Origin of the sequence: Haloarcula sp. CBA1129, from assembly GCF_008729015.1 — an archaeon.
Lineage (GTDB): Archaea > Halobacteriota > Halobacteria > Halobacteriales > Haloarculaceae > Haloarcula.
The window spans coordinates 279092-388091 of sequence record NZ_RKSM01000001.1 but is presented as its reverse complement, the minus strand read 5'-3'; the positions used below and the strand labels follow the sequence as shown (position 1 = coordinate 388091).

The window sequence follows — 109000 nt, the reverse complement described above, 5'->3', positions numbered from 1 at the left end:
CGTCGATGACGGCACAGATGATTCCGATACCCTCCTCAAAGTCGAATCCAGCGATACCACAGCCGATGGCTGGAAGGACCAGCGACTCACAGTCCAGCGCGTCCGCTTCCGACAGTGTGTTCCGGGTTGCGGTACGGATGCTCTCGGCGGTTGACTGCCCACCCGGTGGCATCGCGGCGGCGTGGATGACATACTCGGCGTCGAGGTCGTAGGCGTCGGTCGTGGCGACGCCGCCGAGGTCGACCGGCCCTTTCGCGACGGCTTCGTCGTTCAGCCCAGACCCAGCGGCGCGCTTGAGTGCCCCGGCGACGCCGGAGCCCATCCGCAGACTCGTGTTCGCCGCGTTGACCAGTGCGTCCGCCGACTGTGCAGCGATGTCGCCCTGGATTACCTCGAACTCCATGTGCGATGCTGGGATCGGAACGGGCAAAGTTCTAGCGCCGAAGCGGCCGGCGTGACCTCTGGTGACTGTCACCGCGCCCCACGACAGGCAGAAACCTGTCTGCCCCCTACGCACAGATATGGACCTGCTGACCATGACGTGGCGGGACGTGGGGTTCATGCACTGGCCAGTCGAGCCCGACATCGTCCGGCCGACGCTGCCGGACGGGGTCGACGTCGACACGTACGACGGGCAGGCGTGGCTCAGCGTGGTCCCGTTCCAGATGGCGGACATCAGGCCGCGAGGCAGCCCCATCGGGCGGTCCTTCGGCGAACTGAATCTCCGGACCTACGTGGTCGCCGACGGGACGCCCGGGGTGTACTTCTACAACCTCGATGCCGACGACCGCCTCAGCGTTACGCTTGCTCGGCGGCTGTTCCAGTTGTCGTACTATCAGGCGTCGATGCAGGTCCGGACCGACGGCGACAGCGTCGAATTTCGGAGCCGCCGGACCAGTTCGCGCGCACCACCGGCGGATTTCCATGCCACCTACGAGCCGGTCGAGGCACCGTCGACACCCGAGCCGGGCTCGGTGGAGTCGTTTCTGGTGGAGCGGTACCGCTTCTACGCTGCGAGCGACGACGGGACCGTGTATTACGCCGACATCAGCCACGAACCGTGGCCGCTACAGCCGGGCCGGGCCGACATCCGGTCAAACGGGCTGTTCGCCGCGTCGGGCTTTGACAGGCCCGACGGCGAGCCACTCGTCCACTACTGCGCCGAAATCCCAGTGACTGCGGGGCGACTCCACCGTCTTGAGGGTGTCCCCCAGTACACTGATTAGCGTGTCGGCCTCAGTACCAGTGTGGTCGCCCTCCGTCCGCTGCAGGTCACGCTCGACGACATCTGCTTCTGTCACTGGCCGGTCTCCGAGGCAGCGGTGCAGGCGGCAGTCCCCGACTGGCTGGCCGTCGAGACGGCCGACGGCGACGTCTGGGTGTCGGCCGTCGCGGCGACCGTCGACCGCGTCGAGACGTTCGGTATCGAGATCGCCGGGCCGTCGGAGTTGCTCACCGTTCGGACCTACGTCCGCGGGCCGACCGGACAGCGCGGCGTCTGCGTACTAGCGCTGTTCGGCGATAACAGGCGAACAGCGACAGCAGTCTCGGAGCTGTTTCGCATCTCGGTGGGTGACGCTACTCCGGGGACGCTCCCGACAGCTGACCGCCGCCGGGTCCTCGATGCCGGCGACCGACGGTTGTTCGAGTGTCGGTACACAGTTGAGGGTGACCCGGTGGCGATTCCGCCGGACTCGCTGGCCTCGTTTCTCGTCGACCGACAGCGGTACTTCACGACCGGTCGCTTCGGAACGCGCCTCGTCGGCAGCGTCGGTCACGACCCGTGGCAACTCGACCGCGTCGACGCCACTGTGACCGGGTCTGTATCCTCATTGGTTGACACGTCTGGCGGTGAGTCAGAGCCGCTAGTCCATCACAGTCCTGAACTTCGAGTTTCGATTGCGCCGCCGGTACCGCTCTAGCCGGGACCAGCGAGTGAGCTAGCTCCCTTGAAATATAAGTACGGACAGACCGTTGGGGGGATAAGGACCCTGCCGCCCATATGACATCTGAAAGTAATATACGAACGCTTGTTGTTGACGACAGCGATTTTTTCGCGGAGATGACCGCTGATACGCTCACGCAACAACACGGCATCGAGTCCGTTGCTGCAAACAGCGCGATGGAAGCGCTAGAACGACTCGACGGGGGCGGGTTCGACTGCGTCGTCAGTGACTACGAAATGCCTGAGATGGACGGGCTGGAGCTACTCGAAGAGATCAGGGAGACAAACCCCTCTATCCCGTTCATTCTGCTGACCGGGCGGGGGGACGAAGAGACGGCCAGCGCGGCTATCGCGGCGGGCGTCGCCGACTACCTCCTGAAGCTCGAAGTCGTCGAAGACAAGCAGTACGGTCGGCTTGCAAACCGGATCGAGAATGTCGTGTCACAGGAGCGCACCCGCAAGAAGTTCGAGTCGCTTGTCTCGGACTCACCGGACGGTATCATCCATCTGACGACTGGCGGGACCATCCTCTCAGCGAACCCCTCGATGGCACGCAGACTGGGTGCCGACCCCGACGTGCTCGTCGGACAGCAACTGAGCGACGTGATGGACAGCGAGGCGGCCAGCCAGCGTCTCGAAGCCGGGAAAAGCGCCGTCGAAAACGGTACTGCGACACGGTCCGAGGACGCCGTCGGGGGACGACATTACCACAACCAGTATATCCCCGTCGACAGCCACCGCAAGGCGGATACCTTTCAGTTGGTCTCACGCGACATCACGGAACGGGTCGAACGCCAGCGCGAACTGGAGCGTCAGAACGAGCGACTGGAGGAGTTCGCCAGTGTCGTTAGCCACGACCTGCGGAACCCGTTGAACGTCGCGCAGGGCGCTATCGACCTGCTCTCGGAGCCCGCCGATAGCGAGGAGGCCGAACTAGTCGCCAAAATCGACCGGTCACTGGACCGGATGGGCTCTATCATCGAAGATGTACTCGCACTGGCGCGGCAAGGACAGACTGTCAGTGACCCACAGGAGACGGAGCTCTCGACGCTGGCGTCGACTGCGTGGACTTGGATCGAGGCGGAACAGGCATCCATGTCGGTCGAGTCGAGCACGGACCTCGCCGCCGACAGCGGGCGCGTGCAGGACCTGCTGGCGAACCTGTTCCGGAACGCCATCGAACACAACGACGGCGACGTCGAGATCGAGGTCGGCCTGCTAGAGTCAGACGACGGCTTCTACATCGCGGACGACGGCGAGGGTGTCGAGGGTGACGCTGACGACGTGTTCGAGATGGGCTATTCCTCGACGCAGGACGGGACCGGGTTCGGTCTTGCTATCGTCGAACAGGTGGCTGAGGCCCATGGCTGGGAAGTGTCGCTGACCGATAGTGACAGCGGCGGGGCGCGCTTTGAGGTAACAGGCGTCGAGCTACACGACTGAGACGGACTTTTCACTGCCGGGTTCAGAGTGGTGGTAATGACAGTAGCGGGGGCTATCATCGATCTCGATGGAACCGTGTACCACGGAGACACGCTGTTGCCGGGCGCGGCGTCAGCAATCGACGTGTTCAGGGAACGTGGTCTGGGAATCTGCTTTTTCTCGAACAACCCGATCCACGACGGGAGCGAGTACGTCGAGCGATTGCGGGGAATGGGCGTCGACGCCCGCGAGGGTGAGGCCTGTTCCTCCGGCGTCGTCACCCGTGAGTACCTCAACGGGACCCACGCGGGAGACAGCGTGTTCGTCATCGGAAGCGACCAGCTCAGTGCTCTGGTCGAGGGGACAGAGGCACACTTGGCCGAGGACCCCGCCGAGACCGACGTGTTACTGGCCTCATGGACGGATGCCTTCCACTACCGCGATATGGTCGATGCACTCCGGGCTGTCGACAACGACACCGTCTTCCTCGGGACCGATCCGGACCGGACGTTCCCCGGCGAAGACGGCGACCCGGTCCCCGGTTCCGGGGCGATAATCAACGCCGTCGCCGGGGTCATCGAGCGCGACCCGGACCGAATACTCGGCAAGCCCTCAGAGATTGCTGTACAGGCGGCGCTGGAGCGACTGGACTGCGCACCGGCGGATTGTCTCATCGTCGGTGACCGGCTGGAGACGGACATCGCGATGGGCGAGCGTAACGGCATGACAACTGTTCTCGTTCGGACCGGCGTGTCCAACGAGCAGTCGCTGGAACGGAGCGCCGTGACGCCAGACTACGTCATCGATTCGTTGGCGGACATCGAGGAAGTGCTTGCGTCGCTCGACGTGTGACACGGAACTGGTAATTCACCTACGATTTTATTTCCGCGGCGACCGTAGCGCTCACTGGTGTTTCCAATGGGCAAAGACATCCTCATGATCGTCGGCGATTTCGGCGAAGACTACGAAATAATGGTGCCGTTTCAGGCGCTGCAGATGGTCGGCCACGAGGTCGACGCGGTATGTCCCGACAAAGAGGCCGAAGAGACGGTCAAAACAGCGATACACGACTTCCGTGGCGACCAGACCTACATGGAGTCCCGCGGCCACGACTTCGTCCTCAACGCGACGATGGCCGACGTGTCCCCGAGTGACTACGACGCGCTGTGTGTCCCGGGCGGTCGCGCTCCCGAGTATCTCCGGACGTACGACGAGGTCCTTGACGCGGTACGGCACTTCTTCGAGGAGGACAAACCCGTCGCAGCGCTGTGTCACGGCCCGCAGATCCTCGCCGCTGCCGACGTGCTGGACGGCTACGAGATGACATCGTACCCGGCCTGTCGCGCCGAGTGCGAGGCCGCCGGCTGCTCGTGGGTCGACGAGGTGGTCACCGACGGGAATCTCGTCACCGGGCAGGCTTGGCCCGACCATCCCGAGTGGCTCGCACAGTTCATGGTCCTACTGGGCGACGAGGTGTCCCACGGCGACCCGATTCCGGCCGACGACTGAGGCCATGCAGGTTTGTGGGATTCATAACAAACAAATAAGATGGGCGTTTCCCTCCGTTGAGGCGGGTGGGAACTGGCATAGTGCACCATTACGTTCGCCCGCCTCGTTTTCAACGTCCGTGAGACGTGACAGATAGTAATAGCTGACTGTGGTGAGCGGCGACCGTCAAGTGGCTACGCACATCTCACGGTGGCACCAGATTTGTTATGCTGGGGAGAGAACAACTGCGTGCAATGTCCTCCAACACGCATTCCACTGACGACCGCGGCTGTCCGAAATGCGGCCACACCGGCACCGACGTAGGTAACATCTCGACCACCGGCGGCGGCCTCTCGAAGATGTTCGACATCCAGACAAACCAGTTTCAGGTCGTCACATGCACGAACTGTGGCTACTCGGAGCTGTACCGGGACACCGGATCCGCGGGCAGTGACTTGGCAGACATCTTCCTCGGCTGACGATGCCCGCCGTAACCGGGCTGTTCGTCGTGGTCCTGTTGCTCGCACTGGCCGCACCGCTGGCTCTGTACGCGCTGGTCCGAAGCGAACACGACCAGCGCGTCGAGACGGACCGTGAGACGGCCGAGCGGTTGGCCCGGCGCGATACGGATGACGACAGCCGGGTTCGGTGAGCAACACGGGGCCGTCCCATCCATTGCAGGGCCGACTCGTTTGCAGACTGACACAGCGGCAGCAAGACCCAGTACCGCCGCAGACTCAGAATAAACTCCAAACAATTGGAAAGTGTACCGATGTCGAACCTTTTATGATAATTCTCGCACAACGTCCGATTATGGTTGACAAAGAAGATCTCCGCTCACAGTTCGTTGATGCGTTCGAGGAAGCAGACTATCCGATCTCCAGTCCGATGGACCTCGTTCCGGCACTTCCGGGCGGCCCGTCGACGAAGTTTGAGTCCGGCGACTTCTCGATGACGGCGATGGAACTGAACACGAAGCTCAACGGAGAGTTCCCATACGACAATGTCGACGATTTCGTCGACGACGTCATGACCTCGCTCGAAAATCAGGACCTTATCTGAGCGGGCCAACTGGTTCCCGGTCACATCACTGGTTTCGCGAGAGAACCCGTGACGAACTGGGCTGCTCCGTCGGGAAATACCCACCGTACCCTTGAACTTTATCAGGGCAACGTCCCTAGCCGGGGTATGGTCGGTCTGCCGGGGATTGAGACGCTGGTTCGGACGTTCGGACCGTTTCTCATCCCCGCAACGCTGTTCGTTCTGGGTGCCATCGGCTATCTGTTCCTGTGGCTGTTGACCCGGCACCGACGGGAAACGTACGCTGCGGACGAGTGACGGCGGCCGAGCGAATCTGGCCGGTCTCCACAACATTGTTGGAACCGCCAATCTTTTGGGTTAGATTCGTCTAATTTGGTGTATGCTGAGTGCCAAGATGGAGGATTATCTGAAGGCCATCTATCGCCTCGAGCGGGACGGCGACCCACCGATTGCGCCGTCTACTATCGCCGAGATGCTGGACGTTACGGCCCCGACGGTGACCAGTATGGTCGAGAAACTGGCCGACCGTGGGCTGGTCGAACGCGAGAAGTACAAGGGCGTGCGGACGACGCCGGAAGGCGAGACGGTGGCTCTGGAAATCATCCGCCACCACCGCTTGCTTGAGACGTTTCTCACCGAGCAGTTGGGGTACGACTGGGCCGAAGTCCACGAGGAAGCGGAAGTGCTCGAACACCACATCAGCGAGGAGTTCGAGCGCCGGGTCGCGGCCGTCCTCGACGAACCCGAGTTCGACCCCCACGGGGACCCGATTCCCAGCGACTCGCTGGACCCTATCGACGATGAGTCCGCGACGGCGCTGTCAGAACACAGCGAAGGTGGCCGACTCGAAGTTGCACGGGTCCGGGACCGGGACCCCGACGAACTCACGTATCTCTCCGACGCCGGCATCACACCGGGGACCGTGCTGACCATCGAGGAGGTCGCCCCCATCGGGATGGTGACGGTCCAGCTAGAGAGCGGGTCGTCAGTGTCGCTCCCGGACCACATCGCCGATGCGATTCAGGTCCGTGCACCGGATACGCAAGGTGAGGACGGAGTGAGTCAGGCGTGAGCGACGCGACGTGGCTGACAGTCGTGGCGATAGCGGCCGGTGCGCAGTTGGCGGTCCTCCCCGGCGAGAAGGTCCAATTCATCATCGCCGGTCTATCGACGCGGTTCAATCCGTTCCTCGTCGTCAGCGCAGCGGGGACGGCCTTTGCCGGCTGGACGGCACTAGAGATTTGGTTCGGCTCCGCAATCACGTCGGTACTGCCCGGTATCGTCCTCGAAAGCCTCACCGCCGGGATGTTCCTGCTGTTCGCGATACTACTGCTTCGCAGCGCCCCGGCGGCCGACGCAGAGCAACAGGAACCTGCGTCCGGCTTCACTACTGACGGCGGACAGCTAGACGTTCGCGTACCTATCGTCGACTGGCAGGTACCGAACAAGCTCGGCGGCTTCCTGCCCATCTTCGCGATGATGGCCTTCGGCGAGTTCGGCGACAAGACCCAACTCATTACGATTACGCTCGCCGCCCAGTACAGCGCCCACGCCAGCGCGATTTGGACCGGTGAGATGCTCGCCATCATCCCGGTGAGCCTCGCCAACGCCCTCTTTTTCCACCGCTTCGCTCATCGATTCAACCTCCGTAAGGCCCACTTCGTCGGCGCGGGGCTATTCCTGTTTTTTGCGGCGGATTTCGCCCTGAGTGTGACGATGGGCTTCTCGCTGTGGGAAACGATGGTCTCGGGTATTGCGGCGCAGATGAGTGCCTGAGAGAGTACTACACTGTACTGCCGGGCCGTCCTCGGCCGACAGAAGGCTTTTAGAGAACGGCTGAACAGTTCCGCGTGATGCCCTCCAGACGGACCGTCCTCACGGCAGGGACGCTCATCGCGCTCTCTGGCTGTGCAGCGCTCAGTGGTGCGAGCGCTCGGCTCGCCGGAGTACAGCTAACGAATACTGGATCGGCGACACACGAGTTCGAGTTCACGGTCACGGTCGACCGGGAGACGGTGTATGACGAGACACATACCGTTGCGGCCGAAGCGGACGGCACAACTGTGGAACTAGACGGTGCGCTTCCGGACAGACAGGGCAGGATAACGATAACGACGGCCATCGCTGGGACCGAGCTATCAGAGTCGACGACGTTCGACGACGACAGCTGCTACGACGTCATTGTCGAGTACACCGGTGACAACGTCGTCCACTGGCAGAGCGGGAGCAGCGACTGTGACGCATTCCGATGACTCGCTCGTAGGACACCGCGCTTAGTCACTTGTCGAGACGTTCAGTTGCGCCAGCGACACCAGTTGGGTTCGTACGTCAGTCCTGACTGATACTGTCGAGTTCCCGCGTCTCATCCGAAGCGGCTGTCTGCCGGAGTTTTCCGGCAAGCACTGAGAGAACGTAAATCCCTACCGCGACGAGGACGATGACGCCGCCGGCCGTCGCACCGGCGTAGTACGAGACGCCGATACCGAGCACCACGGCCAGTTCGGCCAGCACAATCGAGACCAACAGCGACTCCGAGAAGCTCCGGGACACCTGCGTCGCGCCGGCGACCGGGACGACGAGCATGGCCGCGACGAGGATGACGCCCATTATCTGCATCGCGCCGACGACGACGAGCGCCGTCAGCATCACCATGATCCGGTTGTACCACGCGACTGGCAGCCCGGAGACGGCGGCGGCAGTCTCATCGAACGTGACGTACAGCAGTTGGTTGCGGGTGAGCGCAACCGTGCCGACGATGACGCTGAACAGCCCGAGCATGATGACCGCGTTCTCGGCGGACACCGTCGAGAGGTTCCCGAAGAGGTACTGATTGATACCGACGGCCAGTCCGCCGGCGTTGAGGCTGATGAGGACCGTCCCCAGCGCGAACCCCGTCGAGAGGACGATAGCCATCGAGACGTCGTTGTAGGCGTCTGTCGCCTCGGAGATGAGTTCGATGAGCAGCGCCGCGATGACGGCCACGACGACGGCGGTCAGATACGGCGAGACGCCCAGTTCGAAGACGCCGTTGAGAAACAGCCCGACGGCGACGCCGGCGAAGGCCGTGTGGGCGAGGGCGTCGCCGATAAGTGCGAGCTGGCGGTGGACGAGGAAGGTCCCGATGAGCGGCGCGATGACGCCGACACACAGCCCGACGAGTATCGCCCGGTACATGAAGGTGTACTCGGGGCTGATGAGCTCCAGTCCAGTGAGGCGGTAGAGCTGGGTCAGGAGCCAGTACCACGCTTCGAGGACCGGAAGGAACGCCTCGTAGACGCCGCCGGCCGCGAACGCCACCGTCATCCGCCGCCTCCGGTCAGTGACTGCGCGCCCGTCCCGAACGCCCTAGCCAGCGCCGCGCTGTCGGTGAATGCCGCTGGCGGGCCGTCGAAATATATCTCCCCGTTCAGGCAGATAACGCGCTCCGCGTGTTCAGTGACGGCTTGGAGGTCGTGTTCGATGAGGAGGACAGTGATTCCGTCGGCGTGCAGCGAGTCGAGCAGTCCGTAGAAGGCGTCGACCGATTCGGTGTCCACGCCGACGGTCGGCTCGTCCAGAACGAGCAGGTCGGCCTCGCCAGCCAGCGCCCGTGCGATGAACGCCCGCTGGCGCTGCCCGCCCGAGAGCTGGGTGATGCGCCTGTCGGCGAAGGCCGTCATCCCGACCGTGTCGATGGCCTTATCGACGATGCGCCAGTCAGCCGCGGAGAGCCAGCCGAACCCGACGTGTGGGAACCGGCCCATCTTCACTACTTCGCGGACCGTTATCGGCATCTCCCGGCTCGTCCCGGCGCGCTGTGCGACGTAGCCGACTCTGGCCCCATCGTCGAACGCCGCCGCGTCGACGCCGAACAGCTCCGCAGTGCCCGCGTCCGGTTCTAGCAGTCCGAGCAGCAACTGCATGAGCGTCGATTTGCCGGAGCCGTTCGGCCCGACCACAGCAACGTATTCGCCGGCGTCGATGCTGACGCTGATATCTTCGACAACCGGCGTGGACGTGTACCCGAACGACACGTCGGTGAGCTCGACGACCGGCGAGTGGCTCCCGTTCGAATCGGCCGTTTCCTCGACGGTGTCACCCTGTAAGAGCGAACCCAGTGACGCCATCATTCGAAGTTCCGCCAAGCCTCGTTCCAGCCGTCGGGACCCGCGTCCTCGGGTGCCGTGTTGCCCAAGACGACCTCGAACGTCGGCATGTTAATCTGATAGGCGATCTCCTCGTAGCCCCAGCCGTTTGCCACCCACTCCTCGCGGACGCCGGCATAGGGTGTCACCGGGTAGTAGGCCTCGACCGGTGTCTCGGCGAGTAGCTGTTTCGCAGGCTTGCGCGTCTCGAACACGCCGGCCCCGATGTATCGGATGTCGTTGTCCTCGATGACCGCCTTCGCCTCGGTGATGTCCGACGGCTTCACGTCACCGCTGGCCGCGAGATTGACCACGAGCGGGCGCATCTTGACGCCGTAGCGCGAGCCGATGTACTGGAAGGCGTTGTGCGCCGCGAGCTGGACCACGCTCCGGTCGGCCCGGTCGAAGATATCAGCATAGTCCGCGTCGATACGGTCGAGGACGTCTGATTTGTACGTCTCGGCGTTGTTCCGGAGCGTGTCTTCGGCGTCCGGTGCGAGCGCGACCAGTCCCTCGGTGATGTTGTCGACCGACTGTTTTGCGCGCCGTGGGTCGAGCCAGAAATGGGGGTCTCTGGCTCTGTTCTGTCCGACGCCTTCCTCGTCGCGGTCGAGGCTCGCCGCCAGCGTTTCGAGTTCGATGCCTTCACGGACGTTGATGAGGTCGGTGTCCACGTCGTCGTCTTCGAGCGTCTGAATCGCCCGGTCAGCCCACGGCTGGAAGTCCGGACCGACGTGGATGAACGCGTCTGCGTCGATGATATCGCGCGTGATACCGGCGTCCGGTTCCCAGCCGTGGCCGTGCAGTCCGGTCGGAATGAGGTTCTTGACCGTTATCGGTGTCCCGCGTGCAATCTTGCGGGCGAAGTCGTAGAAACTGAAGAAGGACGCGACCGCGACCGGTCCGTCCGCGCCGCTGGCATTTTGGCTACTATTCGATGCTGCTTCCGTTCCGCCGCCGGTCAGACAACCGGCAAAGCCGGACGCAAGGACCCCCGCTCCGGCACTGAGTGCCTGCCTGCGGGTGAGCCCTCGCGACGGCTCGCCGTAGGATTCGGAATTCCTCATATATGAGTTGCTGTCGTAGAAGTATATAGTTGTTAGCATCTAAGATAAAGATTAGACTATTCTAATCAAGCGCGCTGCTCGGACCAAGTGCTTCTGACGAACCACAGACGCGAGCGGACACAACGCATAAACCGGCGCTGGAAGTTGGTCCGATATGCCCGGGCTTGACGACACTGACCACGAAATCCTCCGACTCTTACTCGAAGACGCTAGACGGCCCTACAGCGACATCGCCGAGCGAGTTGACCTCTCGGCCCCCGCAGTCTCCGACCGCGTCGACAGACTCGTCGAAATGGGACTGATACAGGGCTTTACCGTCGACGTCGACCGCTCACTGTTGCAGGCTGGCGTGCCGGTCCTGATCGAGATCGACGCGAAACCGGGTCGGGCCGCTGGTATCGCTACGGCGGTCAGTAACGCAGACGCCGTCGAGCGGGTCTATCGGACCGCCGGCGGGAAAGTGGTACTGGCGGCGACTATCGCCCAGTCCGATGCCAGCGAACTCCTCGCCGAACACGTCGACCTCGGGGATGTGGACCGTTACGAGGTCCAAATGATCGCGGACAGCGAGTGGACCGCTGGGTTGGGGGAAGCGGAGTTCGCACCTGACTGTGCGGAGTGTGGCAATAGCGTCGACGAGGAAGGCGAACAGCGCACGCTCGACGGTGAGCGGTACTACTTCTGCTGTGGCTCCTGTGCCGAGCGGTTCGTCGACCAGTACGAGTCGCTGAAAGACGGGGCCTGAACTGCGACCGGCACTTTGGATTACTGAGTTATCGGCAGTATGAGTTTAGATCAAGAGTCCAATCCCAGATCTCACCTTCGAATCGGAGGGACAAACCGCATGAACAAGGAGGACGTAGGATAAGACAACATGAGCAACCGAACCACCCGGCTCGAACTAACGGGGATGAGCTGTGCCAACTGCGCGGGCACGATTGAAGAGTCCGTTGGCGAGCTTGACGGGGTCGCGTCCGTCGACGCGAACTACGCCACTGACGAGGGAAGCGTCGAGTACGACCCCGACGTGGTGTCACTGGCCGAGATTATCACTGCCGTTCAGGACGCCGGCTACGGTGTGGCGACTGAGACAGTGACTATCGGCATCACCGACATGTCGTGTGCGAACTGCGCGGACACAAACGAAGAGGCGCTGGAAGGGACCGCGGGCGTCATCGAAGCCAGCGTGAACTACGCCACCGACGAGGCACAGGTCACGTACAATCCGGCCGACGTGTCGCGTTCGGACCTCTACGACGCTATCGATTCGGCCGGCTACACGCCCGTCCGAAACGATGACGCGGACGACGCTGACAGCGAGCAGTCCGACGCCGACCGCCGTGCCGCCGCACGCAACGAGGAGACGCGCCGACAGCTCCGGCTGACGCTGTTTGGCGCAGTGTTGTCGGCTCCACTCCTGCTGTTCATGGCCGACCACCTGTTCTCACTCGGTCTTATCCGGGATACGATTCTGGGAGTGCCACAGGGCTGGATTGCCTTCGCGCTGGCGACGCCGGTCCAGATTCTGCTGGGCAAGCCGTTCTACGAGAACTCCTACAAGGCGCTGGTCAACAACGGCCGGGCCAACATGGATGTGCTCATCGCGCTGGGGTCTTCCACGGCGTACGTCTACTCTGTGGCCGCGCTAGCCGGGCTCATCGCGAGCACCGGGCTGTACTTCGACACAGCCGCACTGATTCTCGTGTTCATCACCCTCGGGAACTACCTCGAAGCCCGCTCCAAGAGCCAAGCCGGGGCCGCCATCCAGCAACTGCTCGAAATGGAGGCCGATACGGCGACAGTCGTCCGCGACGACGGCAGCGAGGAAGAGATTCCCATCGATGAGGTCGGGGTCGGCGACCGGCTGAAAGTCCGACCCGGCGAGAAGATTCCGACGGACGGCGTCGTCGTTGACGGCGATTCGGCCATCGACGAATCGATGGTGACCGGCGAGTCCGTTCCGGTCGAGAAAGGCGAGGCCGACGAGGTCATCGGCTCGACAGTGAACCAGAACGGCGTCCTCGAAATCGAGGCGACGAAGGTCGGCTCGGAGACGGCCATCCAGCAGATCGCCGAACGGGTCCGGCAGGCTCAGTCCCGCCAGCCCGACATCCAGAACGTCGCCGACCGTATCTCGGCGTACTTTGTCCCGGCAGTCATCGGCAACGCCGTCCTCTGGGCGATGCTGTGGGCGGTTGCGCCGGAGACGCTGGCCACGGTTGTCGACGCGCTCCCACTGTGGGGACTGGCTGCGGGCGGCCCGGCCGGCGTCGGCGTGAGCGAGTTCGCTATCGTCGTCTTCGCCTCCGCCGTGCTCATCGCCTGTCCCTGCGCACTGGGGCTTGCGACGCCCGCCGCGACGATGGTCGGGACGGCCATCGGCGCGCGCAACGGCGTCCTGTTCAAGGGCGGCGACGTGCTCGAACGCGTTCACGAGGTCGACACCGTCGTCTTCGACAAGACGGGGACGCTGACGAAAGGCGAGATGGAGCTGACCGACGTAGAAGTGGTCGGCCCCGCCACCGACGGCGGGACGCTCCGACCCGAGAGCGAGGTTTCCGAGGAGTTCGTCCTCGAAGTCGCCGCCAGCGCTGAACACGCCAGCGAACACCCGCTTGCCGAAGCCATCGTCGCGGGCGCTCGCGAGCGCGGTATCGAGGTTGAAGACCCCGACGGATTCGAGAACGTCCCCGGACAGGGCGTGAAAGCGACGACGCGCCACGGTCGCGTCCTCGTCGGCAACCGGAAACTGCTGTCCGATGCCGGCGTCGACACCGCGCCGGCAGAGGAGCGGATGGACGCCCTCGAACGCGAGGGCAAGACGGCGATGCTGGTCGCGCTGGCTGACGGGGCCGACGAGGACAGCGACCCGGACTACCGTCTCATCGGCATCGTCGCCGACGCGGACACGGTCAAGGAGTCGGCAAAGGCCGCCGTCAGCGGCCTGCGCGAGCGCGGACTCGGCGTCTGGCTCATCACTGGCGACAACGGGCGGACCGCCCGCGCTGTCGCCGAGGAAGTCGGGATCGACCCCGACAACGTGATGGCCGACGTGCTGCCGGAAGACAAGGCCGACGCCGTCGACGAACTCCAGAGCGACGGCGACCAAGCGATGATGGTCGGCGACGGCGTCAACGACGCGCCCGCGCTGGCGGCTGCGAGCGTCGGCTGTGCCATCGGCTCGGGGACCGACGTAGCAATCGAGGCCGGTGACGTGACCCTGCTCCGAGACGACCCCGCCGACGTGGTGAAGGCTATCCGGATCTCCGAGGCGACGCTCCGGAAGATCAAGCAGAACCTCTTCTGGGCGCTTGGCTACAACACCGTGATGATTCCGCTGGCCTCGCTGGGACTCCTCCAGCCGGTGCTCGCTGCCGTCGCAATGGCTGCCTCATCCGTGTCCGTGCTCGCAAACAGCCTCGTCTTCCGCCAGTACACCCCGGACTCGGAGTATCGCTTGCTCGGCTTCCTCCGGCGCTGAGTGGGCACCGTCTCCAGCAGACTCATTTGTCGCCGGGCCTCACATACGAACAGTGACTGCTGAGGAGCGTGTCGCCGAGGAGCCGCCGAGGGAGACAGTGTCACAGCCGGGCGGTGTCGGCGTTCGGCTCCGAGCGCTCTGGCGAGCGCTCATCATCGTCTGGCAGTTCGTCCCCCTGCTCTGGCAGTGGGGTCGGGACCGGAAGCGGTTCCTCCTGTTCGGTCGGTCCCGGTCGGTGGCACCCGAAACGCGGACACGGCGCGCTCGCTACCTGAAGAATACGTTCGTCGACCTCGGCCCGGCGTTCATCAAACTCGGCCAGATGCTGTCGACCCGGCCTGATGCCCTGCCGCGGGCGTACGTCGACGTGCTCTCGGAGCTACAGGACAACGTCCCGCCGGACGCGTGGGCGACCATCGAGCCCGTTATCGAGCGTGAGTTGGGCGACGACATCGACACGCTGTTCGAGGACTTCGACACCACAGCTATCTCCGGGGCCTCGCTGGGTCAAGTGTACGAGGCGCGAATCGACGGCCAGCGGGTCGCCGTGAAAGTGCTTCGACCCAACATCAGGACGCGTGTCGAGTCAGACCTGCGCGTGCTATCGACGTTGCTGCCGGTACTCACCTACGGTGCGGACCCGGGGCAGGCGTTTACGCTTGAGAACCTCACCGAGGAGTTCGCGGCAACGGTCCGCCGGGAGATGGACTACGGGCACGAGGCACGGATGCTCCGGGAGATCGGCGACAACTTCGCAAACGACGACGACATCGCCATTCCGGATGTCGTTGCGAGCCACTCGACGGACCGTATACTGACGATGACGTATCTCGACGGCGTGAAAATCGACGACGTGGAGCGGCTGGACGAACTCGGGATCGACCGCCCGGCACTCGTTCGCCGACTCGAAGAAGTGTACATCCAGATGATTGTCGAGGACGGCTGCTTCCACGCCGACCCCCATCCCGGCAATCTGGCGGTCCAGCCCGACGGGACGCTCGTCTTCTACGATTTCGGGATGACCGGCTACCTCGGTCCCCGGACGCAGGACCAACTGCTTGAGTTCTACGTCGGACTGGCGACCGACGACGTGGACCGCGTGATGGACGCCTTCGTCGAGATGGGCGCACTGGACCCGATGGCCGACCGAGACGTGATGCGGGAGGCCTTCGACATCGTCATCGAGCAGTTCCGCGGCGAAGACATCAGCGAGTACCGCATCGAGCAACTGGTCGGCCAGTTCGAGACGCAACTGTACGAGTTCCCGATGCGCCTCCCACAGGACCTTGCGCTGGTGGTCCGCGTGACGACGGTACTTGAGGGTGTCTGTCGAACGCTCGACCCCGAGTTCGACTTCATCGAAATCATTTCGGAATACGTCATGGAGCAGGGGGCTGGCGACGACGTTCGAGAACGAGTGAAAGCGGAGATACAGGACGCAGTGACGGGTTCGACCCGGTCAGTGGTACGGACAGCACCGAAGCTAGAGGACGCACTTGACAGGGTCGAACGCGAAGAACTCCTTGTCAAGACCGTCCTCGAAGACTCCGACGGGCTGAGCCGAGTGCTCGCCAAGCGGCTCCTGCTCGGCATCGTCGCCAGTGCCGGGGTACCGGTGAGTGCGTACCTCTACACCGTGAACGGACTCCAGCCCGCCGGGCTCGCGCTGGGCGGGAGCGCGGCAGTACTCGGGATTCTCGCGTGGTCGTTCCGCCGACGCCGCGGGCCGGCGCTGTCGACGCCACAGTTCACCCGCCACGAGATGCACCAGCGGCAAGCGGCCGATGCAACAGAGGGTGAGGAGTAGCCGGCGGCCTCACAGCTCACCGGTGTCCGCTAGCTCTCGTATCTCCTCGGCTCGTTCGCGTATCTCTGCCAGTTCCTCGTCGCTCTTGTTGTCGACGTGGCTGTACATCAGCCCCATGCGGTGATTCGACCGGAGCGTGTCCTCGTTGCGATCTAGGAAGTCCCAGTACAGCGCGTTGAACGGACAGGCCCCGTCGCCGGTCGTCTTCGTCTTGTAGTACGGACAGCCCGAGCAGTAGTCGCTCATCTTGTCGACGTAGTTCGCCGACGAGGCGTAGGGCTTGGTGGCGAACACGCCTGCGCCGTACAGGCCCATTTCGACGACGTTCGGTGTCGTCACCCAGTGGAAGGCGTCGACGTAGCCGGCGTGGAACCACCGATTGAGCTGGGCCGGTTCGACGCCGTAGATGAGCCCGAAATTCGCGAGAAGCATCAGCCGCTCGATGTGGTGTGAGTACCCTCGTTCCCGGACCCCATCGACCACGTCGGAGAGACAGGCCATGTCGGTGTCACCGTCCCAGTAGAAGTCCGGTAGGGGCTCGCTCGCGCCGAGTTGGTTCGCTTCGGCTAGATCCGGCATCTCCCGGCGGTAGACGTGCCGGAGGAACTCGCGCCAGCCAAGCACCTGCCGGACGAACCCCTCGACGCTGTTCAGCGGCGCGTCGCCGTCCTCGTAAGCGGCAATAGCGCGCTCGATGACTTCATCGGGACCGAGGAGTCCCAGATTGAGCGACGTGGAAAGCAGGCTGTGACTCATCGCCCACTCTCCATCCAGCATCGCGTCCTGAAAGGGGCCGAACTCTGTTAGTCGGTTCGTAACGAAGTGGTCCAGGGCGCGGACGGCCTGTCGACGGGAGACGGGCCAGTGGAACGGTTCGGGGTCGGCCCAGTCGCCGCCGTACGGTCGCTCGTCGTAGCTACCCTCGAACGTTTCCTCGACCCACTCGATTACGTCCTCGGTTACGGTGTCTGGCTCGAAGCGCGGTGACTCCGGTGGCGTCCAGCCGTCCGGTGGGGTCTCCCGGTTCTGATCGTCATAGTTCCACTCGCCGCCGACGGGGTCTCCGTCGGACATCAGGTAGCCCGTTTCCCGGCGCATGAATCGGTAGAAGTCCTCGTGGCGGTAGCGCCCCTCTCCGACCCACCCGTCGAACTGCGATTGTGAGCAGAGAAAGCGCTCGTCGGCGACGAACTCTATCGTTCCGCCAGCATCGGCCACCAGCGATTCGAGCCGCGCCTGTGCGGACTCGGTCTGTGGCCGGTGGGTGACGAGCGTGTCGTCCGGGTTGGCCTCGAAGTGTGCCGCCAGCCCGTCTTCGAAAGTGTCTGTCTGGTGGTACCGGACCCTCCGACCGTCGGTCCGGAGTTCGTCCCGGAAATGCCGCATCGCGCTGAACAGCAGTATCAGCTTGTGTGGATGGTACGGCAGTTTGCGGGCGAACGACTCCGCTTCTATCAGGAGCACCGCTTCCTCAGGCCGCCGGGCGACTGGGCCGGCCCGTCGGAGGAGGTGGTCGCCGCGAATCCATACAGTCATCTGCGAACGGACACTCCCATTGCTATATTATAACCCCGTAGCCGCATCAATTCCCATCCGAACTGTGTTGGTACCGTGACGCCGTTGGGCGGTACAAACCTCAATTATTGTTCCCGCCTAAACGACAGAAACGACTGCCTTATAAGTTCCCAGTCATAACTCTAGCTGCATGACAGACGACCTCGACAGGCGGACGTTCATCCGCACGACGGCAGCCGTATCAGGCGCTGGACTCCTTGCTGGCTGTGGCGGGTCCGGCGGCGATGGCGGCGATGGCGGTAGTGGCGAAACGGAAGCCACCGAAGCAGAAGAAATGGCGACCACTGAAGCCGAGGAAATGGAGGCCACCGAGGGCAGCGGTAGCAGTGACATGGAAACCGTCGAAGCGTCGAGCGAGGTTTCGGACTACGTCGGCGAGTCGTCTAATTTCGACGGAAACACGGTCGTGATGACGGATCAGGACGAGGTTTCCGTTGCAGTCGGAGCCGAAGGGAACGGCGGCGCGTTTGCCTTCGCCCCGGCCGCGGTAAAAGTCTCGACCGGAACGACGGTCGTCTGGGAGTGGACCGGCAACGGGGCCGGCCACAACGTCAAATCCGAAGGCGACGGCCCGCTCGACTCGGGCTCGGCCGTCACAGCGGAAGGGACCACCTACGAGTACACGTTCGAAGAAGCCGGCACCTACCTCTACAACTGTGTGCCACACGCCGCCTTAGGCATGAAAGGCGCAGTCGTCGTCGAATAACGCAACAGGTAGCAGTCGGGTTTTTATCGTGTTACCAGCGCGGAGCGACTAGTAACGTACAGCGAATACGCGATGACCGCGAAGCCGACCGCGGTGAGTGCGTTCTCGAAGATCAGTGCAGCGTTGGTACTCAGGCCGAACAGCTGGTCCGCGACGCCGGCGATGAGCGATCCGACAGTAATGGTTCCGAATCCGACGGCGAGATACGTGAGTCCGGTCGCTCTCGTTTTCAGCGCCGCACGAGCAGCGAAGTAGGTGATAAGCCCGCCAAGCAACACTGTCACAGTCTTGAAGCCGATAACGATGAGTGGGATGTCTCCGTTCATAGTTCCTCACTGACGCGTGACCACAGGAGTGCGAGCCGGTCACTTGGCCGCTCCTCGGCCGGCAGAATATCGGCCTCAAAAGCCCCGTCGGCGTCGATCCCGACGAACACCCCGCCACAGTCCCGGACGTACGCCGTCGCGTGATGCCCGTCAGCACGCACCTCCGTCTCCTCGGCGACCAGTTCGGCCTCGCTCAACTGTTCGAGCTTCCGATAGGTGCTGGTCTGTGGCAGGTCACAGGCCGCGGCGACCTCTTTGGCTGGCAACGGCTCGTCGAGTACCCTGAGTATGTCGCGACAGTCAGGGTCGGAGAGAGCGTCAAGCAGCGCCTGTGTCTCGCTCGCGTCGTTGTGTGCCACGGAGGGGAGTTCTCTCAGGGGGCAGTCGGAAGCGTTTCTGTGGCCGATTCGATTTCGATATGACGGCGCAGCGATGTGAATCCTGTGGGATACTGCGACACCGGTGTCCTGCGAGGCCTCGGTAGCAGCTCCCACCCAGTGTCGTGAATATAAAACACCCTCAGATAAAGGGCGACCGTTTGTTTCCAGAATCTGGAAAGAGGACATTCCCTTTTCTATCATCGAATGGCAACAACTAGCTTGCTATGCAACGGCCCTCCACTCGCAGACAGTTTCTCGCAGGCACAGGATTGACGGCCCTCGCCCTTACCGCCGGGTGTGTGTCCTCGGGGAGTAGTTCGGAACCAGCGGCGGCTACCGGAACCGGAACTGAGACCACCACCGAGACCGAGACCACCACCGAGACCGAAACTGCGACGCCTGAACAGACACCCGAGTCTCTTGATGACTGGCTTGAGGACGCCAACGGCTACGACGGCGAGCCCCGCCAGTACGGCCCGGCCGAACAGCCGACAATCATGGTCGGCGAGGAGACCGACGACGGGCTGGCGTTCGATCCGCCGGTCATCGAAATATCACCCATGACGAACGTCCGCTGGGACTGGACCGGTCACGGCGGCCAGCAGAACGTCGTCGCGCTCGACGGGACCTTCGATAGCGGCCGGACCAACGCCCAGCAGGGGACCGGCTACCACTACATCTTCGACGAGGTCGGCGAGTACCCCTACGTCTCCGAACCCCACCGCGATGAGGGCATGAAAGGCGCGGTCATCGTCCGGGAGCAACAGTCCTCGGGCTACCCCGCCGTTGACAACTGGCTCGCGTCGACGGGCAACTTCGATGGGACTGTCACCGACCGGGCCGACAGCGACGAGGTCACCGTCCTCGTCGGCGCAGAGGGCAACGGCGGGACATACGCCTTCGGCCCGCCCGCCCTGAAAGTCTCGACCGGAACGACCGTCGTCTGGGACTGGGTCGATGGCGCCGGCCCGCACAATGTCGTCTCGACCGACGGCGGGAAGGGCGGTTCGGACAGCGTCGTTTCGACCGACGGAAGCCCGCTCGACTCGGAACTCGTCGCTGACGGGGATAACACGTACGAACACACCTTCGAGGAGACAGGGGTGCAACTGTACACCTGCCAGCCACACCGAGGGCTCGGGATGAACGGCGCCGTTATCGTGGAATAGCCCGCAGAAGTCCCCGTGTCGGCCCGTTCAGGGGATTTTGACGCTGTGTTTGAGCGTCCCGATGCCCTCGATTTCGATTTCGACCTCGTCGCCGTCTTCCATCGGTCCGACGCCCTCGGGCGTCCCCGTGGCGATGACGTCACCGGGCTCTAAGGTTATGTACGAGGTGATCTCCGCGATCAGTTCCGGAACGGAGAAGATGAGATGCTCGCGCGAGGAGGACTGCTTCGTCTCGCCGTTGAGTCGGAGTTCGATGCTGGCGTCCTCGGGAACGTGCTCCGGGGTGGCCACGAGCGGGCCAATCGGGCAGGCGTTGTCGAAGGCCTTCCCGCGGACCCAGTTTTGCTCCTGTCGCTGGTCGTCGCGGTTGGAGATATCGTTAACACAGGTGTAGCCCGCGACGACGTCCATCGCGCCCGATTCGCTGACGTTCTTGCACTGCTCGCCGATGACGACGCCGAGTTCGGCCTCGTAGTCGATGCGCTCTTTCCCTGAGGGCATCGTGAGGTGCTTGCCGTGGGACGCAACAGCGTTCGGAGCCTTGAGAAACAGCATCGGCCGGTCCGGGAGGTCCGAGTCCATCTCCTCGGCGTGGTCGGCGTAGTTGCGCCCGATACAGACGACTTTCGTCGGCTCGCAGGGCGGGAGGATATCTACCTCGTCGGGGTCGTAGGACTCATCGCCAAAGGCGATACGGCCGTACGGTCCGGCGGCGGCGGTGACGACGGGTTCGCCGTCCTCGACGGTCCAGCGACCCCCCCGGACGTTCCCCGCGGTATCACGGAATCGAACGCGCTTCATGTCACCGTTCTCTCAGGGCCGACAGATAAGCGTTTAGGAGGGGGAAACCGGACCACAGCGGGCTGTTCGACGGCTGTCTACCCGTCCATCGTCACCTGCGGTGGCCCGGCGTCGGAAGTGTGACCGAACGGCTTTTGAGACGGGACGGGCTACGCTGGGCCGATGAACGTCCTCGTCGTTGGCGCTGGCGCGATGGGCCAATGGTTCGCGCGCACGGTTCAGGCCCACGCCGACGCGTCCGTCGCCTTCACCGACCTCGATCAGTCGGCCGCTGAAGCCGCTGCCGACGCAATCGACGGGCGCGCTGTCGCCAGCGACGCGACTGAGACTTTCGATGTCGTCTGTATCGCGGTGCCGATGCCCGTGGCCGAGACGGCTATCGACGAGTTCGCGCCGCTGGCCACGGGTGCAATCGTCGACGTGACTGGGAGCATGGCTGGCCCCATTGGGGCGATGCGGGACGCCATACCCGACGGTCAGCGACTCAGCCTTCACCCGCTGTTTGCCCCCGAAAACGCGCCGGGCAACGTCGCTGTCGTTACCGACGCATCGGGACCCGACGCTGACGCCGTCATCGACGCACTTGCCGAGGCCGGGAACAACTGCTTCGAGACGACGGCGGCGGAACACGACGAAGCCATGGAAACAGTGCAGGCGAGCGCCCACGCGGCTGTCCTCGCGTTCGCGATAGCCGCCGCCGACGTACCCGACCGGTTCCAGACGCCGATTTCGGCCGGCCTGTTCGACCTCGTCGAGCAGGTCACCGGCGGTGACCCGCGAGTGTATTCCGACATACAAGACGCCTTCGACGGCGCGGACGCGGTCGCCGACGCCGCCAGCGAACTCGCCGACGCCGACGCAGACACTTTCGAACGGTTGTACGAACAACTCTCATGAACCAAGATACACGCCAGCAGATACGCGAGAACGCCCAGTACCTCCGGAACGTCCGGCCGCTGGACCCCGAGGAGCTACAGGAATACGTCGAGGGCCAGCCTCATCCCGCCGTCGTCAAACAGGTGCTCCGGGAGGAGGCGTTCGACCTTGGCATCGTCGAGCAGGACGACGGGACCTTCGTCCCGGCCCCCGAGGGACGGCTCTCGGTGCCCTTCCACGGCGTCGAGCGGTTCCCCGACCGCTACGAACAGCAGGTCATGGACCTGCTGACGGAGTGGGGTGGGCTGGAGTGGTACGACGGCGAACGCGGTGACGAGCTCCGCGAGCGAATCCGCGACATCAAAGAGCGGTATCTTCAGGGACAGCCCGTCGAGTACGACGAACTGACCGCACTCGGTTACGCCGTCTATCACCTTCCGGACTACTACGCCGTGGCGAAGTACGTCCTCGCGGACCTCGCCGCGGACGGCCTGCTTCCGTCACAGCTCCGGGTGCTGGACGTGGGTGCCGGCGTCGGTGGCCCGGCGCTCGCCCTGCGCGACCTGCTGCCGGACGACGCCCTGCTTGACTACCACGCGGTCGAACCGAGCGCCGCCGCGGACGTGCTGGAGGAACTCCTCGAAGACAGCGGTCAGAACGTCCGCTGGGAAATTCACCGGGCGCTCGCAGAGGCGTTCGAGCCCACAGGAGCGGATGCAGCGGAGTACGACCTCATCATCTTCGGCAACGTCCTCAGCGAACTCGACGACGCGGCGGCGACCCTCTACCGGTACGTCGAGGTGCTTTCTGACGACGGGACGCTGCTGGCGCTGGCCCCGGCCGACCGGAACACGGCGATACAGCTCCGAACAGTTGAGCGCGAGGTCGCCGACGGCGGCCCGGCGACGGTGTACGGGCCGACGGTGCGGCTCTGGCCCCACCAATCGCCCAATGGCGAGTCGTGGTCGTTCGACCGCAAGCCCGACATCGAGGTGCCGACGATGCAACAGCGCCTCGACGAGCCTGCCGAGGGGACCGGCGAGTTCGTCAACACGGACGTGCAGTTCGCCTACAGCGTCCTGCGAACCGACGGCAAGCGCAAGCACGACGTGACGCCCGACCGGGGCATCCACGCGCCGATGGCCGACGCCGAGAACTACGTCACCGACCGGGTGAACTTCCTCGGGGTCAAGCTCAGCCACGACCTCGCCGAACGGGAGGGCGCGAACCCGCTGTATCTGCTGGGCGACGGCAGCCAGCAGGTCGACCACTTCGCCGTCCTCACCGAGTCCTCGATACTGAACGAAGACCTCCGGACGGCCGACTACGGCGACCTGCTGTCCTTCGAGAACGCCTTGGTGCTCTGGAACGACGACGAGGAAGCGTACAACGTCGTTGTCGATGGCGAGACGGTCGTCGACCGGGCCCGCTAGCGGTGGGCTTTTCTCACAGACGGCCTGACGGAGCGTATGGACGAGCCGACGATTCTGCTGACAAACGACGACGGCATCGAGAGCGCCGGCCTCCGGGCGGTGTACGACGGGCTCTCGACAGTCGGCGACGTGACTGCGGTCGCCCCGGCGGAGGACCAGAGCGCGGTCGGTCGGGCTATTTCCCACGAAGTGACCGTCCACGAGCACGACCTCGGCTACGCTGTCGAGGGGACACCCTCTGACTGCGTCGTGGCGGGGCTCGAAGCGCTCGTCACTGATGCCGACCTCGTCGTCGCGGGCTGTAACCGCGGGGCGAACCTCGGCGCGTACGTCCTCGGCCGCTCGGGGACCGTCAGCGCCGCCGTCGAGGCCACCTTCTTCGACGTGCCAGCGATAGCCGTCTCGATGTACATCCCGGTCCGCGAAGACGCTGCCTTCTCCGATATCGAAGCTAACGGAGAGAGCTACGGCGAGGCCAAGCAAGCGACGAGCTATCTCGCTGACCACGCCATCGACGCCGGCGTGTTCGAGCAATGTGACTACCTGAACGTCAACGCGCCCGTCGCCGAGTGGGGCGACGCGGAGATGACAGTCACGCGCCCGTCCCATCTCTACGAGATGGACGCTGTCAAGGAGGGCGACGCCGTGATGCTCCACGACCGTATCTGGGAACACATGGCCGATGGCGACATCCCCGACCCCGAGGGGACCGACCGCCGCGCCGTCGTCGACGGGAAGGTCAGCGTCTCACCGCTGACCGCGCCACACACGACGGAACACCACGAGGCCCTCGACGCCATCGCAGAGACCTACGAGCCGGGAGACAACGGCGAGGCGGCCGACTGAACCGACGATGCGGTTCCGCAACGCCATCCTCTTCATCGCGCTCGCTATCGCGTGGGGAAGCGCTTTCACCGCCATCAAAGCCGGGCTAGAGTACTTCCCGCCGATCCTGTTCGCGGCGTTCCGGTACGATCTCGCTGGGGTGTTGATGCTCGGCTACGCGGTGTACGCGACGGATCAGTGGGTCCCGAAGGGGCGGACCGACTGGATCGTCGTGGGTATCGGCGGCTCGCTCCTGATCGCCGCGTACCACATCTTCCTCTTCGTCGGCGAGCAGGGGACCACCAGTGCCGCCGCCGCTATCGTCGTCAGCCTTTCGCCGATCCTCACGACCGGGTTCGCGCGTGCGTTCCTTCCGGACGAACGGCTCACGACGCTGGGTATCATCGGCCTCCTCGTTGGGTTCGTCGGTGTCGGTGTTCTCAGCAACCCCGACCCGAGGAACCTCCTCAACCCCCGAACTGTATCGCTGTTTCTGGTGTTCCTCGCGACAGTGTCGTTCGCCCTCGGGAGTGTCCTGACACGTCGGTTCGACGACGGTTTGGAAATCGAGACGATGGAAGCGTGGTCGATGCTCCTCGGTGCAGTGCTTATGCATGGTGTCAGCCTCGGTGCCTCAGAATCGATTGCTGCCGTCCAGTGGACTGCTGAAGCCGTGCTGGCCCTGCTGTATCTGGTTGTCGTCGCCAGCGCGCTGGGCTTTCTCATCTACTTCGACCTGCTGGAGCGACTGGGGCCCATCGAAATCAACCTCGTCTCCTACGCCGCCCCGGTCGTCGCCGCCGCCACCGGGCTGCTGTTCCTGAGTGAGACGCCGACCGTCTACACGGGCGTCGGATTCGGCTGTATCCTCATCGGGTTCGCGCTGCTGAAACGGGACGCGCTTCGAAACGAGGTCGCGCGGCTCAACGGGTCGCCGAACCGTAGCGATTGAGGTCAGCCGTCACGGCTTACGCCTCTGGCACGTTCCGGAGGAACGTAACAATATCAGCCCCGTCAGCACCGAGTCCCCCAGCCTGTGCGACCGTCGGTCGTCCGCCGCCACCGCCACCGAACTCTGTGGTCACCCGCTCGACCACCTCGCTGGCGTCGACGCCGCCGTTCGTTGCGACCCCCAGATATTTGCCATCGGCGTCGACCAGCGCGGCCACGTCAATATCATCGGCGGCGGCGGACTCCGCCCGGTCAGCGAGCGCATTCGCGTCGAGCCCCGCCACGGTCCCGACGAGCCACGTCTGTCCATCCGCTTCGATAGCGTTGTCGCGCAGATCAGCGAGACGGGAATCCACGAGGCGCTCCTGGAGGCTCGAAACCGTTTCCCGGAGGTCGTTGCGCTCCGACTGGAGTCCGTCGACAGCGGCCGGGAGTTCGGCAACGTTCGTATCCAGCGACTGAGCGGCCGTCATCGCCCGCTCGTGCTCGGTCGCGCGCTGGCGGATCGCTCGCGGACCGACGGCGAACTCGACGCGAGTGAGTCCCTCGCCGGGGTTGGACCGACTGAGAACCGTCACCGGCCCGATTCCCCGCGTGTTCTCGACGTGTGTTCCACCACAGGCTGCCACGTCCCAGTCGTCGATGGTAACGACCCGGACCGTCTCGCCTTCGATTCCCTCCTCTGTCTTTGTGTTGAACGCGATGTCGTCGCGGTCCAGTGCCTCGTCACGCGGAATTTCTTCCCAGCTCACGTCGTAGGATTCCCAGACAGCGCGGTTGGTCAGCCGTTCAAGTTCGGTGAGTATCTCGTCGTCGATCTCGGTCGTTGTTTCGAAATCCACCCGCACTTTTCCGTCGATAGCTGGCCCGAAGTCGTCGCCACCGGCGTCGTCCGAGACCGTCGCGCTAATATCGAAACCGCCGTAGCCGAGATCAGACAGCAGCCGGCGACCAGCACCATAGAGGACGTGACTGGCTGTGTGGGCACGCATGCAGTACGTCCGAAACGCCGTATCAATCTGGCCTTTGACTGTCTCGCCCGTGTCGAAAGACGGCGGCTCGGCCAGCTCGTGGACGATATCGCCGTTTCGGTGCTGTACGTCGACGACCTCGACACCATCGAGTGTTCCTCGATCCGCCGGCTGTCCGCCGCCTTCGGCGTAGAAGTACGTTTCCGTTAGCACGACGGCGGTCGAATCGATACGGTCGACGGTCGACGTGAACGTCGTCACAGTGGGCTCGGCTGCGGCAGTTCCTGTCATCGAGCGTGGCTACGTCAGCGCGAACAAAAACGTCTGGGCGTGTCCCAGACGAACGAGCGTCTGGGACCACCCAGCCGACAGGAGGGCAGTGCTCGTGCGCACCGAGTCGGGTAGGCTGTTGGGGAAGCGGCCGACGCCGGTTGCATCGTTATCCACGGCATAATCTGCTGTGTGACACTGTATCCGTTCCCGATACAGTGCTACTAATTAAGTACCGACACTGATGCTTACAGTTCATGCACGGGAGTGGGGTCCAGTTGCTAGTGCTCTGGCTGGTTGTGATCTGGCTGGTCGCAGTCGGCCTGTTTCTGGCGCTTCTGTACGCGTTCGGCAAGCGGGACCGACATAAGCAGGCCAGTGCGTAGCTGAGGTAGCTGTGCAAGACAGATGGTGTGACAGCGGCGTCTGACGTTCGGCTGACGGGCCATCGGAATCGGAGTCATGTCCTGCGGTTTTCACTTTCACCGTGCATTGCCCGATTATATCAGTCCCCGGTCCCTTGTCCGGCAATATGCTCGAGCGATTACGCCGGGCCGTGGGGACTCAACAGCGGTCACATCTGGAGTGTCGACGCTGTGGAACCACCATCGAAACGGATAGCTCGACCTGCCCTGCCTGTGGCTCCAGCAACATCGCACAGTACGACCTCTGACTGAGGCATCCGTTCTCCCGTCCGCTGTTTTCTTCTTTCCAAACGCTATCAGACGGGTGGCCTCCATCGGTTGTTCGTTCAGCGACAGAAAAACGGGCCGGCAGACGCGCTTACTGCTCAACAGCTTCCCACACGTTGGACGAAATTTTCGCCTCAGCGCTATCCGGGTGGGTCACCGTCAGTCGGTCGCCGGACTCAATTGCGACAAGATCAACGGTGTTGGTTTCCGCGTGATTTCGGGTCGGGTACGTAAACGGCCGTGACCGCGTCGGAAGGTCACTGATCGACGGGCACTTCGGCGGCGCAACGACGTCATCGGCGAACCCGTCAGTGTGAATCTTCGACTGTGGCTTGTCCCGACCACGCGTATCGAGCCACTGGAGACATTTCTCCCCAATCGAAGTAGTCTCAATGGCTGAGCGCACCCGATGCGTTGCCCGTTCCAGAAGCGAGGGCGGCGGCACGTCGCCGTCGGCCGTCCCGCCCCGGGCACCCCGTGGCTCATCCATGGGTGTGAGACTCATAGACACAGCTAGGGAAGCACGGTACAAAACCGTTGTGTCGCTCCGGTTTAGAGTTCGATCCGTTCGACGATCTGATTGCCGTCTTCTCGGGTGTTGAGCGCGACGATACGGACGTGTTCCTCCAAGCCAGAGTCTTTGAGCTTGGCTTTCAGGAGATTGTCGACCTGATAGACGCCAGCCGCGTTGTTCATCGCGATTTCGACGAGGACAGAGTAATCGTCGCCTGCGCTCAGCGTCACCGTCTCGATAGCCTGACTAGAGACGGTATCGATTCCGCGACCGCCGCGCTTGTACGGAATCCGCGACCGGCCACGCTCCATGTCCAGAGCGTCGGCGACGCGAACGACGCCGGCTTCCAGCGTCAGCGGGTTTTCCTCGGTGTGATGGCAGAGAATGGCATGGAGTACCTCGCCCTTTACCTGAACCGCCTGACGGATGTCGTAGAACTCCGGAAGGATGTCATCGAGGATGTCGGCCGCCAGCGGAATCGAATAGTACGGATGTGAGTCCCGATGGACGACGTGGCCGATGTCGTGGAGCGTCGTCGCAAGCGCGATGATGACGGCCTCGTCAGCCTCGTCGAGGCCGTGGTCGGCCGCACCGTTGAACTCGACGCCGCCCTGTTTGAGGAGGTCATACAGACACAGCGCTCGGTTCCGAACAATACCGATGTGTTTCGCGCCGTGATCGTTGTACTGCTTGCGCGCGACGGGGTTGATGTTCTGGGCTTCGAGATACGCCTGAATCTCCTCGTCAGTCGTGATAGTGTCGAGAACTGCGTTCAGTCGTCCGTCCGGGAACGCATGCTCTGCCTCGGGGTCGTAAATTCGGCCGCCGGTCTCGTCTCTGTCAACGCTCATATCACATCCCAGACGACCCATAGCGAAAAATCCCCCACCGGCGCGATCAGGTGGCAGCGTCGATAACTTCGTCGTAGTCCGGTTCGACGCCGGGGTCGTCGCTGACCCATGCGTACGTGACTTCTCGGCCCTCATCGATAACGAAGACGGCCCGCTTGGCGACGTTCGGAACACCGAGTGCCTCGAAGTCCATCGAAATGTCATAGGCATCGACGATCTCCCGCCCGGAGTCACTGACGAGGTCGAATTCAAGCCCCAGTTCGTCCCGGAACGCGTTCTGTGAGAACGGTGTATCGATGCTGACACCGTACAGCGTCGCCCCTGCCTCAGTGAGCTCATCGAGTCGGTCTTGGAACGAGTTCATTTCGTGGCTGCACACGCTGGTGAACGCCCCCGGGAAGAACGCGAGCACGACAGGCCCGTCGTCAACTGCCTCGGATAGTGTCATCTCGTCAACGTCGCCGTTGGCGATCGGTGCCGTGAAATCAGGTGCAGCATCTCCGACTGATACCATACTGGCGACCTTGGTCGTGGCAGGTAAAACCCTTTCCGACGTGGACGAGTCCCGACGCACTCAGAACTGGGCGAACTTCGCCGTGACTTCGTCGATCCACTCCGGTAACTCTCGGTCCGCGAGTGCCCCGTCAGCGTCACGGGTCGTGACGATATCCGCGATTTCTCCCTCGCGCGTGATATCGAGTCGCCATACTCCGTCAGCCTCAATGTCGACTCGAACGACGTCCTCTCCGACGGGTTTGATCGGCCGAATCGTTACCTCTTCCCCACTTCTGACTTCCATCGTATGACTATCAGCCGGCATCTGGTATCTCTGAGCGCCCGACAGTAGTTATATTCCCGGGCGGCGGAGTCGCCTGACCGCGCTGTCCCCGACAAGCGGTAGATTAATCAACAGATGATAAATCGACGGGCTAGCCGGTGGTGCGGGTGCGAACCCAAAGACGGACAGACCGCGACCGCAGAACATGGCCACGTGAGCCGTGTCACCTGACACCCCAGCTATCGACCCGGTTCCGTGTACATAGCGCGGTCTAGTTATCGACATACCGACACAGGCTAGCGACACCGAACCGTGAACACCGGGTGTCGCCGCTCCGGTCTACATCCAGTATGCCAGCGCAGCGCCACGACACAAGTCTCGACGTCGATAAATCGCCCGGCAGGCCCTCCTGAGCAAAAAGGTTATAATAGCAACCACGTAACCTTCGGATACAATGTTAGGGACATCCGGAGTACTGTTCCCGGGGATGCCCGGGACGACGGAGATGATGGTCATCCTCCTCATCGCCGTCCTGCTGTTCGGCGCGAACAAGATTCCAAAACTGGCACGGTCGACCGGTGAAGCCATGGGCGAGTTCCAGAAGGGGCGCGAAGAAGTCGAGCAGGAACTCGAAGAGATGCGTGATGGCGGCGCTGCAGAGGGGGCCGACGCGTCCACTGTGGACGCGGCCGAGTCTTCCGAGAAAGCGACGGAATCCGAGACGTAATCTCGACCACTTCTCCGTTTTCAGCGGGCTACAGTGATAACGAAAGCATTTTTCACCGCTCAATCGACCACCCGATAGGGCGTGTGGCCTAGTGGACTAGGGCGAGGGGTTCCTAACCCCTAGAACGCGGGTTCGAATCCCGCCACGCCCGTTACCACCGAGCGAAGGCGAGGTGTGTAACGGCCCGGAGATTCGAACCCTACGAGACGAGCGAAGCGAGTCTCGGTCCGGTTCGAATCCCGCCCTGCCCGCTTCGTGGTTTCTCGCATCCGCTCGAAACACACTCGCGGCCGTGGCGTCCCTCGCGAAACCTGCGGTTTCGCTCAGTCCCGCCACGCCCGTGCAGCGAACACAGTGAGCGAATTGACACGGCAACACAGAACACCTGAGATGCCAACGTATAAGTTTAGGCTTACCTAACTCCTGCTGAGATGGACCGGGAGCCGTCCGAGCGGGCGGATGTCTGTGTCGTCGGGGCCGGACCGGCGGGGGCACTCATTGCAAGCCACCTCGCCAGCGCCGGACAGAAGGTAGTCGTGCTAGAGGCCGGACCGCGGTTCGACAGGGCGAAGCGAGAGCAGCAGATGGAGGCAGCGATCCGACCCGGCGACCACGGCTCAGTCTGGGAGATGGGCGGCGACCGCGATGCGTTCAGTGCGAGCGGCGAGCGGTACTACCCGCTGAACATCTCGCGGGTGAAAGGCGTTGGTGGCTCGACGCTGCACTGGCAGGGAATGGTGATGCGGCTGCACCCGTCGGATTTCGACGGGAGCCACGACACCGACGACCCAGCGTGGCCCATCGATTACGACGACCTGCGGCCGTACTACGCCGACGCCGAGCACGCGCTGGGCGTCGCCGGCGACGCGGACAACCCCTTCGCGCCGCCGCGAGACGGCGAGTACCCCTTGCCCGGGTTCCCGCCGTCGTACAGCGACTCGCTGTTCGCCGAGGCCTGCGAGCGGTTGGGCATCACGATGCACTCCGTCCCCAACGCCCGCAACTCCGAGCCGTACGACGGCCGCGGACCGTGTGTCGGCTACGGGACCTGCCAGCCAGTTTGTCCCTCGGGCGCGAAATACGACGCCAGCGTCCACATCGAGGACGCCGAAGCCGAGGGGGCACGCGTCATCGACCGCGTCCCGGTCCAGCGCCTCGTTACCGACGCCGAGGGACGCGTCGAGGCGGCCGTCTACGCGACGCCGGGCGGGACCGAACACCGCCAGACGGCCCGCGAGTTCGTCATCGCGGCCGGCGGCGTCGAGACGCCGCGACTCCTCTTGCTATCGGAGAGCGACGACCACCCGGACGGGCTGGCGAACAGTTCGGGGCTGGTCGGCCACTACTTCATGGACCACCTGTTCGCCGGCGCTGGCGGCACGCTCGCTCAGGAAACGCGTCAGAACCACGTCGGCTTTCTCACAAGCGAGTGTCACCAGTTCTACGACGACCCCGGGCAGGCAGTCGAACGCGTCGCGGATGACAAGACAGTGGTTGAGGCCACCGACGAGGTGCTGTCGCCGCTGAAACTGGAGTTTCTGAACTACGCCGGGCCGTCGCCGGTCGAACTCGCGCTCTCCGGCGAGGAGTGGGGTGACACCTTGCTGTCGAGCCTCCGAGAGAGCTACGGTAACAGCATCGCGATGGGTGGGTTGGTCGGCCAGCCACCGCGGAAAGAAAACCGGGTGACGCTGGACACCTCGACGACGGACGACCACGGGAATCCGGTACCGGACATCCAGTGGTCGTGGGGCGACCGACTGGAGCGGTCGCTGGCTCGCGCAAACGAGATTCAACACACCGTGCTGTCGGAGTTGGGCGTCGACATCTCGTGGACAGTCGGCCCGGCGGACACCGGGCCGGCGTACCACCACATGGGCACGACACGGATGGGAAGTGACCCAGAGACGAGCGTGGTCAACCCACAGTTGCAGACCCACGACGTGGCGAATCTCTCAATCGCATCCTCGTCGGTGTTCGTCACCGCCGGGTCGATGAACCCGACGCTGACCATCGCGGCGCTCGCGCTGAAGTGCGCGGACCACGTCGCCGAGCGGCTCTAATCAGAAAACGCCGCGACCACTGCCTTGCTCCGACGAGTGACCGATGTGAGTCCGGGCGCGCCGTGGGCAATCCACACGACGGCGGCGATACCGAACAGCCCGAACTGGAACAGGACGTACGGCTCGACAGTGAGCGATGCGAACTGTTCGACGAAGGAGGTGTCGTTGGCGTACGGCGGTGGTGGCCGGAGCGGCCAGACGAGAAAGCGTAGCCACTTGGTCTGTGACAGGTCACCGCCGAGCAGTCCCGCAACGGCTGTCGGGCTCATGTCGGTCAGAGTGTGTACGAACGCACCGATGGTGAACGCTTCCGAGAGGTCCGTTCTGCGATACCACGCGGCGACGCGGTGTAGAACCACGGCAAGGAAGAGAAGTGTGAACAGCGAGTGAGCGAGAGACCGCCCGGACGGCAGGACGCCGACCGTCCAAGCGAGTGGTTTGTCGATCAGGTCCGGGAACTGCGAGCCCACCGCCAGCGCGGTCAGCGTCGCCGCAGTCTGTCGACGGGTCGGGTCAAGGCGAGTGTAGACGACGTAGACGAGATAAGCGACGGCGAGGTGTCCCCACGGCCACATTGGGATTCGGTACGCTGGATAGTGATTTGTATCTGCTGGTACAGGTTTACGGTGCAGTCGACAGCCGGTGTGTCAGCCGTTTAGTACAGGCCGAGAATCGCACCGGCGTCGAGCAGGAGCAGAATCGACACAACAGACGCCCCGAGCAGGAACGGGCGTGCGTTCCGTGCCGGTTCGCGGACCTTCTGCTGGTCGAAGCCGTCGCTGAGCTTCGACGCGCCAACCTCGACGAGACCGGCCAGAATGAACCACAGGACGATCATCGTGATGACGAGGTGGCCGCGACCGGTTCCCGTCAGCGACTCGGCGGTGTAGCGGGTCGCCGCCAGATGCCCGCCCGTCAGAAACAGAAGCAGCGCGCTCGCCCGTGACACCGTCTGAAGCTTCCCGGTAATCGCCGACAGCGGCCCCGGCGAGGAGTCGCCGTTCAGCGCCGTCGGGAGGACGGCGTAGGTCATGAACAACACGGTTCCAGCCCACAGCGCGGCGAATATCAGGTGGACCCCGAAGACAGCCGCGTTTACGACACTCATATGCGGCGGTTGGACGCGACCCTCTTCAACGTCGTGGGTTCGGTGTGGTTACTCCGAGGAATCGAAGGCGTCGAGCGCGTCCACGTCACCGGACATATCGAGTTCTGTGACCGCGTCGGTGTCCGCCGAGATGTGCGTCTCGCGGTCCGTATCGTAGTCCAGCTGGTCGATGAGGTGGACGAACGAGCCGGGGTCGGGGATAAGGAAGATGCGCAGCGAGAACGCCACATCGCTCTCCTTGATGTCGACGAGCGAGTCGAGCACGATGGTCAGCGAGTCCCGGCGGACGTGTGAGAGAGCTTTGTCGGCGATTTCGGTCGCGTCGTCCTGTACGACTGTCGGCGTCCCCATGTTGATCGTCGCGTTCAGCGTGTTCGCGATGCCGTCGATGAAACCCGAGGTGAGGATGTTGCACATCTCCTGCAGTGCGGACTCATGGAGTTGTGTGAATCCATCGTCGACACTGGAGCCGGTCATCAGCTCTGCGATTTCGGCGGCCGTCTCTGTCTCGAACGTCATCAGGAACACGCCGTATGGCGGTTCAGTCAGTCGAACACGAGCGCTGTAGATGTTCCCGCCACCCATCTCCGTGGCGATGTCCTCCGGCTGGACGAACGAGAGGCTCTTGATCTCGACGGCGGCGTCAACGCCGGCCAGCGTCGCCAGCGAGTCGGCGACCTGCTCGGCTCCGTCCTGAATGAGTCGCGTAATGAGCGTGAGTTTCCGGATATCGATGAGAAGCGGCATTGCACACTATCAGGACCCATGGTGTGTTACCGTTTTCGGTGACTGTAGCTGTCGGCGAGTAGACAGTGGCCCACCGTAACGCTCATTACCACCGACTGACAGGGATTCGGTGGGGAGCGTGCTATTCCGTGCCTTACCCGTCATCGACGGGTTTCGCACGGCAGCCGCCAGCGAATTTATCTGTAGGGCTAACTGGGAAGCCGCGGCCACGCCCGATGTGAGCACGCTTAAGCCGCCCCGTCCGTTTTGCACAGCCATGGAACCACGGGACCTCTCCGCTCACACTGTCTATCGGGCAGGTCGCGGTATCGAGGAGGTCGCTCGGGAACTCGGTCTCGACCCGGACGACATGGTGAAGCTGGCGTCGAACGAGAACATGTACGGGCCGAGCCCGGACGCTGTCGAGGCGATTCGCGGGGCGGCCGAGCGGATGCACTCCTATCCGAAGGCCTCCCACGCCGACCTCGTCGACGAACTGGCGGCCATGTGGGATGTCACGCCCGAACAGGTGTGGCTGAGCAACGGCGGCGACGGCGCGCTCGACTGCCTCGCCCGGGCGATGCTCGACCCCGGGCAGGACGTGCTCGTCCCGTCGCCGGGCTTCGCGTACTACGCGATGAGCGCCCGCTATCACCACGGCGAAGTCAACGAGTACACGCTCTCGAAGGCCGACGACTTCGCACAGACCGCCGACACTGTCCTGAAGGACTACGACGGCGAACGAATCGTCTACCTCACCAGCCCGCACAACCCGACCGGTGCGGAGTTTTCGACCGACGCGGTCCGAACGATTGCCGAGGAGACTGATGAACAGACACTCGTCGTCGTCGACGAGGCCTACGGAGAGTTCTCCGAGCGGCCGAGCAAGCGGCCGTTACTGGACGACCGCGACGACGTTGCGCTCCTGCGAACGTTTTCGAAGGCCTACGGGCTCGCGGGCGTTCGACTCGGCTACGCGGTCGTCCCCGAGGACTGGGCCGACGCCTACGCCCGCATCAACACGCCGTTCTCGGCCAGCGAACTCGCCTGCCGGGCCGGGCTGGCAGCGCTTGACGACGACGAGCACGTCGAGCGCTCCATCGAAACTGCCGCGTGGGCACGAGAATACATCGCCGAGGAACTCGACGCGCCGACCCGGGACAGCGCAGGGAACTTCATCCTCGCAGAGGTCGGCGACGCCTCGGCCGTCGCGGACGCCGCACAGGAGCGTGGCGTCATCATCCGCGACTGTTCCTCGTTTGGACTGCCCGAGTGCATCAGAATCACTTGCGGGACCCGCGAGGACACCGAGCATGCCGTCTCGGTACTGAACGAGGTCATCGAGGTGGTCGAGGCGTGAGAGTTGCCGTCACCGGGACGCCGGGCACGGGCAAGACCACGGCGACGGAGCATCTCGACACCGACCTCGACGTACTCCACCTCAACGAAATCATCAAAGACGAGGGATTCTCGACGGGTATCGACGAGGACCGCGGGAGCCTCGTCGCCGACCTCGACGGCCTGTCAGAGTGGCTCGACGGCCGCGAGGACGTGCTGTTCGAATCCCACCTCGCCCATCACTTCGACGCCGACCGCGTGATTGTGCTGCGAGCCCACCCCGAGACCATCGTCGAACGGCTCCGGGAGCGCGGCGACGATGACTCGAAGGCCTACGAGAACGCGGAGTCGGAGGCGCTCGACGTCATCCTCGGGGAAGCCGTCGAGGAGCATGGCATGGAATCGGTGTACGAGATCGAGACGACGGACCGGGACCCCGACGAGGTAGCGAGTGAAATTCAGGCTGTCGTCGATGGGGAGCGCGAGCCGAGCGCGGGGACCGTCTCCTACATCGACTGGCTATGACGCTCGATAAGTTCCGCCCGCTGGCCGACCGCGCACTCGGCCCGTTCGTCAGCGCCGCCAAGGTTGCCGGCCTCTCACCCAACGGCGTCAGCGTCATTGCGTTCCTGCTCGCACTGGGGGCCGGCAGCGTGTACGCCGTCGCGACGCGGGACCCGCTGCTGTATCTCGGCGGCGCAGTGCTGGTCTTCCTGAACGGCTGGCTCGACCTCGTGGACGGCGCGCTCGCCCGGGAACTAAACGTCGCGTCCTCCGGCGGCGACCTGCTGGACCACGTGCTGGACCGCTACGCCGACATCGGCATCATCGTCGGCCTCGCCGCGGGCGTGAGCCAGTGGGAACTGGGCATCGCCGCCGTCACCGGCGTTCTGATGACCTCCTATCTCGGGACCCAAGCGCAAGCGGTCGGCCTCGACCGCGTGTACGGCGGCCTGCTCGGTCGCGCCGACCGGCTTGCTCTCGTCGGTGTCGTGACTGGTGTGGCTGCGTTCGTCCAAACTACGCTGGCCGGCCTGACGCTGGTCGGCTGGCTGCTGGTCGTGTTCGCCGTCGTCGGCCACGTCACCGCCGCCCAGCGGTTCTATCACGCGATGAGAGCGCTCGACTGAACATCGGTTCAGCAATTGACGGACCAGTATCCCGCTGAGAACGACCAGTGCACTATTTATACTGATCAGCGTGGCGAATCCCCCGACACACCATGAACGGGGATGAAGCCGAAACTCCATGTCACAAACCATTAAATAAACATGTCGACAATCAAGGATAGCGATGGAACACAGTTACCGCTACCGTGCCTATCCGACAGAAGGGGTAGCGGACGAACTGGAACATCAGGTAGATATTCATCGCCAACTATACAACCACGTCCGATGGGACTACACGAACAGCCCCGTGGATGCTAAGCCGAGTGAGTTCGACCAGAACAACAAACTCCCTGAGTGGAAGCAAAAATGGCCAGTGTTCGCGGAAACGTATTCGAAAGCCGCGCAAGCTACCGTTGCCCGCTTCCACCGCAACCTCTCGAACCTTCGTAAACAAAAAGAGAACGGGCACACCGTTGGTCGTCTCAAACGGCAAGCACCCACCGATTACCGGAGCGTGACGTACAACCAGTCTGGTTTCGACCTCGATGAAAAGAGGGGCCAAGACGGGTTTGCGTACGTTCGCTTCAGCAAAGTCGGATGGGTCAAAATACGGTACTCCCGTCCAATCCCTGCTGATTCCTCAATAAAGGAAGCCACGTTCAAGAAAGAGACTACCGGTGAGTGGTTCGTTTCCTTTGGGTTGGAAATCGACGACGCTAACTTGCCCGAGAAGCCCGATGTGGACTCACTCAACCCGAGCAACAGCGTGGGTATTGACCTCGGCATCTTGAACTACATCCATACCAGCGACGGGAAGTCCGTGGATTGGCTCGACCTCGAAGGCGAATACGAACGACTCCGACGTGCGCACCGCAAACTCTCGCGGAAAGAACATGGGTCGAACAACTACGAGGATCAGCGAGTCGAAGTGGCGAAGGCCAAACGCGACATCCACCGGAAAGTACTGGACTACCAGCACAAAATAACGACGTGGCTCGTCAAGGAGTACGATGCCGTGTTTGTGGAGGACTTGAACGTTCAGAGTATGCTTCGAGCGGATGGAAACGGTCGGAACAAGCAGGATGCGGCGTGGCGACAGTTTATCACTTTGCTTGAATACAAGGGCGATGTGTACGGTACGCACGTTGTGCAGGTCGAAGCGGCAGGGACGACAAAAGAATGTGCGGTGTGTGGTGTGGAGTCATCGAAGTCCATCTGGGTCCGGGAACACTCCTGTCCATCATGTGGGTTTGAGACAAACAGGGATGCGAATGCAGCGATGAACGTCTTGCAAAGGGGGTTTTCTGAACTAGGGCTGGGATGGCCCGAATCAACGCCTGTGGAGACTGTGACCGCTACGGACACCGCTGATCTTCAGCGAATGTCTGCAAGTCACGTCATCGAAACAGGAAGCCTGTCTACGTGAGAACAGGATTCCCCGCGCCAGCGTGCGCAGGGCAACATTCAAACCGCGCCCAGTCCAAGCCGTCGGTATGGTTCAGTGCGAGATGTGCGGGACGGAGGTTTCGTCTCCGAACCGCGTCAAAATAGAGGGAGCCGAACTCGACGTCTGTGACGAGTGTACCGACTTCGGCACGGAGGTCAAGACGGAGGAGACGTCGTCCACGTCGACGAAGTACTCGACGTCGTCCTCCTCGTCATCGTCATCGAGTTCATCCGCCTCGTCGAGTTCCTCGGGCGGTGGCGGGTCCGGTGGCCGCCGTCGAGACATGTTCGACGAGATGGACGAGATCGCACAGGATTACCACGACCGAATCCGCAAGGGTCGGGAGTCTCAGGGCCTCAGCCAAGAGGAACTCGCCAAGCAGCTCAACGAGAAGGCGAGCCTGATTCGGAAGCTCGAACAGGGGAACTCGCTGCCCAGCGATGACGTCCAGAAGAAACTCGAAAGCGCGCTCGAAATTTCCCTGAGCGCGGGCGGCAGCGCCGACGAGACGGAGTGGTCCGGCGGGAGCAGCGACGGCGAGTACACGCTCGGCGACGTCGTGAAACGGAAAGACTAGATCACAGCTGGAGGTCGCTTTTCTCTACGTCGAGTTCGTCTGCGAGTGACTCGACGTTCGACGAGATACGCTCGATCTCGTTCTGTAGTTCCTGATATCGTGCGCTGTCTTGCAGTTCCCGTTCGGTCTTCTCGACGCGGAGGACGTTGCGCTTGAGCTTTTTCGACGTGAGTGTCCGGAGTCTGTCGTTGTACTCCCGAATCTTGTACAGTCGATTGACGACTGCTTGAAGATCGTCACGGGTGACAGGCTTGACGAGGTAGTCGTCGACGCGCATCTCGATAATGTCGAAGTCGGGGTCGATAGCGGTAACCATCGCGACGCGGCATCGAAGGCCTTTCTCTTCGATCTGTGCGAGCACTTCGTTACCGGAGACGACTGGCATCCGTCGGTCGAGCAGTACGACGTCGATGTCGGGCGACAGCAGTTCCAGACCTTCCTCGCCGCTGTAGGCCGTCTGTACGTGGTACTGGTCAGACAGATAATCGGTGTACAGATCGGCCAAGTGTTGTTCGTCCTCGACTATCAGAACGGTCGGTGTGTCGTCATCCCCTGCTGTCACGGCTTGTCTCGTTTTTTGTCTCGGCTGAAGCGTAATAATTGTCACCCCCGAGCGGTAGGCCGAGAATGAACGAGTGCGCGGTGGGAGGCACGCCAAACGGCGGCTTCGCAACCTATTTCCCGACAGCAACCGGTGCGTTTCGTATGTTCGTCCTTGTCAATCTGAAGGCGTACCCATGTGACCCAGTCGAGGTAGCAACCGCCGCTGCTGACGTGAGCGACGACTCCGGCGTTCGCGTCGCTGTCGCGCCACAGGCCGCACAAATCGGCGCTGTCGCGGAAACCGGCGTCGAGACGTGGGCCCAGCACGTCAGCGCCGTCGAGCACGGCAGCCACACCGGCAGTACCCTCGCCGAGGCCGCCGCAGATGCCGGCGCTGTCGGGACGCTCCTGAACCACTCCGAGAACCGACTCAAGCTCGCGGATATCGACGGCGCGCTGGATGCCGCCGACCGCGCGGACCTCGAAACCATCGTCTGTGCGAACAATCCCGCACAGATCGGCGCGGCCGCCGCGCTCGACCCCGACGGCGTCGCCGTCGAGCCGCCGGAACTCATCGGAACCGGCACGCCCGTCAGCAAGGCCGACCCGGACATCGTGACCGGCGCAGTCGACGCCGCTGCCCGCGTCAACGGCGACGTGGACGTGCTCTGTGGCGCTGGCATCTCCACCGGTGAGGACCTCGTCTCGGCGAGCGATCTCGGCGCGAGCGGCGTTCTGCTGGCGAGCGGCGTCGCAAAGGCCGACGACCCGCGCGCGGCGCTCGAAGACCTCGTCGAACCGCTCCTGTAGAAGCACCGGTACCGAAGAACTAGCTTTTCACTCGTCAGTTCCGTCCAGAAACATCGATTCGAGTCGAGCGACAACCGATTCTACCTCGTCTTCGTCGAGTCGGCGGTCGCTCTCCGCTCGAACCAGCGCGGTCAACCGAGTGTCGTACTTTCCGCGGCCGACGTGTTCGACCAGCCCGCGGAGTCTGAGTTCTCTGTTCCGTGCGTAGGCCGCGGTCCGGTCGCCGGACCCGCCAGCCGAGAAGTGGGCGTTCAGCGGCGTCCCGGGCCCTTGCTCGCGGTAGTACGCGAGCATCCGGCGGGTCTTTCGGTCCAACTCCTCGATGTCGGCGTGGAGGTCGCCGTAGACGGCGGGACCGTCGAACGCCGTGGTCTCGTCGGCAGACGATGCGTCCGCTCCGTCTGTCTGCTCCGCTTCGACGGCCTCGGCGATGGCCGCTTTCAGCTGTGCGTCATCAGTTTCGTTCGCAGCAGCTGTGTCGTCGGATTCACTGTGACCGTTGGCGGACACCGTCGTTGCACCGCCGTCTGCGCTTGCGCCGGTCGTCGCTACGTCGTCGGTTGCGGCGTGGCCGTTCGTCGCCGGCTTGTGGTCCGCACCGTCGTCGTTCGACGCCGCTTCCGCGCTATCGCCGTTCGACGCCGCACCGTCCCCGGCGCTGCCACCGTTCATCGCGGCCCCGTCCTCGGCGAAGGCACTGAACGCGTCACCGAACCCGCCGCCGGACGTGGCATCGGCTGTTTCGTCCGACTCCGCGGACTGCTCGTTACGGGAGCCATCGTCGTCTGCCTCGTCGTCCGACGCCGGCTGGTCGGCAAACCGTTCGTGCTGGCGGCGCATCTTCTCCTGTTCCGTCCGGCCGGGGTTGTAGTCCTCGGCCTGATCCAGCATGGCTTCGGTGAACTGCTCGGCCATCCGAGAGAGGTCTCTGGCGTCTTGCAGTTCCGCCTCCAGTTCGGCGATGCGGGAGTTCTTCTTGTCCAGCTCCTCGCGGAGTTCCTTGATGCGGTTCTCCGTCGCCTGTTGTTCCTCGCTGATGGTCTCCAGTTCGGAGACGAGGTCGTCGCTGACGGACTTGAGCTCGGGCCGCTCGAAGTCGTCGAGGCCGGGCGTCGCGCCGGCGTCGAACGTCTGCTTGCGATGGAACTGGACCCGACTGACCTGCTCGGCCCAGTCGTTCATCATGAACGCCTCGCCGTCGTCTAAGTCTTCGACGGCGTCGGCATACTTGTTGTCGAGGATGCGCCCGACCACCTTCGTGTCGTTGTTCCAAGTCAGACGGTGCCAGACGAGCCAATCACACTGGGTGATGTAGTCCTTCTTTACGTCGGCGGGGCGCTGGCTGATGCCGACGATGCCCAGCCCGTGTTTCCGGCCGCGCTTCCCGATCTTGATGAGCATCTTCCCGACCTCACCCATCGACCCCTTCTCGGGCATCCACTCGTGGCACTCCTCGACGAGCATCAGGAACGGCTGTTTCTGCTTTTTCGCCTTGGCGAACAGCTGCTTGGCCACTTCGGTCAGCAGTGTCTCGGCCTCCTCTTCGTCGAGGAACGACGAGATGTCCAGAATGATCGGGACGTTCTGTTCCAGCGCCAGCGAGGCAATCTTGCCGGCGTGGTCCTCGGTGACCTGAATGTCACACTCCTCGTCGCCGCCGACGTGGAGGATCTCGTACTCCTCTTTCAGGCCGTAGTACTCGCCGTCGATATCGACGATAAGCAGGCCAAAGCCGTTGTCGAGCAGTTTCTCGGCAATGACGCTCGCCGTGTTACTCTTCCCGGACCCGCTCTTACCGGTGATGAACCCCCGGCCGGTCAGCAGTTCCACCACCGGGAGATTGACTGTCTCTCCCGGTTCCCCGGTCCCACCCGGCCCCGCGCTTGTCGTCGCGACGGTTATCTGTTCGGTCTCTGCCATGCGTTTCTGTCAGGATGGAGACGCGCAGGCCCCATAACTCTCCGTCAGACGCCCATCAACTGTGGTACAGATCTGGATGCGGGCGAAACCGTTCGAAATCGTTCCGAGAGATCGTTCGCACAGGCTTCCATATCTCGTGTGGGATCGACCGGAGGTTCGGTCGCCGAAGCCGTTATGACTGCGTTTCGGGTGTCCGACTGGGGTCCCACTCGTCGTAGTGGATCAGTTCCGTTCTGTCGATGCGACGACGCCAGCCTTCCTGTTGCAGTACCGGTTCAGCGGGGAAGCCATCCGCTGGGTATCCGACACAGAGGTAGGCGACGGGCTGGACGTGGTGCGGAATGTTCAATACATCACGGAGTTCGTGGGGATACAGAAACGAGACCCAGCCGACACCGATACCCTCGGTACGGGCAGCGAGCCAGAGGTTTTGCACGGCAAGACACGTCGAATAGACGTCCATCCGCTGCATCGTGTTCCGGCCGAGAACGTGCGGTGCATCACGAGTAGGGTCACAGGTGACACAGATATTCACCGGGGCATCGGTTATCCCCTCCAGTTTCAGCTGGCCGAACTCTGATTTGCGCGGCTCTGTATAGCCTTCACGGGCGGCAGCTATCGCCCGTTCGGCAATCGACGCGACCGCTGATTTCGTCTGCTCATCCTCAATCACAACGAAGTCCCACGGTTGCGAGAACCCGACGCTGGGTGCGTTGTGTGCTGCATCCAGAATCCGTGCCAGTGCTTCCTCTGGAACGGGATCATCGACAAATCGCCTGATGTCCCGTCGCGAATAGATGGCCTTGTAGACAGCCTCGCGGTCGCGGGGTCCGAACTCAACCATATCTTCCATGATAAACGGCAGTTGTATACCGATTGTGCAGGCCAACGGATATCCCCGAGACTGAGAGATGCGGTTGCAAGACAGACCGTGATCATTGCCAGTCGGTTCGAGGTGGGGCAACGGCTATTGTGATGGCATACTTTGACACAGTCGTTCGGTGGGGGCTGTCCATGGACAGATACGAGACGTTCGTCGAGGACGAGGTTGTGTACGTCGGGAGTGACGACGGCCCGCTGGAGGTGGCGCCGCTCGACGACATCGTCGCGGCCGCCGGCGGCCCGGCGTGGACAATCACCTACTCCGAAGCTGAGAAGGAGCGGTACGCCGGCATGGACACCAGCGACGAGGGGCTGGTGGTCGACGTGGTCGACATGTTACACGCGATGACCCACAGCCAGCGGTTCGTCGACACGCTGGCCGCGCATCCAACAGAAGTCCCAGCCGACGACACCATCTCGCCGCGGGCCGGCCTGTTCGTCGGGAAACTGCTGGAGAATTTGGAACACGGCGTCGCCTGAACACCGTCAGAAATCCGCAAGCGTGGTCTGGCCGGGCGGGAGCGAACCGCGGCTGTCGCCAGTGTCTGGCCCGCTGTTCACTGCGTCTCCAGCACTCTCGGTTCCCACGTCGTTTTCCGCGAACGTTTCAAGCTCGACCTGTCCCGCATCGTCCGGGCTGTCAGCCGTCACTGCGTCAGTGCCGGCGAGAGAGGGGTCGGCCGTCTCCTCGGTGCCGGTATCGTCGCCGAACCTATCCAGATTGGCCTGCTCACCGGCCGAAAAGTCCAGATTCGAGACTCGGACCCCGACCTTCCGAACCGGGTCGGCATCGAACTCGGCAAGCAGGTCTAACGCGACGCGCCTGATCAGTTCGGGCTCTTCGACTGGCCCGGGGAGCGAGCGAGCGCGCGTGTTCACGTCGAATGGCGGCATCACGACCTTGATACCGATGGTCTGGTAGCGCGCGCCCTTCCGACGGGCGCGGTCGGCAACAGCGTCGGCGAGCGTGCGGACTTGCCGACACTTGGCCTCCGAGTCAGTCGTTGCCTCGGTGAACGCAGACTCCCGTGAGAGGCTTTTTGGGTCGCCTTTCGGTGTCACCGACCGCTCGTCCTCGCCACGAGCGTAGCGGCGTATCTCGCGGCCGCGCTCGCCGAAGCGCTCGGCCAGCAGCTCCGGGTCGGCGGCCGCCAAGTCCCCCGCGGTTCCGATATCGAGTGTATCGAGCTCTCTGGCGGTGACCGGGCCGACGCCGTGGACATCCTCGACCGGGAGGTCGGCGAAGAACTCCCGGACTGTTCCGGGTTCGACGACGACCAGCCCGTCCGGCTTGTCGCGGTCGCTTGCCACCTTCGCGGCGCTCATCGTCGGCGCGACGCCGACACTCGCGACCACGCCGACATCCGACTCGATGGTGTCTTTCAGGTCCTGTGCCCACGACTCGACGGTTTCCCAAGAGACACGCTCGGTGACATCCAGATACGCCTCGTCGATGCTCACTTCGCGAACGACAGCCGCTTCCGCGTGGAGGATTTCCCGGACGTCCGCGGCGACGGACTCGTAGAATCCCATGTCCACCGGGCGGTAGAACCCCGCGTCCTCGACGTCTAAGTCCGGGTCCTCGACGGCCTCGACTTTGCGAGGGAGTCGGTCCAGCGCCTCGGAGATAGCCATCGCGGATTCGACGCCGTACGCCCGCGCCTCGTAGCTCGCTGTCGCGACGGCCCCGTGGGTCGCGCCGCTCTCGTAGCCCATGCCCACGACGAGCGGTTCGCCTCTGAGTGCCGGCTCCCGCCGCTGTTCGCAAGCGGCGTAGAAGCAATCCATATCGACGTGCGCGACTATCTGCTCGGGTCCGCTGGTCCCAGGGAGCCGCGCGGCGTCCATACCCGACGCTACGCGTACTTGCAGAAAACCCCACCGGCCCTCACCGAGGCTATCAGGTCAAGAGGGCAGGTGTGTCGAAAACAGCTCGGAAAACGGGAGCAGGGAAAGTGGTGGGGGTGGGGTGTCAGATGCTCCGTGTGCTGTTGGTTTCAAAGCGATACGTGGCCGGTGGAGTGGCCATGCTCCACCAGCGGTTTGTCGTCCGCCGATGCCAATCCCGGATGGTACGACGGTCGTTCCCGCCGGGAGCGTAGGAAGCTCCATGTTAACAAAAGGCACGATGGTACTTCAATGTTGGCTGAAGTGATTTACAACTCACACTTCTCCCACGTCCCGGCTGCGCCCCACTCGAAACGCTTTCAGCCCGCTCCCCATGACTGCGACGTAATGACGGAACTGACGGATTCACTGCCGGACAGACCGCTCTCTACGAGCGAGATTTCGGCCCTCGAAACTCAGCACGACGACTACGGGTTCGCACCGGTCGGGTTCTTCCCCGATCTGGATGTAGTGGCCGCATTCGTCGTTATCATCAACGGCGACCGTGGCTACAGCCTCGGTTACGACCGCGACGGCGACGGCTGGGTCGTCGTCGAGTCCTTCGAGGACGGCGAGGACTTCGCCGGCGTCACCGACCGCCTGCAAGAGTGGATGGGCGACGACTGGCAAGAGTTCGACCAGACCGCCGTCGAACCGGAGTGAGGGGTTGGTCACTGAGGCGGCTGGAAGACCTCGTCGGATGGTAAAGCGACCGCTACCGCCTCAACTGGCCGTTTTTACTGCGGTAAAATGCGGCGACCGGGATTTGAACCCGATGGCGAGACTCGTTTCACTCGTCTCGCGTGATTCAAATCCCTAGATAGCGAATTCGCTGCTCGCGGATTTGCTCGCAGTAAAATGCGGCGACCGGGATTTGAACCCGGGCCATGAGCTTGGAAGGCTCAGGTCCTACCACTAGACCACCGCCGCGCTCTCACTCCGTTCGCGCGCGGCGTCGTTCGCAAATCCGAGGGATTTGCTCACCACCGCCGCTCACCCGTGGGAAGGTGACGAGTCATCTGACTCGCGTTCCGCCCGAGTGCGAACGTACACGTCCATAGATGGAAGGCAATTAAGTGCGTTTCCCTTCTGGCTCGACAACCCCGTAACAGTTGCCGCTTGACAGCTCCACCGAGACGAGTCGGAGGTCGCTGTCGGCGACATCACGCTCGAATTCGGCCGGCGCGTAGATATGGTAGAACCGCGGGACCGTCTCGCCGCCGGGGAGCGTCCAGTCGACGGTCGTGTCGAAGCCTTCGTCCGCGTCAGGGTCGGCGTCGAAGCTATCGTGGGCCGTGCTCCACGCGCTGACCAGCGCCCGGGCGTCCGGCGCGAGCACGCGGGCCAGTTCGTCCAGACTGGCGCGGCGTGCAGATCGAGACGGGAGGTGATGCAGCGTCGCGACGTACACCGCGAGGTCGACGGCCCCGGCAGCGAGCGGGAGTCGGGTCGCGTCGCCCTGCAGCAACGCGACGCTGTCGCCGACGCGGTCGGTCGCCGCCTGCAGGAGCGCGCGGCTGGCGTCGAGACCGACGACGGTGTCGGCCACGGCCGCGAGCAGTTCCGAATGGCGGCCGTTGCCACAGCCGATATCGAGCGCCGTCCCAACGCGGTCTGACTCCTCGACGAACGATTCGACCTCCGGCCAAGCGTACTCGCGGGTCTTCGAGAAGTGGTCGCCGATGTCCTCGTAGGTCCGGCGGACGGCGGCCCGCGATGGCTCGCCGTCTGTATCACTGCCGGCGGTTGGGTCAGGGGACGGCATCGGTCGACCGCGTCACTCCGCGCCGTACTTCTCGGGGTAGGCCTCGGCGAGTAGCGCTTCCTCGTCGGCCAGTCGCTCCCGAACCGGGTCGATGACCTCCGAGATAGCGCCCGCGGCGGACGGCTTCAGGTCGGCCGGGTGGAGGTCGCCGCTGACGAAGTCCGATTCGACCTCGTCGTAGCTCTCGTAGGTCAGGTCGCCGCCATATTCTTCGGGGCGCTCGACGACGAACGATTCGCCGCGAACATCCAGAATCGGGAAGACGAGGTGGTTGAGGTACTCCAGCACGCCGTTTTCCTCGACCTCGCCGGCCGGACAGTACGCCTGATTGATCTTCTCGTCGACCTCGTCGGGGCTGTCGGTGAGATTGACCTTCGACGCTTCGTCGGAGGCGCTCATCTTGCCGCCCGAGAGGCCAGAGAGGAGCGGTGCGAACAGACAGATCGGCGACTCGCCGCCGTGGTCGGGGAGAATTTCGCGGGAGAGCATGTAGATGCCGCGCTGGTCGACGCCGCCGTAGGCGATGTCAGCATCGAGCGCCTTCACGTCGAGCGTCTGCATCAACGGATAGATGAGCCCGCCGAGGTTCGGGCTCTCTGACTCGCGGACGACCTCGCTGGCCGCGCGCTGGGTGCGCGAGATGGTCGTCTCGGCGGCCATCCGGTACATCTCCAGTGTGTACTCCTCGTCGAGCTGGAAGTCGGTCCCGCGGACGAAGGTTACGTCCTCGGGGTCCGCGCCAGCCGCTTCAATCATGCCCTCGATGGCCGTCTCGTAGTAGGCCGAGCGGGCATCGAGCAGGTCGAAGGGTGATTTGTTGTCGTCGAGGTGGGCGTGCAGGTCGGCGATGAGGACCGTCACGTCGACGCCGGCCCGCAGGAAGTCCGCGAGCTTCCGCATCGTCGTGAAGTGGCCGATGTGCATCTCGCCGGTCGGCGCGTAGCCGATGTACGCCGACGGGTCGCCGTCCTCGAACAACGTCCGCAGTTCCTCCTCGGTGACGACCTCTGTGGTGTGTCGTGTCACCAAATCGAGTCGCTCGGCGGTATCCATACCGATGTGTGGCCGGTCCGGTGATTAAAACGTTCCTGTCCGGTGTGACGGACTGTCGAGGTGGGCCATACTGTTTTATCACAGCAGGGCACAGTCGGGGGTAGCTGTCGCCCCTGTTGGAGCCGTCTGACGCCGATGGGTCCAAATACGCGCAGTCCAATACCCGCGCATGTACACGGGGAAAACGGAGAAGGCCTGCTGTCTGTGTGGGAATCCGGACACCGAGACCCGTCTGGACCTGCCGCCGCGGGCGGTCCCGCTGCTGAAACACGCCGACCCCATCGCATGGCAGGACATCGTCGGCGAGGTGTCTATCTACTTCTGTGGCTCCGACTGGGAGACGGTTCGCGATCTCGTGTTAGAGACCGGAATGAGCCCGCTGTCCCGGTGTAACGCCGCCCGCGCCTCTTTCGACCTCCGCGAGGACTTCGAGGCACTGCTGAATGATATCCGAGACGAGCCGGACCATACGGAAATCGAAGCCGAAATGCGCGCTGAGGCCGCGGAAACGCTGGCGAACCGCGACGACCCGTACGTCGAGGAACGGGACCTCGTGGAGGCCCGCGTCATCGAGTGGGTGTTCGAGGACACCGAGAGTGAGTAATCCTACGAGGGCAGTGGTATGACTCCGTATCCAAACTGTTTTGCCCACCCACAGCCGTGTGTCAACCGATGACTGTACGCGTAGGTGTACTCGGTGCGACTGGCGCAGTCGGGCAGCGACTTATCCAACTGCTTGACCCCCACCCCGAGTTCGAAATCGCCGCACTGACAGCCAGCGACGAAAGCGCTGGCGAGACATACAAGGACGCCGCCAAGTGGCGCGTCAACTCCCCGATCCCAGAGGACGTGGCCGGGCTGGAGGTCCGTGCTACCGAGCCGGACTCGGTACCCGACGACGTCGATCTCATCTTCTCTTCGCTCCCGTCGAGTGTCGGGGCGGAGGTCGAACCGGAGTTCTGTGCGGCCGGCTACACTGTCTCCTCGAACTCCTCGAACGGTCGGATGGACGAAGATGTGCCGCTTGTTATCCCGGAAGTCAACGCCGACCACGTCGACCTGCTCGAGGTCCAGCGGGACGAACGGGGCTGGGACGGCGCGCTCTTGAAGAACCCGAACTGTTCGACGATTACGATGGTCCCGCCGCTGGCCGCTCTCGACCGCGAGTTCGACCTGACCGACGTGCGCGTCTCGACGCTACAGGCCGTCTCCGGCGCGGGCTACTCCGGCGTCTCGTCGATGGAGATCATCGACAACGCCATCCCGCACATCGGCGGCGAGGAGCAGAAGATGGAGAGCGAATCGCGCAAACTGCTCGGTTCCTTCGACGGCGCGGAGGTCCACCTCAACGAGATGGACGTGGCCGCGTCCTGTAACCGCATCCCGACGCTCGATGGCCACCTAGAGAACGTCTGGGCCGACACAGCCGAGGACATCTCCACGGCTGATGCCGAGGCCGCAATGGAATCTGTCAGCGGTGTCGACCTGCCGTCCTCGCCGGAGAACCTCATCACAGTGTTCGAGGAACCCGACCGCCCACAGCCGCGACTCGACCGCAACATCGAAGACGGCATGGGCGTCGCTGTCGGCGGGTTCCGCGAGACGACCGACGGCGTCCAGTTCAACTGCCTCGCGCACAACACGATGCGCGGCGCGGCGGGCGCGAGCGTGCTGAACGGCGAACTGCTTGACAAGCGCGGCTATCTGTAGCGGTCGCAGACGTCGAGCGCCGTTCTTCCGCGTCGCACGAGAACTGCTAGACAGTCCGATATTTTTTCACGGCCAGACGCGACTTCCGGCATATGGTCTCCCGCGATACGAAGCTTCAGATCGGGGTGGTGAGCGTGGTCATTGTCGTATCAGTGCTCCGTCCATTCGTATTTCCGCTCGGACGGCTCGGCTCAGTCGCGTTCTTTGCAGGCACAAACTTCGTCATGTTCGGTGGTGTACACCTGTATCTAGCTCTTGTGGATGATAGTGAGACCATTCCAGTTGCGGCCCGGTGGCGGTACGTCGGAATTGCGGCAATGGTAGCCGTGGTTGCTTTCCTGCAAGAGATTGCTGGGCAAACCAGTCTCGGGAGCGTCACGCTCAAGCAACTACTGGGTGGTACGCTCGCTCTGGCAGTGGTGATCTACTTCCTGTATGAGGTACGGGACGGCTATCTCGCCAGCCGACAGTGACTAGAGGTCGATCTGGTTTCTGAGCCCGTCCCACTCGCCGGTCCGCTCGGCCTGCCGGACGTTTTCCGCCACGATGTCGGCCAGTCGCTCGTAGTAGCTCGGCGTGTGGCCGGCGTTGTGTGGCGTGATGAGGACGTTCTCGAAGTCCCACAGCGGGTGGTCGCCGGGCAGCGGTTCGGGGTCAGTCACGTCCAGCGCCGCGCCATCGATGTGGTTGCGCTGGAGCGCACTGACCAGCGCGTCCGTATCGACGACCGGGCCGCGAGCAACGTTCGTGAGGACTGCATCAGGACGCATCGTCCGGAAGACTTCCTCGTCGATGAGATGGCGCGTCTCCTCGGTGAGCGGGCAGGCGAGGCCGACGTACTCCGTGTCGGCGACCGCTTCGTGAATCTCGTCAAAGCCGTACACCTCGTCGGTCGGGCCGCCTTTCTCCGGCGAATAGCGGACGCCAACGGTCTCCACGTCGAACCCTTGAACGCGGCTGACGATGGCCTCCCCGATCTCGCCGAGGCCAACGACGCAGACACGGCTGCCGGCAAAGTCGTCGGTGTGGAACGACTGCCAGACGTTGTTGCGCTGGTGTCGGCGGGCGGTAAAGAACCCGCGAGCGAAGGCGAGCCACGACCCGACGACGTTCTCAGCGACGTTCGGGCCGTGGACGCCGGAGGCCGTCGTGAGTGCGATATCCCGGTCCGCAAGCTCCGAGAGTGGGAGGTGGTCGTAGCCAGCGTATGTTCCTGCAAACAACTGTAGCGAGTCGGCAGTGTCGACCAGTTCCGGTGAGACATCGTTGCCGGTCAGGACTGTCGCGCCCGCAATCAAGTCCCGCTCAGCCTCTGGCGTCTCCGCGACGGCGATGTTTTTCTCGGGTAGTCGTTCCCGGAGCGCGGACACATACTGGTCGACTGGCATTCCGTGAACGTCGTAGCGCATCACGACGATGTCGGCCATTGAACCCCTCCTGTGGCGTGCGGAACCATACCGGCTGTTCCACGCGGGGGCCTCAAAACGGTGCCGGCAGTCCGTTGACCGCACGCCGGTGAAATTGTTAGTACTTAACCACTTAGAGAACGCCGGAATTACCAGTCTAGATTAGTAAAATTTGTACTAATAGTATACCGATATCTTAGCATATTTGTAGGATGACTAACGTAGCATTTCGAAGGCATGGGGAGACCGACGAGCGTTGCGGTGATCGATGACGATAAGGACTATAGACAGCTCTACAAACTCTGGCTTCCGGAGGAATACGAGATTATAGAGGCCGGTGACGGCCGTACGGGGTTACAGCGGATCGACGACTCAATCGATGCGGTACTGCTGGACCGACAGATGCCGGAACTGGGCGGCGAAACCGTCGCCGAAAGACTCAGACAGCGGTCAGTAACCCCTGCAGTCGTAATGATTAGTAGCGTCAAACCGGACGTGGATATTCTGGACATTCCCGTCGATTCGTATCTCAGAAAGCCCGCCGACCGAGATACCCTGTTGTCGGTACTCTCGGCAGTTCGTCGCCGGTGCGAGTACGGAACGAACCGTCGAGAACTACTGGGGCTTGCCGACCGCCGGGCAACGGTCGCTGACGCAGTTCGGGCGACAGCGCTCGCGGAGAGCGACGCGTACCAGCGGGCCGTCGAACGGCTGGAACAGCACGACGTATCACTCGCCGATGCAGTGTCCGAACCGTAGCGCGCAGTGCGTTCCAGTGTAGTCAGATGAGGGCATCAGACCGTAGATTCGGTGCAAGACAATAGGTTTTAGCGGGCGCGGGACGCCGTAGCGGGTATGGAACACGTAGACGTCGCCATTGTGGGTGGTGGCCCGGCCGGGTCGTCGGCGGCCGAGGCTGCGGCCGACCACGGGGCCGACGCCGTCCTCCTCGAAAAGGGGGTTCCCAGAGCCGACCGTGAGGGGACGGGACCGGACTCGACGGATGCCGCCGGACTGCTCGATTACTGGTTCGACATCATGGGCATTCCTCGGTCGGAGTTCCCCGAAGACGTGGTGTTGAGCGAACTCGACGGGGCGAAGTTCTACGGCCCCTCGACAGAGATGACGCTCACGGAGACCGGTATCAGTTCCAGCGCCGACGGCTTCGGCATCACGTTTCATCGAGCGCGGTTCGACGACTGGCTGCGCGAGCGGGCGACGGAAGCGGGTGCGGACTACCGCGTCGGCGTCAGCGTCACCGGCGTCGAAACCGATCTGCGGAGTTCGCCGCGACACACTGTTCGACTGGCCAACGGCGAGGACATCGCCGCCGAGTACGTGGTTCTCGCCGACGGCCCACAGCGGACTATCACCGGGGGCACGCTCGACCAGTTCCTCCCGGCCGGACAGACGATGGCCGACATCATGCCGTCGAACAAGGTGAACCACATCGCCTATCAGGAGCATCGCCGGATGCCCGAGGAACTGTTCACGCCGGAGTTCATCGAGTTCTGGTGGGGCATTATGCCCGGCCATACGGCCTACCCGTGGATTTTCCCGAACGACGCCCCGGTCGCCCGGATCGGTCTGACGATGCCCATCGGACTGGACATCGACGCGTACGACCGCAGCGAGTGGGACCTGCTCAAAGCAAGCGACGACAGCATCCCACAGGGCCGGGAGTACATCGAGCGACTGCTCGAACGGGAGTTTCAGGCGTACGACCTTGAGGACTTCCCGCTCGTCGAGGACCGCGGCAAAGCGAAGGGCACGGAGACGTATCCCATCTCCTCGACGCGGCCGATAGAATCCCCGGTCGATGCTGGAATCGCCGTGGTCGGCGGGGCAATGGGGACCACCTCAGCGTTCCACGAGGGCGGCGACCATGTCGCCGTTCGCACCGGGCGCATCGCCGGTCGCCTCGCCGCGACCGACCGACTCGAACGGTACAACGACGCTTGGCACGACGCCATCGGCGACGAAATTCTCCGGAACGTCACCTTCGCGGACATGGTTCGGGACTGGGGACCCAGCGACTGGGACCGGGCTTTCACCACCGCCAACGACCTGATGGACGCCCGAGGAATCAAGGCCGATGCGGCGCTCCGTGGCGGCTTCAACGGCATCAAGATGGTTCTCTCTTACAAGTGGGGGAAGTTCTCCTACCGCAACGGCAAGTACGTCCAACTGCGTGAGGACGACTACGCCATCTGAACGTCACCCTTAGGTGTGCGACCGGCGAACTACGGATGCGTGCCTTCAATCCCCGGCTGAGGCCCGTCACCGGGACGATGACGATCCGGAGAACCCGGGCACGCGACATGACCGCGGTTCACACCGCATCTGGTCGTCATTCGACGACCCGCCCGGCACGAGGGTTTGCCGGCTGACGTGGCACACCGCCGAGGATGATGCCGGACGTTAGTGTTCCGGGCGATATTTCGACTTCTGTGAGCGACAGCTAAGTACGTTGCATCACACGGAGACTGTATACAGATGGCGCGTGATCGCTCGTCGTTGGTACTGGTCGGGGCGGAAGCAATCGGCCGCCGTTTGAACAGCCGTGTACACACCGTAATGGAATGAACAGACTCTCTAAGGAGTGGGTTCAGTACAATCAGGTCAGCCTGTACGCTGTCGCCGTCCTCCTTGCGGTCGGAGTCGGCCTTGGACGGCCGAGTGCAGGGACCACGCTGGAGGCACTCATCAATCCTGTGTTGGCGGTGTTGCTGTACGTCACGTTCTTGGAGATTCCGTTCGTCCGCATCCGACAGGCGTTCCGGAACAGGCAGTTCATGCTGGCCGCGCTGGGGATGAATTTCCTGATCGTTCCGGGGGTGGTGTTCGGGCTCACGCGGTTCCTGCCACGGGAGCCAGCGATTCTCGTCGGCGTGTTCATGGTGCTTCTGACGCCGTGTATCGACTACGTCATTACGTTCACCGAACTCGCCGACGGCGACGCCGAACAGATCACGGCCGCGACGCCGGCACTGATGCTCGTCCAGTTGCTCTTGCTCCCGTTGTATCTCTGGCTGTTCATGGGGCGGGTCGCCGAGTTCATCGAGGCCGGGCCGTTCATCGAAGCGTTCGTCGTCATCATCGCCTTGCCGCTGACGCTAGCGTGGGGGACCGAACTCTGGGCGGACCGGTCACGGCGGGGTGAGCAGTGTCAGCAGGCGATGGGGTGGCTCCCAGTGCCGATGATGGGTGCGACGCTGTTCGTCGTTATCGCTTCGCAACTCCCGCGTGTGCGGGACTCCATCGATCAGATCGCTGCGGTCGTGCCGGTGTACGTGGCGTTCCTCCTCATCATGCCGGTGCTCGGGCGGGCTGTCGCCGGGCTCCTCGGGATGGAACCCGGCACGAGCCGGGCGCTCGTGTTCACATCCGTCACGCGGAACTCGCTCGTGATGCTCCCGCTGGCGCTCGCCTTGCCGTCCGGGTATGGGCTCGCGCCGGCCGTCGTCGTCACGCAGACGCTCGTCGAACTGTCCGGGATGGTCGTCCTCACGCGGGTCGTTCCTGAATGGCTAGTGCCGGACGAGTCGGCGGGGGCCTCGGGTCCGACCACGAGATAGGGATGGGCAGTCGGTGAAAGACTTCCAGACTGAGGCGAGGATTGTGTGCAAAATCTGGATCGGGAACGGCGTTACCCCAGAGTGAGGGTGCCCGCCGCAGACGAGAGTTCACCACTGAACTTCACGGTGACGTACAGGCCAGTAAACAGCGTGGCGTTGTACGCGCCGTGGATGAGTGACGGGACGACGATGTTATCCGTGTACTCGTAGGTCGCGCCGAGGATGAGCGACGGAATAAGGAGGGCACACACCCCGACAAGTTTCCCTGTGACCGACCCGCCGCTGAGGGCGGGGTAGTGAATGCTGGCGAAAATGACGCTTGCGATGGTGACGCCTGAAATAGGGCCGAAGTAGTCCCGGATACGGCCCTGAACGACGCCGCGGAACAGCAGTTCCTCGCCGGGGCCGATGAGGAGGAACGAGGCGGGAATCAACAGGAGGAGAACATCGGGGTTCTCCATCCCGATCTCCGCCGCCTGATTCGTTGCCGTTTCGATCCCGAACATCGAGACGAGCGTGGTAATGATGACGGCCACTACCACGAGCCCACACATCGCGCTGGCGTAGCCCAGAACAACGATGCCGGCCTCGCGGAAACTCGGCACAGAAGCACCGATAGTGAACGTTTCAGTGTCTGGCGGATACGAGATGAGTTCGCGGAGTTTCGATCTGATCACCGGCCTGAGCTTGATGTACGTGAAGGCGATAACCGGGCAGCCGATTCCCTGAACCGTTATCAGCCCAAGGACCAGCGTCTGTACTTGTGTTATCTGGACTCCTGCGACGAGTGATAGCGAAAAAGCGATCGTGAGCAGCAGTAGCGAGCCGAACAGGAGTCCTAGCCCCCCAAGCGAGAGCGCCGAAAAAAGCGTAAACCCGTACTGGAAGGCCTTCACCGCCATATGAAAGACTGGATCTTCCCGGGTATCAGTTGCCATACGCTATCTTGGTCGTGGCGATGTGTAAACAATTCGTTTGGTGTTGGTATCGTAACTGCCGGTAACTACGACTCAATCGGTTCGTTCCCCGGCCGTCACCGCGGTTTCGAGCCAGTTTGACTCCGGCGGGAGCGGGCAGGAGAAGGTGTCGCTGTAGGCACAGAACGGCGAGTACGCGAGGTTGAAATCCAGCGTGATTTCGTCGCCGTCGCTCAGGTCGCGGTCGGGCTCCAGTTCCATGTACCGGCCGCCGTCGTAGCTCTGCTGGCCGGTCGTCTTGTCCCGGAACGGGACAAAGAGCGTCCGCGACTCGTCGGCGGCCTGTCGGAACGCGCGCAGTTCGCGGGACTCGCCGTCGAGGTCGAACGACAGCGTCGCGACGTGGAGATAGCGAACCGTTCGGTCGTCGCTCGTCTCCAGATCGACCGATCCCGGCGTCTCGTGAACAGTAACCGTTGCCTCGACCCGATACTCGGGGTCCGGCTCGAAATAGCTGAGCCCGTCGAAGTCGTCGCGGTCCTCCGGCGGAATCGGAGATTGGCGATGTTCCGCGAAGAAGCGGTCTTTCTCGTCCCGGTTCGCTTGCAACTGCGTCGCCCAGTTCTCTGTATCGTCGTCCATACAGGGACGGTGGTGGCCACGCAGTTTCAGTCCGGCGACTCGGCAACAGACGGGCGATATCGCGAACTGAGGGAGTGGATATTTTATTATACGTCTAGTTCCACTTGATAAACACACAGGGGTGTGTATGGAAGCGACGTTCTACGGTATTCTGGGCGTTGACCCAGATGCCACCGAAGAGACGATAGTCCGCGCCTACCGGGAGCAGACGAAGGCACATCACCCGGACGTGAGTGACGACCCCGACGCGGGAGAACGGTTCAAACGCCTCACGCAGGCGAAAAACGTGCTCACGGACGAGGCCGAGCGAGAGCGATATGACCAGCTCGGCCACGACGCATACGTCAACAGGCACGTCGACGGCGGCGCGGACAGAGGAACAGCCACGGGCGGTGTCAGTGACATCGCACAGCAGTATGTCGACCAACGGGCCGACACAGAGACAGCGGGCGAGGCAGGGGCGAAAGCGACACAGCGGCCCACTCAGACCCGCGGCGGAAGTACAGGCTACGGGACTGCCGCGGAGTACTACAAACCCGGCCAGCGAGTCCGGCCGACACAGTCGACAGGAGTCGAGACAGTGCTCGGTTCGCTCCGCCGCGTCGGACCGTGGCTGTTTGTCCATCTGGCGCTGCTTGTCTGTACGACCATTGCCGCCGCACTGCTCGCAGTCGGTGGCCTCACTGGGAACCTCCCGCCGGTCGTCGCCGGTGTCATGGCTGTCTCGATGGTGACGATTTCGCTGGTCGTCTCTGCGACTCACGTCCTCACACACGTTTCGGGCTGACAACGAGGAGCGGGTCGAGCCATAGCAGTTTCGAACGGCCAGTGGACCAGCGACTGGCAGAACAGCCACAGCCTCACGCTAGCGGCCGGAACCAGACGGCGGTAACGAGGACGGCCAACAGGAGATACGACCCGCGAATCAAAAGCATCGTCGCGGTTTCAGGGTCGCCTCGCTGGGCGATAGCCACAACCGTCCCGAAGACGAGTGCAGCCGCCGCGGCACTCGGCGGGATGCCGGGCAATGCCACGGACAGCCCCACGATTCCGAGAAGGCCCGCTGCGAACAGGCCGAGCGCGAGCCGCCGGGCGCGTTGATGGCCCAGTACGACGGCGACGGTCCGTTTCTGTATCGACCGGTCGTAGTCGTAGTCCTGCTCGTCGTCGATAATCTTGATGCCAGTCAGTAACAGGAGAAATACGGCCGCGAGACCGACGGCACGCGGCGTCAGCGTCATCGCCTGAGCGTAGTAGCCACCCAGCAGCGCCAGCGCGATACCCGTCGGATAGCCCATCGTCGCACCGACGGGATTCATATCCAGTTGCGGCGCGTGGGTGTAGCCGATACCCCAAGTCGGAACCGTCAGCAGCGCCGCAACGGGACCGACCAGCACCCAGATGCCCGCCGTACAGAGCGCGAAGCCGATGCCGGCACCGACCAGCGCCATCCGACAGCCCGAACCGGTGAGGGGATGATCGTCATCCTCGCCGCGGACGTGGAAATCGACGTAGCCGTCCTTGACGTGGGCCGTGTAGACCGCGAAGAACATCGCGCCCGCGTGGAGCGCGGCCACCGGCGGCCAGAATCCCCCGGAGAGCAACCCACCGAACAACGAGGTCGCTAGCGGCGGCAACATAAACACCGGATGGATCTGAGAAGCAAGGGCACTCACGGCCGCGAGCGGACCGGTCTCGTGTCGGGCGACTGCCATACGAACTCAAGGCACGGCTGTGGCAAAAAGCCACGTCCACGTTGGTTCGGTACTACCGCCAGTTCGACCGGTCCAGCACGAACCCAGAGATATGTGAGGCCAGTTCTCTGGCAGCCTGTTCGGTGTCCGCATGGAGTTCACCGGACACCGGGCCAGCCTCGCCGCCGACGCCCTCCGTCTCCGAAATCGGGTCCGTCGTCGTCGGATACGGTCGGCGAGACCGGACACGGTCCCGGAGCGCCTGAACGGTGGCGTCTGTGAGCTCGTAGGACAGATGCTGGAGGTCGTACCGGACAATGAACCCCCGCGTCGCGTCCCGGACGGCGAGGACTGGGTGTCCTCGGTCCCGACAGCGCTCCCAGATTTCGCGCTGGTGTTCCCGCGTGGCGTACACCGGCACGTTCGACGGTGCGAGGTGTTCCATTGCCGGTACATACGGACTGGAAGTGTATTATCCTTCGGCAGATGGACACACCGCTGTCCGACTACTCTGGGCACGACCGAGATGCCATGCAGGAAACGTTTAGAGGGAGGGCTGTGACCCTCCAGAGTGCTATGGCAGACATTGAAGTCGAAAGCACGTGCGAAGAGGGCTACACAGTAGAGAGCGTCATCAACGGTGAGTGGGAACTCATCGTCGACGCGTTGAGCGAGAACGGACCGTCGCCGAACGAGGTGCTGGCCGCCGACTACGCCTCCTGTTACATCCCGGCGCTGCGTGTTGCCGCCGACAAGTACGGCCACGAAGACATCGGCAGCGTCGACGTCGAGGTCGCCGCAGGTCTCGACGAGGACGACGATCTGGAGTATATCGACTTCCACGTCGAGGTCGAGGAGTCACTTGCCGACGAAGAGCAGGACATCGTGGAACTCGCCGAGGACATCTGTCACGTCCACTCGGCGCTGCAGGACGAGCTACACGCCGAAATCACTATCGAGTCCGGCGTCTGAGCGGCAGAACGGAGAAGGCGTTATTTTTCGCCGGCAGCAGTCCTGTAGTCGTCACTCCGGGAACAGCAGGATGACTGAGGACGTGTTATGATAGCCAGTGTAATCCTCGTCGGCCGAACAGACTTCACCGTAGGTTTCGAAGCCGGCGAAGGGCGCGTCGATAGCGCTGTGAATCGTGTCGACGGCGTCATCGAAGTCGTCGCCGAGAATCATCGCACGGCAGGCGCAGTCGTACACGAACCCACCCGCCACGCTGCCGCCGCGGAGTTCATTGACGGCGTTGGTCGCGGCGTTCCGGACCGCATACACCTGATCGGATTTATTACTGTGTGTCACCCGCACTTCCGTCCCTTCGGAGACGGTGACGGCGAAATCCAGTGGCCCTTCGGTGTCGGTTGTGTGACCCGGCCATCGGATGTTGTATCCCTGCGTCGAGATGAGCTTGCTCTCGATGAAGGTCTTGATTCGGGAAGCGAGTCCGTCCGCATCCGCGTCCGGCTCCGACTCGATACCGAGTTCGTAGCGGCCGAGCAGCATGACGAGGTCCTCAGACCCTGCTTCCAGCTCGTCGACATCGATATCGTATGTCTCCATCGCATCCGCTCGAATCGCGTCCCGCCAAGCCTCGAAGGCAGGTCTGCCGTCGAGTTCGTACACGGTGCTTCCCTCTGCTCGGGTTACCGTCATCGCCTCGGAGATCGGTTCGTGGCCGTGGTTGACTGTCACTGGAAGCGGGTCCTCTGAGGCAATGAGCGCGAGGACGACGGCGTCCGTCTTGACGCGGTCGTTCCGGAAGACGTGGGTCTGCTGTAACTGGAGGTCGTCACCCGCAGACCCGCCGACGACCGGCGTCTCCTCGTCGTCGAGGTACTGTTCGGTGAGTCGAGTGACCTTGTTTCCGATGCCGGCCATGCCGTCGTGGAGGTTGATGATCGTTCGGTGCGGATACCCATCGACAGCAGGGTCCTCGCTCGCAGGGAGATCATGAACGGCTTCGAACAGGCAGCGCTCGGGATCGGCGCTGAGTTCCGTCGAAAGGCTGGAGAAGAACCGCATCGAGTCCGACGAAACGACGCCGACTGTGACAGTTCCGTTCCCCGAGCCCGTTTCAGTGAACTCGCCGGAGGACGAACAGCCCACAATCTCGGTATCTGAACCGACGACACTTCGAGCACCCCACAGCACCGCCTCGTAATCGTATGTCGGGGAGCAGAAAATCTGACAGAAGTCCGGTTCGCTGGCCGAGATGGCGTCCATGGCTTCCCGTATAGCGTCCATAGCTGCGGCATCACCAGAGTCCCCCGTCGCCTGCCCTGTCCCAAGCTCAGTAGTCATTGAGATACAAGTATATCGTGAGCTAACTTAACATATTGGAACCGTTTTGAAGACAATACGACGTGGGAGTGGGGCAGTCAGAGACGTGACGAGCGCCCGGAAACGGTGCTTTTTACCGTAGAACACCGCACGAAGCGGGAAACGCTCATACCGCCGGCCCGCAAACACCAGTCCATGAGCGATTCAAACTGGACCGACCGCATCGCCGGCGAACGGATGGCGGTCGACCAGCGGTTCAACGAACAGGTCAAAGCGTCGTCGTTCTCCAGCCAGCAGTGGGGGCTGGTGATGACTGCCGTCGAGTTCGAGATCGAGAATCCGGGCGACCCCGACGCTGCGCGCATCGTCGCCGATACGTCGAAGCTCTCCAGCGTCATGCCGGAGATGGAACGAGTCGCAAATCAGGGGCCGATGGGCGGTCCCGGCGGGGACAGCGGTAGCTCCGGGGGCGGCCTCCTCTCGGGCGTCAAGGACGCGCTCGGACTGAGTGGGTCCGGCGGCGGTGGCAACAAGCAACAGGAAGAGGAAGCGGCACAGCTCGCGCAGGCGTACGCTGAGCAGCTACAGGAGAAATTGGAGTCAAACGGGCGCTGGAAGTCCGTCTGTGAGCAGGCCCAGGGTTAGTACTCGTCGCCGTCGTGGAACAGCGTCAGCTCCTCGGCTTCGTCGATGTTGATGAGCGCCGTCACGACGTCGTCGGACGATTCGTCCTCGACGTGGAGATCGCGAAACGGTCGACTGGTTCGGCGTCCAGTTCCACGGCTGGCATAGCCGAACCTTTCACTGGAACACACTTACTTCCCGCTCTCGCTCAAAAACGAACGCGAACAGTAGTAACAAATCAGAACCGAAAACGGTTAATGGTCGTTCTCGGTAGAAACACCACACATGCGACCACTGGGTGACTCACCGCTCGTACGGAACGACAAGACGCTCGTGCTGGCCCACGACCACGGGCTGGAACACGGTCCTAAGCAGTTCAGCGGCGTCGAGGAGCGCCTCGACCCCCGCGAAGTGTTCGAGATGGCGACCCACGATGCCGTGACGGCTCTGGCTGTCGGGAAGGGTCTCGCCGAGACGTACTACCCGAGCTACGAGGACGACGTGAACCTGCTGGCGAAGCTCAATGGCGGCTCGGACCTCTGGATGGGCGACCCGTACTCGCCCCAGAACTGGTCGGTCGACTACGCGGCCGAACTCGGTGCCGACGCCATCGGCTACACCGTCTATCCGGGCGTCAACCGCGAGACCGACATGTTCGAGGACTTCCGCCCGGTCCAAGAGAACGCACGGGACCACGACCTTCCCATCGCGATGTGGTCGTACCCGCGCGGGCAGGCTATCAAGGAGCACCGGAGTCCGTCGACCATCGCCTACGCGGCCCGCATCGGTCTGGAGTTGGGTGCTGATTTCACGAAGGTCAAGTATCCGCGGGACAAGGAAGCGATGGCCCACGCCGTCCGCTCGGCGGCCGACAACCGCGTCCTGCTCTCGGGCGGCTCGAAGACCTCCGACCGGGACTTCCTCGAACTCGTCGAGGACTGCATGGACGTCGGCGTCGCCGGCCTCGCCGTCGGCCGCAACGTCTGGCAGCGCGATGACCCCTACGACATTCTGGACAAGCTCGAAGGCGTCATCTTCGAGGACGCGACAGCCGACGACGTCCTGTAGGCCATGGACGAGGAGACGCGCCGAGCCGTCGCCGCAGCGGACGAAGCGTTGCCCGCCAGCGGTGCGCTTCCCGACGCTATCGACACGGGCCGGGTCGTCTTCGGCTTCGATGGCTACCTCGACCGCGTCCGAGAGATCGTCGCGGACCGTATCGACCCCGAGAGCCACGAGCGCCTCGCCACGCTGGAAGGCTTTGGCGACCGCATCGACCGCTCCGTCGCCGCTGAAAGCTCCCTCTCCTTCGAGTGGCTCCAGCAGGGGAACCGGACCGGCGGCCACACCAGCCACCTCGCCCGGGCCTTCGGCGGCTGGTCGTTCGACCCGGTGATGGTCGGGATGTACGGCGACCCAGTCCGCGACGCCTTCGAGAGGGAGTTCGGCGACTACGAACTCCATTCGCTGGGCGAACCCGGCGTCACCGACGCCGTCGAGTTCGACGACGGGAAGCTGATGCTCACCGAGATCGGCGACACGATGTCGCTGGACTGGGCCGAACTCGACGCGACCTTCGGCCACGACCGACTGGCCGAGAAGCTTGACGGTGCGAGCCTGTTAGGGACCGGCTACTGGTCGGAGACGCCGGACCTGCCGTCCATCTTCGACGGTCTGGGGTCTCTCTGGAGCGACATCGACGACCCGCCGGAGACGGTGCTCGTCGACCCCGGCGACGTGCGAAAGCTCGACGCCGACCGCCTGCGCGCCGGCCGGGAGGCCATCGGCCGGCTGGACGAGGTGACCGACGTGGTGGTCTCTTCGAACCGGGCCGAAACAGGCGTTCTGGCGGACGCCTACGCCGGCGAGGCCGAGCGGTCCTTCGCCGAGGACGCCGAGGCGGTGTTTGAGGCACTGTCGCCGACGTGGTTCGTCGGCCACGGCGTCGAACGCTCGGTCGTCGTCACCGCCGACGGAACCGACAGCGTGGCTGTCCCCGCCGTCTCGGACCCGGAGCTGACGACCAGTTCCGGCGACCACTTCAACGCCGGGCTGGGCCTCGCTCGCATCGCCGGCCTCCCGCCGGCGGCCGCCGTCGTCGTCGGCAACGCCGTCGCCGGCTACTTCGTCCGGACCGCCGACCAGCCGTCGCTGACCGACGTACGCGCGTTCGTCGACGACTACCTCGAAAAGTTCTGACCGGCCCGAGCTATCTCGGGTTCCTCTATTTCTGGGAAAAGAGTTTCCAGTCGCTACAGCCGCCGCACCGTCACGCCGTCTCGGAGCGAGTCGATGTCATCTAAGTCGGGGACGGCCGTGCCGGCCCGCTGGACGACCTGCGCGGAGACGGCCACGCCGGTCCGCAGCGCCGTCTCGTCGTCCGCCCCAGCCTCCCAAGCACTCAACACGCCTGAGAGGAGCGCGTCGCCAGCGCCGACGGTGTCGACCACGTCGATGTCGAGCGCTTCCGCGTACAGTCGGCCCGCATCGCCAACGAGAACTGCACCGTCCGCACCGAGAGAAGCCAGAACGCGGTCGAAACCATGCTCTCGGAACGTGTCTGCCGCGTCTGCACATCCCTCGACGGAGGAGACATCGGCCCCGGTCGCGTCGCCGAGTTCGGCCCGGTTCGGTTTACAGAGTCCGTACTGGGCGTCGAGTTCTCGGAGGACATCGCCACCGGTGTCGACGACGGTTTCCCAGTCGCCGCCGGCCGCGATACGGTCGATGGCCTCGGGGGACAGCCCCGGCGGCAGGCTCCCACCGACGAGCACGCGGTCGGGGTCCTGCGCTCGCACCTGTTCGAGCAGCGAGTCGACGACCGACTCGTCGACGGTTGGCCCGGCCTGATTCAGTTTGTACTCCTCGGCGGCTGCGATAGCAGTGGTGTTGAGCCGGGTCGTTCCGTCCACCTCTACAAAGGCCGTCTCGACGCCGTCGTCCTCCAGCGTATCTCGGATGAACGAGCCGGTGAACCCACCTAGCAGTCCCGTCGCAACACAGGGCCGGTCCATGGCGGTGAACAACTGCGCCGCATTGATGCCTTTCCCACCGGCGTCAAATTGCGCTTTGTCGGCCCGCATGACGCGGTCGGGAGCCATCTGCTCATCGAACTGGATCGTTTGGTCGACTGCGGGGTTGTAGGTGACGGTGACAATCATGTGCTGACCTCTTCGATATCTACGTCTGCATCCGCGAGTGCCGTGGCGAGCGCCCCTGACGGGCTGGCGTCGCTGACGAGCAGGTCGACCTGATCCAGATCGGCGAAGGTGACGAAGCTCCGGTCGCCGAACTTCGACGCGTCGGCGACTAGCACGACACGGCGAGCGCGCTCGACCATCAGTTCCTTGACGGCCGCCTCGTCCTCGTTGGGCGTCGACAGCCCGGCGGCGCTGTCGAGCGCGTTCGTCCCCAGAAACAGCAGATCGAAGTTCATTCGTCCGATAGCGCGCTCGGCCATCGGGCCGACGAGCGCGCGGGTCCGCGGTCGGAGGCTCCCACCGGTGAGTTTGGCATCGACATCTCGCTCGGCCATTTCGATGGCGAGCTGTGGCATATTCGTCGCCGCGACGTAGTCAGTGTCCGGAATCGCGCGAGCGACTTCCATCGTCGTCGAGCCCGCATCGAAACAGACCACGTGCCCTTCGCGGACTTCCTGTGCGGCTCGCTCGCCGATGGCTTGTTTCTCCGCGTAGTGGTCGACCTCACGCTGACCATACGGTCGCTCCGTTCCGGCAGAGGATGCCGGCACTGCGCCGCCGTGGGACCGCTCGATTCGGCCTTGTGACTCGAGGTCCCGGAGATCGCGGCGTATCGTCGCCTTCGAAAACTCCAGTTCCGCGGCCAGCTCCGACACTGAACAGCCGTCTCGCTCTGTCACCAACTGGACGATAGTGCGCTTTCGCTCGGCCGGGAGCATTCTTTCGGCTGTGATTGTTTCGCTTCGGTTTTACCTCTTTCTATTGGACTATGCTTGTTTCTGACGGGATAGGGCGAGAGAAAACCGGTTACAGCTCGTCGACGACAGCCGCAGTCACGTCCTCAGTGGATGCGTTGCCGTCCAGATCCGGCGTCCGGGGCCCCGAGTCGAGCACGGCCTCGACGGCCGACCGGACGGCGTCGCCCTGCTCGTCGTACCCGAGGTGGTCGAGCAACATCGCGGCGGAGAGAATCATCGCCGACGGATTGGCGATGCCCTCGCCGGCGATGTCCGGCGCGGAGCCGTGGACCGGCTCGAACAGCGCGTTGTCCTCGCCGATATTAGCCGACGGCAGCAGACCGAGGCCGCCGACGAGGCCCGCGGCGAGGTCCGAGAGCATATCACCGGCGAGGTTCGGACAGATGACGACACCGTAATCCTGCGGGTTCATCACGAGGTGCATCGCGAGCGCGTCCATGAGCGCGGTGTCGTAGGTCGCGTCCCGGTCCTCACCGACCGCCGACGCCGCATCGAGGAACAGGCCGTCGGTGGTGCGCATGACATTGGCCTTGTGAGCGATAGTTACGTCGTCGTAGCCGTTCTGTTTCGCATAGCTGAACCCGTATTCGGCGATCTTCTCGGAGGCTTCCTCCGTGATGACTCGCGTACAGGTAGTGACACCCTCGGCGATCTCGCTCTCGATGCCTTTGTAGACACCCTCAGTGTTCTCCCGGATGAACACGATATCCGTGTCGGGCTGGACGGCGTCGAGACCGGGGTAGGATCGGGCCGGACGGACGTTTGCGAACGAACCGACGACCTGCCGGAGCGGCAGAATAACGTCGGCCGCCGTCTCGCCGGCCGCGCCGAACAGCGTCGCGTCGGCGTCGGCCGCCAAGTCGCGCGTCTTCTGGGGGAGCGCCTCGCCGGTTTCCGCCTTCACCGCGTCGCCGGCCTCGCCCTCGACGAAGTCGAAGTCGACAGCGTCGATGGCCGAAAGGACTTCGACCGCGGCGGGTGTGACCTCCTGTCCGATTCCGTCGCCGGGAATAACGGCTATCTCGTGAGTCATAGCGGGAGGCACGTAGCCGGCTGGTGAAAGTGGTTCGGTTCCGGCGTATCAGGCTCACAGATATTCGTCGCACCAGCGGCGCTCCAGATGTGGATGGCAGGTCGTTCTCGCGGATCGAAAACACGGAAACCGGCGTTCGGAGGCGGAAACGGACCACGGTCAGGGGATGGCACGGGCGACCAGCGGACGATGTGAGCGTGTGGAGGGCCGAAGCGAACCGGGGGTGATTGCTGGCGACCCGTGCGCGACTATTCGTAGTGGAGGTGAGTATGTAGGCTCTATCTTGATACTATCTATACTATCTATACTATCAATACTACAGGTACTATCGGTCAACACTGACGAGCAGAAACGGTCGGTAGATGCTTGTGATAAATCGGCCGCGGGCTATCGATACACCATCGCCTGCGCGACCTTCTCGCCGCGGTAGTAGCCGGGTGCGGTGGCAATCGTCGCCTCCTTCACTTCATCTGTGACGGTTATCACGCGGTACTCTTTTTCCGGAACGGAAACGTCGTCACGAATCAACTGCTGGAACCGTTCTCTGGCTGTGTCCCGCTCGTCAGGGTGGAGAAAGTCACTTGCTTTCTTGCCCGCGATTTCGGCGAACGAGTCTGCATCGAGAAACGCCACGGCTGCCTCATTGGCGTACAGAGCCTCCCAGTTACGGTCGAAGAGGAGGATCGGAATCGGCGCAGTGTCGACGAGGTTGTGGTACCGGTCCTCCGTGCGCTGGACCGCGGTTTCGGCCCGAGTGCTCCGGACCGCGTTCCGGATTCGGTTTGCCAGCACCGTGTACTGCTCCGTCCCGACCCCCTTCTGGAGGTAGTCGGTGACGCCAGCGGATATCGCTTGGCTCGCAATCTCCTCTGACCCCTTCCCTGTGAACAGAATAAACGGCAGGTCCGGGTAGTCGTCCCGTACCAACTCCAGTAACTCCAGCCCGTCTCTGTCGGGCATATCGTAGTCGCTGACGACGCACTCGATGGACTCGTTCCGGAGCACTGTCAGCGCGTCGTCGACGCTCGTGGCTGTCCTCACCGAGAACGCGGCGTCCTCCCGTTCCAGAAACTCCGCGACGATTTCGCCGAAATCTGGTTCGTCGTCGACGTGGAGTACAGTGACGCTGTCTATCGAGAAGTGGCTCATGTGGGGCGTTGCCCAAGTGCATCTGAATAGCGTCTGAAACTACGAAAACGTTTGGTTCTATTTTATGCGTGCCGTGAGCTGCTGGGTCACAAGAACCGCGGGCCAGCTCAGAGCCTGTGTCGGAACGCGTGGAGGGCGTTTTCGCCGGTGTCTGTCAGCTCTATCTGTTTTGTCCGGCCGATGTTGCTGACCGTAATGTACTCGTCCTCGGCCAGCGGGTCGACGATGTTTGCGTTCAACAGCGCGAACTTCGCCTTCTCGTTTGCGGGGTCAGCGTCGGCAATGAACGAAAGCCCGGCGTCCTCTGCGAACTCGATAAGATCCGACTTCTTGGCGGTGTATGTGTCCGTGTTTGTTCGGTTGAGGTAATCAAGGACGGCGACCTGATCGCGGGAGATCGCTTCGATGGGGTACGACGGCAAGACCTCTGCGCGCTCCATCCCGCGAGTGAGCGGTTCCGCCGAAACCGACGGGACGTGTTCCTCGGGATGGACGTAATACGCCGTCGCCGCCGTCGCCATACACGCGATTGCGCTTCCGATAGCCGCTACCTTCGGCCCGCTGGAGACGTTGACACGCACGATATCCTCGGGATGGTCGGCGGTCAGTGTCGTGACGACCGCCAGCACATCATAGAGGTCGTGTAGCTCCGCACGGTGGAGTTCGACACTAACGCCGTTGTCATCCAGTTCTTCGACAAGTGCCTGCTGGTACGGCGTCAACCGTGACGGCTCCGTCGTCGCTGTGAGGAGGTACACGTCGTCAGCGTTGTGCTGGTGAATCGGCTCGGCGATCCGGTCGCGTTCGTGCCCCAGCGGCGCGATGTGTATCTCCCGAATCTGATCCATGCAAAGATGACGCGCCCCGCACAGCTATTGGTCTTACCATATTCGAGACAGAAAATCCGTTCAGGCTATCCGAGGCCGCTTTGCGACCTCGCGGTAATCGTCCGCTACTGCGAACCGGACGCCGACGCTTCGGACACGTAAGGCGGTTCTCTGGCGCTCTCGACGTCGCCGTTCGCGCATACCGAGGTCGCTTCGCGACCTCGCGTTAGTCGTCCGCTTCGAGTTCCGACCGCGTCTGGTCCAGATACGGCAGTTGCGAGGCCGTCTCCTCGATAGCGTTCCGGTTTGCCTTCATCAGCGCCGTCGTGTCCCAGTTGCCCTCGACGAGGGCCTCGCGCTGGGCGCGGTCGACGCTGACGTTGATCTCGTTGTCACCGTAGGTGACCGTTTCCGCCCGCACGTCGACTTCGATGTCGCCATCGGGGTTGTCGTCGACCCACTGCTGGAGCGCGTTGATCGTCTCGTGGTCGGCAGTGACTGTCGGAATGCCGAGCGCGAGACAGTTCCCAGCGAAAATTTCGGCGAAGCCCTCACCGATGATGGCGTCGATGCCCCAGCGCATCAGGGCCTGTGGCGCGTGTTCACGCGAGGAGCCACAGCCGAAGTTGTTGTTGACCACCATCACGTTCGAGTCCTGAAACCGCTCCTCGTTGAACGGGTGGTCCTTCTCGTTGTCCTCGTCGTCGAACCGCAGGTCGAAGAAGGCGAACTCGCCCAGACCGTCGAAGGTGACGACCTTCATGAACCGCGCCGGGATGATCTGGTCCGTGTCGATGTCGTTCCCGCGGATCGGGATACCGGCTCCCTCGACGTAGTCGACCGACGGGATGTCCTCAGTCGCGTCGGTCATACTAATGCCACCTCCTCTAAGTCGCGCACGTCAGAGACCTCGCCGGTGATGGCCGCGGCGGCCACCATTCGTGGGTTCATCAGGACGGTGCGGCCGTCCTTGCTGCCCTGCCGGCCGACGAAGTTCCGGTTCGAGGAGGAGGCACAGGCCTCGTCGCCCTCCAGTTGGTCCTCGTTCATGCCCAGACACATCGAACAGCCGGCGTTGCGCCACTCGAAGCCGGCTTCCTCGAAGATGTCTTTCAGGCCTTCCTCCTCGGCGGCACGCTGGACGCGCTGGCTACCGGGGACGACGAACGCTCGCACGTCATCGGCGACCTGACGCCCCTTGACGATGCGGGCCCCGCGGCGCAGGTCGGGCAGTCGAGCGTTGGTACAGGAGCCGAGGAAGGCGACATCAATGTCGTACCCTTCCATGGTCTCGCCGGGCTCGACGCGCATGTGCTCCTGTGCGCGGCGGGCGGTGTCAACTTTGTCGTCAGCCAACTCCTCGGGTTCCGGAATCGGGTCATCGATGCCGATACCTTGGCCGGGCGTGGTCCCCCATGTGACGACGGGGTCGAGTTCGCTGGCGTCGATTTCGACGACATCGTCGTATTCGGCGTCCTCGTCCGAGCGGATGGACTCCCAGTACGGCTTGAGTTCCTCGAACTTCTCGGGGTGCTCTTGGAAGTAGTCCGTCCCCTCCAGCCACTCGTATGTGGTCTCGTCGGGGTTGACATAGCCCGCGCGAGCGCCGCCCTCGATGGACATGTTACAGATAGACATCCGACCTTCCATGTCGAGGTTCTCGATGGTCTCGCCGGCGTACTCGTAGACGTAGCCGACGCCGCCTTCGGTGCCCAGCCGGCGGATGATTTCGAGGATGATGTCCTTGGCCTCGACACCCTCGTCGAGTTCACCGGTGACCTCGATTTTGCGGACCTTCTGTTTCTCCATCGCGATGGTCTGGGTCGCCAGCACGTCCCGAATCTGGCTGGTCCCGATACCGAACGCGAGCGCGCCGAAGGCACCGTGGGTGGAGGTGTGGCTGTCGCCACAGACGATTGTCTTGCCGGGCTGAGTGATGCCCTGCTCCGGGCCGATGACGTGGACGATACCCTGATCGCCCGTCGTCGGGTCCGAGAACTGGATGCCGGCGTCTCGGACGTTCTCTTCGAGTTCCGCCATCATCGTCTCGGCCGCGTCGTCGCTGTAGGGCCGGTCCTGATTTGCGGTCGGCACGATATGGTCGACCGTCGCGTGGGTCAGGTCAGGTCGGGCGACTTCGAGGCCGCGTTCTTTGAGCATCCCGAACGCCTGCGGGCTAGTAACCTCGTGGATGAGGTGCAGCCCGACGAACAGCTGGTCCTGCCCGTTTGGCAGGGTCGTGACTTTGTGCTGGTCCCACACCTTGTCGTACAGTGTGTTCTCACTCATACTGTCTCGTCCCGCCCTTCAGTTCCGCGCTCGTACGCGCGGGTGACACCCTCGTCGGATGCTTCGTGGTCGATGTCTTCCATCGTCTCGTCTGTCTCCTCTTCGGCGTCGCGTTCGCCGCCGTCGGCGGCCACGACCGGGCCGCGGCGGAACACCGCGCCGAAGGTTCCGTTCGTCTGGGGGTGCGTGTGCTCGATGCTCCCCATGGTCGTGCGCGATTCGTTCTGTTCGTCGTCCGTCGGATCCGTGCGTTCGTTAGTCATCTGCTGGGGCTTCTGTCTTCTCTGCGTCGGCGTCCTCACCCCACGCGAACAGTTCGCGCAGGTTCTCGCCGACGGCTTCGATCTGGTGGTTCTGTTCGGCGTCGCGATACTGCTTGTAGGCGGGTCGGTTGGCCTGATTCTCGTTGATCCACTCGCGAGCGAACTCGCCGTTCTGGACCTCTTCGAGGATCTTCTCCATCCCTTCGCGGTCGATGACCTCCTCGCCGCGGGTCAAGCCGCCGTACTCGGCGGTGTCGGAGACGGAGTTCCACATCTCCATGTGGCCGCCCTCGTACATGAGGTCGACAATGAGTTTGAGTTCGTTCAGACACTCGAAGTAGGCCATCTCCGGCGCGTAGCCGGCGTCGACCAGCGTCTCGAAGCCGACCTTGACCATCTCGGTAACGCCGCCACAGAGGACGGCCTGCTCGCCGAAGAGGTCCGTCTCGACTTCTTCCTGAAAGGTGGTCTCGATGACGCCGGCGCGGGTGCAGCCGACGCCCTTCGCGTAGGCCAGTGACTCCTGTTTGGCGTTGCCGGTCGCGTCCTGATACACCGCGATGAGGCCCGGCGTCCCCTCGCCGCGCTCGTAGGTCCGGCGCACGAGGTGGCCCGGCGATTTGGGCGCGACCATCGTCACGTCCACGTCCTCCGGCGGTTCGATCTGGCCGTAGTGGATGTTGAAGCCGTGCGCGAACTGAAGCGTGTCGCCAGCGTCCAGTTCATCCTCGATGGCTTCGTACACGGCCGGCTGGACCGTGTCGGGGACGAGCATCACGACGCGGTCTGCCTCGCTGGCGGCAACATCGGGTGTCTCGACGCGGAGGCCGGCGTCTTCGGCGTCGGCCCACGACGAGGAGTCCTTGCGGAGGCCGACGACCACGTCCACGCCGGACTCATGGAGGTTCAGCGCGTGGGCGTGGCCCTGTGACCCGTAGCCCAGCACGGCTACGGTCTCGTCGTCGAGTGTCGATACGTCAGCGTCTTCGTCGTAGTAGACTGTTGTGGTGAATTCGTCAGACATCTTTCTCTAGTGTTTTCGGGCCGCGATCCAGTGCGGCGGCCCCGGTTCGCACGATCTCCTGCACATCGAACTGCTTGAACGCCTCGATGGCGGCGTCGATCTTCTGCTTGCTGCCCGTGATTTCGACGGTGACCGAGTCGGTCGACGCGTCGACGGCTTGCCCGTTGTACATATCGGCGACCGCATTGACGTCGTCTGGTTTCTCGCCGCTGACTTTCACCAGCGCGAGCTCCCGACGGACGGCCTCGCCTTCGAGCTCTCTGACCGAGATGACGGGAACGAGCTTCCGCAGTTGCTTTTTTGCCTGATCGATCCCCGGTTCGGGCTCCTCGATGAGGATCGTCATCCGGGCTGTGTCATCGTCGGCTGTTGGGCCGACGGTGAGGCTTTCGATGTTGAACTGCCGTCGGCTGAACAGCGCCGACACCTCCGAAAGCACGCCCGGTCGGTGTTTGACCAGCGCTGACAGCACCGCCTGTCGCGGTTCGTGGGTCACTTCGGCCTCGGGGTCGACGCGGATTCCCTGCGTGTTGCGTCGGCCCTTCGGGCGCATCCGTTCGTCCGGCGCGGGGCCCGGCATTCCTCCTGTCATAGTTGATCCAGATGGTCTTCTTCGAGCGCGAACAGGCCGTTGTCACCGCCGCTTGGAACCATCGGGAAGACGTTCTCCCCGGGGTCGATGTGGGCGTCGATGACGCTTGGCCCGTCGTAGTCGCGTGCTTCCTGTATCGTTTCCTCGACGTTCTCGTAGGACTCCAGCGTGAACCCGCGTGCGCCGAAGGCCTCGGCGAGCTTGTCGAACTGCGGGATCCACGGGTACTCCGAGGCCATCCGGCGGCCCTCGTAGAAGCCGTCCTGCCACTGGCGGACCATCCCGACCGCCTCGTTGTTCAGGACGACGTAGGTGATGTCCAGTTGCTCACGCACCGCGACCGACAGCCCCTGGACGGTCATCAGGAACGAGCCGTCGCCGTCGAAGCAGACGACCTCCTGATCCGGGGCAGCGAGTTTCGCGCCGATAGCGGCGGGCACACCGTAGCCCATCGTCCCGAGACCGTGGGAGGACACCCACGTCCGGGGCTCGGTGTACTCCCAGAACTGGGAGGCCCACATCTGGTGTTGCCCGACGCCGGTACAGACGATGGTGTCGTCCGGCGTCATCTCCGAGAACTGCTCGACGACGTATTGTGGCTTCAGCGGCTCGTCGTCGGGCGTGTCGTAGGACATCGGATACTCGTCTTTCCAGACCTGACACTGGTCACGCCACTCGTCGGCGTCCGGGGCGCGCGGCATTGCGTCGAACAGCTGCCGGAGCACTTCCCGAGCGTCGCCGATAAGCGGGTAGTCGGCGTAGACGTTCTTGCTGATTTCCGCGGGGTCGATATCGACGTGGATGACCTCCGCGTCGGGGGCGAAGGAGTCGACGCCACCGGTCAGGCGGTCGTCGAAGCGCGTCCCGATAGCCAGCATGCAGTCGGTGTTGGTAATCGCCATGTTGGCGTACCCGGTGCCGTGCATACCGGCCCATTCAAGCGAGAGTTCGTGGTCTTCCGGGAACGAGCCGATGCCGGGCATCGTCGTGATGACCGGAATCTCGTACTCCTTTGCGAACTCCCGGAGTGCGCTTGAGGCGTTCGCCTTGATGACGCCGCCGCCCGAGAGGATGACCGGGCGGTCGGCTTCGGCCAGCGCTTCGGCGGCCTCCTGAACGTTTTCGTCGTCCGCTTCCTCAGGCACCTCGTAGGTCTCTGGCGTCTCGGGGGCACCGGGTTCGACCTCGGTTTCGCCTTGGGTCACGTCCTTCGGCAGGTCGACCAGCGTCGGCCCCTGTCGGCCGGCGTCGGCGAGGGCAAACGCCTCGCTGACATTGTCCCCGACAGTGTCGGAGTCGGCGGCGAAGTAGCTCTCTTTCGTGATCGGTTGGGTGATGCCGACCGTGTCCGTCTCTTGGAACGCGTCGTTACCGACGAACTCCGTCGGGACCTGCCCGGTCAGTGCGATGACCGGGTCTGAGTCCATGTTGGCGTCAGCGATGCCGGTAACGAGGTTCGTCGCACCGGGGCCGGACGTGGCGAAACAGACGCCGGGGTCGCCAGTGACGACACCGTACGCGTCTGCCGCGTGAGAGGCCCCCTGTTCGTGGGCCATCGTGACGTGGTTGATATCGGAGTCGTACAGCGCGTCGTAGACGGGCATGATCGCGCCGCCCTGAACGCCGAAGACGTAGTCCGTCCCGGCGTTTTCTAGCGCACGGATGACCGATTGCGCGCCCGTTGTGACGGGGTCTTGTTCCGTTTCCGTCTCCGTTTCGTCCTCCTCCTTGGGGACCGATGCGCGTTCGCTCATCGTGCCATTCCTCCGTTTGTTCGGGGTCGATACCGCGGTGATGTGTATGCTGCGTGCATGACTGGTGACTCTGTGGTGTTGTAGCGAATCGATTCGACCGGGGGTGAAAATGTGAAAAGAGGGGCTATAGTGCCCCTACAATACGCACGCCGAGAATAGCGGTCGCGGTGCTGGCGGGTGGTCGAACCTGACGCCCAGCAGCCGCGGTCATCACATCTGGATGCAGTTCGTCCCGAATAATAAGCGTTCTGTGATAGTTGTTGGCGGGCAGCCGCTCGAAACCGGGTACTCACCGGTGGCTGCTCACTCGTAGTGACGGCCGAAAGCGAGGTCATCGACCTACGCCCGGACCTCCTCGCTTTCCTCGGTCACACCGATCTCCTCGGCGAACCGTTCGAGCACCGACATGGTGACCTGCTCTTCCGCGCCGTACTCCTTGACGCGGCGGGTCACTTCTCGGACCTCCGCCTCGGTCGGGTCGTAGCCGGCGTCGACGAGTCGCTCCCGAACCGAGTGGGCTCCGGTGTGCTTGCCGAGCACGAGTTCGCGCGTGGCCCCGACCATCTCGGGAGTCATGACGCCCGGTTCGAACGTGTCGGAGTTCTCGATGACACCGGCGGCGTGGATGCCGCTCTCGTGGGAGAAGGCGTTGCGCCCGACGACGGGCTTGTTCGCCGGCACCCCGATGTCGGACTTCTCCTCGACGATACGGGAGAGCTCCGTGATGCGGGTGGTGTCGATTCCGGTGTCGACATCATACAGCGACTCAAGCGCCATCACGACCTCTTCGTAGGCCGCGTTGCCGGCACGTTCGCCGATGCCGTTGACTGACACCTGCGCCTGACTGGCTCCGGCCTCGAAGCCGGAGATAGCGTTGGCCGACGCCAGCCCGAAGTCGTCGTGCGTGTGCACGTCGATATAGGCGTCGGTGCAGTCGTCGACAATCTCGATGAGGTCGTAGAACCGCCGCGGCGTGGCGACCCCACACGTGTCCGGAATGTTGATCCAGTCCGCACCCGCCGCGGACGTAGCCTCGATGACTTCGACGAGGAAGTCCTCGTCAGTCCTCGTGGCGTCCATCGGCGAGAACATGCATTCGGCGCCCGCGTCTGTGATCATCTCGACACAGTCGACGGCGGTGTCGAGTGCCTCCTGACGGGTCGCGTGCATGGAATCCTGCAACTGTACGTCCGACGTCGAGACGAAGGTGTGGACCATGTCCACACCAGAATCCAAGGCCGCCTCGATGTCTTTCTCGACCACACGCGCCAGCCCGCAGGTCGTCACTTGCGTGGACTCGGCGATGTCGCGCACTGCCTCGAACTCCGCGTCGGAGTTGACGGGGAACCCGGCCTCGATGACGTGGGTGCCCATCTCGTCGAGCAGCGCGGCTATCTCGCGTTTGTCCTCGTAGTTGAACGACGTGCGTGGTGACTGCTCACCATCGCGCAGCGTGGTGTCGAAAATCCGTGCGTCTGTTATCTCAGACGTGGAATCCAGTGTGCCCTGGAAGAACTCGATCCGCCGGAGATTCCGACGTGCCCTCGTTGTTGGACATAAGCACCCGTAACTGGATGCTTCCACTATTTATACTTGTCCATAAGGCGGTGATGCGTGCACACGGCACACGGTGGCGACCGTGGCTATCGCGACTGCCGCGCGTCAGACAGGTGGGGAGGATTTTTGCTCTGTCCGCGCATGTATGTGGCTATGAGCGATTTCGAGGGCCTTGACCTGCAGGCCGTGGAGGACCAGATGGACGAGGACCGTGACGGGGCCGGCAGCAACCGCGTCGTGCTTGGCGTCCTCGACGGGTCGGAGTCGCCCGAACAGTGGATCGACACCATCGAGAACGGAGCGGTACTGGTTCTCAACGTCGAGGGCGACCTGAACGAACTCGCCGCCGGGTTCGCCCGACCGGTCCGGGAGGCCGGCGGCGAACTGATGCATTTCCGGGGCTTCCTGATCGTGACGCCGCCGGGCGTCAGTATCGACTCCGAGCGGCTGGGCTGAGCGGCGAAACAGGCTCTGCCCTCCGAACAGAGCAGTATGGATGCTGGGCTTCTGGAACGAGCATATCGAGCACAGTGGGGTTTGCCGTCTCAGATATCCGGCAGTAGCTGGCACGTCGGTCACGGGGAGAGGAGTCGCTGTAGCAGTCCGTGCCACACGCGGATACCGTGATCCCACGCTTGCCAGTAGGTGTCGAAGAACCGAGGCGCACCCCTGTCAGTGTGGCGTAGTCGGGTCGTGATCTGGGCGTGGCAGTCCGGACAGCGGTAGTGCGTGCCGCCGCGGCGCTCAACCACAATCCAGTCGCCGTCGTACCTGCTCTGGTGCCCACAGTCCGGACAGAACAGCGTCGCCTTCGCAGGGACATCGCGCTCGATCCGGGAGTCAGTCGGGGACATCCTCAGGTGAACGGTGGCCGTCGACACGAAAAGGCCCTGCCTATGAGGGGTCTATACAGCTACTAATACAGGGGTAGTCATTATATTCACTTCCGGCGGATGCAGTTCCTGATACCACTGGTCGGCTACGCTGGCATCGGTAGCCGGCTACGCTGACACTGGCGGCTGCCTATTCTGACACCAGCGTCAGGTAGTGGCCGTCTGGGTCCCTGATTCGGACGCCGTCCTCAACGGACGTGACCGCGAGCGCGTCGTCGGCGACCTCCCGAGCCGTCGATTTCGGGTCTTCGGCGACGACACCGAAGTCGACGTGGACGCCGCCGCGGGCATCGGCGATACCGAGCCGCGGTGACCACAGTTCCAGATCGAGTTCACCGGTCGACAGCCTGACCCGGCCTTCGTCGCGGCCGTCGTCGACCAGCTCGAACCCCAACGTGGTGTAAAAGTTCACTGCTGTGGACAGGTCCTCGACTTCGAGGACGATCTCGAACAGTCCGGTGACGCCAGCGCCGTCTACCGCCCGCTCGCCGAGTTCCACGCAGTTCCCCTGCGGGTCATAGAAGTACAGCGACCGCGCGTCCCCGAACGTATGCTCGACGAGGTCGAAGCGCTCGTCCAGTCGGTCGTACCAGTCGTCGTACTCCCGTTCGGGGATTGTCAGCGCATAGTGGGTGTGGAGCCCGCCGCGCGGAACCGCTCCCGGCGCGCGGAGCCTGAGTTCGGTGTCGCCGGCCGCGAGCACGGCTTGGTCGGACGCCTCCGAGACGACATCGAGTTCCAGAAAGGCCTCGTAGAACGCCGTTGCACGGTCCGGATACTTCACCTCTAGCGTGAGCCAAGCGGGCGACGAGAGCATAGCGGCGCTTCGACCGCCACCGACAAAGCCGCTGTGGACGCCGTTTCGAAGGCAGAACAACCCACGCACGCGTGTTTCCCGTTCTCGACCATTTATTCGCGTCAGGCTCGTATAGAGGCGTATGCCAACCAACAGTCAGGACGAAACGACAGGGTGGACGGAGACGAACCGCTGGGACCGCGGCGTGAGCTACATCCCGTATCCCGACGAGATGATGGTCCGGGCGAGCCACGTTCTCAAGACAGACGCCGGTGTGTTTGTCGTCGACCCGATAGACGTCGACGGCATCGACGACTTGTTCGCCGAGTTCGGCGAAGTGGCCGGCGTCGTCATCCTGTTAGACCGCCACAAACGCGACAGCGCCGCCGTTGCAAACCGCCACGATGTGTCAGTGTACATCCCCGAGTGGATGTCGGGTGTCGAGGCGGACATCGACGCGCCGGTGGAACGCATACACCGACAGCTGCCGGGCACGGACTACGGCGTCCACAAGATTATCGAGAACACGTTCTGGCAAGAGGCCGCGCTGTATGGCGACGAAGACGATACGTTGGTCGTCCCGGAGGCGGTCGGGGCGGCGGACTACTTCCTCGCCGGCGACGAGCGCCTCGGCGTCCACCCGATGTTGCGCCTGTTCCCCCCGAAGAAACTCTCCCGACTGGACCCCGATCGGGTCTTGGTCGGCCACGGAGAAGGCGTGATGGAGGACGCGACTGAGGCCATCGCGTACGCGCTCCGCGGGTCGCGCGGCCGGACACCGGGCCTGTACGCGAAAAACCTCAAGTCGCTCGTGCTCGGCTAAACCGACGTAAACGACGGCGTTTTACCCGGGCCGTGCGAAAGAATAGCGTGGTCTATGTCACACGCGGACTCGTCGAAACGCTGTTGCGGCTCGCCAGCGAGGCCGAACCTGACGACGTGACGATTTCGCTGGCCGTCACGCCTGCAGAAGACCTTCCTGATGCAGATTTGCCGGACGAGACACCAGTGTTCACCGACTTCTATCTCCCTTCAGCCGGGGCCTCGGTGAACGCAGTGTTCGGCGTCGATCTGGGGACGCCGGCCGGCCAGACACAGGGGCGGTTCGTCTCTCACCCTGACGGGTATATGGGTATCAGCAAGACCGACGATCTGCACGAGGTGATCTTCGTCGGCATCCCGCCGTGGGATATCGACGCCTTCGGAGCCTTCGATAGAGCCGGACAGGAACAAGAGGTGACGGTTCTGGACGTCGAACCGCCCGAGAAGTATCCGCAATAGCACTCAGCTACCGTCGTGTCGGTTACTCCAGATAGCCGAGATCCCGCAGCTGGTCGGTGATGTCCTGAAACTGCGCTTCGGTCAGTTCTCCTTCGCGCTGGTGTTCGACGACGATACTCCGGAGCAGGAACCGAACGAGGTCAGAGGTGCTGGAGAAACTCGTTCCTTCAATTGTCTCTTCGACGCGCTCCGCGAGGTCCTTCGGAATCGATACCGTGGTGTAATCGGACATATCGGCATGGAGGCGTGCCGTCGGGATATGCGTTGTGTCCCAGTTCAGCGCGGGTCCCTAGCTTCCGTGTCGAACTGGCCCATCGTGGCGTGATTGGTCGGCGAGAACATCTTCGGCGCGCGGCGGGAGTCGCTGTCCGCGTCGTCGAACGGCAGCGTGGTTGTCGGGTACGAGTCGTCGTTTCGAGGGGTCGTGATTCGTGTTGTCATCCTGGGGGTCGTGTCGGCCGGCGTCTGTGGTTTGTGGGCAGTGCAGTGGGGGAGGTGTGTGCGGGGCGTACAATGGATACAAGCATTGAGTATCACCACCTTTCGCCCCATCCATAATAAATGTTCATGATGTAGTGGTGGAAAATATTGTCAAGGGGTAACATACTCCGCGAATACACGCTCTGGGGACCCGGACCGGAGACGCCAGAACGGTCTGTTATCCGATGGGAAACAAATGGAACGGCCCTGAAATGCCCGGATCAGACGACTAGCTGAATCCCGTACTCGGTCAGGTTCTCGTAGCCGTCAGCAGTGACGACGGCGATGTCCTCGATTCTGACGCCGCCGACATCGGGGTCGTAGAGGCCGGGCTCGATAGTGACGATGTGCCCCGGTTCGAGTTCGCCGCCATTCGGTGATAGCTGTGGGAGTTCGTGGACATCCAGCCCGACGCCGTGGCCTGTGCTGTGGATGAAGCCTGTCTCCGTCCGTTCGTCGTCACGCAGTGTCGGTTCGCCGGCGTCCTCGTACACGTCACAGACAGCGTCGTGTACGTCCTTGCCGGTCGCACCGGGTTCCAGCGCGTCGAACGCGGCTTCCACCGCGCGCTCTGTCAGGTCGTACCACTCGCGCACTGTCTCGCTTGGCTCGCCTTTGACGAACGTCCGAGTCATGTCGGCGTGGTACTTCGTCGCCTTGTCCTGCGGGAAGATGTCGATGATGATCGGCTCGTGAGCGGCGAGCGGACCGCTTCCGCGGTCGTGAGGGTCCGCGGCGTCCGCACCACAGGCGACGATTGTCTCGTCAAGCGAACAGCCGTGTCGGAGCAGCGTCACCTCTATCTCCTCTTTCACCCGCTCGCTTGTCAGCGTCTCCCCGTCGACTTCGAGCGTGTCGTCAGCAGCGATTTTCGACGCTTCGAGCAGCGACTCGGCTGCATCCATCGCCGCTTCGTTGGCCCGCTGTGCCGTTCGGATGTGGTCGACCTCGTCCTCGGTTTTTGTCGCCCGGATTTCCGTGACGATACCATCGGTATCAGCCGCCACGTCGACGCCGCGTGCCCGCAGGCCGTCGGCAGTTCGGAGCGGGAACCGCGGTGGCACGGCCACGCTCTCCACGTCATAGGCCGCAAGGAAATCCGCGAGGACGTGTGAGACCGCCTCGTCGGGGCCGTACTCCTCGACTTTCTCCTGATGGCCGAAGTCGACGTACCGCTCGACGGTATCGGCCCTCGACTCGCGCTTGGCTCGACCGAACTCGAGGCTCCGCGGGAAGAGCAGATGTGTATCGCCGTCGTACAGCGTAATGAACGGGTCCGGCGCGTCGAAGCCGGAGAGGTAGTACTGGTCGGACACCTCGGAATCCGCATCAAGGAGGTAGCCATCGACGCCAGCGTCATCCAGATACGCGTCCAGTGCCGCGAAATCGGGTTCCATACGTGCCAGTCTGGCCCCCATCCCCATATACGTCTCCACTGAGCCGCTCCGTGGTCCGGCATATGACGACGAATGCCATACCGATGCAGTTTGGCCGCCCATTTATTGACGTTCCAGCCCCTCAGTGCTAGTAATGAGTGACTTGTCCGGTGAGGATGTGACTGTCGTCGGCGGCGGTATCGGCGGCCTCTCCGCCGCGTGCTATCTGGCAGACGCAGGGGCCGATGTCGCGCTTCTGGAGAAAAACGAGCAACTCGGTGGTCGCGCCTCCCGGCTGGAGGTCGATGGGTTCCGGTTCGACATGGGCCCGTCGTGGTACCTGATGCCCGACGTGTTCGAGCGCTTCTTCGCCTACTTCGGTAAAGAGCCCCGCGATTACTACGACCTCCAGCGTCTTGACCCCCACTACCGCATCTTCTTCAAGGACGGCGACCAGATCGACGTGACCGGCAACAACGACCAGATGGCCCAGAAGTTCGAAGAGTACGAACCCGGCGCTGGCGAGGCCTTCGAGGAGTATCTCGCGACCAGCGAGCGCCACTACGAGACGGCGATGAACAAGTTCGTCTACGAGGACCGCTCGGAGCTACGGGACTGGGTCGACCTCGACGTAATGACCGCCGCGCCGGTCGGCCTCCAGCTCATCGGCTCGATGCAGGGCCACGTCGAGGACTACTTCGAGCACCCGAAGCTCCAGCAGATAATGCAGTACACCCTCGTCTTCCTCGGGGGTTCCCCCCAGACAACGCCAGCCCTGTACAACATGATGAGCCACGTCGATTTCAACCTCGGCGTCTACTACCCCGACGGCGGCGTCGGCGCGGTCGTCGACGGCCTCGTCGAGCTGGGGGAGGAACTCGGCGTCACGTACGAAACCGACGCCGAGGTCGACGAGATCTCCCGGCGCAAAGAGGGGTTTCTCGTCGAGACGGTCCACGGCGACACGACACATCCCGACGAAGTTGTCGTCAACGCCGACTACGCCCACGCCGAGCGGGAGCTGCTGCCCGAGCATGAGCGCCAGTACGACGACGACTACTGGGACGACAAGACCTACGCGCCGTCGGCGTTCCTCATGTACATGGGCGTCGAAGGCGACGTAGAGCCGTTAGAGCACCACACGCTCGTCCTACCGACGGACTGGGACCCGCACTTCGACGATATCTTCGAGGATCCCGCATGGCCCGACGACCCGGCGTACTACCTCTGTGTTCCCTCGAAGACCGATGACACCGTCGCCCCCGACGGCCACTCGAACCTGTTCGTGCTGGTCCCAATCGCGCCGGGCCTGCACGACGGCGACGAGATCCGCGAAGAGTACCGCGAGAAGATTCTGGCCGACATCGCCGACAACACCGGCGTCGACCTGCGCGACCGCATCGTCTACGAGAAGCAGTTCGCCGTCTCCGATTTCGGCGAGCGGTACAACGCCACCGAGGGAACCGCCCTCGGGCTGGCCCACACGCTTCGCCAGACGGCCCTGTTGCGGCCCAACAACCGCTCGTCGGCCGTCGACGGCCTCTACTTCACGGGGTCGTTCACGACGCCCGGCATCGGCGTGCCGATGTGTCTCATCAGCGGCGAACACACCGCGGAGGCGCTTATCGAAGACATCGCCTGAGTAATGCCAGAACTCCCGACCGACCGCATCGAAGCCGTGGTTCCGCCGGAGGAGACGCTCGTGGGCTACCTGTTGCGGCTCTCCAGACCGCGCTTCTGGCTCTATCTGGGCGGCCCGGTCATCGTCGGCGTCAGCTACGCGGCCGACAGCCCGGGAGAACTGTTCTCGCCGCTGGCTATCGCGCTGTTTCTGTACTTCACCATCCCCGGGAACGTCTTTCTCTACGGCGTCAACGACATCTTCGACGCCGACGTGGACGAGCACAATCCGAAGAAAGACGAGGGCCGCGAGGTGAGCTACCGCGGCGACAGCGTCGTCACGGCCATCGTCGTCGCCAGCGGCGCGCTCGCGTTGCTGTTCGTCCTCGGCCTGCCGATGCTCGGGGTCGTGGCCCTGCTCGCTTGGATTGCGCTGTCGGTGGAGTACTCGGCCCCGCCGCTGCGGTTCAAGACGACGCCGTTTCTGGACTCCATCTCGAACGGACTGTACATCCTGCCCGGCGTCATCGGATACGCCGCTATCGAGGGGGCGGCCCCACCAGCGACGGCGGTCGCCGGCGCGTGGCTCTGGGCGATGGGGATGCATACGTTCTCGGCGATTCCCGACATCGAGCCCGACCGCGAGGCCGGTATCCAGACGACAGCAACGTTCATGGGCGAGTCAAACACCTACTACTACTGCGTGATGTGCTGGCTCACGGCCGCGTTCGTGTTCAATTTCACCCACTGGGTGTTCGGCCTCCTACTGCTCGTCTACCCCGGCCTCGTCTTCGGGATTCTCGGTATCGGCGTGGACATTGACGAGGCCTACTGGTGGTATCCCGCGATCAACACCGTCGTCGGCATGGTATTCACACTTATCGCGCTGTGGGTGATGCTGTATGGCTGACGGCAAGGGCTTGGAGGTAGCGGGGTGGACGCTGCCGGAAACACGGGCTGACGCGACCGCGCGGTTCGACCGGTTCGTCACCGAGAACCGCTTTACCATCGCTGTCGTGTTCCCGCTCGTCGGCGCGGTGACCCTGCTGGCCAGCGCCGAGGGAGTGCTGCCCGACCCGCTCGCGTTCAACCCCTACTTCGTCCTGTTCGGGACGTTCGTGATGCGCCTGCCGCTGGTCGCCGGCGTCTTTCCGCTCGTTGACCGCCGGGCCGGGCTGGCGCTGGTCGCACTGACGCTGTACTCCTACGGCATCGAACTCGTCGGCGTCAGGACCGGCTGGCCCTACGGAGAGTTCACTTACGGCGTCGACCTCGGCCCGATGCTGCTTGGCGAGGTGCCCTTTGGCCTCCCGGTGTTTTTCTTCCCGCTGGTCCTGAATGCGTACCTGCTCGTCTTGCTGTTGCTCGGCAACCGCGCGGAATCAACCGCCGTTCGGCTGCTGGCGACGCTTTCGACGGTGATGCTCGTCGACCTCGTGCTCGACCCCGGTGCGGTCGCCATCGGCTTCTGGACCTACGACGTGAGCCAGTTCTATGGCGTCCCGTGGCAGAACTACGCCGGCTGGCTCCTGTCGGGGTCGGTCGCCGTCCTGCTGTTCGACCTCGGGTTCGACCGCGCGGGGCTCCGTCGGCGGCTCCGAGACTGCCCGTTCATGCTCGACGACCTCGTGAGCTTCGTCCTGCTGTGGGGTGGCATCAACCTCTTTTACGCGAACTGGGTGCCGGTCGGCCTCGCCGCGCTGCTGGGGGCTGGCCTCCTCTGGACGGACCGCTTTGACTTCGACCTCTCGGAAACGCGGCTCGGTCGGGCTGTCTGGCGGTGACCGCCTCGGGGCGCGCTGTCACCCCGCTGCTCACAACCGTCGAGACAGGCCAAGCGTTTAAGCGACCGCGTAGGTAGGTGAACGTATGGATCGAATCCCGTTCGGGATCCGCCAGCTCGACTCCATCATCAACGGTGGGGCACCCGCCGGGAGCGTCGTCCTGCTCTCCGGCGAGGCCGGCGCTGGCTCCCGGGAGTTCATGCATACGAGCGCACTCATTAACGGGCTCGAACAGGTAGACGGGGAGCTGCACGACCTCTACTACGGCGACCGCTCGGCCGACGCCGTCGCCCCGGAGGAAGTTCACTACATCTCTTTCACCACAAACGAGTCCCAACTGGTCAGTGAGATGCGGCTGGCGATGGACGACGATGTGGTCGACAAAGGGAGTCAGGCAGTCGAGTTCCACGACCTCTCGGAGCGGTACTTCCACATCAGTCCGGTGCCGCGAGACTGGTACGCCAGCGAAACCGCGTCGATAACCGACCTCCGGGCGCGCCACGAACGGGAGGACCTGCTTGGCACGCTCGGCATGGTGCTGAACGAGGTGGCGACGGGCAACCTCGTCGTCATCGACTCGCTGTCTGACCTCGTCAGCGCGACGGACGAGGAAGTCAGCTGGTCGGACATCAGCTCGCTCGTCCAAGGGATCCAGAAGGCAGCCCACCAGTGGGGTGGCCTCATCCTCTTACACGTCAACCCAGAGACGCTGTCGTCGGTGCAGCACGGACAACTCGTCGACGCATCCCACGGCACAATGGAGTTCGCGTGGGAATCCGGCGGTTCCACCCGGGCCCGGACTCTCGTCGTCCAACAGTTCCGGGGCGTCCTCTCACAGATCGAAGACGAGGACATCGTCCAGTTCGAAACGGAACTGGGCGATGCCGGCTTCGATATCAGCGACGTGCGCAAGATTCGGTAGCGATAGTCAGCAAGCCAACTGTCGACAGAAAACAACGAGCGGCGTGCTGACGGTTTGCTCCCGGTCTCGGTATCTGAAATCGGCGACAAACCCTTATCAGTCTTGTTCGTCAAGGGTGTCGTAATGTCCTCCGAGTCGACTGATGAGGGGGGAGTGTACGTCGAGCTATCTGCGGATCTAGACGAGTGGCTGACCGAGCAGGCCGAGACGCTCGGCGTCCCTCGCGACGCCGTCATGGAGCAACTGCTGGCCGCATACATGACAGCGGCCGATGCAGACGATGAGATGGACGACCTCCTCCAGCCGTCGGCGGACGAACTGGATGCTGTCGTCGCCGCGACCGTGGACGAGAAGCTGAACGGCTCAGTCGAAGCGGCGACCGAGAGCGCTGTGAGTTCCCAGATTCCCGATATCGTCGACACGGTGGAACGCCAGCTCGCCGACCGGTTCGATGCGCTCGAAGCGGATTTTCAGACAAAAATCGAAGACGTTCGCGAGCGCGTCGTGCAGGTCAAACGGGAGGCCGACGCGAAAGCGCCAGCCGACCACAGCCACGAGGAGTTCGACCGCATCGATGCACTCTCACAGGAGATTGAACAGATAGAGGCGGAGCTCGAAGCGCTTCGGGGAGATGTGACCGACTCACTCGAAACAGAAGACGAGCGACTCGCCGACATCGGTAACCGGCTCGACGATGTCGAAGACAAACTCACCCGCGTCGCTTGGGTCGTCAGCGACCTCCGCGACGATCAGGGTGGCCGGGACCAGAACCAGAAAGCGGTCGACCGGCTGAAACGCGCCGCGGCACAGGAGAACATCTCGACAGCCCGGTGCTCGAACTGTGACGAGCAGGTCGAAATCGGGCTACTGACCGAGCCACAGTGTCCACACTGCAATACGACGGTGTCGGACGTGCGGCCCGAGGGCGGCATTATCCGCTCGAAGGCGCGGCTGGTGGCCGCAGCACAGCTTGAACCGGGCGAGACCAATGAGTGACGACGAGCGAGACCCCTTCGAAGAGCTTGACCCCGGCGACGACCGCGAGGGCGACCCGTTCGAGCGCCTCGATTCGGGGCCTGACGACACGGACGACTCGACAGACACACGCCAGCCACCCGACGCCGGTGGGCCGGGTAGTGAATCGAGCGACGAATCAGCCGCCGATGCGTCCGAGACGGGACCCGGTACAACCGATGCTGACGACCTACTCTCGGCCGTCGATACGGAGGAGTTCCGTTCGGATTCGGCGACTGAATCTGGCAGTCCCCTTTCCGGATCATCTCCTGACCCGGACGACCCCTTCTCAGGGATGGACGACCGCGGCGAGGACCCCTTCGGGAGCGGTGAGAGCGCGTTCGAGCGGGTCGACGTCGACCACATCGACGCGGATAAGGTGTGGGCGGAAATCGCTGCGGACGACGATAGCGAGACTACGCCAGAGAGCCGCTACGCGGAGGTGTCGAAACACCGCTACTGCGAGCAGTGTGAACACTTCTCTGCACCGCCGAACGCACACTGCACGAACGAGGGGACCGAAATCATGGAGTTTCTCGACATGGAGACAGTCCGGCTGCTGGACTGTCCGGTCGTCGCCGAGCAACACGAAATCGAGGACGAGCAGTAACGGCTTTTTGTTTCGGTGTCCGACGGGCGTGTATGCAGTTTTGCGACGACTGTGGCTCGATGATGCACGCTGACGGTGACGAGATGGTCTGTCAGTCCTGTGGGACGCGAGTTACCAAAGACGAGGACCGCGCGGCTGAGTTCGTCAGCACGGCCGAACAGAGCGGCGACGAACTGATAGAGACCGAGGAAGGCTCGAATTTCGAGGGGAAGCCCACAGCTGACGACGTGACCTGTGAGGAATGCGGGCACGGGAAAGCGTGGTACACCATCAAACAGACCGGGTCAGCCGACGAACCGCCGACGCGGTTCTTCAAGTGCCAAGAGTGTGGTCACCGGTGGCGTGAGTACAACTAAAGCAACGAATCCAGAATCCGGAGTTCTTCTTCCTCAGATATCTTGTCGGAGTCCATACACGCATGAACGACCTTGTGGACGAGTTCAGGGTCCTGAAACGGCTGTGGCGAGCCGCCGCCGTCGGTGACGGTTTCCACCTGCCCTTCGAGTTCGGCCAGTTGTGCGGAAAGGTCCTCGACAGTCGACTGGAACGTAGTCAGTGTGGTGTTCACCTCGCCGGCCGCTGTCTCGATCTCGGCTGGCGAGCGGTCGCCGTCGTCGGGCGCAGTATCGGATGCTGACACCCGACCGTCGGCTTCGTCGGGGGCATCTGTTGACTCCGGTGGCGGAGTCTCGGATGCTTGGGTTTCAGTCTCGTCCGAGGGCGTCGCTGACCCGGTCTCTTGGTCACTGAAGACGGCGTTTGCGAACGCTTCACGGTTCGTCCAGTCGAACCCGTCGATGCCGTTGACGCGGTTGCTCACCGTTGAAGCGGTGACGCCGAGCTTCTCCGCGAGGTCTCGCTGGGACGCGGTGGGGTGTTGCTGAATCGTCTGGAGCGTCTCACGTTCTGTCGACGAGAGGTCTTCGGGGGCCGGGTACGACTGTGACTCCGTCGACGGGTCACTCTGCGACTGGTCGGTTGGGTCCGTCTCGTCGGTCTCAGCTGGGTCGCCGTGTTCTTCGAGTACCCGTTCGACCAGCTCCGCTGTTGCGCTCGGCACTTCAGCCGCAAGCTCCGCGATGGACGCCTCGGGGTTTTCAGCCGCTACATCGAGTATTTGCTTGTGACGCATCGATTTAGGGGCCGTTCGGCCCTTCGTTGATTTGCTCATTACTGTCACCTCATAGGGAAGGTATCACCGCTCAATCCCCCAACCTGATACACATTTGACTGGAACTAACGGAATTGTCAAAAGCTTTTGGTTAGCCACAAACATTAATTATGATGTTATTTAATCTGACATCCCCTGAGCTGTCAGTGACACATGCTACTCAGAGCGCGGAGACAGCGCTATTCTAGGCCAGCGGGGAACCGAGTCGGTCAAAACAGCGTCCGACCCTTCTGAAAGCATTTATCCAGAGCAGGGCAACCCGAAGCCATGTACCGCCGCCGCGTTCTGGCACTCTGTGGACTGGCCATCACCGGTGCGGGCTGTCAAGGAGAGACTGCTGACTCCGAGACAGTGACACCGGTCCCATCACCTGCCGTCAGCGAAACCGACACGGAGTCGCCGCCCAGTGTGACAGTCACCGACGCCGTGGTAACGCCGGGCGTCGTGATTCCCGGCACGGACTCTATCAGTGTTGAACCGACAGCCGGTCAGTTCCTCGTGCTCACAACGACTAGCAAGGGCTCGGGAGTAGACCGGGCCGCGTTCTCGCTCAGATTCGACGGGTCGACGTACAGCCCCGAGACGTTCAGAAACGGTCTGTATCGTGACGGCGAATGGGGCCGACAGTTCACCGAGACCGGTGGGCCGCTGGTCTTCGACCTCCCGGAAACCGGCTCAGCCAGCGACGCCCGACTGTCTTGGCCCGGCAGCGAGTGGACGCCGCCGGAGGCCGTTCAGAACAGACTCGAAGCCCCGCTCCCTTCGTTCGACATCACGCTTGACGGACCGGAGCGCGTCACTGAGCCCGCTATGCCGACGCTTGAGATAACGGTCACGAACACGGGCGACACCGCTGGTCGGTATGTCATCGCGCTCAATCGAACCGGTCCACGCGTCGCCTACGCCCCCGCCGGCCGGTTTGACGGCGAACTGCAGCCGGGAGAAACAGAGAGTATTACACTCGATGCCAAGAGCCCCTACGTCGACGATACGGAACCGCGCGAAGTCACGTATCACCTTCGGGCCCCGGACGATCACAACGACGCGACACACCGAATCAAGCCGGTCGATGAGGGAACCGCGACCGAATCGTAGGCACCCGCCGCGTTCGAGACCAGTCTGTGCGTATCGAGAAGTCACCAGACGGCCACGCGCTGGCGCAGGAACGACACCTCAGACCCCTTCGAGGTCGGACCGGTACTCGTTGATCTGGTCGTCGGCGTCTTCGATGGCTCCAGTCACGTCTTCGGCGTCGCCGCTACTGAGGTCGTTGAGCGCCGATTGGATGCGCGCAAGTCGGCCGTGGTCCGGGCCGCGTTCGTCGGTCGCGAGGGTGCCGAGCTGGTCGGCGAGTTCGGCGAGGCGGTCACTCGCCTCGTCGCTGTCAGTGTCTTCGGCCGCCGACTCGAGCAGTTCACTCGCGGACGCGAGTTCGTCGCGTGTCATACGTGGCAATTTACGGATGGGGACTAAAACGGTTCGGCTTACGGGAGCAGGTTTATTTACAGAACCCAGCGGGTATCAGGCAGGGATGACAGTCCTGTTTCCCATCGTCGCGATAGCAATGCCCTGCGGTCGGCAGGACGGGCAACGTTTACCCCGTACCCGCTTGCAGATGTACCATGGCAAACTTTCTCTTCTGTTCGCTTGACGCAGCACTCATCGGCGATATTGCTTGGCAAGTCGCCAAAGAAGGCCACGACGTTCGATACTATATAGAGGCCGACAGCGATCAGGAGATCGCCGACGGATTCGTCCCGAAAACCGACGACTGGCGCGGGGACCTCGATTGGACCGATGTCGTCATCTTCGACGATATCTGGGTCGGCAGCGATATCGGTACCGGCGAGATTGCACAGCAACTCCGAGCCGACGGCCACGCCGTCGTTGGCGGGACACCCAACACGGACACGCTCGAAGAGGACCGCGGCTACGCCATGGAGGTCCTCGAAGACCACGGTGTCAACACTATCGAGCATCACGTCTTCGAGGACTTCGACGCCGGCATCCAGCACGTCCAATCGAATCCGGCTCCGTACGTCATCAAACCGCTCGGAGAAGTCCAGAACGTCAAGCGACTCCTCTACGTCGGCAACGAGGACGACGGCAGCGACATCGTCGACGTCCTTCGCGCCTACAAGAAAGCGTGGGGGCACCGCATGAAGGGCTTCCAACTGCAGCGGAAAGTCGAGGGTGTCGAAATCGCCGTCTGTGGGTTCTTCAACGGCGAATCGTTCGTCGAGCCGATCAACTTCAACTTCGAGCACAAGAAACTGTTCCCGGGCAACATCGGGCCCTCGACCGGCGAGATGGGGACCTCGATGTTCTGGGCCGGACGGAACGAACTGTTCACGGAGACACTCGGCAAGGTGGAAGACTGGCTTGCCGACGAGGGCTACGTCGGCAGCATCGACATCAACTGTATCGTCAACGACAGCGGTATCTATCCGTTAGAGTTCACACCGCGATTTGGGTATCCCACAATCACGCTGCAAGAGGAGTCCTTCGAATCCGGAACGGGGCAGTTCTTCCTCGACCTAGCGAACGGACGTGATCCCGGCCTTGCGGTCCACGGTGGGTATCAGATCGCGGTCCGAGTCGTCCTCCCGCCGTTCCCGTTCGACGACGCGGAGACCTACGACGAGAACTCCCGCAACGCTGCGGTCGTCTTCCAGTCCGACAGCCGCGAGGGCATCCACATCGAGGACGCAAAGCGGGTCGAAGGGCAGTGGCGGGTTGCCGGCGAGAGCGGGATGCCACTGGTCGTGACGGGCAAAGGCGAAACGATGCAGGCGGCGCGGGAGCAGGCCTACGAGCGTATCGATGACATTCTCATCCCTAATCTGTACTACCGCGACGACATCGGCGAGCGTTGGGTCGACGGTGATGGGGATCGTTTGCAGGCGTGGGGCTATCTCGGCCCGGCTACGTAACGACGTAGTGCCTGACCCATCAACCACATCTCTTTGGCACGCGCCGAACGGGGACCTTTACGTGTGTAACACGTACTCATGGCTGACGAATGGACGCACAAACTGAACGGTCGCCGCTACACGTCTCGCATACCGACCACGACGACGGCTGGACGGTCGCCGTCGACCTCGACTCGCTCCATGTCAGCGACGACCACGTGACAGTCGACGTTATCGGAACGGAGGCCATCGTCGCCGTTGACGCCCCGCACCTCCAGACGGAGTTCGACATCGACCTGCCCGCCGCCGGCGCGGTCCAGACACTCCGGAACGGCGTGCTCACGCTATCGCAGCGGAGCTAGCGCGTTCGCAGACTGTTTATTCAGTTGCGGCTTTGCATATGTGACAATCCCACAACACGATGTAACTCCACAAGGGATTTGAGCGTGATACCGGAAGCGTTCAGTGATGACCACCTTTGACGACCGGGACCCACCAACGATTCGGGGCTCGGTGCCACCGCTTCGTGCGTGGATTCGAACGTTTCTCATCGGCCTCTGTATGGGCAGTGCGGACGGCGTCCCCGGCGTCTCCGGGGGTACGATTGCGCTTATCGCTGGGATATACGAGCGGCTCATCGCCGCCATCACTGCCGTCACGCCGGCCCGCATCATCCGGTTTTTCCGTGCACTCACCCCGCTGGATGGCGGCATTGACCCCCGTGGCGCGTTCACGGAACTACTCGAACTCGACATCTGGTTCCTCATCGCGTTGGTCGGCGGTGTCGCAACCGCCGTCGTCATCGTGACTCGAATCGTCACTATCGCCAGCAAAGAGACGCCGGAACTCCTCTTTGGGTTCTTCTTCGGACTCATCGCCGCCTCGGCGCTGGTGTTACTGCGCAGTCTCACGGTCGACTCACCGGTCCAGATCGGGACCGGGGTCGTCGGCTTCCTGCTCGCGTTCTACGTCTCCGGTGTGTCGAACACCGCGGCTGACGGCGGTGGTCTCGTGCTCGTCTTCATCGCCGGCATGATCGGTGTCAGTGCAATGATTCTGCCCGGCATTTCGGGGTCACTGTTACTCATCATCCTCGGCCAGTACGACAGGATGTCGGCGGCACTCACCGAATTCGTGGACGCGCTCATCGCGCTTGCCACCGGCGGCCCAACCGAAGACGTGACCACCACTGCCGTGCCGGTCGTAACCTTCATTCTCGGCGGGCTGGTCGGCCTGTTCACCATCGCCCGCGTTGTCCGCCGCGCGCTCGACTACAACCGCCGGGCGACACTGGCCTTCCTCGTCGCGCTGGTCGTCGGCGCACTGCGCGCGCCAGTCGTCGAAGTCCGGAAAGAGGTCGGCTTCTCGACCGACGTGCTCATCGCGTTTGTCGCTGCCGCCACTGTCGGCGCGGTCGTTCTCCTCGCGCTCGACTGGTACGCCGTCGACCTCGACCTCGACAAGATCTGAGGAGGGTCAGAATCCCCATGCGCGGCGGTACTGTGGTGGCCCCTCGATTTCGTCGGTCGCATCGAGATCTCTCGCGGCAGTCATCGTGAAGTACGGATCCCGCAGGTGTTCGCGGCCGACAATAGCCATGTCGGCCCGGTCGTTGGCGATGACGGCTTCGGCCTGTTCGGGCGTCGTGATGCCGCCGACAGCGCCGACGGCGATGTCCGACTCAGTCTCCTCTCGAATCCGCTCGGCGTACCGGAGCTGGTAGTTCGGGCCGGCGTAGCCGGGGCTGGACTCGGGATGGATGCCGCCGCCGCTCACGTCGATGAGGTCCACGCCGATGTCAGCGAGTTGGTCCGACAGTCGGACAGAGTCGTCGACGGTCCATGCGTCGCGGTCGGGGAGCCAGTCGGTCGCCGAAATACGGACGAACACCGGCTTGTCCTCGGGCCAGACCTCGCGGACAGCGGTCGTGATTTCACGGACCAGCCGCGTGCGCCCCTCGAAATCGCCGCCGTAGCCGTCCTCGCGGTGGTTCGTCACTGGCGAGAGGAACTGATGCAAGAGGTAGCCGTGGGCGGCGTGGACCTCGGCGACCTCGAAACCGGCGTCCAGCGCGCGCTCGGCGGCGGCGCGGAACGAATCGATAACGTCCTCGATGCCGTTCTGATCGAGCGCCGCTGTCGGTGGGGCCTCGTCGCCTTCGTACGGCCACGGGTCGTCACTGGGTCCGACGACCTCCCAGCCGCCGTCGTCGGGCTGGAGCGGGTCGTGCCCATCCCACGGTCGTTCAATGGAAGCCTTCCGCCCGGCGTGGGCCAACTGGATGGCCGGCACGCTCCCCTGTTCGGTGATGAACTCCGTAATCGGTTCCAGCGCCGCTGCGTGCTCGTCGCTCCAGATGCCCAAGTCCTCCGGGGAGATGCGACCGCGAGCTTCGACGGCGGTCGCCTCGGTCATGACTAAGCCTGCGCCGCCAACGGCACGAGAGCCCAGATGCGTGCGGTGCCAGTCAGTTGCGAGGCCGTCGCGGGCCTCACAAGAGTACTGGCACATGGGAGAGACCATGACGCGATTTGGGACAGTTGTCTCGCGGAGTTCCAGCGATGAGAACAGTGCAGTCATCGGCGTGGGTTCGCCGCCGAGACGGATAACCACAATGGCGGCTGCAAGAGTCGTCGTTAGTGCCGGCGACTCGCATCAGGTCACCCTGTCGTTCCGCTTCGCCTATTCGGTCAGTGAGGCCCCGGTGTTCCGTGGCGTGACGACCCGAACCGTCCCCTCGACGCCGGCCTCGTCGAGCGCCATTACGCCGGCTTCGTGGGCCTCCCCTCCGTAGTCTGCCGTCGTCAGGCCCCAGACGGTCGGCCCCCAAGAACTCTGTCCGGCCCCGGAGATGACCGGGGCGCTCGACAGAGAGTCGACAAGCGTGCCGGCCGGCGGCCGGTAGACGCCGCCCTGTTCGTCGGCGTACCACGCGCCGTTGAGTCGGCCCAGCCGCGCCGCGGCGTGGCCGAAGTCGCTATGATTTCTGGTCGCAATTGCGGGAAGGAGTCGCCGGGTCAGTAGCGTCGATATCTCGTCGGCGATACCGGGGTCAGCACGTTCGACGGCCTGCCGCATACTCTGGTCCTCCGCGCTCCCGCTCTGTCCGGGGTCGGTGTCCGGAACGACGACGACGAAGCGCCAGTGCGCGGGCACGTCGTGATGGGCAAGCACCGGCGGCACGTCCCAGTCGCCCTCGGCCGGCGGCTCGGCGGTGAACCGCTCGGTCGGGTGTCCACCGTCGACAATGAACCCGCCCGTTTCGAACGCAGCGACACCGACGCCGCTCCGGCCGCCCCGTCCCAACTCCGGCGCGTACGTCCGGGCATCAGCAGTCCGGTCGTAGGCCCGTACGACGGCGATGAGGGTCGCCAGCGAGAGCTGTGTTCCGCTTCCGAGGCCGACGTGTCGCGGGAACCGCTCCTCGACAGTGACAGCCGCGCCGGGGACATCGAGCGCCTCGACGACACGCCGGACGTACGGTTCTGTCGCCGGGTCGTCGCACCGGATCGTGTCGGCCCGCGTCGCCTCGACGGTCAGCTGCGGCTCGTCGAGCGCGAGCCCGACGCCGCCATAGAGGCGCTCGTGGGCGAGCGAGAGGTTCTGAAACCCGAAGTGGAGTCGCGCGGCGGTCGTGACCGTCGGCATACGGCGGCGGAAGTCCCCGACAGAAAAGAAGCTGCTGTCACCGGTGGGTTTCGCCGCGCTCCACGTGGGACGTTACCGCGAGTACAAGTTATTTAAGGTCGCTCACGGCGACGCTCAACTATGAGCAAGCAGGAACGGCAAGAACGTCCGGAGAAGGACCCGGATCTCCGGAGTACCGAAGTGACCGAGGGATACGAGAAAGCTCCCCACCGTGCGATGTTCCGCGCGATGGGCTACGACGACGAGGACCTCTCCTCGCCGATGATCGGCATCGCGAACCCAGCCGCCGACATCACGCCGTGTAACGTCCACTTAGACGACGTGGCTGACGCCGCCTACGAGGGTATCGACGACACGGAAGGAATGCCGATAGAGTTCGGGACAATCACAATCTCCGACGCCATCTCGATGGGGACCGAGGGGATGAAGGCGTCGCTCATCTCCCGGGAAATAATCGCCGACTCGGTCGAACTCGTCACCTTCGGCGAGCGCATGGACGGCATCGTCACCATCGGCGGCTGTGACAAGAACATGCCCGGCATGATGATGGCCGCCATCCGGACGGACCTGCCCAGCGTCTTCCTCTACGGCGGTTCCATCATGCCCGGCGAGCACGACGGCCGCGAGGTCACCATCCAGAACGTCTTCGAGGGCGTCGGCGCGGTCGCCGACGGCGAGATGAGCGAAGGCGAACTCGACGAGATGGAACGCCACGCCTGCCCCGGTGCGGGCTCCTGTGGCGGGATGTTCACCGCGAACACGATGGCCTCCATCTCCGAGGCGCTCGGCTTCGCACCGCTGGGGTCGGCCTCCCCACCGGCCGAACACGAATCCCGCTACGAGGAGGCCCGCCGAGCCGGCGAACTCGCCGTCGAGGTGGTGCAAGAGCGCCGCCGTCCCTCCGACTTCCTCACCCGCGAATCCTTCGAGAACGCCATCGCCCTGCAGGTCGCAGTCGGTGGCTCGACGAACGCTGTCCTCCATCTGCTCGCGCTCGCAGCGGAGGCCGGTATCGACCTCGACATCGAGACGTTCAACGAGATAAGCGCCCGGACGCCCAAAATCGCCGACCTCCAGCCCGGCGGCGAGCGGGTGATGAACGACCTCCACGAGGTCGGCGGCGTCCCAGTCGTGCTGCGGGCGCTGAACGACGCCGGCCTGCTCCATGGTGACGCGCTCACGGTCACGGGCAACACGATTGCAGAGGAACTCGAACAGATCGATCCGCCAACGGTCGAGGACCTCGATGTGGACTATCTCAACACGGTCGAGGACCCGATCCACGAGCGCGGCGCGATCCGCATCCTCTCGGGCAACCTCGCGCCCGACGGCGCGGTCATCAAGATCACCGGCGAGGACCACCTCCATCACGAGGGCCCCGTCCGAGTGTTCGAGCAGGAGGAAGGAGCTATGGAGTACGTGCAGGAAGGCCACGTCGAATCCGGCGACGTGATCTGTATTCGCAACGAGGGCCCTCAGGGCGGTCCCGGTATGCGCGAGATGCTGGGCGTGACATCGGCCGTCGCCGGGCAGGGCCACGCCGAGGACGTGGCGCTGTTCACCGACGGTCGCTTCTCCGGTGCGACCCGTGGCTTCTCGATTGGTCACGTCGCACCAGAGGCATTCGTCGGCGGCCCCATCGCCGCTCTTGCGGACGGCGACACCGTCACCATCGACATCGACAACCACGAACTCTCGGTCGATCTGAGCGAGGACGAGATGGAGCAACGCCTCGCGGACTACGACCCCGAACCGACGTACGACAGCGGCGTACTTGCGAAGTACCACAACGATTTCGGCTCTGCCGCCAACGGTGCCGTGACGAACCCCGGCGCGAAGTGGGACTGAGAACCCGAAATTCGCTTGCGGAGGCAGTGGAGCAACGGACACGCCGGTCAAAATCAGGTCGCCGTCAGAAACGACCACGTCGGCGTGGTGGCACGGGCTCAGCCCCGCGTGACTGTGATGAGACCTTGCTTGAGCGCCGCTTCGAACCGCTCGTCCAGTGTCATCTGGTCCCAGCCGTCCGGCTGGTTCTCCGCGGCGATTTCAGAGAGGGACTCGACCAGTGACCTGTGAAGGAACCGACCGTTCTCGCCGCACTCGCTGCAGGTCCTGATGATCGACCGAACCTCGAAGTTCCGCTCGACGGCGTCCTGACATCGGGCGCACACGTACGTTTCGGACACACCTGACCATACGCTGTCCGGATACTCGGATGTTGTGAATCCTTTCACCTGTCCATCATGATTGGGCGTCGGCTGCATCTTGGACACCTTTGTTATCGAATACCATTGCACAGTTCGCTAGTTGGGAGACGGCCACCGAAATATGAGAGGGTCCTGTAGCGGCCAGACAGCCCAGTTAACCGAAGATACAGAAGACGACCGGTTCCGTCGGATAGCAGTGTCAAGTCTCGGCCGTAGAGGATCGTCCCGCTGTTGTGTCCTGTTCTATTTTAATCATGACTGCTAAACCTATTTACAACCCCGAGACAAATTGTGGGCGTGTTGATGTCCCCGCCGACCGCCCTCCTCGTCGCTACCGAGACTGCTGTCGGAGAGCAGTTACAAGCGGCGCTTGAACAGGCAGCAATCGACGCAACGGTTGAGACGACTGCGCCCGAATGCGTCGATACGACACTGCTACGTACTGCGGTTGACTGCCTCGTCGTCCCGGTGACGTGTGGAGGGATGGCGGGCGGACATCTGGCGGAGGCGGCCACCGGTCTCTACCCGGACCTCCCAGTGGTACTGTACGGCACCGCGGCGGACCGAGGAGCCCACATTCAGACGGTCGCCGACGGCGATATCGGGTCGCCGGAACTGGCAGCCGAAGTCGGGGAAGCACTAAACCGAAGTGAGACGGTTGCTGCCCGTCCGGCTTCCCGGCCGGAGACGATTCTCGCCACGATGTTCGAACGGTACTCCGAACACCTGTACGTGAAAGACGATGATAGGCATTACGTGCTGCTCAATAATTCATCGTATGTGCCCCCAGAACTACTCGGTCGGCGAGACGAAGACGGGCTCCCTGCTGGGGCCACGTATCTGGATGCAGCACGCGGCGACGACCTACAGGTCATCAACGACGGGACCGACATCCTCGATGTCCACGAGTTCTCCCCGTCGATGGGGAAACACCTCCGAACGTCGAAGGTCCCGTGGTACGACGAAACCGATGAGCTGGCCGGTCTCATCGGCATTACGCAGGATGTCACCGACCAGAAGGAGCGCGAGCGCCTCCTCAGGCAACAGAACGAACGCCTCCGGAAGGTGGCGTTGCTGGCCGCACACGAACTCCGAAACGAACTCCAAGTGTCGACCGGCCATCTCTCGCAGATCGAGGCCGACGACGAACATATCGACGCCGTCGAGGATTCTATCGACCAGCTTTCCGGTATCGTCGACAAGGTCGTCTCGCTGGCGTCAAGCGACTCGCCGGGGTTCGAACCCGAACAGCTGTGGCTCTCGACGGTCGTCTGGGACGTGTGGAGTTCGCTGTCGCTCGAAGCCGCATCGCTCGAAGTGACGTCCGATAGGCGACTGCTGGCGGACGCGGAATCGATGCGCCTGTTTCTCGAGATTCTGCTCTCGAACGCCGTCGAACACGGCGGTCCCGACGTTTCGATTTGCGTCGGCGCCACGTCTTCGGGATTCTTCGTCGCAGACGATGGACCGGGCGTCGATGTCTCGCCACCGGAGCGGGTGTTCGAAGCAGGGTACGCATCAGAGAAACAAAACAGCGGGTTCGGCCTCTACATCGCCAACCGGATCGCAAAAGAACACGGCTGGTCGCTGTCCGTTGATGACAGCGAAGACGGTGGCGCGCGGTTCACCGTGACCGACGTGGAACGCCCGGATTAGAGCTCGAAGGTCTCGTCGCCGTCGAGGACGTGGACCTCCGCATCGCTGCCGGTGCCTTTGACCTCGTTCACGAAGTCCTGTGTCTCGATTTCGATTGGTGGGAACGTATCGTAGTGCATCGGGAACGCGTGGTCGACATCCAGCCAGTCGACGGCAACGGCGGCCTGCATCGGTCCCATCGTGAAGTGGTCGCCGACCGGCACCGCCGCGGCGTCCGGTTCGAGGAACGGCCCGATGACATCGCGCATCTCCGTCATGAGACCGGTGTCGCCGGCGTGGTAGAACGTCGTCGACTCCGCGTCGCTGACCTGCGTCGGCTTCGTGTCCGAGATGATGAACCCGCCCGGCATCCCGCCGCTGGTACCGTAGCTGGTGTCCATGCCGTTCGTGTGGTCGGCTCGGTGCATCGTGACGAAGGCGTCGCCGATCTCGACGGTGCCGCCGAGGTTCATCCCCATCCCGCCGACGGCGTCGAAATCGCCGAAGTTGTCCTCGCAGTACTCGACGATTTCCGGCGTCGCCACGAGCCCGCAGCCCTCGTAGCGGTCCACGTCGCCGATGTGATCGGCGTGGCCGTGGGTCAACAGCACGTAGTCTGGGTCGAGTTCCTCCGGGTCGGTGTCCGTCTTGGGGTTGTCGAAGAACGGATCAATAAGCAACTCGGTGTCGTCAACTGTCACGTGCCACGTCGAATGACCGTACCATGTAAGTTCCATATCGGGTGCACGCTACTCCCGGGACCTACTTAATAGTACACCGCGGCATCGCTGCATAGGTGCTGACTGGGTGCTTCGTTCTCTACAGACATGGAGCGGCCGCAGTCACAACGTCCCAACAAATTGATTCGAAATCTCTTTCAAACCAGTAAATATGTCTATAGTTGCGCGTTGCTGGCATTCGGACCGCTTCAGACGGACGCGTGGCTGCTGGAACCGAAGACGTTTTATAATTTTTAGGCAAGCCTAAAATATGTCGAACAGATCCAGCGAGGAGTCGGCGCTGACACGACGCGAGTACGTCGCCTACGGCGGCACGGTCATCGGTGGCGGATTGCTGGCCGGGTGTACGGGAAGCAGTGGCTCAGACTCAGCAGAATCGGAGACAACTACGGGTACGGCCTCGTCGACGGAGACGGAGTCAACACCGACGGATTCGACGGCCGCTGACGAACCGACCGCGGACAAGTCCTACAGCGTCACTATCGAACCGGCGGGGGAGGTGACCTTCGACGCAGTGCCCCAGACGTGGGTCGCGGAAAACGCCAGTTGGGCGGACATGGGCATCGCGCTGGGTTTGGCAAGTCCCAAGGCTGTCGTTCTCACCGGGGAATACCGCACGTGGCACTACGAGGACGTACCGGGGCTCTCGCCGGCGAAAGACGACATGGTATCCCTCTGGCAGGACGGTATCTCGAAGGAACTGGTGCTCGAACTCGACGCAGACGTTCACTTCATCGACCCCAACTACATGGTGAACCTGATTCCGGACTGGGACCAGTCCGACGTCGAAGAGATGCACGACCGCGTCGGCCCATTCTGTGGCAACACCAGTTTCTCGACGTACTCCTGGCACGAGAGCTATCCGTACTACAGCCTGTACGAAGCGACGGAAAAAGTCGCAGCGGTGTTCCAGCGTCAGGACCGGTTTCAGGCACTCTCGACCCTTCACGATGAGTTCCTCGACCAGATTCAGGACCGACTGCCTGCTGCAGACCAGCGCCCGGATATCGCGCTGCTGTCACCAGGGTCGACGGAGCCGGAGAAGTTCTATCCCTATCGGCTCGGCGAGCGGACGGCATACAAGCACTGGCACGACTTGGGGGTTGGCGACGCCCTCGCCGGGAGCGACATCCAGAGCTTCACCTCCGACCGCGGGACCATCGATTACGAACTGTTGCTGGAGATAGACCCCGAGGTACTGATGCTGTACACTGACACGCACCGGACACCGTCGTCGTTCGAGGAGACATATCTCTCATTTCTCAGAAACCACGATACGGCAAGCCAGCTGACCGCCGTACAGAACGGTAATGTCTATCCGGCCGGAGGGATGTATCAAGGGCCGATTATCAACCTCTCAAAGACCGAGCGGGCCGCGAAGCAGTTGTTCCCGACGGAGTTCGACCGGGGCGAAACACTGTACGACCGCCAGCGACTCGCCGACATCCGGGCCGGCGATATCTAGTCGCCGCTGTTCGGCCGAATCCGCGAAAGCCGCATCGCGTTGCCGGTCACGGCCGTTGTCATACCGGCATCACCGGCCAGCACGGCGGCCCAGATGGGGACGAGGCCGAACGGAACGCCGAGCGCGAGGCCGGCCTTGACCGCCAGACTGGCCCAGATGTTCTGCCGGATAACTCCGTTGGCGTCGTTCGCCAGCTCGTACAGGTACGGGAGCTTCGACAGGTCGTCACTCATCAGCGCAATGTCGGCCGTTTCGAGGGCCGTATCCGTGCCGGCGGCTCCCATTGCGACGCCCACAGTTGCACTCGCCAGTGCCGGCGCGTCGTTGATACCGTCTCCGACCATTGCAACACCATCGTACTCGCCGACGAGGTCGTCGATGGCCGCCACCTTCTCGTCGGGCAGGAGTTCTGCCTTGTAGTCGTCGACGCCGACTTGCGCCGCGATGGCTCCCGCAGTGCGCTTGTTGTCGCCAGTGAGCATCACTGTCCGTTCGACGCCCAGTTCTCGGAGTCGGGACACGGTAGCTTTCGCCTCCGGCCGTACCTCGTCGGCGACGGCGATGACCCCTTCTATCTCCTCGTCAGTGCCCACGATGACGACCGTCTTGCCTTCGGCCTGAAGTTCGGGGACGGCGTCTTCCAGCAAGTCCAGACAGTTGGTGCGCTCACAGAGTTGCTGGGTCGTTTTGGTGACAACACCGCCGTCAGTAGTCGCGTGGACGTGCGAGAGGTCGAAGCCGAGGTCGTCGAACAGCCCCGGTTTGCCGGCGTAGTGGGGCGTCCCGTCGAGGTCCGCCCGGACGCCCTTGCCGGTGATGCTCTCGAAGTCGTCGATGTCCGCCCTCCCGGCACCAGCAGCCCCCGCCTCGGCGACGATAGCCTCACCGATGGGGTGTTCGCTGCGCTGTTCAAGTCCGCGGGCGCACTGCAGGACCTCGTCCTCGGTGTTCCCGTTCAGCGGAATCACGTCGGTGACCGTGAGTTCGCCCTTCGTCAGCGTGCCCGTCTTGTCGAAGGCGACCACGTCGACCGCACCCATCGCTTCGAGGTGGTTCCCGCCCTTGATCAGGACGCCGTTCTTTGCGGCGCTCGTGATGCCCGAGACGACGGAGACGGGCGTCGAGATGACGAACGCGCAGGGACAGGCAAGCACCAGCAGCGTCAGGCCGTACACGACAGCGGTCGACCATGCCACGCCGAACACGGCAGGACTCGTCAGCGTCACCAGAACGGCGAAGGCGACGACGACCGGCGTGTAGTACGACGAAAAGCGCTCGACGAACTGCTCGCGTTCGGTCTTGTTCGACTGGGCGTCCTCGACCATCTGGACGATGCGCGAGAGGGTGTTGTCGCTGGCCGCCGCGGTGACTCGTACCTCAAGGTATCCCTCCTCGTTGATGGTGCCCGCGTACACCTCGTCACCTTCGGTCTTGTCGACGGGGACGCTCTCGCCGGTGATCGGAGCCTGATTGACCGCGCTGGTCCCGTCGGTGACCTCGCCGTCCATCGGAATCTTCTCGCCGGGCCTGATGACGACAGTTTCGTCCACGCGCACGTCGTCGGCGGGGACCGTTACCTCCTCGCCGTCGCGCACAACCGTTGCTTCGTCGGGCGAGAGATCCATCAGTTCCTCCAGTGAGTTTCGGGCGCGGTCCATCGAGTAGCGTTCTAGCAACTCCGCGACGCTGAACAGGAACGCCAGCGTGGACGCCTCGAAATACAGCGCCTCGCCAAAGGCCAGACTCGCGGTGAGCGCGCCCAAGATGGCGATAGACATCAGCAGGTCGATGTCCAGTTGCCGGTTTTTCAGGGAGTAGTAGCCGCCACGCAGGATTTCCTGACCACCGGTGGCCACAGCGACGAGGAACAAGACATCGGCGACGTGCAGCGGCGACCCGAGAACACGTCCGGCCTGCGTGTTCGCACCGCGCAGCAAGAACTCGAAGAGGAGGCCAAATGCGACGAACACGCCGCTGACCCACGTCTTCAGCGCCCGCGGACTGGTCCAAAGCGAGCCGTTGTCGTCCTGCTGTCCGTTCGTTGTCTCGTTCTCCCCAGTCGTCTCTTCGACCTCGTAACCGGCGCTCTCGATAGCCGCCACGAGGTCACTCTCCGTCGTCGTGTTCTGGTCGTACGCGACGACAGCCGTCCCGGTGGTCGGATGCGTTTCGGCGCTTCTGATGCCGTCAACTCCGTCAAGCGCGTTCTCGACCTTGCCGGCACAGGAGGCACAGTCCATCTCCGGGACACGAAACCGCAACGTCTCCCCGCCGTCGTCCGCAACGGTGTAGCCCGCCGCTTCGACGCGCTCCGTAATCGCAACTGTGTCGGTCTCGGCCGCGTCGTACTCGACGGTGAGCCGGCCCGTCGTCACCTGCGGGTCGATGGCCACAATACCTGCCAGTTCGCGGACGCTCGACTCCACTTTGCCCGCACAGGAGGGGCAGTCCATTTCCGGGACGGACAGCTGTACGACCCGTCTCGTCTGTCCCTCAGCCGTTGCTGTCGGGGGACCGTCGGCACCCGCGTCGCCACACCCACTGCCATCCGAACAGCTGTCGGACTCCGTCATTACCGGTACTAGACGACCCTATCTTATTAATCCAGCTGCTAAAATAGGGGCATTTAGTGGGAGTTATTAATAAAATATCTGCACCTATTTATTAATATAGCCGGTGTCGACTCGGCAGTTGGCTATGTCGCTGCTCTCAGTCAAACGGTGTCGTCCGAGTCGGTTTGCCCTGCGCGTAGCGAATCCAGCGTCGCATATGCCGGCCGACCGCCCAAAACAGTACTACTGTCATCGCCAGTACCGCCGACAGGAAGACGATTCCCAGCCGTATCGGCTCCTCGGTCGGGAGTCCGATGAGCAGTACAATTGTCCCGACGAGTGCCATCTCGACACCACATCGCAGACCGGGCAACACGAACCCCGGTGTCGGCGTTTTCGTTCCCGATGAGTCCTCTGCCATGCGCCCCCGTATGCTATCGGGACGATTGTAGTTTATGCCCGGTTTCCGGGCCAAACTGAAAGTCACGAGACACGACGGCTGAGCACCCGGTTGCGGCGACGGCCCCTGACCATGCTTTTTTCGCAGCCCAGACCTACGGCCCAGTATGAAACAGTCTCTCACGCGCCGGGCGATGTTGGGTGCCCTCGGGACAGCCGTCACGGCCACAGCTGGCTGTCAGAGTCTCGGAACCAGCGGTGACACTGCGGACCAGTCGGCGTCGCCCGACACGGTTGCGCAGTCCGAAAGCGTCTACACCGACGTGTATCAGGAGGTAGCCGATGCCGTCGTCTCAATCAGGGTGTACTCCGAAACCACCCGTGGCGGGCAGGGAAGCGGCTTCCTCATCGACGACGAGCATATCGTCACGAACGAACACGTCGTTGCAGGCGGGGACGAATACTACGTCCGCTTCTCCGAGACCGGCTGGCGCGCTGCCTCCGTCGTCGGCGCGGACGTATACAGCGATCTGGCGGTCCTTCGCATCGGCGCGACGCCGGACGTGACACCCCTCTCGTTTGTCGAGACCGAACCGACGGTCGGAACCGAAGTCGTGGCTATCGGGAACCCGTTTGGCCTCTCCGGCTCGGTGTCCGCGGGCATCGTCAGCGGCGTCGACCGCACGCTCCAGAGTGCCAACAACTTCTCCATCGCGGATGCGGTTCAGACCGACGCACCGGTCAATCCGGGCAACAGCGGCGGGCCGCTGGTCACGCTTGACGGCGACGTGGTCGGGGTAATCAACTCCGGCGGCGGCGACAACGTCGCCTTCGCCATCTCGGCCCCGCTCACCCAGCGCGTCGTCCCATCGCTCATCCAGACTGGCGACTACGACCACCCGTACATGGGCGTTGGACTCCGGAGTGTGTCTCCGCGGCTTGCCGAGGCGAACAATCTGGATCCCGGGTCCGGGGTGTACATCACTCGTGTCGTCAGTGATGGTCCATCAGCGGGCGTGCTGCAGGGGAGCGACGGGGAAACTATGGTTTCCGGGACGGCGATTCCCACTGGGGGTGACGTGGTCAGACAGATGGACGACACGCCGACACCGACGCGGCAGGCGCTGGGGAGCTTTCTCGCGCTGGAGACCAGCCCCGGCAAGACGGTCGACGTACTGGTCGAGCGCGACGGGACACAGGAGACAGTCGAACTCACACTCGGTTCGCGCCCAGAGCCATAACGCGCTCCCGTCGGCTGATTCCGCTGTCCCAGTCTATTATTGTGTCCGGAACTCGCCCTGCTCGGGACGGTTGCTACCGGCCGCGAAGTAGCCGATGGCGGCAGCAAGCGGCAGCGTCACCGGAAGCCCCGCGACCAGCAGGCTGATACCGAGACTCGAACCGGCGAACGCGTAGAGTGCGACGCCAGCCGCAGTGACCACGGCGAAGTCCGCGACGGTCGCCAGCGCGGCCAGTCGAAGGCGGACCGCGCGCTTGGAGATTTCGCCCACCGCTGCCCGGTCGCGGTACCACAGCAAGACGTATCCAGCAAACAGTCCAGTCAGGCCAGCCGACACGCCCACGGGAAGGCCAACAAGCAGTGAGAACGCTATCTGCGGTTCGAAGCCAGCGGTGACTGTGACGGTCGTGACGGCAAACGCGAATGCACCGAGAAGCAGGGCGACGACGATGCGGACGTGCGTGTTCATACTCCCAACTGAACGACGGTATATAAATAGTCAATCGCTGCCTCAGAACATGGTCCGGCGGCGCGTCACACAGCAGCCGGTTCGAGCCCGTTGGTCGATTTATTCTAACGGCTCGGCAGCGTCCTGTTCGACCAGCGGGTCCGCGTTGTCGGCCGGCAGTGTCACCACGTCGTCCGTCGAGAGGTCGTACTCGCGCTGGTCGACGCCGAATATCTCGCCCACGTCGTCCGTGATGCGGACCGTCCGTCGGTCCACGTCGGCCCCGGCTGTGTCAGAACCGGCCGGCGACTTCGTTCCGCCGTCGGCCTGTGTCGGATCCGCCGCCGGACCGGAATCGGACCCAGCACCGGGTTCGGCCGGTGGGACCGGAACGTCGCCGCCCGGCACGTCCGCCGGGTCGGACTGGCTGCCGGCAGTGGGATCGCTGTCCGTCTCCAGATCGGGCGGCGTCGGTTCGTCGCGGTCCGGTGGCGGCGACTGGTCCCCGCCGCTGCCCATCATGTCGGCCGCGTCGACGCCCGAGTCCGGTGTCGATGCGGGCTCGGGCGGGTCGGCTGTCGCGTCGTCCGCCGTCTGGTGTGGTTTTGGATCGGGAGCCTGCCGCTCGTCCGAGTTCGACTCGTCTCCGACCGCACCGGTCGGAGCCTCTCCCGCGATTACATCGAGGACGTGGCCTCGGTTGGACTCGATGGCCTCGACCATCGTCTCGAACAGGTCCCGCTCCTCCTGTGTGAGGCCGTCGTCCTCGGTCGGCATATCGGCCGCAGCCAGCGACGCCATCTTGACGATTTTACCGACACGGCGCTCGTAAACCGCTTCGACAGTCTGTTCGGCGGTCTTGATATCGTCGGTCAGGCGGTTGACTTCGGGTGAGTCGAACGGGTCCTCGGCGCGCTCGGCCGCGCGGTCGCGCTCCGTCCGGAGCTGTTGAATGAACTGTCCGGCGTCCTCGTAGAACGTCTCGCGCAGCTGCTGGAGCTGGTCGGTCTGGCGCTCGCGTGATTGGACGGACTGGAGCTCGTCTACGTTCATTCCTTCCCCTTCTCGGCACGCCCGCGGGCCATGAGAAACACGCCCACGTGCTCTGGTACAGTCTGATTACCCGCCTCCAGTGTAAAGCTATCGCCATCTAGTTCCACGAGGCCGCCGTCGGTCACCTCGACGGTGATGTCGTGACCCCGGAACGTCTCCGGCACGGGGTCGACCAGCGGGTCGAACGCGTCGATATCCTCGCGGTCGATGCGCTGGACTTCCAGCCCGCTGCCGCCGTGTAGCGACCCGGGCAGGCGGATGAGCCGGTTCGTGTCCGTCGTCACCGGCTCGTCAATCGGCGCGTTGTCCGCCGCGACGACCTCGTGCAGGAGAATCTTCGCCAGTTGGTAGAACGCCGGATGCACGTCGATGTTGCCGGCCTCCAACTGCTCGTAGTTCGACCGGGCGGCGTTCAGCGCCGCCGTTGCTTTCCCCTCGCCGATGCCGTCGTACTCTTGTAGTCGGTCCAGTGCGTCCGCCTCCTCCATTGCGAGCAGGTCGTCGACGACGGCGAGCATGTGGCGATGCGCGCGAGCGCTCCAGCCGCCCTCCGTCGAGAGCGTCCGCTTCTGTGCCGGGCTTGACCGGCCGGCCGTGCCGGCGACGGACTCCTCGTCAACGAGTTCATCGAACTCCAGACCGATGCCGCGGACGTAGTCGACGACCTCCCGGCGCGCGTCCCGCTCCAGATGCCGGATGCGCTCGTCGCGGACGTGGACGTGGTAGCCCCGCCCGCCGGAGAAGACGACGGTCAGATCCTCGAAGCCGAAGTCGTCCTCCAAGAAGTCCAGCAGTCGAAGCAGCGCGTCCTTGCATTTCGCGAGCATCTCCGCGTAGCTGTCCTCGCCCAGCACGACGCTCGGCAGGTGGTCGGCGTCGAGGTCGAACACGAGGTCAGAGGAGCGCCAGCCCTTGTCCGACATCGTGGAGGCGCTCGGTTCGTCGTAGCGGCCCGCGGAGAAGTAGACGTGGCGGGGCTTCCGGCGACCGAGGAAGTCCTCGATCTCGCCGAGATCCAGCAGCGAACGATGGCGGACCATCGTCTCGCCGGGGCCGTCGGTCCACGGGATGAATCCCCATTCGCGTTCGTTGGCGGCCGGCGGCGGCGTTACGGACGCCTGTCGGTAGTGATCGCCGAACCGGCCACGGAGGTACGCGCGGGTCCGCTCTTCCATCGGCTACCTCGTTGGGGAGGTCCCTTGAAAAGCGTTCGCTTAACTGCGCAGGAACTTCGACAGTTTGTCGGTAATCGTGTCCTCGCCGAGTTTGAGATAGTAGGCGTCGCCGCCGTCCTCGTAGTAGTTGTCGATGCGCCGCCTGATCTCGAAGCCGATGTGTTTGTAGAAGCCAATTGCCTCACGATTTGTCGCTCGGGCGTGACAGGTCACGCTGCCGTAGTCCTCGGCGACGCGGGCGACGAGTCGCTTGCCGAATCCGTGGCCCCGGTACTCGTCGTCGACCGCGAGAAAGAGAATGTAGCCGTCGCGTCGAACCGCGGCAAAGCCGATGAGGCAGTCCTTCGACCGGTCGATGTAGAGATAGGTGGTCGACCGGCGGTAGGCGTCGCGAAAAAACCCCCGTCGCTGTCGAAGTACCCCGTCGGACTCGCGGATGGCCTCCTTGAGCCGCCACGCCGCGTCGACGTGTTCGTCGTCCCCGCGTTCGACGATCTGTGTCTCGATGTTGACGCTCACTGCCGTATAAGTAGTGGAGGCGTGGATATAATTCCACCGCCTACAGAGATGGGGCGCTCGTGAGGCGCTTGCACCGCAAAGTACCACGGAACGGACGAACAGCATTAGGTAGCCAGCGCACGAATTATCAGGTATGGACACTCGTATCCCGAGTTTCGCCGGCATCGTCGCGCTTGTTTTCACGCTCCTTTCGCGACCTGCGGCGGCACATGTCGACTACGTGACCGAGGGGCCGGGCGACGCGCTCGACGCGCTCGAGTTCGCGCTGTCCGTCCTCTCCAATCCAGTGAATGCGGCTATTTTCGGTGTTTCGGGTCTGGCAGTGACCGCGGGTCTTGCGGCGTATCTCTGGGTCCGGCCGACGATTGCGGACATCGTCATCCTCCGGGATGTCCTCATCGGCTACTCGGACCTCGTCCCGTGGATGCTCCGACTCAGCGTGGGACTGCCACTCGTCGGCGCCGGCTTTCAGGGGTATCTGTTCGCCCCCACAGTGACATTTGATCCGGCTACGAACCCACTGGCTCGTATTCTGTTTATCGGGATGGGTTTCACCCTCCTGTTCGGGCTTGCGACCCGTATCGTCACGACGATTGGGCTGGCGACCTTCGGCTGGGCGCTGAGCGTCGACCCCGGTGTCGTTCTCGCTATGGAGTACGTCCCGGCGTTTCTGGCACTGCTGATTCTGGGCGGTGGTCGCCCGAGCGCGGACCACATGCTCCAGCAGGTCGCCAGCACCGACGGGACCTATTACGGCCGCGTCGACCCAGTACACCATCTCAAGCGGTTTCTGGACGCAACAACCGACCAGTTCCGTGAGTACGTCCCGGTCATCGTTCGCGTGGGCATGGGTGTGACGTTCATCTATCTGGGGCTCATTCAGAAACTCGCCGAGCCCGGCCAAGCGCTGCTGGTCGTCGAAAAGTACGACCTTACTGCAGTCGTGCCCGTCGACCCCGGGATGTGGGTGCTCGGCGCTGGCCTGACCGAGATGCTGGTCGGTCTGGTGTTGATCGTCGGCTTCATGACTCGCGGGGCCGCGGCCGTCTCCTTTGTCCTGTTCACCACGACGCTGTTTGGCCTGCCGGACGACCCGGTGCTCGCTCACATCACACTGTTCGGAATGGCCTCAGCGGTGTTCACGATGGGTGCCGGGCCGCTCTCCTTTGACAACTGGTTCGGTCGGCCGGCACAGAGCGACCGGGAGACGTCGGTTTCGGCGGACTGACCGGTCCACAGCAGTACCGCCAGTCAGTTCGTGCCGTTCCACTGGTCCAGCCGGGTCCGGTTCCCGCTCGTGTTGTGGTATATTATAATCGTGTCCTGCGCCCTCACCTGTTGCTGATAAGCACTCCCGCTGCTCAATTGCACAACATCGCCGGGTCCAACGGTCGCTTTCGGTTCTCGGCCAGCCACTTCTGCCCAAGTAACCCGATTGTCGGGCCCCTGAATGTCAACGTTCCCCGCTTCGAACTCGTCACCCCGTTCGTGTGTAACAATAAGGACTTGATTATCCGAGATGTAGTCGTAGCTGAAATTCGCCTGTGGGCCACCGCCGTCGTCGTCCTCGATGACGAGGACGTTTAGCCCGACGATGGCCGTCACGAGTAGCGTCAGCCCGATGAGTACGGCGACGCCGATGCTCTCTGTCATCCCGACTGTGTCCGTGCTGAGCCGTCCCATAGCCGTCTATCACCCCTAATGTGAGACGGCGTTAAATGCTGTTCGACGGCGAGGGGGAAGACACATATCGGTTCAACTCACAGCCACCGGTATGATAGACGAGACTGTCGAGGAGATCTCGGAGATGCAGACCCACAGTTCCTCCGTGGTCGCAGTCAAAGCCGCTCAGGCGCTCCGGGATCTGACTGACAGGGAGTACCCGACGGTCGAGGATTACCTCCGCTCGCTCGACCGGAACAGCAGCGCTCTCCGGCGAGCGAACCCCTCACACGCCTCCCTCCATACGACCCAGAACCGGATTATAAACACCGTCTCGGACGCGGAGCCCGACGACGTGGCGACCGCTAAGGAACTGACTACCGAAGCTATCGATGACGTTATCGAGTCGGTGGAGTCGTCGAAAGACCGCGCCGCTGCGCGCGCCGCGTCGGTGATTGCTGACGACGACGTGCTGTTGACGCATGACTTCTCCTCGACGGTCCTTGCTGCCATTGACGATGCCATCGAGGCCGGCCACAGTTTCGAGGTGTACGTTACGGAGTCCCGACCACGCTTCCTCGGTCGAAAGATGACGCGCCACCTCGCTGACCGGGACAACGTCGACGTGACGCTCATCGTCGACA

The 109000-nt window shown here is 63.3% G+C and carries 122 protein-coding genes and 2 tRNA genes (2 of these 124 cut by a window edge); 64 read left to right on the top strand and 60 right to left on the bottom strand.

The window, feature by feature from the left end; all coding sequences use genetic code 11:
- On the bottom strand, positions 1-403 hold the 5' portion of the coding sequence (locus Har1129_RS01955) for a macro domain-containing protein (RefSeq protein ID WP_151099125.1). It extends 98 nt beyond the left edge of the window; 403 of the gene's 501 nt are visible here — the first part of the coding sequence; the start codon lies at positions 401-403; its stop codon lies beyond the left edge, outside the window.
- A gap of 118 nt (positions 404-521) precedes the next feature.
- Here Har1129_RS01955 and Har1129_RS01950 point away from each other — a divergent pair, with 118 nt between their 5' ends.
- The 12 genes from Har1129_RS01950 (at position 522) to Har1129_RS01905 (ending at position 8148) form a co-directional block, all read left to right on the top strand.
- Complete coding sequence (locus Har1129_RS01950; protein ID WP_151099124.1) at positions 522-1226, top strand: YqjF family protein; 705 nt, start codon at positions 522-524, stop codon at positions 1224-1226.
- 21 nt (positions 1227-1247) lie between these two features.
- Positions 1248-1922, top strand: coding sequence for a DUF2071 domain-containing protein (locus Har1129_RS01945; RefSeq protein WP_151099123.1), 675 nt, complete (start codon positions 1248-1250; stop codon positions 1920-1922).
- 80 nt (positions 1923-2002) lie between these two features.
- Positions 2003-3388 (top strand): response regulator, encoded by a 1386-nt coding sequence (locus Har1129_RS01940; protein WP_151099122.1) that lies wholly within the window; start codon positions 2003-2005, stop codon positions 3386-3388.
- Between the two features lie 36 nt (positions 3389-3424).
- Positions 3425-4219 (top strand): HAD-IIA family hydrolase, encoded by a 795-nt coding sequence (locus Har1129_RS01935; protein ID WP_151099121.1) that lies wholly within the window; start codon positions 3425-3427, stop codon positions 4217-4219.
- Positions 4220-4285: 66 nt separating this feature from the next.
- Positions 4286-4876 carry a DJ-1/PfpI family protein gene (locus tag Har1129_RS01930; RefSeq protein WP_151099120.1) on the top strand — a complete coding sequence of 197 codons (591 nt, stop codon included), beginning with the start codon at positions 4286-4288 and terminating at the stop codon, positions 4874-4876.
- 233 nt (positions 4877-5109) lie between these two features.
- Entirely contained in the window at positions 5110-5334 is a 225-nt protein-coding gene (locus tag Har1129_RS01925; RefSeq protein ID WP_151099119.1) for a zinc ribbon domain-containing protein, read from the top strand.
- 2 nt (positions 5335-5336) lie between these two features.
- Positions 5337-5507: a hypothetical protein gene (locus Har1129_RS20365; protein ID WP_191906148.1), complete on the top strand. Its 171-nt coding sequence runs from the start codon at positions 5337-5339 to the stop codon at positions 5505-5507.
- 161 nt (positions 5508-5668) lie between these two features.
- Positions 5669-5917, top strand: coding sequence for an MTH865 family protein (locus Har1129_RS01920; protein ID WP_151099118.1), 249 nt, complete (start codon positions 5669-5671; stop codon positions 5915-5917).
- 126 nt (positions 5918-6043) lie between these two features.
- The gene (locus Har1129_RS20360) at positions 6044-6193 is read left to right on the top strand and encodes a hypothetical protein (protein WP_191906149.1); all 150 of its coding nucleotides are present in this window, start codon (positions 6044-6046) and stop codon (positions 6191-6193) included.
- Between the two features lie 82 nt (positions 6194-6275).
- On the top strand, positions 6276-6968 hold the full coding sequence (locus tag Har1129_RS01915; protein WP_023843205.1) for a metal-dependent transcriptional regulator: 693 nt from the start codon (positions 6276-6278) through the stop codon (positions 6966-6968).
- Positions 6965-7672, top strand: coding sequence for a TMEM165/GDT1 family protein (locus Har1129_RS01910; RefSeq protein WP_151099117.1), 708 nt, complete (start codon positions 6965-6967; stop codon positions 7670-7672). The genes Har1129_RS01915 and Har1129_RS01910 overlap by 4 nt, the downstream gene beginning before the upstream one ends.
- Positions 7673-7749: 77 nt before the next feature.
- Complete coding sequence (locus Har1129_RS01905; RefSeq protein ID WP_151099116.1) at positions 7750-8148, top strand: hypothetical protein; 399 nt, start codon at positions 7750-7752, stop codon at positions 8146-8148.
- 76 nt (positions 8149-8224) lie between these two features.
- Here the strand turns inward: Har1129_RS01905 and Har1129_RS01900 are convergent, their stop codons facing one another.
- Genes Har1129_RS01900 through Har1129_RS01890 form a run of 3 tightly spaced genes read right to left on the bottom strand, consistent with a single transcriptional unit; the run spans position 8225 to position 11087 of the window.
- Positions 8225-9199 (bottom strand): metal ABC transporter permease, encoded by a 975-nt coding sequence (locus Har1129_RS01900; RefSeq protein WP_151099115.1) that lies wholly within the window; start codon positions 9197-9199, stop codon positions 8225-8227.
- On the bottom strand, positions 9196-10002 hold the full coding sequence (locus Har1129_RS01895) for a metal ABC transporter ATP-binding protein (protein WP_370455374.1): 807 nt from the start codon (positions 10000-10002) through the stop codon (positions 9196-9198). Before Har1129_RS01895 ends, Har1129_RS01900 begins: the two co-directional genes overlap by 4 nt.
- Positions 10002-11087, bottom strand: a complete 1086-nt coding sequence (locus Har1129_RS01890) for a metal ABC transporter substrate-binding protein (protein ID WP_151099114.1) — start codon at positions 11085-11087, stop codon at positions 10002-10004. Before Har1129_RS01890 ends, Har1129_RS01895 begins: the two co-directional genes overlap by 1 nt.
- 154 nt (positions 11088-11241) lie before the next feature.
- Here Har1129_RS01890 and Har1129_RS01885 point away from each other — a divergent pair, with 154 nt between their 5' ends.
- From Har1129_RS01885 to Har1129_RS01875, 3 genes are all read left to right on the top strand, one after another.
- Positions 11242-11832, top strand: a complete 591-nt coding sequence (locus tag Har1129_RS01885; protein ID WP_151099113.1) for a winged helix-turn-helix transcriptional regulator — start codon at positions 11242-11244, stop codon at positions 11830-11832.
- A 129-nt stretch (positions 11833-11961) separates the two neighbouring features.
- Positions 11962-14568 carry a heavy metal translocating P-type ATPase gene (locus Har1129_RS01880; protein WP_151099112.1) on the top strand — a complete coding sequence of 869 codons (2607 nt, stop codon included), beginning with the start codon at positions 11962-11964 and terminating at the stop codon, positions 14566-14568.
- Positions 14569-14620: 52 nt separating this feature from the next.
- Entirely contained in the window at positions 14621-16375 is a 1755-nt protein-coding gene (locus Har1129_RS01875; protein ID WP_151099111.1) for an AarF/ABC1/UbiB kinase family protein, read from the top strand.
- Between the two features lie 9 nt (positions 16376-16384).
- On the opposite strand, the gene Har1129_RS01870 is transcribed toward Har1129_RS01875, so the two are convergent.
- A complete protein-coding gene (locus Har1129_RS01870) occupies positions 16385-17911 on the bottom strand; it encodes a cryptochrome/photolyase family protein (RefSeq protein ID WP_151099110.1) in 1527 nt (508 codons plus the stop codon).
- Positions 17912-18080: 169 nt separating this feature from the next.
- On the opposite strand from Har1129_RS01870, the gene Har1129_RS01865 reads away from it, so the two are divergent.
- Complete coding sequence (locus tag Har1129_RS01865; protein WP_151099109.1) at positions 18081-18656, top strand: halocyanin domain-containing protein; 576 nt, start codon at positions 18081-18083, stop codon at positions 18654-18656.
- A 23-nt stretch (positions 18657-18679) separates the two neighbouring features.
- On the opposite strand, the gene Har1129_RS01860 is transcribed toward Har1129_RS01865, so the two are convergent.
- Entirely contained in the window at positions 18680-18982 is a 303-nt protein-coding gene (locus tag Har1129_RS01860; RefSeq protein WP_151099108.1) for a hypothetical protein, read from the bottom strand.
- Positions 18979-19341 (bottom strand): helix-turn-helix domain-containing protein, encoded by a 363-nt coding sequence (locus Har1129_RS01855; protein ID WP_151099107.1) that lies wholly within the window; start codon positions 19339-19341, stop codon positions 18979-18981. Before Har1129_RS01855 ends, Har1129_RS01860 begins: the two co-directional genes overlap by 4 nt.
- Positions 19342-19661: 320 nt before the next feature.
- Between Har1129_RS01855 and Har1129_RS01850 the strand changes: the two genes are divergently transcribed.
- Positions 19662-20531, top strand: a complete 870-nt coding sequence (locus Har1129_RS01850; protein ID WP_225307717.1) for a halocyanin domain-containing protein — start codon at positions 19662-19664, stop codon at positions 20529-20531.
- 27 nt (positions 20532-20558) lie between these two features.
- On the opposite strand, the gene Har1129_RS01845 is transcribed toward Har1129_RS01850, so the two are convergent.
- Positions 20559-21332 carry a fumarylacetoacetate hydrolase family protein gene (locus Har1129_RS01845; protein WP_151099105.1) on the bottom strand — a complete coding sequence of 258 codons (774 nt, stop codon included), beginning with the start codon at positions 21330-21332 and terminating at the stop codon, positions 20559-20561.
- A 162-nt stretch (positions 21333-21494) separates the two neighbouring features.
- On the opposite strand from Har1129_RS01845, the gene Har1129_RS01840 reads away from it, so the two are divergent.
- Genes Har1129_RS01840 through Har1129_RS01825 form a run of 4 tightly spaced genes read left to right on the top strand, consistent with a single transcriptional unit; the run spans position 21495 to position 25418 of the window.
- The gene (locus Har1129_RS01840) at positions 21495-22229 is read left to right on the top strand and encodes a prephenate dehydrogenase/arogenate dehydrogenase family protein (RefSeq protein WP_151099104.1); all 735 of its coding nucleotides are present in this window, start codon (positions 21495-21497) and stop codon (positions 22227-22229) included.
- On the top strand, positions 22226-23641 hold the full coding sequence (locus Har1129_RS01835; RefSeq protein ID WP_151099103.1) for a small ribosomal subunit Rsm22 family protein: 1416 nt from the start codon (positions 22226-22228) through the stop codon (positions 23639-23641). The genes Har1129_RS01840 and Har1129_RS01835 overlap by 4 nt, the downstream gene beginning before the upstream one ends.
- A 36-nt stretch (positions 23642-23677) precedes the next feature.
- Positions 23678-24487, top strand: coding sequence for a 5'/3'-nucleotidase SurE (gene surE, locus Har1129_RS01830; protein ID WP_151099102.1), 810 nt, complete (start codon positions 23678-23680; stop codon positions 24485-24487).
- A gap of 7 nt (positions 24488-24494) precedes the next feature.
- The gene (locus Har1129_RS01825) at positions 24495-25418 is read left to right on the top strand and encodes a DMT family transporter (protein ID WP_151099101.1); all 924 of its coding nucleotides are present in this window, start codon (positions 24495-24497) and stop codon (positions 25416-25418) included.
- A gap of 16 nt (positions 25419-25434) precedes the next feature.
- On the opposite strand, the gene Har1129_RS01820 is transcribed toward Har1129_RS01825, so the two are convergent.
- A complete protein-coding gene (locus tag Har1129_RS01820) occupies positions 25435-26679 on the bottom strand; it encodes a DHHA1 domain-containing protein (protein WP_151099100.1) in 1245 nt (414 codons plus the stop codon).
- A 236-nt stretch (positions 26680-26915) separates the two neighbouring features.
- On the opposite strand from Har1129_RS01820, the gene Har1129_RS21120 reads away from it, so the two are divergent.
- A complete protein-coding gene (locus tag Har1129_RS21120; RefSeq protein ID WP_255518324.1) occupies positions 26916-27044 on the top strand; it encodes a hypothetical protein in 129 nt (42 codons plus the stop codon).
- A 397-nt stretch (positions 27045-27441) separates the two neighbouring features.
- Here Har1129_RS21120 and Har1129_RS01815 read toward each other — a convergent pair whose 3' ends face one another.
- The 4 genes from Har1129_RS01815 to Har1129_RS01800 are packed head-to-tail and all read right to left on the bottom strand — an operon-like array spanning position 27442 to position 29514.
- Positions 27442-27855, bottom strand: coding sequence for a hypothetical protein (locus Har1129_RS01815; protein ID WP_225307716.1), 414 nt, complete (start codon positions 27853-27855; stop codon positions 27442-27444).
- 47 nt (positions 27856-27902) lie between these two features.
- A complete protein-coding gene (locus Har1129_RS01810; protein WP_151099099.1) occupies positions 27903-28715 on the bottom strand; it encodes an HD domain-containing protein in 813 nt (270 codons plus the stop codon).
- 46 nt (positions 28716-28761) lie between these two features.
- Positions 28762-29229 carry a redoxin domain-containing protein gene (locus tag Har1129_RS01805; protein ID WP_151099098.1) on the bottom strand — a complete coding sequence of 156 codons (468 nt, stop codon included), beginning with the start codon at positions 29227-29229 and terminating at the stop codon, positions 28762-28764.
- A 60-nt stretch (positions 29230-29289) separates the two neighbouring features.
- The gene (locus Har1129_RS01800) at positions 29290-29514 is read right to left on the bottom strand and encodes a hypothetical protein (RefSeq protein WP_225307715.1); all 225 of its coding nucleotides are present in this window, start codon (positions 29512-29514) and stop codon (positions 29290-29292) included.
- 466 nt (positions 29515-29980) lie between these two features.
- Here Har1129_RS01800 and Har1129_RS01795 point away from each other — a divergent pair, with 466 nt between their 5' ends.
- The 3 genes from Har1129_RS01795 to Har1129_RS01785 all read left to right on the top strand — a co-directional run bounded on the left by Har1129_RS01795 (position 29981) and on the right by Har1129_RS01785 (position 32283).
- Positions 29981-30220 (top strand): twin-arginine translocase TatA/TatE family subunit, encoded by a 240-nt coding sequence (locus Har1129_RS01795; RefSeq protein ID WP_151102063.1) that lies wholly within the window; start codon positions 29981-29983, stop codon positions 30218-30220.
- Positions 30221-30297: 77 nt separating this feature from the next.
- Positions 30298-30371 (top strand) — tRNA-Arg (locus tag Har1129_RS01790).
- Positions 30372-30651: 280 nt separating this feature from the next.
- The gene (locus Har1129_RS01785; RefSeq protein WP_151099096.1) at positions 30652-32283 is read left to right on the top strand and encodes a GMC family oxidoreductase; all 1632 of its coding nucleotides are present in this window, start codon (positions 30652-30654) and stop codon (positions 32281-32283) included.
- Here the strand turns inward: Har1129_RS01785 and Har1129_RS01780 are convergent.
- The 3 genes from Har1129_RS01780 to Har1129_RS01770 form a co-directional block, all read right to left on the bottom strand.
- Positions 32280-32858: a metal-dependent hydrolase gene (locus Har1129_RS01780; RefSeq protein WP_151099095.1), complete on the bottom strand. Its 579-nt coding sequence runs from the start codon at positions 32856-32858 to the stop codon at positions 32280-32282. The two genes, Har1129_RS01785 and Har1129_RS01780, sit on opposite strands and share 4 nt — an antisense overlap.
- A gap of 80 nt (positions 32859-32938) precedes the next feature.
- Positions 32939-33391, bottom strand: a complete 453-nt coding sequence (locus Har1129_RS01775) for a transporter (protein WP_151099094.1) — start codon at positions 33389-33391, stop codon at positions 32939-32941.
- A 48-nt stretch (positions 33392-33439) separates the two neighbouring features.
- Complete coding sequence (locus tag Har1129_RS01770) at positions 33440-34138, bottom strand: chemotaxis protein CheC (RefSeq protein ID WP_151099093.1); 699 nt, start codon at positions 34136-34138, stop codon at positions 33440-33442.
- 256 nt (positions 34139-34394) lie between these two features.
- Here Har1129_RS01770 and hisC point away from each other — a divergent pair, with 256 nt between their 5' ends.
- From hisC to Har1129_RS01745, 5 genes are all read left to right on the top strand, one after another.
- Positions 34395-35477, top strand: a complete 1083-nt coding sequence (hisC, locus tag Har1129_RS01765; RefSeq protein WP_151099092.1) for a histidinol-phosphate transaminase — start codon at positions 34395-34397, stop codon at positions 35475-35477.
- A complete protein-coding gene (locus Har1129_RS01760; protein ID WP_151099091.1) occupies positions 35474-35980 on the top strand; it encodes an adenylate kinase family protein in 507 nt (168 codons plus the stop codon). Before hisC ends, Har1129_RS01760 begins: the two co-directional genes overlap by 4 nt.
- Positions 35977-36585 carry a CDP-alcohol phosphatidyltransferase family protein gene (locus tag Har1129_RS01755; RefSeq protein WP_151099090.1) on the top strand — a complete coding sequence of 203 codons (609 nt, stop codon included), beginning with the start codon at positions 35977-35979 and terminating at the stop codon, positions 36583-36585. Before Har1129_RS01760 ends, Har1129_RS01755 begins: the two co-directional genes overlap by 4 nt.
- Positions 36586-36748: 163 nt before the next feature.
- Positions 36749-37990 carry an RNA-guided endonuclease TnpB family protein gene (locus Har1129_RS01750; protein ID WP_151099089.1) on the top strand — a complete coding sequence of 414 codons (1242 nt, stop codon included), beginning with the start codon at positions 36749-36751 and terminating at the stop codon, positions 37988-37990.
- A gap of 67 nt (positions 37991-38057) precedes the next feature.
- On the top strand, positions 38058-38588 hold the full coding sequence (locus Har1129_RS01745; RefSeq protein WP_151099088.1) for a multiprotein bridging factor aMBF1: 531 nt from the start codon (positions 38058-38060) through the stop codon (positions 38586-38588).
- A 1-nt stretch (position 38589) separates the two neighbouring features.
- Here the strand turns inward: Har1129_RS01745 and Har1129_RS01740 are convergent, their stop codons facing one another.
- Positions 38590-39195, bottom strand: a complete 606-nt coding sequence (locus Har1129_RS01740; RefSeq protein ID WP_151099087.1) for a response regulator transcription factor — start codon at positions 39193-39195, stop codon at positions 38590-38592.
- 98 nt (positions 39196-39293) lie between these two features.
- Here Har1129_RS01740 and tpiA point away from each other — a divergent pair, with 98 nt between their 5' ends.
- Positions 39294-39941 (top strand): triose-phosphate isomerase, encoded by a 648-nt coding sequence (tpiA, locus tag Har1129_RS01735; RefSeq protein WP_008309909.1) that lies wholly within the window; start codon positions 39294-39296, stop codon positions 39939-39941.
- A 27-nt stretch (positions 39942-39968) separates the two neighbouring features.
- Here tpiA and Har1129_RS01730 read toward each other — a convergent pair whose 3' ends face one another.
- Positions 39969-41861: an ATP-binding protein gene (locus Har1129_RS01730; protein WP_151099086.1), complete on the bottom strand. Its 1893-nt coding sequence runs from the start codon at positions 41859-41861 to the stop codon at positions 39969-39971.
- Between the two features lie 172 nt (positions 41862-42033).
- Positions 42034-42705, bottom strand: coding sequence for a 5,6-dimethylbenzimidazole synthase (gene bluB / locus Har1129_RS01725; RefSeq protein ID WP_151099085.1), 672 nt, complete (start codon positions 42703-42705; stop codon positions 42034-42036).
- Positions 42706-42875: 170 nt separating this feature from the next.
- Between bluB and Har1129_RS01720 the strand changes: the two genes are divergently transcribed.
- A complete protein-coding gene (locus tag Har1129_RS01720; protein ID WP_151099084.1) occupies positions 42876-43223 on the top strand; it encodes a hypothetical protein in 348 nt (115 codons plus the stop codon).
- Positions 43224-43229: 6 nt separating this feature from the next.
- On the opposite strand, the gene dinB is transcribed toward Har1129_RS01720, so the two are convergent.
- On the bottom strand, positions 43230-44591 hold the full coding sequence (gene dinB / locus Har1129_RS01715; protein ID WP_151099083.1) for a DNA polymerase IV: 1362 nt from the start codon (positions 44589-44591) through the stop codon (positions 43230-43232).
- A gap of 387 nt (positions 44592-44978) precedes the next feature.
- Here dinB and Har1129_RS01710 point away from each other — a divergent pair, with 387 nt between their 5' ends.
- A complete protein-coding gene (locus Har1129_RS01710) occupies positions 44979-45293 on the top strand; it encodes a hypothetical protein (RefSeq protein WP_151099082.1) in 315 nt (104 codons plus the stop codon).
- A 196-nt stretch (positions 45294-45489) separates the two neighbouring features.
- On the opposite strand, the gene Har1129_RS01705 is transcribed toward Har1129_RS01710, so the two are convergent.
- The 3 genes from Har1129_RS01705 to Har1129_RS01695 form a co-directional block, all read right to left on the bottom strand.
- Positions 45490-45560: transfer RNA gene (locus Har1129_RS01705), tRNA-Gly, on the bottom strand.
- A 142-nt stretch (positions 45561-45702) separates the two neighbouring features.
- Positions 45703-46395: a class I SAM-dependent methyltransferase gene (locus Har1129_RS01700; protein WP_151099081.1), complete on the bottom strand. Its 693-nt coding sequence runs from the start codon at positions 46393-46395 to the stop codon at positions 45703-45705.
- A 12-nt stretch (positions 46396-46407) separates the two neighbouring features.
- Positions 46408-47448: a tyrosine--tRNA ligase gene (locus Har1129_RS01695; RefSeq protein WP_151099080.1), complete on the bottom strand. Its 1041-nt coding sequence runs from the start codon at positions 47446-47448 to the stop codon at positions 46408-46410.
- Positions 47449-47617: 169 nt separating this feature from the next.
- Here Har1129_RS01695 and Har1129_RS01690 point away from each other — a divergent pair, with 169 nt between their 5' ends.
- From Har1129_RS01690 to Har1129_RS01680, 3 genes are all read left to right on the top strand, one after another.
- The gene (locus Har1129_RS01690) at positions 47618-48052 is read left to right on the top strand and encodes a hypothetical protein (protein ID WP_151099079.1); all 435 of its coding nucleotides are present in this window, start codon (positions 47618-47620) and stop codon (positions 48050-48052) included.
- A gap of 68 nt (positions 48053-48120) precedes the next feature.
- Positions 48121-49158, top strand: coding sequence for an aspartate-semialdehyde dehydrogenase (gene asd, locus Har1129_RS01685; protein ID WP_151099078.1), 1038 nt, complete (start codon positions 48121-48123; stop codon positions 49156-49158).
- A 92-nt stretch (positions 49159-49250) separates the two neighbouring features.
- Positions 49251-49631 (top strand): hypothetical protein, encoded by a 381-nt coding sequence (locus Har1129_RS01680; RefSeq protein ID WP_151099077.1) that lies wholly within the window; start codon positions 49251-49253, stop codon positions 49629-49631.
- On the opposite strand, the gene Har1129_RS01675 is transcribed toward Har1129_RS01680, so the two are convergent.
- Entirely contained in the window at positions 49632-50585 is a 954-nt protein-coding gene (locus Har1129_RS01675) for a D-2-hydroxyacid dehydrogenase (protein ID WP_151099076.1), read from the bottom strand.
- 216 nt (positions 50586-50801) lie between these two features.
- On the opposite strand from Har1129_RS01675, the gene Har1129_RS01670 reads away from it, so the two are divergent.
- The 3 genes from Har1129_RS01670 to Har1129_RS01660 all read left to right on the top strand — a co-directional run bounded on the left by Har1129_RS01670 (position 50802) and on the right by Har1129_RS01660 (position 54142).
- Complete coding sequence (locus Har1129_RS01670; protein ID WP_151099075.1) at positions 50802-51323, top strand: response regulator transcription factor; 522 nt, start codon at positions 50802-50804, stop codon at positions 51321-51323.
- Positions 51324-51419: 96 nt separating this feature from the next.
- Positions 51420-52778, top strand: coding sequence for an NAD(P)/FAD-dependent oxidoreductase (locus Har1129_RS01665; RefSeq protein WP_151099074.1), 1359 nt, complete (start codon positions 51420-51422; stop codon positions 52776-52778).
- A gap of 368 nt (positions 52779-53146) precedes the next feature.
- Positions 53147-54142 carry an arsenic resistance protein gene (locus tag Har1129_RS01660; RefSeq protein ID WP_151099073.1) on the top strand — a complete coding sequence of 332 codons (996 nt, stop codon included), beginning with the start codon at positions 53147-53149 and terminating at the stop codon, positions 54140-54142.
- Positions 54143-54213: 71 nt separating this feature from the next.
- Here the strand turns inward: Har1129_RS01660 and Har1129_RS01655 are convergent, their stop codons facing one another.
- Both Har1129_RS01655 and Har1129_RS01650 read right to left on the bottom strand, forming a co-directional pair.
- Complete coding sequence (locus Har1129_RS01655; RefSeq protein WP_151099072.1) at positions 54214-55080, bottom strand: CPBP family intramembrane glutamic endopeptidase; 867 nt, start codon at positions 55078-55080, stop codon at positions 54214-54216.
- A 72-nt stretch (positions 55081-55152) separates the two neighbouring features.
- Positions 55153-55701 carry a DUF1684 domain-containing protein gene (locus Har1129_RS01650; protein WP_151099071.1) on the bottom strand — a complete coding sequence of 183 codons (549 nt, stop codon included), beginning with the start codon at positions 55699-55701 and terminating at the stop codon, positions 55153-55155.
- Between the two features lie 127 nt (positions 55702-55828).
- Between Har1129_RS01650 and Har1129_RS01645 the strand changes: the two genes are divergently transcribed.
- On the top strand, positions 55829-56488 hold the full coding sequence (locus Har1129_RS01645) for a DnaJ domain-containing protein (RefSeq protein ID WP_151099070.1): 660 nt from the start codon (positions 55829-55831) through the stop codon (positions 56486-56488).
- Between the two features lie 73 nt (positions 56489-56561).
- Here Har1129_RS01645 and Har1129_RS01640 read toward each other — a convergent pair whose 3' ends face one another.
- Together Har1129_RS01640 and Har1129_RS01635 are read right to left on the bottom strand one after the other, a co-directional pair.
- Entirely contained in the window at positions 56562-57416 is an 855-nt protein-coding gene (locus Har1129_RS01640; RefSeq protein WP_151099069.1) for a UbiA family prenyltransferase, read from the bottom strand.
- A 52-nt stretch (positions 57417-57468) separates the two neighbouring features.
- Positions 57469-57840, bottom strand: a complete 372-nt coding sequence (locus tag Har1129_RS01635) for a hypothetical protein (protein WP_151099068.1) — start codon at positions 57838-57840, stop codon at positions 57469-57471.
- A 131-nt stretch (positions 57841-57971) separates the two neighbouring features.
- On the opposite strand from Har1129_RS01635, the gene Har1129_RS01630 reads away from it, so the two are divergent.
- Positions 57972-58367: an OsmC family protein gene (locus tag Har1129_RS01630; protein WP_050007744.1), complete on the top strand. Its 396-nt coding sequence runs from the start codon at positions 57972-57974 to the stop codon at positions 58365-58367.
- Positions 58368-58418: 51 nt separating this feature from the next.
- Here the strand turns inward: Har1129_RS01630 and Har1129_RS01625 are convergent, their stop codons facing one another.
- The gene (locus tag Har1129_RS01625) at positions 58419-59702 is read right to left on the bottom strand and encodes an FIST signal transduction protein (protein ID WP_151099067.1); all 1284 of its coding nucleotides are present in this window, start codon (positions 59700-59702) and stop codon (positions 58419-58421) included.
- A 174-nt stretch (positions 59703-59876) separates the two neighbouring features.
- Here Har1129_RS01625 and Har1129_RS01620 point away from each other — a divergent pair, with 174 nt between their 5' ends.
- The gene (locus Har1129_RS01620; RefSeq protein ID WP_151099066.1) at positions 59877-60326 is read left to right on the top strand and encodes a DUF5799 family protein; all 450 of its coding nucleotides are present in this window, start codon (positions 59877-59879) and stop codon (positions 60324-60326) included.
- Here the strand turns inward: Har1129_RS01620 and Har1129_RS20355 are convergent.
- Positions 60323-60496, bottom strand: a complete 174-nt coding sequence (locus tag Har1129_RS20355; RefSeq protein WP_191906201.1) for a hypothetical protein — start codon at positions 60494-60496, stop codon at positions 60323-60325. The two genes, Har1129_RS01620 and Har1129_RS20355, sit on opposite strands and share 4 nt — an antisense overlap.
- A gap of 94 nt (positions 60497-60590) precedes the next feature.
- On the opposite strand from Har1129_RS20355, the gene Har1129_RS01615 reads away from it, so the two are divergent.
- Together Har1129_RS01615 and Har1129_RS01610 are read left to right on the top strand one after the other, a co-directional pair.
- On the top strand, positions 60591-61373 hold the full coding sequence (locus Har1129_RS01615) for a class I fructose-bisphosphate aldolase (RefSeq protein ID WP_004962592.1): 783 nt from the start codon (positions 60591-60593) through the stop codon (positions 61371-61373).
- A 3-nt stretch (positions 61374-61376) separates the two neighbouring features.
- On the top strand, positions 61377-62504 hold the full coding sequence (locus Har1129_RS01610) for a hypothetical protein (RefSeq protein WP_151099065.1): 1128 nt from the start codon (positions 61377-61379) through the stop codon (positions 62502-62504).
- Positions 62505-62557: 53 nt separating this feature from the next.
- Here the strand turns inward: Har1129_RS01610 and pfkB are convergent, their stop codons facing one another.
- The 12 genes from pfkB to Har1129_RS01550 all read right to left on the bottom strand — a co-directional run bounded on the left by pfkB (position 62558) and on the right by Har1129_RS01550 (position 74778).
- The gene (pfkB, locus tag Har1129_RS01605; protein WP_151099064.1) at positions 62558-63466 is read right to left on the bottom strand and encodes a 1-phosphofructokinase; all 909 of its coding nucleotides are present in this window, start codon (positions 63464-63466) and stop codon (positions 62558-62560) included.
- Positions 63463-64224: an HTH-type transcriptional regulator GlpR gene (gene glpR, locus Har1129_RS01600; protein ID WP_151099063.1), complete on the bottom strand. Its 762-nt coding sequence runs from the start codon at positions 64222-64224 to the stop codon at positions 63463-63465. Before glpR ends, pfkB begins: the two co-directional genes overlap by 4 nt.
- 88 nt (positions 64225-64312) lie before the next feature.
- Positions 64313-65296: an isocitrate/isopropylmalate dehydrogenase family protein gene (locus Har1129_RS01595; protein WP_151099062.1), complete on the bottom strand. Its 984-nt coding sequence runs from the start codon at positions 65294-65296 to the stop codon at positions 64313-64315.
- Positions 65297-65683: 387 nt separating this feature from the next.
- The gene (locus Har1129_RS01590; protein ID WP_151099061.1) at positions 65684-66445 is read right to left on the bottom strand and encodes a response regulator; all 762 of its coding nucleotides are present in this window, start codon (positions 66443-66445) and stop codon (positions 65684-65686) included.
- A 107-nt stretch (positions 66446-66552) separates the two neighbouring features.
- On the bottom strand, positions 66553-67293 hold the full coding sequence (locus Har1129_RS01585) for a DUF6293 family protein (protein ID WP_151099060.1): 741 nt from the start codon (positions 67291-67293) through the stop codon (positions 66553-66555).
- A 205-nt stretch (positions 67294-67498) separates the two neighbouring features.
- The gene (leuD, locus tag Har1129_RS01580; protein ID WP_151099059.1) at positions 67499-68143 is read right to left on the bottom strand and encodes a 3-isopropylmalate dehydratase small subunit; all 645 of its coding nucleotides are present in this window, start codon (positions 68141-68143) and stop codon (positions 67499-67501) included.
- Positions 68140-69561 carry a 3-isopropylmalate dehydratase large subunit gene (gene leuC / locus Har1129_RS01575; protein ID WP_151099058.1) on the bottom strand — a complete coding sequence of 474 codons (1422 nt, stop codon included), beginning with the start codon at positions 69559-69561 and terminating at the stop codon, positions 68140-68142. Before leuC ends, leuD begins: the two co-directional genes overlap by 4 nt.
- Entirely contained in the window at positions 69558-69824 is a 267-nt protein-coding gene (locus Har1129_RS01570) for a hypothetical protein (RefSeq protein ID WP_151099057.1), read from the bottom strand. Before Har1129_RS01570 ends, leuC begins: the two co-directional genes overlap by 4 nt.
- Positions 69817-70848 carry a ketol-acid reductoisomerase gene (ilvC, locus tag Har1129_RS01565; protein ID WP_151099056.1) on the bottom strand — a complete coding sequence of 344 codons (1032 nt, stop codon included), beginning with the start codon at positions 70846-70848 and terminating at the stop codon, positions 69817-69819. Before ilvC ends, Har1129_RS01570 begins: the two co-directional genes overlap by 8 nt.
- Positions 70841-71428 carry an acetolactate synthase small subunit gene (ilvN, locus tag Har1129_RS01560; protein ID WP_151099055.1) on the bottom strand — a complete coding sequence of 196 codons (588 nt, stop codon included), beginning with the start codon at positions 71426-71428 and terminating at the stop codon, positions 70841-70843. The genes ilvC and ilvN overlap by 8 nt, the downstream gene beginning before the upstream one ends.
- Positions 71429-71436: 8 nt before the next feature.
- The gene (gene ilvB, locus Har1129_RS01555; protein WP_151099054.1) at positions 71437-73194 is read right to left on the bottom strand and encodes a biosynthetic-type acetolactate synthase large subunit; all 1758 of its coding nucleotides are present in this window, start codon (positions 73192-73194) and stop codon (positions 71437-71439) included.
- A 339-nt stretch (positions 73195-73533) separates the two neighbouring features.
- The gene (locus Har1129_RS01550; RefSeq protein ID WP_151099053.1) at positions 73534-74778 is read right to left on the bottom strand and encodes a LeuA family protein; all 1245 of its coding nucleotides are present in this window, start codon (positions 74776-74778) and stop codon (positions 73534-73536) included.
- Positions 74779-74904: 126 nt separating this feature from the next.
- On the opposite strand from Har1129_RS01550, the gene Har1129_RS01545 reads away from it, so the two are divergent.
- Positions 74905-75207, top strand: coding sequence for a DUF5779 family protein (locus Har1129_RS01545; protein WP_151099052.1), 303 nt, complete (start codon positions 74905-74907; stop codon positions 75205-75207).
- Between the two features lie 119 nt (positions 75208-75326).
- On the opposite strand, the gene Har1129_RS01540 is transcribed toward Har1129_RS01545, so the two are convergent.
- Together Har1129_RS01540 and Har1129_RS01535 are read right to left on the bottom strand one after the other, a co-directional pair.
- Complete coding sequence (locus Har1129_RS01540; RefSeq protein ID WP_151099051.1) at positions 75327-75605, bottom strand: hypothetical protein; 279 nt, start codon at positions 75603-75605, stop codon at positions 75327-75329.
- Positions 75606-75774: 169 nt separating this feature from the next.
- A complete protein-coding gene (locus Har1129_RS01535; RefSeq protein WP_151099050.1) occupies positions 75775-76461 on the bottom strand; it encodes a VOC family protein in 687 nt (228 codons plus the stop codon).
- A 121-nt stretch (positions 76462-76582) separates the two neighbouring features.
- Between Har1129_RS01535 and Har1129_RS01530 the strand changes: the two genes are divergently transcribed.
- Positions 76583-77263, top strand: a complete 681-nt coding sequence (locus tag Har1129_RS01530) for a hypothetical protein (protein WP_151099049.1) — start codon at positions 76583-76585, stop codon at positions 77261-77263.
- Positions 77264-77310: 47 nt separating this feature from the next.
- Positions 77311-77721, top strand: a complete 411-nt coding sequence (locus Har1129_RS01525; protein WP_151099048.1) for a hypothetical protein — start codon at positions 77311-77313, stop codon at positions 77719-77721.
- Positions 77722-77743: 22 nt separating this feature from the next.
- Here the strand turns inward: Har1129_RS01525 and Har1129_RS01520 are convergent, their stop codons facing one another.
- The 3 genes from Har1129_RS01520 to Har1129_RS01515 all read right to left on the bottom strand — a co-directional run bounded on the left by Har1129_RS01520 (position 77744) and on the right by Har1129_RS01515 (position 79598).
- On the bottom strand, positions 77744-77953 hold the full coding sequence (locus tag Har1129_RS01520; protein WP_004515598.1) for a ribbon-helix-helix domain-containing protein: 210 nt from the start codon (positions 77951-77953) through the stop codon (positions 77744-77746).
- Between the two features lie 44 nt (positions 77954-77997).
- Positions 77998-78162: a hypothetical protein gene (locus Har1129_RS20350; protein WP_191906150.1), complete on the bottom strand. Its 165-nt coding sequence runs from the start codon at positions 78160-78162 to the stop codon at positions 77998-78000.
- A gap of 260 nt (positions 78163-78422) precedes the next feature.
- A complete protein-coding gene (locus Har1129_RS01515) occupies positions 78423-79598 on the bottom strand; it encodes a Xaa-Pro peptidase family protein (RefSeq protein ID WP_151099047.1) in 1176 nt (391 codons plus the stop codon).
- A 133-nt stretch (positions 79599-79731) separates the two neighbouring features.
- On the opposite strand from Har1129_RS01515, the gene crtD reads away from it, so the two are divergent.
- The 7 genes from crtD (at position 79732) to Har1129_RS01480 (ending at position 85883) form a co-directional block, all read left to right on the top strand.
- Positions 79732-81219, top strand: a complete 1488-nt coding sequence (crtD, locus tag Har1129_RS01510; protein ID WP_151099046.1) for a carotenoid 3,4-desaturase — start codon at positions 79732-79734, stop codon at positions 81217-81219.
- Positions 81220-81222: 3 nt separating this feature from the next.
- Positions 81223-82107 (top strand): prenyltransferase, encoded by an 885-nt coding sequence (locus Har1129_RS01505; protein ID WP_151099045.1) that lies wholly within the window; start codon positions 81223-81225, stop codon positions 82105-82107.
- Complete coding sequence (gene cruF / locus Har1129_RS01500) at positions 82100-82981, top strand: bisanhydrobacterioruberin hydratase (RefSeq protein ID WP_151099044.1); 882 nt, start codon at positions 82100-82102, stop codon at positions 82979-82981. Before Har1129_RS01505 ends, cruF begins: the two co-directional genes overlap by 8 nt.
- A gap of 85 nt (positions 82982-83066) precedes the next feature.
- Entirely contained in the window at positions 83067-83903 is an 837-nt protein-coding gene (locus tag Har1129_RS01495; protein WP_151099043.1) for an HTR-like protein, read from the top strand.
- A 123-nt stretch (positions 83904-84026) separates the two neighbouring features.
- Complete coding sequence (locus tag Har1129_RS01490; RefSeq protein ID WP_151099042.1) at positions 84027-84899, top strand: hypothetical protein; 873 nt, start codon at positions 84027-84029, stop codon at positions 84897-84899.
- Entirely contained in the window at positions 84892-85527 is a 636-nt protein-coding gene (locus Har1129_RS01485) for a hypothetical protein (protein WP_151099041.1), read from the top strand. Before Har1129_RS01490 ends, Har1129_RS01485 begins: the two co-directional genes overlap by 8 nt.
- 32 nt (positions 85528-85559) lie before the next feature.
- Positions 85560-85883: a transcription factor S gene (locus tag Har1129_RS01480; RefSeq protein WP_151099040.1), complete on the top strand. Its 324-nt coding sequence runs from the start codon at positions 85560-85562 to the stop codon at positions 85881-85883.
- On the opposite strand, the gene Har1129_RS01475 is transcribed toward Har1129_RS01480, so the two are convergent.
- Entirely contained in the window at positions 85880-86659 is a 780-nt protein-coding gene (locus Har1129_RS01475) for a winged helix-turn-helix domain-containing protein (protein ID WP_151102062.1), read from the bottom strand. The genes Har1129_RS01480 and Har1129_RS01475 overlap by 4 nt on opposite strands.
- 306 nt (positions 86660-86965) lie before the next feature.
- Between Har1129_RS01475 and Har1129_RS01470 the strand changes: the two genes are divergently transcribed.
- A complete protein-coding gene (locus Har1129_RS01470; protein ID WP_151099039.1) occupies positions 86966-87793 on the top strand; it encodes a hypothetical protein in 828 nt (275 codons plus the stop codon).
- A 78-nt stretch (positions 87794-87871) separates the two neighbouring features.
- On the opposite strand, the gene Har1129_RS01465 is transcribed toward Har1129_RS01470, so the two are convergent.
- A complete protein-coding gene (locus tag Har1129_RS01465; RefSeq protein WP_151099038.1) occupies positions 87872-88144 on the bottom strand; it encodes a hypothetical protein in 273 nt (90 codons plus the stop codon).
- Positions 88145-88320: 176 nt separating this feature from the next.
- Here Har1129_RS01465 and Har1129_RS01460 point away from each other — a divergent pair, with 176 nt between their 5' ends.
- From Har1129_RS01460 to Har1129_RS01450, 3 genes are all read left to right on the top strand, one after another.
- Entirely contained in the window at positions 88321-89631 is a 1311-nt protein-coding gene (locus tag Har1129_RS01460) for a phosphoribosylamine--glycine ligase (RefSeq protein ID WP_151099037.1), read from the top strand.
- An 89-nt stretch (positions 89632-89720) separates the two neighbouring features.
- Entirely contained in the window at positions 89721-89972 is a 252-nt protein-coding gene (locus tag Har1129_RS01455) for a hypothetical protein (RefSeq protein ID WP_151099036.1), read from the top strand.
- Between the two features lie 106 nt (positions 89973-90078).
- On the top strand, positions 90079-91080 hold the full coding sequence (locus Har1129_RS01450; protein WP_151099035.1) for a DUF368 domain-containing protein: 1002 nt from the start codon (positions 90079-90081) through the stop codon (positions 91078-91080).
- A gap of 6 nt (positions 91081-91086) precedes the next feature.
- Here Har1129_RS01450 and Har1129_RS01445 read toward each other — a convergent pair whose 3' ends face one another.
- Positions 91087-92190: an NADH:flavin oxidoreductase/NADH oxidase gene (locus Har1129_RS01445; protein ID WP_151099034.1), complete on the bottom strand. Its 1104-nt coding sequence runs from the start codon at positions 92188-92190 to the stop codon at positions 91087-91089.
- Positions 92191-92292: 102 nt separating this feature from the next.
- Positions 92293-93258: a beta-ribofuranosylaminobenzene 5'-phosphate synthase family protein gene (locus Har1129_RS01440; protein ID WP_151099033.1), complete on the bottom strand. Its 966-nt coding sequence runs from the start codon at positions 93256-93258 to the stop codon at positions 92293-92295.
- A gap of 120 nt (positions 93259-93378) precedes the next feature.
- On the opposite strand from Har1129_RS01440, the gene ilvD reads away from it, so the two are divergent.
- Entirely contained in the window at positions 93379-95106 is a 1728-nt protein-coding gene (gene ilvD / locus Har1129_RS01435; RefSeq protein WP_151099032.1) for a dihydroxy-acid dehydratase, read from the top strand.
- A gap of 98 nt (positions 95107-95204) precedes the next feature.
- Here ilvD and Har1129_RS01430 read toward each other — a convergent pair whose 3' ends face one another.
- Entirely contained in the window at positions 95205-95447 is a 243-nt protein-coding gene (locus tag Har1129_RS01430) for a hypothetical protein (protein ID WP_151099031.1), read from the bottom strand.
- Between the two features lie 324 nt (positions 95448-95771).
- Here Har1129_RS01430 and Har1129_RS01425 point away from each other — a divergent pair, with 324 nt between their 5' ends.
- Positions 95772-97124, top strand: a complete 1353-nt coding sequence (locus tag Har1129_RS01425) for a hybrid sensor histidine kinase/response regulator (protein WP_151099030.1) — start codon at positions 95772-95774, stop codon at positions 97122-97124.
- Here Har1129_RS01425 and Har1129_RS01420 read toward each other — a convergent pair.
- The gene (locus Har1129_RS01420; protein ID WP_064288442.1) at positions 97121-97840 is read right to left on the bottom strand and encodes a metal-dependent hydrolase; all 720 of its coding nucleotides are present in this window, start codon (positions 97838-97840) and stop codon (positions 97121-97123) included. The two genes, Har1129_RS01425 and Har1129_RS01420, sit on opposite strands and share 4 nt — an antisense overlap.
- 253 nt (positions 97841-98093) lie before the next feature.
- On the opposite strand from Har1129_RS01420, the gene Har1129_RS01415 reads away from it, so the two are divergent.
- A complete protein-coding gene (locus tag Har1129_RS01415) occupies positions 98094-99308 on the top strand; it encodes an ABC transporter substrate-binding protein (protein WP_151099029.1) in 1215 nt (404 codons plus the stop codon).
- On the opposite strand, the gene Har1129_RS01410 is transcribed toward Har1129_RS01415, so the two are convergent.
- Together Har1129_RS01410 and Har1129_RS01405 are read right to left on the bottom strand one after the other, a co-directional pair.
- Positions 99305-101881, bottom strand: coding sequence for a heavy metal translocating P-type ATPase (locus Har1129_RS01410; RefSeq protein WP_151099028.1), 2577 nt, complete (start codon positions 101879-101881; stop codon positions 99305-99307). The genes Har1129_RS01415 and Har1129_RS01410 overlap by 4 nt on opposite strands.
- A 136-nt stretch (positions 101882-102017) precedes the next feature.
- Positions 102018-102281, bottom strand: coding sequence for a hypothetical protein (locus Har1129_RS01405; RefSeq protein ID WP_151099027.1), 264 nt, complete (start codon positions 102279-102281; stop codon positions 102018-102020).
- A gap of 145 nt (positions 102282-102426) precedes the next feature.
- Between Har1129_RS01405 and Har1129_RS01400 the strand changes: the two genes are divergently transcribed.
- Entirely contained in the window at positions 102427-103500 is a 1074-nt protein-coding gene (locus Har1129_RS01400) for a S1C family serine protease (RefSeq protein WP_151099026.1), read from the top strand.
- 36 nt (positions 103501-103536) lie between these two features.
- Here Har1129_RS01400 and Har1129_RS01395 read toward each other — a convergent pair whose 3' ends face one another.
- The 4 genes from Har1129_RS01395 to Har1129_RS01380 form a co-directional block, all read right to left on the bottom strand.
- Positions 103537-103968, bottom strand: coding sequence for a hypothetical protein (locus tag Har1129_RS01395; protein WP_151099025.1), 432 nt, complete (start codon positions 103966-103968; stop codon positions 103537-103539).
- A 99-nt stretch (positions 103969-104067) separates the two neighbouring features.
- On the bottom strand, positions 104068-105000 hold the full coding sequence (locus Har1129_RS01390; protein ID WP_151099024.1) for a hypothetical protein: 933 nt from the start codon (positions 104998-105000) through the stop codon (positions 104068-104070).
- On the bottom strand, positions 104997-106175 hold the full coding sequence (priS, locus tag Har1129_RS01385; protein ID WP_151099023.1) for a DNA primase small subunit PriS: 1179 nt from the start codon (positions 106173-106175) through the stop codon (positions 104997-104999). Before priS ends, Har1129_RS01390 begins: the two co-directional genes overlap by 4 nt.
- Positions 106176-106214: 39 nt before the next feature.
- Positions 106215-106694, bottom strand: a complete 480-nt coding sequence (locus tag Har1129_RS01380) for an N-acetyltransferase (protein ID WP_151099022.1) — start codon at positions 106692-106694, stop codon at positions 106215-106217.
- Between the two features lie 133 nt (positions 106695-106827).
- Here Har1129_RS01380 and Har1129_RS01375 point away from each other — a divergent pair, with 133 nt between their 5' ends.
- On the top strand, positions 106828-107922 hold the full coding sequence (locus tag Har1129_RS01375; RefSeq protein ID WP_151099021.1) for a DoxX family protein: 1095 nt from the start codon (positions 106828-106830) through the stop codon (positions 107920-107922).
- Between the two features lie 23 nt (positions 107923-107945).
- Here Har1129_RS01375 and Har1129_RS01370 read toward each other — a convergent pair whose 3' ends face one another.
- The gene (locus Har1129_RS01370) at positions 107946-108377 is read right to left on the bottom strand and encodes a type IV pilin (protein WP_151099020.1); all 432 of its coding nucleotides are present in this window, start codon (positions 108375-108377) and stop codon (positions 107946-107948) included.
- A gap of 91 nt (positions 108378-108468) precedes the next feature.
- Between Har1129_RS01370 and Har1129_RS01365 the strand changes: the two genes are divergently transcribed.
- A protein-coding gene (locus Har1129_RS01365) for a translation initiation factor eIF-2B (RefSeq protein ID WP_151099019.1) crosses the window boundary here: on the top strand, positions 108469-109000 show its 5' portion. It continues 320 nt past the right edge of the window; 532 of the gene's 852 nt are visible here — the first part of the coding sequence; its start codon is at positions 108469-108471; the stop codon falls past the right edge of the window.

Coding starts and splice junctions, on each gene's coding strand:
- Har1129_RS01800 (WP_225307715.1), bottom strand. CDS start 29,514: ATGGAAGTCAGAAGTGGGGAAGAGGTAACGATTCGGCCGATCAAACCC.
- Har1129_RS01630 (WP_050007744.1), top strand. CDS start 57,972: ATGGCAGACATTGAAGTCGAAAGCACGTGCGAAGAGGGCTACACAGTA.
- Har1129_RS01490 (WP_151099042.1), top strand. CDS start 84,027: ATGTCCTCCGAGTCGACTGATGAGGGGGGAGTGTACGTCGAGCTATCT.
- Har1129_RS01810 (WP_151099099.1), bottom strand. CDS start 28,715: ATGAGCGTTGACAGAGACGAGACCGGCGGCCGAATTTACGACCCCGAG.
- Har1129_RS01535 (WP_151099050.1), bottom strand. CDS start 76,461: ATGCTCTCGTCGCCCGCTTGGCTCACGCTAGAGGTGAAGTATCCGGAC.
- Har1129_RS01515 (WP_151099047.1), bottom strand. CDS start 79,598: ATGGAACCCGATTTCGCGGCACTGGACGCGTATCTGGATGACGCTGGC.
- Har1129_RS01595 (WP_151099062.1), bottom strand. CDS start 65,296: ATGACTCACGAGATAGCCGTTATTCCCGGCGACGGAATCGGACAGGAG.
- Har1129_RS01545 (WP_151099052.1), top strand. CDS start 74,905: ATGAGCGATTTCGAGGGCCTTGACCTGCAGGCCGTGGAGGACCAGATG.
- Har1129_RS01375 (WP_151099021.1), top strand. CDS start 106,828: ATGGACACTCGTATCCCGAGTTTCGCCGGCATCGTCGCGCTTGTTTTC.
- Har1129_RS01620 (WP_151099066.1), top strand. CDS start 59,877: ATGAGCGATTCAAACTGGACCGACCGCATCGCCGGCGAACGGATGGCG.
- Har1129_RS01885 (WP_151099113.1), top strand. CDS start 11,242: ATGCCCGGGCTTGACGACACTGACCACGAAATCCTCCGACTCTTACTC.
- Har1129_RS01520 (WP_004515598.1), bottom strand. CDS start 77,953: ATGTCCGATTACACCACGGTATCGATTCCGAAGGACCTCGCGGAGCGC.
- leuC (WP_151099058.1), bottom strand. CDS start 69,561: ATGAGTGAGAACACACTGTACGACAAGGTGTGGGACCAGCACAAAGTC.
- Har1129_RS01415 (WP_151099029.1), top strand. CDS start 98,094: ATGTCGAACAGATCCAGCGAGGAGTCGGCGCTGACACGACGCGAGTAC.
- Har1129_RS01750 (WP_151099089.1), top strand. CDS start 36,749: ATGGAACACAGTTACCGCTACCGTGCCTATCCGACAGAAGGGGTAGCG.
- Har1129_RS01805 (WP_151099098.1), bottom strand. CDS start 29,229: ATGGTATCAGTCGGAGATGCTGCACCTGATTTCACGGCACCGATCGCC.
- surE (WP_151099102.1), top strand. CDS start 23,678: ATGGACGAGCCGACGATTCTGCTGACAAACGACGACGGCATCGAGAGC.
- Har1129_RS01610 (WP_151099065.1), top strand. CDS start 61,377: ATGGACGAGGAGACGCGCCGAGCCGTCGCCGCAGCGGACGAAGCGTTG.
- Har1129_RS01570 (WP_151099057.1), bottom strand. CDS start 69,824: ATGACTAACGAACGCACGGATCCGACGGACGACGAACAGAACGAATCG.
- Har1129_RS01880 (WP_151099112.1), top strand. CDS start 11,962: ATGAGCAACCGAACCACCCGGCTCGAACTAACGGGGATGAGCTGTGCC.
- Har1129_RS01935 (WP_151099121.1), top strand. CDS start 3,425: ATGACAGTAGCGGGGGCTATCATCGATCTCGATGGAACCGTGTACCAC.
- Har1129_RS01730 (WP_151099086.1), bottom strand. CDS start 41,861: ATGGCAGAGACCGAACAGATAACCGTCGCGACGACAAGCGCGGGGCCG.
- Har1129_RS01650 (WP_151099071.1), bottom strand. CDS start 55,701: ATGGACGACGATACAGAGAACTGGGCGACGCAGTTGCAAGCGAACCGG.
- Har1129_RS01410 (WP_151099028.1), bottom strand. CDS start 101,881: ATGACGGAGTCCGACAGCTGTTCGGATGGCAGTGGGTGTGGCGACGCG.
- Har1129_RS01840 (WP_151099104.1), top strand. CDS start 21,495: ATGAACGTCCTCGTCGTTGGCGCTGGCGCGATGGGCCAATGGTTCGCG.
- Har1129_RS01745 (WP_151099088.1), top strand. CDS start 38,058: ATGGTTCAGTGCGAGATGTGCGGGACGGAGGTTTCGTCTCCGAACCGC.
- ilvN (WP_151099055.1), bottom strand. CDS start 71,428: ATGCCGGGCCCCGCGCCGGACGAACGGATGCGCCCGAAGGGCCGACGC.
- Har1129_RS01930 (WP_151099120.1), top strand. CDS start 4,286: ATGGGCAAAGACATCCTCATGATCGTCGGCGATTTCGGCGAAGACTAC.
- Har1129_RS01680 (WP_151099077.1), top strand. CDS start 49,251: ATGGTCTCCCGCGATACGAAGCTTCAGATCGGGGTGGTGAGCGTGGTC.
- Har1129_RS01395 (WP_151099025.1), bottom strand. CDS start 103,968: ATGAACACGCACGTCCGCATCGTCGTCGCCCTGCTTCTCGGTGCATTC.
- Har1129_RS01455 (WP_151099036.1), top strand. CDS start 89,721: ATGGACGCACAAACTGAACGGTCGCCGCTACACGTCTCGCATACCGAC.
- Har1129_RS01870 (WP_151099110.1), bottom strand. CDS start 17,911: ATGACTGTATGGATTCGCGGCGACCACCTCCTCCGACGGGCCGGCCCA.
- Har1129_RS01475 (WP_151102062.1), bottom strand. CDS start 86,659: ATGCGTCACAAGCAAATACTCGATGTAGCGGCTGAAAACCCCGAGGCG.
- asd (WP_151099078.1), top strand. CDS start 48,121: ATGACTGTACGCGTAGGTGTACTCGGTGCGACTGGCGCAGTCGGGCAG.
- Har1129_RS01585 (WP_151099060.1), bottom strand. CDS start 67,293: ATGGATCAGATTCGGGAGATACACATCGCGCCGCTGGGGCACGAACGC.
- Har1129_RS01695 (WP_151099080.1), bottom strand. CDS start 47,448: ATGGATACCGCCGAGCGACTCGATTTGGTGACACGACACACCACAGAG.
- Har1129_RS01905 (WP_151099116.1), top strand. CDS start 7,750: ATGCCCTCCAGACGGACCGTCCTCACGGCAGGGACGCTCATCGCGCTC.
- Har1129_RS01825 (WP_151099101.1), top strand. CDS start 24,495: ATGCGGTTCCGCAACGCCATCCTCTTCATCGCGCTCGCTATCGCGTGG.
- Har1129_RS01450 (WP_151099035.1), top strand. CDS start 90,079: ATGACCACCTTTGACGACCGGGACCCACCAACGATTCGGGGCTCGGTG.
- Har1129_RS01460 (WP_151099037.1), top strand. CDS start 88,321: ATGGCAAACTTTCTCTTCTGTTCGCTTGACGCAGCACTCATCGGCGAT.
- cruF (WP_151099044.1), top strand. CDS start 82,100: ATGGCTGACGGCAAGGGCTTGGAGGTAGCGGGGTGGACGCTGCCGGAA.
- Har1129_RS01390 (WP_151099024.1), bottom strand. CDS start 105,000: ATGAACGTAGACGAGCTCCAGTCCGTCCAATCACGCGAGCGCCAGACC.
- Har1129_RS01615 (WP_004962592.1), top strand. CDS start 60,591: ATGCGACCACTGGGTGACTCACCGCTCGTACGGAACGACAAGACGCTC.
- Har1129_RS01925 (WP_151099119.1), top strand. CDS start 5,110: ATGTCCTCCAACACGCATTCCACTGACGACCGCGGCTGTCCGAAATGC.
- Har1129_RS01710 (WP_151099082.1), top strand. CDS start 44,979: ATGACGGAACTGACGGATTCACTGCCGGACAGACCGCTCTCTACGAGC.
- ilvB (WP_151099054.1), bottom strand. CDS start 73,194: ATGAGCGAACGCGCATCGGTCCCCAAGGAGGAGGACGAAACGGAGACG.
- Har1129_RS01505 (WP_151099045.1), top strand. CDS start 81,223: ATGCCAGAACTCCCGACCGACCGCATCGAAGCCGTGGTTCCGCCGGAG.
- Har1129_RS01625 (WP_151099067.1), bottom strand. CDS start 59,702: ATGACTACTGAGCTTGGGACAGGGCAGGCGACGGGGGACTCTGGTGAT.
- Har1129_RS01720 (WP_151099084.1), top strand. CDS start 42,876: ATGGACAGATACGAGACGTTCGTCGAGGACGAGGTTGTGTACGTCGGG.
- Har1129_RS21120 (WP_255518324.1), top strand. CDS start 26,916: ATGCACGGGAGTGGGGTCCAGTTGCTAGTGCTCTGGCTGGTTGTGATC.
- Har1129_RS01495 (WP_151099043.1), top strand. CDS start 83,067: ATGGATCGAATCCCGTTCGGGATCCGCCAGCTCGACTCCATCATCAAC.
- Har1129_RS01675 (WP_151099076.1), bottom strand. CDS start 50,585: ATGGCCGACATCGTCGTGATGCGCTACGACGTTCACGGAATGCCAGTC.
- Har1129_RS01690 (WP_151099079.1), top strand. CDS start 47,618: ATGTACACGGGGAAAACGGAGAAGGCCTGCTGTCTGTGTGGGAATCCG.
- Har1129_RS01635 (WP_151099068.1), bottom strand. CDS start 57,840: ATGGAACACCTCGCACCGTCGAACGTGCCGGTGTACGCCACGCGGGAA.
- Har1129_RS01645 (WP_151099070.1), top strand. CDS start 55,829: ATGGAAGCGACGTTCTACGGTATTCTGGGCGTTGACCCAGATGCCACC.
- Har1129_RS01665 (WP_151099074.1), top strand. CDS start 51,420: ATGGAACACGTAGACGTCGCCATTGTGGGTGGTGGCCCGGCCGGGTCG.
- ilvD (WP_151099032.1), top strand. CDS start 93,379: ATGAGCAAGCAGGAACGGCAAGAACGTCCGGAGAAGGACCCGGATCTC.
- Har1129_RS01465 (WP_151099038.1), bottom strand. CDS start 88,144: ATGACACGCGACGAACTCGCGTCCGCGAGTGAACTGCTCGAGTCGGCG.
- Har1129_RS01920 (WP_151099118.1), top strand. CDS start 5,669: ATGGTTGACAAAGAAGATCTCCGCTCACAGTTCGTTGATGCGTTCGAG.
- Har1129_RS01700 (WP_151099081.1), bottom strand. CDS start 46,395: ATGCCGTCCCCTGACCCAACCGCCGGCAGTGATACAGACGGCGAGCCA.
- Har1129_RS01780 (WP_151099095.1), bottom strand. CDS start 32,858: ATGTGGCCGTGGGGACACCTCGCCGTCGCTTATCTCGTCTACGTCGTC.
- Har1129_RS01835 (WP_151099103.1), top strand. CDS start 22,226: ATGAACCAAGATACACGCCAGCAGATACGCGAGAACGCCCAGTACCTC.
- crtD (WP_151099046.1), top strand. CDS start 79,732: ATGAGTGACTTGTCCGGTGAGGATGTGACTGTCGTCGGCGGCGGTATC.
- Har1129_RS01480 (WP_151099040.1), top strand. CDS start 85,560: ATGCAGTTTTGCGACGACTGTGGCTCGATGATGCACGCTGACGGTGAC.
- Har1129_RS01845 (WP_151099105.1), bottom strand. CDS start 21,332: ATGAAGCGCGTTCGATTCCGTGATACCGCGGGGAACGTCCGGGGGGGT.
- Har1129_RS01770 (WP_151099093.1), bottom strand. CDS start 34,138: ATGCCGCTTCTCATCGATATCCGGAAACTCACGCTCATTACGCGACTC.
- Har1129_RS01540 (WP_151099051.1), bottom strand. CDS start 75,605: ATGTCCCCGACTGACTCCCGGATCGAGCGCGATGTCCCTGCGAAGGCG.
- dinB (WP_151099083.1), bottom strand. CDS start 44,591: ATGGACGCCGCGCGGCTCCCTGGGACCAGCGGACCCGAGCAGATAGTC.
- Har1129_RS01895 (WP_370455374.1), bottom strand. CDS start 10,002: ATGGCGTCACTGGGTTCGCTCTTACAGGGTGACACCGTCGAGGAAACG.
- Har1129_RS01890 (WP_151099114.1), bottom strand. CDS start 11,087: ATGAGGAATTCCGAATCCTACGGCGAGCCGTCGCGAGGGCTCACCCGC.
- priS (WP_151099023.1), bottom strand. CDS start 106,175: ATGGAAGAGCGGACCCGCGCGTACCTCCGTGGCCGGTTCGGCGATCAC.
- Har1129_RS01370 (WP_151099020.1), bottom strand. CDS start 108,377: ATGGGACGGCTCAGCACGGACACAGTCGGGATGACAGAGAGCATCGGC.
- pfkB (WP_151099064.1), bottom strand. CDS start 63,466: ATGATTGTCACCGTCACCTACAACCCCGCAGTCGACCAAACGATCCAG.
- Har1129_RS20360 (WP_191906149.1), top strand. CDS start 6,044: ATGGTCGGTCTGCCGGGGATTGAGACGCTGGTTCGGACGTTCGGACCG.
- tpiA (WP_008309909.1), top strand. CDS start 39,294: ATGTTCGTCCTTGTCAATCTGAAGGCGTACCCATGTGACCCAGTCGAG.
- Har1129_RS01400 (WP_151099026.1), top strand. CDS start 102,427: ATGAAACAGTCTCTCACGCGCCGGGCGATGTTGGGTGCCCTCGGGACA.
- Har1129_RS01900 (WP_151099115.1), bottom strand. CDS start 9,199: ATGACGGTGGCGTTCGCGGCCGGCGGCGTCTACGAGGCGTTCCTTCCG.
- Har1129_RS01775 (WP_151099094.1), bottom strand. CDS start 33,391: ATGAGTGTCGTAAACGCGGCTGTCTTCGGGGTCCACCTGATATTCGCC.
- Har1129_RS01865 (WP_151099109.1), top strand. CDS start 18,081: ATGACAGACGACCTCGACAGGCGGACGTTCATCCGCACGACGGCAGCC.
- Har1129_RS01785 (WP_151099096.1), top strand. CDS start 30,652: ATGGACCGGGAGCCGTCCGAGCGGGCGGATGTCTGTGTCGTCGGGGCC.
- Har1129_RS01485 (WP_151099041.1), top strand. CDS start 84,892: ATGAGTGACGACGAGCGAGACCCCTTCGAAGAGCTTGACCCCGGCGAC.
- Har1129_RS01670 (WP_151099075.1), top strand. CDS start 50,802: ATGGGGAGACCGACGAGCGTTGCGGTGATCGATGACGATAAGGACTAT.
- Har1129_RS01590 (WP_151099061.1), bottom strand. CDS start 66,445: ATGAGCCACTTCTCGATAGACAGCGTCACTGTACTCCACGTCGACGAC.
- Har1129_RS01470 (WP_151099039.1), top strand. CDS start 86,966: ATGTACCGCCGCCGCGTTCTGGCACTCTGTGGACTGGCCATCACCGGT.
- Har1129_RS01440 (WP_151099033.1), bottom strand. CDS start 93,258: ATGCCGACGGTCACGACCGCCGCGCGACTCCACTTCGGGTTTCAGAAC.
- Har1129_RS01950 (WP_151099124.1), top strand. CDS start 522: ATGGACCTGCTGACCATGACGTGGCGGGACGTGGGGTTCATGCACTGG.
- Har1129_RS01795 (WP_151102063.1), top strand. CDS start 29,981: ATGCCCGGGACGACGGAGATGATGGTCATCCTCCTCATCGCCGTCCTG.
- ilvC (WP_151099056.1), bottom strand. CDS start 70,848: ATGTCTGACGAATTCACCACAACAGTCTACTACGACGAAGACGCTGAC.
- bluB (WP_151099085.1), bottom strand. CDS start 42,705: ATGGTTGAGTTCGGACCCCGCGACCGCGAGGCTGTCTACAAGGCCATC.
- Har1129_RS20350 (WP_191906150.1), bottom strand. CDS start 78,162: ATGACAACACGAATCACGACCCCTCGAAACGACGACTCGTACCCGACA.
- glpR (WP_151099063.1), bottom strand. CDS start 64,224: ATGCTCCCGGCCGAGCGAAAGCGCACTATCGTCCAGTTGGTGACAGAG.
- Har1129_RS01755 (WP_151099090.1), top strand. CDS start 35,977: ATGACGCTCGATAAGTTCCGCCCGCTGGCCGACCGCGCACTCGGCCCG.
- Har1129_RS01660 (WP_151099073.1), top strand. CDS start 53,147: ATGAACAGACTCTCTAAGGAGTGGGTTCAGTACAATCAGGTCAGCCTG.
- Har1129_RS01815 (WP_225307716.1), bottom strand. CDS start 27,855: ATGAGTCTCACACCCATGGATGAGCCACGGGGTGCCCGGGGCGGGACG.
- Har1129_RS01820 (WP_151099100.1), bottom strand. CDS start 26,679: ATGACAGGAACTGCCGCAGCCGAGCCCACTGTGACGACGTTCACGTCG.
- Har1129_RS01940 (WP_151099122.1), top strand. CDS start 2,003: ATGACATCTGAAAGTAATATACGAACGCTTGTTGTTGACGACAGCGAT.
- Har1129_RS01640 (WP_151099069.1), bottom strand. CDS start 57,416: ATGGCAGTCGCCCGACACGAGACCGGTCCGCTCGCGGCCGTGAGTGCC.
- Har1129_RS01860 (WP_151099108.1), bottom strand. CDS start 18,982: ATGAACGGAGACATCCCACTCATCGTTATCGGCTTCAAGACTGTGACA.
- Har1129_RS01655 (WP_151099072.1), bottom strand. CDS start 55,080: ATGGCAACTGATACCCGGGAAGATCCAGTCTTTCATATGGCGGTGAAG.
- Har1129_RS01425 (WP_151099030.1), top strand. CDS start 95,772: ATGTCCCCGCCGACCGCCCTCCTCGTCGCTACCGAGACTGCTGTCGGA.
- Har1129_RS01405 (WP_151099027.1), bottom strand. CDS start 102,281: ATGGCAGAGGACTCATCGGGAACGAAAACGCCGACACCGGGGTTCGTG.
- Har1129_RS01915 (WP_023843205.1), top strand. CDS start 6,276: ATGCTGAGTGCCAAGATGGAGGATTATCTGAAGGCCATCTATCGCCTC.
- Har1129_RS01445 (WP_151099034.1), bottom strand. CDS start 92,190: ATGACTGCACTGTTCTCATCGCTGGAACTCCGCGAGACAACTGTCCCA.
- Har1129_RS01420 (WP_064288442.1), bottom strand. CDS start 97,840: ATGGAACTTACATGGTACGGTCATTCGACGTGGCACGTGACAGTTGAC.
- Har1129_RS01530 (WP_151099049.1), top strand. CDS start 76,583: ATGCCAACCAACAGTCAGGACGAAACGACAGGGTGGACGGAGACGAAC.
- leuD (WP_151099059.1), bottom strand. CDS start 68,143: ATGACCGACGCGACTGAGGACATCCCGTCGGTCGACTACGTCGAGGGA.
- Har1129_RS20365 (WP_191906148.1), top strand. CDS start 5,337: ATGCCCGCCGTAACCGGGCTGTTCGTCGTGGTCCTGTTGCTCGCACTG.
- hisC (WP_151099092.1), top strand. CDS start 34,395: ATGGAACCACGGGACCTCTCCGCTCACACTGTCTATCGGGCAGGTCGC.